This is a genomic window from uncultured Sphingomonas sp. (genome assembly GCF_964244265.1).
Lineage (GTDB): Bacteria > Pseudomonadota > Alphaproteobacteria > Sphingomonadales > Sphingomonadaceae > Sphingomonas.
Window position 1 is genome coordinate 1 of record NZ_CAXTHV010000009.1, and the last position, 103,894, is coordinate 103,894.

The 103,894-nt window shown below is 67.8% G+C and carries 105 protein-coding genes, 2 tRNA genes, 2 pseudogenes and 1 riboswitch; of the genes and pseudogenes, 58 read left to right on the forward strand and 51 right to left on the reverse strand.

The window, feature by feature from the left end:
• The 15 genes and pseudogenes from ACFE7K_RS05140 to ACFE7K_RS05210 all read left to right on the forward strand — a co-directional run.
• Positions 1 to 621: pseudogene (locus ACFE7K_RS05140) on the forward strand (cell division protein FtsH); the annotation flags it as partial.
• A 1-nt stretch (position 622) separates the two neighbouring features.
• Complete coding sequence (locus ACFE7K_RS05145) at positions 623 to 1,030, forward strand: hypothetical protein (RefSeq protein WP_375397101.1); 408 nt, start codon at positions 623 to 625, stop codon at positions 1,028 to 1,030.
• Positions 1,031 to 1,144: 114 nt separating this feature from the next.
• Positions 1,145 to 2,419, forward strand: a complete 1,275-nt coding sequence (locus ACFE7K_RS05150) for a glutamate-5-semialdehyde dehydrogenase (protein ID WP_375397102.1) — start codon at positions 1,145 to 1,147, stop codon at positions 2,417 to 2,419.
• Positions 2,420 to 2,449: 30 nt separating this feature from the next.
• Positions 2,450 to 2,704 (forward strand): CopG family ribbon-helix-helix protein, encoded by a 255-nt coding sequence (locus ACFE7K_RS05155; RefSeq protein ID WP_375397103.1) that lies wholly within the window; start codon positions 2,450 to 2,452, stop codon positions 2,702 to 2,704.
• On the forward strand, positions 2,701 to 2,988 hold the full coding sequence (locus ACFE7K_RS05160) for a type II toxin-antitoxin system RelE/ParE family toxin (protein WP_375397104.1): 288 nt from the start codon (positions 2,701 to 2,703) through the stop codon (positions 2,986 to 2,988). The genes ACFE7K_RS05155 and ACFE7K_RS05160 overlap by 4 nt, the downstream gene beginning before the upstream one ends.
• Positions 2,988 to 3,617, forward strand: a complete 630-nt coding sequence (locus ACFE7K_RS05165; RefSeq protein ID WP_375397105.1) for a nicotinate-nucleotide adenylyltransferase — start codon at positions 2,988 to 2,990, stop codon at positions 3,615 to 3,617. The genes ACFE7K_RS05160 and ACFE7K_RS05165 overlap by 1 nt, the downstream gene beginning before the upstream one ends.
• 8 nt (positions 3,618 to 3,625) lie before the next feature.
• Positions 3,626 to 4,018 (forward strand): ribosome silencing factor, encoded by a 393-nt coding sequence (rsfS, locus tag ACFE7K_RS05170; protein WP_375397106.1) that lies wholly within the window; start codon positions 3,626 to 3,628, stop codon positions 4,016 to 4,018.
• Positions 4,019 to 4,253: 235 nt separating this feature from the next.
• Positions 4,254 to 4,676: a 23S rRNA (pseudouridine(1915)-N(3))-methyltransferase RlmH gene (locus ACFE7K_RS05175; protein ID WP_375397107.1), complete on the forward strand. Its 423-nt coding sequence runs from the start codon at positions 4,254 to 4,256 to the stop codon at positions 4,674 to 4,676.
• A 4-nt stretch (positions 4,677 to 4,680) separates the two neighbouring features.
• Entirely contained in the window at positions 4,681 to 5,856 is a 1,176-nt protein-coding gene (locus ACFE7K_RS05180; protein WP_375397108.1) for a murein hydrolase activator EnvC family protein, read from the forward strand.
• 76 nt (positions 5,857 to 5,932) lie between these two features.
• The gene (locus tag ACFE7K_RS05185; protein WP_375397109.1) at positions 5,933 to 7,261 is read left to right on the forward strand and encodes a S41 family peptidase; all 1,329 of its coding nucleotides are present in this window, start codon (positions 5,933 to 5,935) and stop codon (positions 7,259 to 7,261) included.
• Between the two features lie 8 nt (positions 7,262 to 7,269).
• The gene (locus ACFE7K_RS05190; protein WP_375397110.1) at positions 7,270 to 7,740 is read left to right on the forward strand and encodes a disulfide bond formation protein B; all 471 of its coding nucleotides are present in this window, start codon (positions 7,270 to 7,272) and stop codon (positions 7,738 to 7,740) included.
• Between the two features lie 41 nt (positions 7,741 to 7,781).
• A complete protein-coding gene (locus ACFE7K_RS05195) occupies positions 7,782 to 8,273 on the forward strand; it encodes a demethoxyubiquinone hydroxylase family protein (RefSeq protein ID WP_375397201.1) in 492 nt (163 codons plus the stop codon).
• 11 nt (positions 8,274 to 8,284) lie between these two features.
• Positions 8,285 to 8,728 (forward strand): hypothetical protein, encoded by a 444-nt coding sequence (locus tag ACFE7K_RS05200; RefSeq protein WP_375397111.1) that lies wholly within the window; start codon positions 8,285 to 8,287, stop codon positions 8,726 to 8,728.
• A gap of 71 nt (positions 8,729 to 8,799) precedes the next feature.
• The gene (locus ACFE7K_RS05205; protein WP_375397112.1) at positions 8,800 to 9,312 is read left to right on the forward strand and encodes a DUF2306 domain-containing protein; all 513 of its coding nucleotides are present in this window, start codon (positions 8,800 to 8,802) and stop codon (positions 9,310 to 9,312) included.
• Complete coding sequence (locus tag ACFE7K_RS05210; RefSeq protein ID WP_375397113.1) at positions 9,305 to 10,729, forward strand: hypothetical protein; 1,425 nt, start codon at positions 9,305 to 9,307, stop codon at positions 10,727 to 10,729. Before ACFE7K_RS05205 ends, ACFE7K_RS05210 begins: the two co-directional genes overlap by 8 nt.
• Here ACFE7K_RS05210 and ACFE7K_RS05215 read toward each other — a convergent pair.
• On the reverse strand, positions 10,686 to 11,336 hold the full coding sequence (locus ACFE7K_RS05215) for a DedA family protein (RefSeq protein WP_375397114.1): 651 nt from the start codon (positions 11,334 to 11,336) through the stop codon (positions 10,686 to 10,688). The two genes, ACFE7K_RS05210 and ACFE7K_RS05215, sit on opposite strands and share 44 nt — an antisense overlap.
• A 116-nt stretch (positions 11,337 to 11,452) precedes the next feature.
• Here ACFE7K_RS05215 and ACFE7K_RS05220 point away from each other — a divergent pair, with 116 nt between their 5' ends.
• The gene (locus ACFE7K_RS05220) at positions 11,453 to 12,280 is read left to right on the forward strand and encodes a hypothetical protein (protein WP_375397115.1); all 828 of its coding nucleotides are present in this window, start codon (positions 11,453 to 11,455) and stop codon (positions 12,278 to 12,280) included.
• 7 nt (positions 12,281 to 12,287) lie between these two features.
• On the opposite strand, the gene ACFE7K_RS05225 is transcribed toward ACFE7K_RS05220, so the two are convergent.
• Genes ACFE7K_RS05225 through ACFE7K_RS05250 form a run of 6 tightly spaced genes read right to left on the reverse strand, consistent with a single transcriptional unit; the run spans position 12,288 to position 19,536 of the window.
• Positions 12,288 to 13,673 carry a UdgX family uracil-DNA binding protein gene (locus ACFE7K_RS05225; protein WP_375397116.1) on the reverse strand — a complete coding sequence of 462 codons (1,386 nt, stop codon included), beginning with the start codon at positions 13,671 to 13,673 and terminating at the stop codon, positions 12,288 to 12,290.
• Positions 13,674 to 13,713: 40 nt separating this feature from the next.
• On the reverse strand, positions 13,714 to 14,961 hold the full coding sequence (locus tag ACFE7K_RS05230; protein ID WP_375397117.1) for a putative DNA modification/repair radical SAM protein: 1,248 nt from the start codon (positions 14,959 to 14,961) through the stop codon (positions 13,714 to 13,716).
• Positions 14,962 to 15,015: 54 nt separating this feature from the next.
• Entirely contained in the window at positions 15,016 to 15,783 is a 768-nt protein-coding gene (locus ACFE7K_RS05235) for an ABC transporter ATP-binding protein (RefSeq protein ID WP_375397118.1), read from the reverse strand.
• A complete protein-coding gene (locus tag ACFE7K_RS05240; protein ID WP_375397119.1) occupies positions 15,780 to 16,763 on the reverse strand; it encodes a FecCD family ABC transporter permease in 984 nt (327 codons plus the stop codon). The genes ACFE7K_RS05235 and ACFE7K_RS05240 overlap by 4 nt, the downstream gene beginning before the upstream one ends.
• Positions 16,760 to 17,608 (reverse strand): ABC transporter substrate-binding protein, encoded by an 849-nt coding sequence (locus ACFE7K_RS05245; RefSeq protein WP_375397120.1) that lies wholly within the window; start codon positions 17,606 to 17,608, stop codon positions 16,760 to 16,762. Before ACFE7K_RS05245 ends, ACFE7K_RS05240 begins: the two co-directional genes overlap by 4 nt.
• Positions 17,608 to 19,536 (reverse strand): TonB-dependent receptor plug domain-containing protein, encoded by a 1,929-nt coding sequence (locus ACFE7K_RS05250; RefSeq protein ID WP_375397121.1) that lies wholly within the window; start codon positions 19,534 to 19,536, stop codon positions 17,608 to 17,610. The genes ACFE7K_RS05245 and ACFE7K_RS05250 overlap by 1 nt, the downstream gene beginning before the upstream one ends.
• Before the next feature lie 184 nt (positions 19,537 to 19,720).
• Positions 19,721 to 19,947, reverse strand: a riboswitch (cobalamin riboswitch).
• 205 nt (positions 19,948 to 20,152) lie between these two features.
• Here ACFE7K_RS05250 and ACFE7K_RS05255 point away from each other — a divergent pair.
• The 3 genes from ACFE7K_RS05255 to ACFE7K_RS05265 all read left to right on the forward strand — a co-directional run bounded on the left by ACFE7K_RS05255 (position 20,153) and on the right by ACFE7K_RS05265 (position 23,144).
• A complete protein-coding gene (locus tag ACFE7K_RS05255) occupies positions 20,153 to 21,385 on the forward strand; it encodes a dipeptidase (protein WP_375397122.1) in 1,233 nt (410 codons plus the stop codon).
• Between the two features lie 9 nt (positions 21,386 to 21,394).
• A complete protein-coding gene (locus ACFE7K_RS05260) occupies positions 21,395 to 22,174 on the forward strand; it encodes a sulfite exporter TauE/SafE family protein (protein ID WP_375397202.1) in 780 nt (259 codons plus the stop codon).
• Between the two features lie 334 nt (positions 22,175 to 22,508).
• On the forward strand, positions 22,509 to 23,144 hold the full coding sequence (locus ACFE7K_RS05265) for a PEPxxWA-CTERM sorting domain-containing protein (protein WP_375397123.1): 636 nt from the start codon (positions 22,509 to 22,511) through the stop codon (positions 23,142 to 23,144).
• Positions 23,145 to 23,226: 82 nt separating this feature from the next.
• Here the strand turns inward: ACFE7K_RS05265 and ACFE7K_RS05270 are convergent, their stop codons facing one another.
• Together ACFE7K_RS05270 and ACFE7K_RS05275 are read right to left on the reverse strand one after the other, a co-directional pair.
• The gene (locus tag ACFE7K_RS05270; RefSeq protein ID WP_375397124.1) at positions 23,227 to 24,171 is read right to left on the reverse strand and encodes a type II CAAX prenyl endopeptidase Rce1 family protein; all 945 of its coding nucleotides are present in this window, start codon (positions 24,169 to 24,171) and stop codon (positions 23,227 to 23,229) included.
• Between the two features lie 227 nt (positions 24,172 to 24,398).
• Positions 24,399 to 24,488, reverse strand: a tRNA-Ser gene (locus tag ACFE7K_RS05275).
• Positions 24,489 to 24,645: 157 nt separating this feature from the next.
• On the opposite strand from ACFE7K_RS05275, the gene ACFE7K_RS05280 reads away from it, so the two are divergent.
• A complete protein-coding gene (locus ACFE7K_RS05280; protein WP_375397125.1) occupies positions 24,646 to 25,356 on the forward strand; it encodes a DUF1134 domain-containing protein in 711 nt (236 codons plus the stop codon).
• A gap of 12 nt (positions 25,357 to 25,368) precedes the next feature.
• Here the strand turns inward: ACFE7K_RS05280 and pyrC are convergent, their stop codons facing one another.
• Positions 25,369 to 26,406, reverse strand: coding sequence for a dihydroorotase (pyrC, locus tag ACFE7K_RS05285; protein ID WP_375397126.1), 1,038 nt, complete (start codon positions 26,404 to 26,406; stop codon positions 25,369 to 25,371).
• 111 nt (positions 26,407 to 26,517) lie between these two features.
• Here pyrC and ACFE7K_RS05290 point away from each other — a divergent pair, with 111 nt between their 5' ends.
• On the forward strand, positions 26,518 to 27,255 hold the full coding sequence (locus ACFE7K_RS05290; RefSeq protein ID WP_375397127.1) for a YgfZ/GcvT domain-containing protein: 738 nt from the start codon (positions 26,518 to 26,520) through the stop codon (positions 27,253 to 27,255).
• Here ACFE7K_RS05290 and ACFE7K_RS05295 read toward each other — a convergent pair.
• The 20 genes and pseudogenes from ACFE7K_RS05295 to ACFE7K_RS05390 form a co-directional block, all read right to left on the reverse strand.
• Complete coding sequence (locus ACFE7K_RS05295) at positions 27,234 to 28,535, reverse strand: UDP-glucose dehydrogenase family protein (protein WP_375397128.1); 1,302 nt, start codon at positions 28,533 to 28,535, stop codon at positions 27,234 to 27,236. The genes ACFE7K_RS05290 and ACFE7K_RS05295 overlap by 22 nt on opposite strands.
• A 212-nt stretch (positions 28,536 to 28,747) precedes the next feature.
• The gene (locus ACFE7K_RS05300) at positions 28,748 to 29,869 is read right to left on the reverse strand and encodes an OmpA family protein (protein WP_375397129.1); all 1,122 of its coding nucleotides are present in this window, start codon (positions 29,867 to 29,869) and stop codon (positions 28,748 to 28,750) included.
• Between the two features lie 121 nt (positions 29,870 to 29,990).
• On the reverse strand, positions 29,991 to 30,494 hold the full coding sequence (locus ACFE7K_RS05305) for a DUF2793 domain-containing protein (protein WP_375397130.1): 504 nt from the start codon (positions 30,492 to 30,494) through the stop codon (positions 29,991 to 29,993).
• Between the two features lie 65 nt (positions 30,495 to 30,559).
• Positions 30,560 to 32,683 carry a phage tail protein gene (locus ACFE7K_RS05310; RefSeq protein ID WP_375397131.1) on the reverse strand — a complete coding sequence of 708 codons (2,124 nt, stop codon included), beginning with the start codon at positions 32,681 to 32,683 and terminating at the stop codon, positions 30,560 to 30,562.
• 1 nt (position 32,684) lies between these two features.
• On the reverse strand, positions 32,685 to 33,065 hold the full coding sequence (locus ACFE7K_RS05315; RefSeq protein WP_375397132.1) for a peptidoglycan endopeptidase: 381 nt from the start codon (positions 33,063 to 33,065) through the stop codon (positions 32,685 to 32,687).
• Positions 33,062 to 33,859: a DUF2163 domain-containing protein gene (locus ACFE7K_RS05320; RefSeq protein ID WP_375397133.1), complete on the reverse strand. Its 798-nt coding sequence runs from the start codon at positions 33,857 to 33,859 to the stop codon at positions 33,062 to 33,064. The genes ACFE7K_RS05315 and ACFE7K_RS05320 overlap by 4 nt, the downstream gene beginning before the upstream one ends.
• Positions 33,856 to 36,125, reverse strand: a pseudogene (locus ACFE7K_RS05325) (DUF2460 domain-containing protein). Before ACFE7K_RS05325 ends, ACFE7K_RS05320 begins: the two are co-directional and overlap by 4 nt.
• Positions 36,125 to 36,691 (reverse strand): tail tape measure protein, encoded by a 567-nt coding sequence (locus tag ACFE7K_RS05330; protein WP_375397134.1) that lies wholly within the window; start codon positions 36,689 to 36,691, stop codon positions 36,125 to 36,127. Before ACFE7K_RS05330 ends, ACFE7K_RS05325 begins: the two are co-directional and overlap by 1 nt.
• Complete coding sequence (locus ACFE7K_RS05335) at positions 36,684 to 36,830, reverse strand: phage tail assembly chaperone (protein WP_375397135.1); 147 nt, start codon at positions 36,828 to 36,830, stop codon at positions 36,684 to 36,686. The genes ACFE7K_RS05330 and ACFE7K_RS05335 overlap by 8 nt, the downstream gene beginning before the upstream one ends.
• Before the next feature lie 166 nt (positions 36,831 to 36,996).
• Positions 36,997 to 37,308 (reverse strand): gene transfer agent family protein, encoded by a 312-nt coding sequence (locus tag ACFE7K_RS05340; RefSeq protein ID WP_375397136.1) that lies wholly within the window; start codon positions 37,306 to 37,308, stop codon positions 36,997 to 36,999.
• Positions 37,305 to 37,712: a phage major tail protein, TP901-1 family gene (locus ACFE7K_RS05345; RefSeq protein ID WP_375397137.1), complete on the reverse strand. Its 408-nt coding sequence runs from the start codon at positions 37,710 to 37,712 to the stop codon at positions 37,305 to 37,307. Before ACFE7K_RS05345 ends, ACFE7K_RS05340 begins: the two co-directional genes overlap by 4 nt.
• A gap of 18 nt (positions 37,713 to 37,730) precedes the next feature.
• Positions 37,731 to 38,126, reverse strand: coding sequence for a DUF3168 domain-containing protein (locus ACFE7K_RS05350; RefSeq protein ID WP_375397138.1), 396 nt, complete (start codon positions 38,124 to 38,126; stop codon positions 37,731 to 37,733).
• Positions 38,123 to 38,317: a hypothetical protein gene (locus ACFE7K_RS05355; RefSeq protein WP_375397139.1), complete on the reverse strand. Its 195-nt coding sequence runs from the start codon at positions 38,315 to 38,317 to the stop codon at positions 38,123 to 38,125. The genes ACFE7K_RS05350 and ACFE7K_RS05355 overlap by 4 nt, the downstream gene beginning before the upstream one ends.
• The gene (locus ACFE7K_RS05360) at positions 38,314 to 38,874 is read right to left on the reverse strand and encodes a hypothetical protein (protein WP_375397140.1); all 561 of its coding nucleotides are present in this window, start codon (positions 38,872 to 38,874) and stop codon (positions 38,314 to 38,316) included. Before ACFE7K_RS05360 ends, ACFE7K_RS05355 begins: the two co-directional genes overlap by 4 nt.
• 56 nt (positions 38,875 to 38,930) lie before the next feature.
• Positions 38,931 to 39,998, reverse strand: coding sequence for a phage major capsid protein (locus ACFE7K_RS05365; protein ID WP_375397141.1), 1,068 nt, complete (start codon positions 39,996 to 39,998; stop codon positions 38,931 to 38,933).
• A gap of 51 nt (positions 39,999 to 40,049) precedes the next feature.
• Entirely contained in the window at positions 40,050 to 40,415 is a 366-nt protein-coding gene (locus tag ACFE7K_RS05370) for an HK97 family phage prohead protease (RefSeq protein WP_375397142.1), read from the reverse strand.
• Positions 40,412 to 40,690 (reverse strand): DUF6127 family protein, encoded by a 279-nt coding sequence (locus ACFE7K_RS05375; RefSeq protein WP_375397203.1) that lies wholly within the window; start codon positions 40,688 to 40,690, stop codon positions 40,412 to 40,414. The genes ACFE7K_RS05370 and ACFE7K_RS05375 overlap by 4 nt, the downstream gene beginning before the upstream one ends.
• A 20-nt stretch (positions 40,691 to 40,710) precedes the next feature.
• Entirely contained in the window at positions 40,711 to 41,844 is a 1,134-nt protein-coding gene (locus ACFE7K_RS05380; RefSeq protein WP_375397143.1) for a phage portal protein, read from the reverse strand.
• A gap of 162 nt (positions 41,845 to 42,006) precedes the next feature.
• Complete coding sequence (locus ACFE7K_RS05385) at positions 42,007 to 43,347, reverse strand: DNA-packaging protein (RefSeq protein WP_375397144.1); 1,341 nt, start codon at positions 43,345 to 43,347, stop codon at positions 42,007 to 42,009.
• On the reverse strand, positions 43,344 to 43,877 hold the full coding sequence (locus tag ACFE7K_RS05390) for a hypothetical protein (RefSeq protein ID WP_375397145.1): 534 nt from the start codon (positions 43,875 to 43,877) through the stop codon (positions 43,344 to 43,346). The genes ACFE7K_RS05385 and ACFE7K_RS05390 overlap by 4 nt, the downstream gene beginning before the upstream one ends.
• Positions 43,878 to 44,229: 352 nt before the next feature.
• Between ACFE7K_RS05390 and ACFE7K_RS05395 the strand changes: the two genes are divergently transcribed.
• Positions 44,230 to 44,376: a lmo0937 family membrane protein gene (locus ACFE7K_RS05395; protein WP_375397146.1), complete on the forward strand. Its 147-nt coding sequence runs from the start codon at positions 44,230 to 44,232 to the stop codon at positions 44,374 to 44,376.
• A gap of 68 nt (positions 44,377 to 44,444) precedes the next feature.
• Here the strand turns inward: ACFE7K_RS05395 and dapF are convergent, their stop codons facing one another.
• Positions 44,445 to 45,398: a diaminopimelate epimerase gene (gene dapF / locus ACFE7K_RS05400; protein ID WP_375397147.1), complete on the reverse strand. Its 954-nt coding sequence runs from the start codon at positions 45,396 to 45,398 to the stop codon at positions 44,445 to 44,447.
• A gap of 130 nt (positions 45,399 to 45,528) precedes the next feature.
• Between dapF and ACFE7K_RS05405 the strand changes: the two genes are divergently transcribed.
• Entirely contained in the window at positions 45,529 to 46,722 is a 1,194-nt protein-coding gene (locus tag ACFE7K_RS05405) for a kynureninase (RefSeq protein ID WP_375397148.1), read from the forward strand.
• A gap of 12 nt (positions 46,723 to 46,734) precedes the next feature.
• Here ACFE7K_RS05405 and ACFE7K_RS05410 read toward each other — a convergent pair whose 3' ends face one another.
• Positions 46,735 to 47,019, reverse strand: coding sequence for a chorismate mutase (locus ACFE7K_RS05410; RefSeq protein WP_375397149.1), 285 nt, complete (start codon positions 47,017 to 47,019; stop codon positions 46,735 to 46,737).
• A 100-nt stretch (positions 47,020 to 47,119) separates the two neighbouring features.
• Between ACFE7K_RS05410 and ACFE7K_RS05415 the strand changes: the two genes are divergently transcribed.
• Together ACFE7K_RS05415 and ACFE7K_RS05420 are read left to right on the forward strand one after the other, a co-directional pair.
• A complete protein-coding gene (locus ACFE7K_RS05415) occupies positions 47,120 to 48,133 on the forward strand; it encodes a polyprenyl synthetase family protein (protein WP_375397150.1) in 1,014 nt (337 codons plus the stop codon).
• A 118-nt stretch (positions 48,134 to 48,251) separates the two neighbouring features.
• Positions 48,252 to 49,430 carry an FAD-dependent oxidoreductase gene (locus tag ACFE7K_RS05420; protein ID WP_375397151.1) on the forward strand — a complete coding sequence of 393 codons (1,179 nt, stop codon included), beginning with the start codon at positions 48,252 to 48,254 and terminating at the stop codon, positions 49,428 to 49,430.
• Between the two features lie 58 nt (positions 49,431 to 49,488).
• Here ACFE7K_RS05420 and ACFE7K_RS05425 read toward each other — a convergent pair whose 3' ends face one another.
• Positions 49,489 to 50,388, reverse strand: a complete 900-nt coding sequence (locus ACFE7K_RS05425) for a cation diffusion facilitator family transporter (protein WP_375397152.1) — start codon at positions 50,386 to 50,388, stop codon at positions 49,489 to 49,491.
• A 212-nt stretch (positions 50,389 to 50,600) separates the two neighbouring features.
• Between ACFE7K_RS05425 and ACFE7K_RS05430 the strand changes: the two genes are divergently transcribed.
• Entirely contained in the window at positions 50,601 to 52,628 is a 2,028-nt protein-coding gene (locus ACFE7K_RS05430) for a TonB-dependent receptor (protein WP_375397153.1), read from the forward strand.
• A 52-nt stretch (positions 52,629 to 52,680) separates the two neighbouring features.
• On the opposite strand, the gene ACFE7K_RS05435 is transcribed toward ACFE7K_RS05430, so the two are convergent.
• Positions 52,681 to 54,636 carry a M1 family metallopeptidase gene (locus tag ACFE7K_RS05435; protein ID WP_375397154.1) on the reverse strand — a complete coding sequence of 652 codons (1,956 nt, stop codon included), beginning with the start codon at positions 54,634 to 54,636 and terminating at the stop codon, positions 52,681 to 52,683.
• A gap of 293 nt (positions 54,637 to 54,929) precedes the next feature.
• On the opposite strand from ACFE7K_RS05435, the gene ACFE7K_RS05440 reads away from it, so the two are divergent.
• The 5 genes from ACFE7K_RS05440 to ACFE7K_RS05460 are packed head-to-tail and all read left to right on the forward strand — an operon-like array spanning position 54,930 to position 58,081.
• Positions 54,930 to 55,259 carry a TlpA family protein disulfide reductase gene (locus ACFE7K_RS05440; RefSeq protein WP_375397155.1) on the forward strand — a complete coding sequence of 110 codons (330 nt, stop codon included), beginning with the start codon at positions 54,930 to 54,932 and terminating at the stop codon, positions 55,257 to 55,259.
• Positions 55,247 to 55,885 (forward strand): ABC transporter ATP-binding protein, encoded by a 639-nt coding sequence (locus ACFE7K_RS05445; RefSeq protein WP_375397156.1) that lies wholly within the window; start codon positions 55,247 to 55,249, stop codon positions 55,883 to 55,885. Before ACFE7K_RS05440 ends, ACFE7K_RS05445 begins: the two co-directional genes overlap by 13 nt.
• Positions 55,882 to 57,114 carry an ABC transporter permease gene (locus ACFE7K_RS05450; protein ID WP_375397157.1) on the forward strand — a complete coding sequence of 411 codons (1,233 nt, stop codon included), beginning with the start codon at positions 55,882 to 55,884 and terminating at the stop codon, positions 57,112 to 57,114. The genes ACFE7K_RS05445 and ACFE7K_RS05450 overlap by 4 nt, the downstream gene beginning before the upstream one ends.
• Positions 57,111 to 57,599: a hypothetical protein gene (locus ACFE7K_RS05455; RefSeq protein ID WP_375397158.1), complete on the forward strand. Its 489-nt coding sequence runs from the start codon at positions 57,111 to 57,113 to the stop codon at positions 57,597 to 57,599. Before ACFE7K_RS05450 ends, ACFE7K_RS05455 begins: the two co-directional genes overlap by 4 nt.
• A gap of 11 nt (positions 57,600 to 57,610) precedes the next feature.
• Positions 57,611 to 58,081, forward strand: coding sequence for a DUF3299 domain-containing protein (locus tag ACFE7K_RS05460; protein WP_375397159.1), 471 nt, complete (start codon positions 57,611 to 57,613; stop codon positions 58,079 to 58,081).
• A gap of 21 nt (positions 58,082 to 58,102) precedes the next feature.
• On the opposite strand, the gene ACFE7K_RS05465 is transcribed toward ACFE7K_RS05460, so the two are convergent.
• A complete protein-coding gene (locus ACFE7K_RS05465; protein WP_375397160.1) occupies positions 58,103 to 58,501 on the reverse strand; it encodes a Fur family transcriptional regulator in 399 nt (132 codons plus the stop codon).
• Positions 58,494 to 58,916, reverse strand: coding sequence for a MerC domain-containing protein (locus tag ACFE7K_RS05470; RefSeq protein WP_375397161.1), 423 nt, complete (start codon positions 58,914 to 58,916; stop codon positions 58,494 to 58,496). Before ACFE7K_RS05470 ends, ACFE7K_RS05465 begins: the two co-directional genes overlap by 8 nt.
• Before the next feature lie 117 nt (positions 58,917 to 59,033).
• On the opposite strand from ACFE7K_RS05470, the gene ACFE7K_RS05475 reads away from it, so the two are divergent.
• From ACFE7K_RS05475 to ACFE7K_RS05495, 5 genes are all read left to right on the forward strand, one after another.
• Positions 59,034 to 59,621, forward strand: coding sequence for a DUF1826 domain-containing protein (locus ACFE7K_RS05475; protein WP_375397162.1), 588 nt, complete (start codon positions 59,034 to 59,036; stop codon positions 59,619 to 59,621).
• Positions 59,622 to 59,760: 139 nt separating this feature from the next.
• Positions 59,761 to 60,084 (forward strand): hypothetical protein, encoded by a 324-nt coding sequence (locus tag ACFE7K_RS05480; RefSeq protein WP_375397163.1) that lies wholly within the window; start codon positions 59,761 to 59,763, stop codon positions 60,082 to 60,084.
• 92 nt (positions 60,085 to 60,176) lie between these two features.
• On the forward strand, positions 60,177 to 60,641 hold the full coding sequence (locus ACFE7K_RS05485) for a hypothetical protein (protein ID WP_375397164.1): 465 nt from the start codon (positions 60,177 to 60,179) through the stop codon (positions 60,639 to 60,641).
• Positions 60,642 to 60,828: 187 nt separating this feature from the next.
• Positions 60,829 to 63,159: a TonB-dependent receptor gene (locus ACFE7K_RS05490; protein ID WP_375397165.1), complete on the forward strand. Its 2,331-nt coding sequence runs from the start codon at positions 60,829 to 60,831 to the stop codon at positions 63,157 to 63,159.
• Between the two features lie 88 nt (positions 63,160 to 63,247).
• Positions 63,248 to 64,318: an alpha/beta hydrolase family esterase gene (locus tag ACFE7K_RS05495; RefSeq protein ID WP_375397166.1), complete on the forward strand. Its 1,071-nt coding sequence runs from the start codon at positions 63,248 to 63,250 to the stop codon at positions 64,316 to 64,318.
• Here ACFE7K_RS05495 and ACFE7K_RS05500 read toward each other — a convergent pair.
• The 4 genes from ACFE7K_RS05500 to ACFE7K_RS05515 all read right to left on the reverse strand — a co-directional run bounded on the left by ACFE7K_RS05500 (position 64,255) and on the right by ACFE7K_RS05515 (position 69,049).
• The gene (locus tag ACFE7K_RS05500) at positions 64,255 to 65,337 is read right to left on the reverse strand and encodes a glycosyltransferase family 4 protein (protein ID WP_375397204.1); all 1,083 of its coding nucleotides are present in this window, start codon (positions 65,335 to 65,337) and stop codon (positions 64,255 to 64,257) included. The genes ACFE7K_RS05495 and ACFE7K_RS05500 overlap by 64 nt on opposite strands.
• Before the next feature lie 2 nt (positions 65,338 to 65,339).
• A complete protein-coding gene (locus ACFE7K_RS05505) occupies positions 65,340 to 66,950 on the reverse strand; it encodes an alpha-amylase family glycosyl hydrolase (protein WP_375397167.1) in 1,611 nt (536 codons plus the stop codon).
• A gap of 53 nt (positions 66,951 to 67,003) precedes the next feature.
• On the reverse strand, positions 67,004 to 67,519 hold the full coding sequence (locus tag ACFE7K_RS05510) for a DUF2141 domain-containing protein (protein WP_375397168.1): 516 nt from the start codon (positions 67,517 to 67,519) through the stop codon (positions 67,004 to 67,006).
• Positions 67,520 to 67,594: 75 nt separating this feature from the next.
• Entirely contained in the window at positions 67,595 to 69,049 is a 1,455-nt protein-coding gene (locus ACFE7K_RS05515; protein WP_375397169.1) for an ArnT family glycosyltransferase, read from the reverse strand.
• A gap of 271 nt (positions 69,050 to 69,320) precedes the next feature.
• On the opposite strand from ACFE7K_RS05515, the gene ACFE7K_RS05520 reads away from it, so the two are divergent.
• Genes ACFE7K_RS05520 through ACFE7K_RS05540 form a run of 5 tightly spaced genes read left to right on the forward strand, consistent with a single transcriptional unit; the run spans position 69,321 to position 74,824 of the window.
• Positions 69,321 to 70,193 (forward strand): glycosyltransferase family 2 protein, encoded by an 873-nt coding sequence (locus tag ACFE7K_RS05520; protein ID WP_375397170.1) that lies wholly within the window; start codon positions 69,321 to 69,323, stop codon positions 70,191 to 70,193.
• A gap of 22 nt (positions 70,194 to 70,215) precedes the next feature.
• Positions 70,216 to 70,971 (forward strand): ChbG/HpnK family deacetylase, encoded by a 756-nt coding sequence (locus ACFE7K_RS05525; RefSeq protein WP_375397171.1) that lies wholly within the window; start codon positions 70,216 to 70,218, stop codon positions 70,969 to 70,971.
• Between the two features lie 17 nt (positions 70,972 to 70,988).
• A complete protein-coding gene (locus ACFE7K_RS05530) occupies positions 70,989 to 71,543 on the forward strand; it encodes an RNA polymerase sigma factor (RefSeq protein WP_375397172.1) in 555 nt (184 codons plus the stop codon).
• Positions 71,533 to 72,474, forward strand: a complete 942-nt coding sequence (locus ACFE7K_RS05535; protein WP_375397173.1) for a FecR domain-containing protein — start codon at positions 71,533 to 71,535, stop codon at positions 72,472 to 72,474. The genes ACFE7K_RS05530 and ACFE7K_RS05535 overlap by 11 nt, the downstream gene beginning before the upstream one ends.
• Positions 72,434 to 74,824, forward strand: coding sequence for a TonB-dependent receptor plug domain-containing protein (locus ACFE7K_RS05540; RefSeq protein WP_375397174.1), 2,391 nt, complete (start codon positions 72,434 to 72,436; stop codon positions 74,822 to 74,824). Before ACFE7K_RS05535 ends, ACFE7K_RS05540 begins: the two co-directional genes overlap by 41 nt.
• An 11-nt stretch (positions 74,825 to 74,835) precedes the next feature.
• On the opposite strand, the gene ACFE7K_RS05545 is transcribed toward ACFE7K_RS05540, so the two are convergent.
• A complete protein-coding gene (locus tag ACFE7K_RS05545) occupies positions 74,836 to 75,459 on the reverse strand; it encodes a hypothetical protein (protein ID WP_375397175.1) in 624 nt (207 codons plus the stop codon).
• Positions 75,460 to 75,548: 89 nt separating this feature from the next.
• Between ACFE7K_RS05545 and ACFE7K_RS05550 the strand changes: the two genes are divergently transcribed.
• From ACFE7K_RS05550 to ACFE7K_RS05570, 5 genes are all read left to right on the forward strand, one after another.
• Complete coding sequence (locus ACFE7K_RS05550; RefSeq protein ID WP_375397176.1) at positions 75,549 to 76,505, forward strand: polysaccharide deacetylase; 957 nt, start codon at positions 75,549 to 75,551, stop codon at positions 76,503 to 76,505.
• Positions 76,502 to 77,419, forward strand: a complete 918-nt coding sequence (locus tag ACFE7K_RS05555; RefSeq protein ID WP_375397177.1) for a GNAT family N-acetyltransferase — start codon at positions 76,502 to 76,504, stop codon at positions 77,417 to 77,419. Before ACFE7K_RS05550 ends, ACFE7K_RS05555 begins: the two co-directional genes overlap by 4 nt.
• A gap of 69 nt (positions 77,420 to 77,488) precedes the next feature.
• On the forward strand, positions 77,489 to 78,106 hold the full coding sequence (locus ACFE7K_RS05560) for a DNA repair protein RecO (RefSeq protein ID WP_375397178.1): 618 nt from the start codon (positions 77,489 to 77,491) through the stop codon (positions 78,104 to 78,106).
• Positions 78,107 to 78,179: 73 nt separating this feature from the next.
• Positions 78,180 to 79,223 carry a 3-isopropylmalate dehydrogenase gene (gene leuB, locus ACFE7K_RS05565; RefSeq protein ID WP_375397179.1) on the forward strand — a complete coding sequence of 348 codons (1,044 nt, stop codon included), beginning with the start codon at positions 78,180 to 78,182 and terminating at the stop codon, positions 79,221 to 79,223.
• Positions 79,223 to 80,323 (forward strand): glycosyltransferase, encoded by a 1,101-nt coding sequence (locus tag ACFE7K_RS05570; RefSeq protein ID WP_375397180.1) that lies wholly within the window; start codon positions 79,223 to 79,225, stop codon positions 80,321 to 80,323. The genes leuB and ACFE7K_RS05570 overlap by 1 nt, the downstream gene beginning before the upstream one ends.
• 43 nt (positions 80,324 to 80,366) lie before the next feature.
• Here the strand turns inward: ACFE7K_RS05570 and ACFE7K_RS05575 are convergent, their stop codons facing one another.
• The 7 genes from ACFE7K_RS05575 to ACFE7K_RS05605 form a co-directional block, all read right to left on the reverse strand.
• A complete protein-coding gene (locus ACFE7K_RS05575) occupies positions 80,367 to 81,656 on the reverse strand; it encodes a glycosyltransferase family 39 protein (protein WP_375397181.1) in 1,290 nt (429 codons plus the stop codon).
• Between the two features lie 79 nt (positions 81,657 to 81,735).
• The gene (locus ACFE7K_RS05580; protein WP_375397182.1) at positions 81,736 to 82,182 is read right to left on the reverse strand and encodes an SRPBCC family protein; all 447 of its coding nucleotides are present in this window, start codon (positions 82,180 to 82,182) and stop codon (positions 81,736 to 81,738) included.
• Positions 82,179 to 82,670, reverse strand: coding sequence for a VOC family protein (locus ACFE7K_RS05585; protein WP_375397183.1), 492 nt, complete (start codon positions 82,668 to 82,670; stop codon positions 82,179 to 82,181). The genes ACFE7K_RS05580 and ACFE7K_RS05585 overlap by 4 nt, the downstream gene beginning before the upstream one ends.
• 5 nt (positions 82,671 to 82,675) lie before the next feature.
• Positions 82,676 to 83,473 (reverse strand): VOC family protein, encoded by a 798-nt coding sequence (locus ACFE7K_RS05590; RefSeq protein WP_375397184.1) that lies wholly within the window; start codon positions 83,471 to 83,473, stop codon positions 82,676 to 82,678.
• A gap of 24 nt (positions 83,474 to 83,497) precedes the next feature.
• Positions 83,498 to 83,851: a DUF1428 domain-containing protein gene (locus tag ACFE7K_RS05595; RefSeq protein ID WP_375397185.1), complete on the reverse strand. Its 354-nt coding sequence runs from the start codon at positions 83,849 to 83,851 to the stop codon at positions 83,498 to 83,500.
• 12 nt (positions 83,852 to 83,863) lie between these two features.
• Positions 83,864 to 84,505, reverse strand: coding sequence for a glutathione S-transferase family protein (locus ACFE7K_RS05600; protein ID WP_375397186.1), 642 nt, complete (start codon positions 84,503 to 84,505; stop codon positions 83,864 to 83,866).
• Between the two features lie 20 nt (positions 84,506 to 84,525).
• Positions 84,526 to 84,963: a VOC family protein gene (locus tag ACFE7K_RS05605; RefSeq protein ID WP_375397187.1), complete on the reverse strand. Its 438-nt coding sequence runs from the start codon at positions 84,961 to 84,963 to the stop codon at positions 84,526 to 84,528.
• Positions 84,964 to 85,045: 82 nt separating this feature from the next.
• Here ACFE7K_RS05605 and ACFE7K_RS05610 point away from each other — a divergent pair, with 82 nt between their 5' ends.
• From ACFE7K_RS05610 to ACFE7K_RS05645, 8 genes are all read left to right on the forward strand, one after another.
• On the forward strand, positions 85,046 to 85,735 hold the full coding sequence (locus ACFE7K_RS05610; protein ID WP_375397188.1) for a winged helix-turn-helix transcriptional regulator: 690 nt from the start codon (positions 85,046 to 85,048) through the stop codon (positions 85,733 to 85,735).
• Positions 85,736 to 85,819: 84 nt separating this feature from the next.
• A complete protein-coding gene (gene cobS, locus ACFE7K_RS05615; RefSeq protein WP_375397189.1) occupies positions 85,820 to 86,824 on the forward strand; it encodes a cobaltochelatase subunit CobS in 1,005 nt (334 codons plus the stop codon).
• A 114-nt stretch (positions 86,825 to 86,938) separates the two neighbouring features.
• On the forward strand, positions 86,939 to 88,762 hold the full coding sequence (gene cobT, locus ACFE7K_RS05620) for a cobaltochelatase subunit CobT (protein ID WP_375397190.1): 1,824 nt from the start codon (positions 86,939 to 86,941) through the stop codon (positions 88,760 to 88,762).
• Positions 88,759 to 89,064 (forward strand): ribbon-helix-helix domain-containing protein, encoded by a 306-nt coding sequence (locus tag ACFE7K_RS05625; protein ID WP_375397191.1) that lies wholly within the window; start codon positions 88,759 to 88,761, stop codon positions 89,062 to 89,064. The genes cobT and ACFE7K_RS05625 overlap by 4 nt, the downstream gene beginning before the upstream one ends.
• A gap of 23 nt (positions 89,065 to 89,087) precedes the next feature.
• Complete coding sequence (locus ACFE7K_RS05630) at positions 89,088 to 91,580, forward strand: TonB-dependent receptor (RefSeq protein WP_375397192.1); 2,493 nt, start codon at positions 89,088 to 89,090, stop codon at positions 91,578 to 91,580.
• A 2-nt stretch (positions 91,581 to 91,582) separates the two neighbouring features.
• Positions 91,583 to 92,314, forward strand: coding sequence for a tetratricopeptide repeat protein (locus ACFE7K_RS05635; RefSeq protein ID WP_375397193.1), 732 nt, complete (start codon positions 91,583 to 91,585; stop codon positions 92,312 to 92,314).
• A complete protein-coding gene (locus ACFE7K_RS05640) occupies positions 92,308 to 92,991 on the forward strand; it encodes a Fe2+-dependent dioxygenase (RefSeq protein ID WP_375397194.1) in 684 nt (227 codons plus the stop codon). The genes ACFE7K_RS05635 and ACFE7K_RS05640 overlap by 7 nt, the downstream gene beginning before the upstream one ends.
• Positions 92,992 to 93,000: 9 nt before the next feature.
• Positions 93,001 to 94,071, forward strand: coding sequence for a PepSY-associated TM helix domain-containing protein (locus tag ACFE7K_RS05645; RefSeq protein ID WP_375397195.1), 1,071 nt, complete (start codon positions 93,001 to 93,003; stop codon positions 94,069 to 94,071).
• Positions 94,072 to 94,176: 105 nt separating this feature from the next.
• Here ACFE7K_RS05645 and ACFE7K_RS05650 read toward each other — a convergent pair whose 3' ends face one another.
• Together ACFE7K_RS05650 and ACFE7K_RS05655 are read right to left on the reverse strand one after the other, a co-directional pair.
• A complete protein-coding gene (locus ACFE7K_RS05650; protein WP_375397196.1) occupies positions 94,177 to 98,772 on the reverse strand; it encodes an NAD-glutamate dehydrogenase in 4,596 nt (1,531 codons plus the stop codon).
• A gap of 58 nt (positions 98,773 to 98,830) precedes the next feature.
• Entirely contained in the window at positions 98,831 to 100,057 is a 1,227-nt protein-coding gene (locus ACFE7K_RS05655; protein WP_375397197.1) for a hypothetical protein, read from the reverse strand.
• 165 nt (positions 100,058 to 100,222) lie between these two features.
• Between ACFE7K_RS05655 and ACFE7K_RS05660 the strand changes: the two genes are divergently transcribed.
• The 3 genes from ACFE7K_RS05660 to ACFE7K_RS05670 all read left to right on the forward strand — a co-directional run bounded on the left by ACFE7K_RS05660 (position 100,223) and on the right by ACFE7K_RS05670 (position 102,228).
• Positions 100,223 to 100,298 (forward strand) — tRNA-Thr (locus ACFE7K_RS05660).
• Positions 100,299 to 100,461: 163 nt separating this feature from the next.
• Entirely contained in the window at positions 100,462 to 101,709 is a 1,248-nt protein-coding gene (locus ACFE7K_RS05665) for a tyrosine-type recombinase/integrase (RefSeq protein ID WP_375397198.1), read from the forward strand.
• 339 nt (positions 101,710 to 102,048) lie between these two features.
• Positions 102,049 to 102,228: a helix-turn-helix domain-containing protein gene (locus ACFE7K_RS05670; protein ID WP_375397205.1), complete on the forward strand. Its 180-nt coding sequence runs from the start codon at positions 102,049 to 102,051 to the stop codon at positions 102,226 to 102,228.
• A 548-nt stretch (positions 102,229 to 102,776) separates the two neighbouring features.
• Here the strand turns inward: ACFE7K_RS05670 and ACFE7K_RS05675 are convergent.
• Positions 102,777 to 102,998: a helix-turn-helix domain-containing protein gene (locus tag ACFE7K_RS05675; protein ID WP_375397199.1), complete on the reverse strand. Its 222-nt coding sequence runs from the start codon at positions 102,996 to 102,998 to the stop codon at positions 102,777 to 102,779.
• A gap of 128 nt (positions 102,999 to 103,126) precedes the next feature.
• On the opposite strand from ACFE7K_RS05675, the gene ACFE7K_RS05680 reads away from it, so the two are divergent.
• On the forward strand, positions 103,127 to 103,501 hold the full coding sequence (locus ACFE7K_RS05680) for a hypothetical protein (RefSeq protein WP_375397200.1): 375 nt from the start codon (positions 103,127 to 103,129) through the stop codon (positions 103,499 to 103,501).
• The last annotated feature ends 393 nt before the right edge of the window (positions 103,502 to 103,894 follow it).

Below are 103,894 nucleotides of genomic sequence, written 5' to 3' on the forward strand. Positions count from 1 at the left end.
CCGATCCACAAGGCGACGATCATCCCGCGCGGCCGCGCGCTGGGCATGGTGATGCGCCTGCCAGAGCGCGATTCGTACAGCTATCACCGCGACAAGATGTATGCGAACCTGGCGGTCAGCATGGGGGGGCGTGTCGCCGAGGAAGTGATCTTCGGTTATGACAAGGTGTCGTCGGGCGCGTCGTCGGACATCCAATACGCGACCGGCCTTGCCCGCGACATGGTCACCAAATGGGGCATGTCGGACAAGGTCGGGCCGGTCGAATACGCCCAGCCGGAGGGCGAATCGTTCCTGGGCTATTCGTCGTCGCAGCCGGTGCGGATGTCGAATTCCACCGCGCAGCTGATCGACGACGAGATCAAGGGCATCGTCCAGGGCGGGCTCGATCGCGCCAAGCACATCCTGAGCGAGCATGTCGACCAGCTTCACCTTCTGGCCGGCGCGCTGCTCGATTTCGAAACGCTGTCGGGCGAGGAGATCAAGAAGCTGTTGAGCGACGGCGATATCGGCCGGCCCGATCCCGGCGCCAGCGCGACGATCGTGCCCGCGGGCGGCACGTCGATCCCGCGCACCCGGCGGCCGAAAGGCCCGTTCGGCAACCCGGCGCCCGCGGGCGCTTGAGGTGCGGCGGGCGAGCATCGCCGGGGGCATCGTCGCGGTCGTGCTGGCGGCCGGCGCGGCAGCCGCCGACCTGCCGCCGATCACGGTCGACCAGTTCCTCGCCGAATATGACGCGATGCAGGCCAAGGCGAAGACCGTCTTCGCTCCGGCGCAAGCCATGGCGCAGTGGCCCGAAGTGCTGGCTGTCACGCACCGGATCGGCGAAGATGCCGCCGCCTATCGCGCCGATGTCGATGCGGCGGTCGCCGCCGGCAAGCCGCCGCGCGCCTGCCTGCCGCCGAGGGGCCAGGCGCAATTGAAGTCTGGCGACCTCATTGTCGCCTATCGCGCGCTGCCGGCGCCGCAACGCGCCCAGCCCGAACGCCGCGCATTCTACGCCTATATGGACCAGCATTACCCCTGCCGCTGATCGGTGCGACCCGGCGATGTCCATGGCCGCGGCAGTGATGTCGCCGGCCGTTTCCATTCCCCGCCACTGGCACATCGATGGCATCGCCGCCGCAGTCATGATAGCGCACGCGCGATGAACGCGATCGGCGATATCGAGCTCGACGCGCCCGCATTGATCGCGGCGCTGGGCGCGCGCGCGCGCGCCGCGGCGCGGCGGCTCGCGGGCGTGTCGTCGGCCGACAAGGCGCGCGGTCTCGACGCCATGGCGCGGGCGATCCGCGACGCGGCACCCGCCATCCTCGCCGCCAACGCGATTGACATGGCGAACGGCCGCATCGCCGGGCTGACGCCGGCGCTGCTCGACCGGCTCGAACTGACGCCGGCGCGCGTCGCCGCCACCGCCGACGGCGTCGCCGCGATCGCGTCGCTCGACGATCCGGTCGGCGCGATGATCGACACGGTCAGACGCCCCAACGGCCTCGCATTGTCGCGCGTGCGCGTACCGATCGGGGTGATCGGCATCGTCTACGAAAGCCGCCCCAACGTCACCGCAGACGCCGCCGCTCTGTGCCTCGGCGCGGGCAATGCGGTGATCCTGCGCGGCGGGTCGGAAGCGATCGCGAGCAACCGCGCGATCCACGCCGCGCTGGCCGCGGGGCTGGAGCAGGCCGGCCTGCCCGCCGATGCGGTGCAGCTGGTCGGCACCACCGATCGCGCCGCGGTCGGCGCGATGCTGGCCGGCGAAGGACTGATCGACATGATCGTGCCGCGCGGCGGCAAGGGGTTGGTCGCGCGCGTCCAGGCCGAGGCGCGGGTGCCGGTACTCGCGCATCTTGACGGCATCAACCACGTTTATGTCGACGGCTCGGCCGATCCGGCGATGGCAGCGGCGATCGCGGTCAATGCCAAGATGCGCCGCACCGGTATCTGCGGCGCGATGGAAACGCTGCTGATCGACCGCGCCTTTGCCGATCCCGCGCCGATCCTGCGCGCCCTTGCCAGCGCAGGCTGCGCCTTGCGCGGCGATGCGGCGACGCAGGCGATCGATCCGGCGGTGGCACCGGCCAGCGACGCCGACTGGGATACCGAATATCTAGACGCAATCGCCTCGGTCGCAATTGTCGACGGCGTCGCCGGCGCGCTGGCGCATATTGCCCGTCATGGATCGCATCACACCGACGCGATCGTCGCGAGCGACGAGGCGGTCGCCGATTGCTTCCTGGCCCAGGTCGATTCGGCGATCGTGCTGTGGAACGCCTCGACCCAGTTCGCCGATGGCGGCGAGTTCGGGCTGGGCGCGGAGATCGGCATCGCCACCGGCCGTCTCCACGCGCGCGGACCGGTCGCGCTGGAAGGGCTGACGACCTACAAATGGATCGGGCGGGGGACGGGGCAGGTGCGACCTTGATAATTGTCGTCGGATGTATACAATGACGATATGAGCAAGAGCATTGTCATTACCACGCGCCTTGATGCCGAAACGTTGGGACTGGTCGACAAGGTCGCGTCGGCGCAAGGACGGAGCCGCGCCTGGTTCGCGGCCGAGGCGATCCGTCGAGTCGCCGAGAGCGAAGCCGATTTCCTGGCATTCGTGCAGGCTGGAATTAATTCGGCCGATCGCGGCGAGTTGACACCGCATGACGAGGTTTTTGCCAATCTGCGCGACCGGAGGCGTCGGCATAGCGCCGCATGACCGGCGTATCCTGGTCCGATGAAGCGATCGCCGACTTGGAGGCGATCGACGATTATTGGGCATGCCATAGCGAAGCGCGCGCCGAGCAGGTCATCGAGCGGATCGAGCGCGCTGCCGCATTCCTCGCCACGATGCCTCATGCCGGTCCGGCGCTCGACCGCTCTGTTGCGTGCAAGTGGCGCGTCATACAGACCATGTACATTCTGATCTACCGGATCATCGACAACCGGATCGATGTGCTGCGCGTGCATCACGCCCGCGAGGATTGGCGGGTTGAACCCTGATGCGCGTCGGCTTGCTCGGCGGATCGTTCAATCCGGCGCATTCGGGGCATCGCGCGATCAGCGTGGCGGCGATCGCGGCGCTCGGGCTGGACGAGGTGTGGTGGCTGGTATCGCCCGGCAACCCGCTGAAGGACGAGGCGGCGGACATGGCGCCGTTCGCCGCGCGCTTCGCCTCGGCGCGGGCGATGGCCAGGCATGCGCCGATCCGGGTCAGCGCGATCGAGACGCGGCTGGGCACGCGCTACACCGTCGACTCGCTGGCCAAGGTCCAGCGGCGTTACGCGCGGATCGACTTCGTGTGGCTGATGGGCGAGGACAATCTGGCGACGTTCGACCGGTGGAAGGGGTGGCGCCGGATCGCGCAATCAATCCCGATTGCGGTGATCGCGCGTCCGGGGTATGACCATGCTGCCCACGCGGCCCCCGCGGCGGGTTGGTTGCGGCGCTTCTTCCGGCCCGCATGCCAGGCGAAGAACTGGACGACGTGGAGATTGCCGGCCCTCGTGCTGCTGCGCTTTCGCCCCGACCCGACTTCCGCAACGCGGCTGCGCCAGTTGAATCCTGGCTGGGCCGATCCCGCGTGGCAGCGCCGTCTCCTGCCTCGTTCACCCGACCCGACGGCACCTTAGGAGCTATCTTGGCCACATCCCCCAATGCCTATCGATCGTCCGATGCCGATGGCGTCGAGGCGCTGCACCGGCTCGTCCTGTCGAGCCTCGACGACGACCAGGCGGTCGACACCATCTCGATCCCGCTTGCCGGCAAGTCCTCGATCGCCGACCATATGGTGATCGCCAGCGGACGGTCGACGCGCCAGGTCGCCTCGATGGCGCAGAAGCTGGCCGAGCGGATCAAGGCCGAGACCGGGCGCACGACGCGGATCGAGGGGCTGCCGACCGCCGACTGGGTGCTGATCGACGCCGGAGACGTGATCGTCCACCTGTTCCGCCCGGAGGTCCGTACCTTCTACAATCTGGAGCGCATGTGGGCGTTCGGCGATGCGCCGACGCCGGTCGCGACCCCGCACTGAGCGGCGCGACCGAATCGGCTCGCCGGTTTTGACATTATCCGCCTGTCCTACAGGCGGCGAGACTGCCAGATGCCCGGGATCCCAGATCGCCTAGATCACAGCGACCGCATATCCGGCGGCGACCATTGAGGGCGGACGACACCGTGAACTTATGTGAACTTTGCCCCTCCGCTGGCGATTGCCGGGTGCAGTCGCCCCGGATGGCTTCGATCAAGAGCGGGTAGCGGACGCCCCGATGCTCCTCCATATCGTGGCGCGCGGGCGGATCGGCCGCAGTCCGGAGGCCGAACTGGTCGATCGCTACCTGAAACGCGTCGCGTGGCCGACGCGCGTCACGGAGCTCCCCGATACCGGCGGCAAGCTGCCGGGGGTCGAACCGCAGACCCGGATCGTCCTGCTTGACGAGGCCGGCGACACGCCTGGATCGATCGTGTTCGCCGGACGGCTGAGCCGGTGGCGCGATGAGGGCGTGCGCGAGGTGCGGTTCATGATCGGCGCAGCGGACGGCTTCTCGGCGGAAGAGCGTGCCGCTGCCGATTACCTGCTGTCGTTCGGCCGGCTGACCTGGCCGCATTTGCTGGCGCGCGCGATGCTGGCCGAGCAATTGTGGCGCGCGACGTCGATCCTTGCCAACCACCCCTATCACCGCGAAGGATGATCGCGTGAAGCGGATCCTGCTCCTCGCCTTGGCGCCGTTTGCCGCCGCGCTCGCCGTTGGCCAGGGCAGCGCGCAATTGGCGGTCGCCGAGCAGCAGCGCCGCCTGGTCGAGGCACGCGCGCAGTCCGCCGCCGCCGCCGCACGCGCGGCGATGCTGGACGCCGCCGCCGCCGGTGAACGCGACGCGGCGGCCAAGGCGCGCGCGCAGGAGGCTGCGATCGCCGCGCGGGTCGGCCAGGCCGAAGCGGATATCGCCGCTGCCACTGCCCGGATCGCGCTGGTCGACCGCCTGCTCGCCGATCAGCGGACGCGGCTCGCCGCCGAACAGGGACCGATCGTCCGACTGATCGCGGCGCTGCAATCGTTCGCGCTGCGGCCGAGCGTGCTGGGCGTCCTTCAGCCCGGCAGTCTCGACGACCTGGTCCATGTCCGCGCGGTGCTGGCCAGCACGCTGCCCGTGGTCGCGGCGCGGACCGCCGGCCTGCGCGTCCGGCTGGACCGCACGCGGCGGCTGCGCGCGGGTCAGGCGGTGGCGGCGGCGGCGCTTGCCGAAAGCCGCACGCGGCTTGAAACGACGCGGCGCGCTTATTCGCGGATGGCCGCCGCGCACCGCCTGAAATCGCGCGATCTGGGCCGCGACGCGCTGGTCGAAAGCGATCGTGCGATCGGCCTGGGCGAACGCGCGCGCGACCTGGTCGACCAGATGCAGACGACGCAAAGCGCGGCCGGCCTCGGCGCCTCGTTGGGACGGTTGCCCGGCCCGTCGCCGCGCCCGGGCGACGAGGTCGCGACCGCGCTGCCGTGGACGATCCGCACGGCGCCCTATCGCTTGCCGGTCGCCGGGCGGCTGGTCACGGGTTTCGGCGAGCTGTCCGATTCGGGCGTGCGGTCACGCGGGCTGAGTTTCGCCGTCACCGCCGCCGCGCCGGTGATCGCGCCGGCCCGCGGTCGGATCGCCTTTGCGGGGGCGTTCCGCGGTTACGGCAATGTCGTCATCATCGATCACGGCGGCGGCTGGACCAGCCTGTTGTCGGGGCTGGGCGCGCTGGACGTTCAGGTCGGCCGGAACATCGCCCAGGGCGACCGCGTGGGTGCCGCGCCGCAGGTGGCACAGCCGGTGGTCACGGTCGAGCTGCGCCGCCGCGACCGCGCGGTCGATCTGGTGCCCTTGACCGGATAGCGGCGCGACTGGCGACATCGGCTAAACCCCGCTAGGGTGGCAACCGGCGTCTTTTCCCCAATATCGGATTGTCCCTATGGCTCGTGCACTTTCGTTCTTCCAGGCGACGGCGATTGCCGGCGCGCTGGCGCTCGCCCCGATGGCGACCGCGGCGATGGCGGCGGTCGACAACGAGACCTATAACGAGATCGACCGCTTCATGGAGGTCTTCAACCGGGTGAAGGCGACCTATGTCGAGAAGGTCGACGACAAGAAGCTGATCCGCGGCGCGATCGACGGCATGCTGGCCAGCCTCGATCCGCATTCCTCCTATGTCGATGCGGTCGATTTCCAGAACATGCGCATCCTGACCGAGGGCAATTACGGGGGACTGGGCCTGTCGGTGACGATGGAGGACGGTGCGGTCAAGGTGATCGCGCCGCAGGAGGACACGCCGGCCTTTCGCGCGGGGATCAAGGCCGGCGACTATATCACGCATATCGACGGCCAACTGATCTATGGCGAGACGCTGGACGAGGCGATCACCTCGATGCGCGGCAAGCCGGGCACCAGGATCGCGCTGACCATCGTCCGCCCCGGCCGCGACAAGCCGATCGACATCGAGCTGGTTCGCGAGGTGATCATCCAGAAGCCCGTAAAATGGGAAGTGAAGGGCGATATCGGCTATATCAACATCAACACCTTCTCCGAGAATACCGGCGCCGACGTCCGCGCCGCGATCGCCGGCATCGACAAGGCGCTGGGCAGAAAGCCGGTCGGCTATGTCGTCGATCTGCGCGACAATGGCGGCGGGCTGCTCAGCCAGGCGGTCGAGGTCTCGGACGCCTTCCTGTCGTCGGGCGAGATCGTCTCGCAGCGTGGGCGCGAGAAGAGCGACATCGAGCGCTATTACGCCAAGCCAGGCGACGATGCCGGCGGCCTGCCGGTGATCGTGCTGGTCAATGCCGGCACCGCATCCGCGTCGGAGATCGTCGCCGGCGCGTTGCAGGACCATCACCGCGCGCTGATCATGGGTGAGCGCAGCTTTGGCAAGGGGTCGGTCCAGACCCTGCTCCAGCTCGACGATTCGACCGCGCTCCGGCTGACCACCGCGCGCTATTACACGCCGTCGGGCCGATCGGTGCAGGAGGGCGGCATCCGCCCCGATATCGCCGTGCCGCAGATCAGCGACCCAGACTACAAATCGCGCCCGGTGTTCCGCGAGGCGGACCTGCGCAAGCATTTGGTCAACGAGGTCAAGGCCGACAACGCGATCCTGGAGGAGGATACCAATATCGATCCCAGGTTCTCCGCGACCGCCGACGCGCTCAAGAAGAAGGGGGTCGCCGACTTCCAGCTTTATTATGCGCTGCAGACGCTCGGGCGGCTGTCGCCCGCGCCCGCGCCCACCGTGGCGAAGCGCTGACCCGCGACATGGGTGGGCTGCGTCCTGCGCGCCTGGTGGTGCTGCTGGTGCCCGCCGCTCTGCTCGGCGGTGCCTGGGGCGCGCAATTGATCGGCCGTCTCTATCCGTGCGAGATGTGCCATTGGCAGCGGTGGCCGCATTACGCCGCCTTGGTGCTCGCGCTGCTGGCGTTTGCGCCCGGCCTGCCACGGCGCGCGCTGGTGGTGCTGGCGGCGCTGGCAATCGCCGCCAGCGGGGTCATCGGCGTGCTCCATGCCGGGGTCGAATATCACTGGTGGCCCGGCTTCACGCCGTGCACGCGGACGATGGGGAACAGCGGCAATGCGCTCAACGACATGATGCGCGCGCCGATCGTGCGCTGCGACGTCGCGCAATGGACGTTTCACGGCGTGTCGCTGGCCGGGTTCAACGCCCTCCTCTCGCTGACCGGCGCGCTGGCCGCGATCGCGTTGCTGACCCGGCGGGGGCGCGCCACGTGACGCGCTGGCGCCCCGGGGATCGCCGCGCGGCGAGCGATGCGATGATCCGCGTCGACCAGGCCGGGGAATTCGGCGCCACGCGCATCTATGCCGGGCAGCTGGCCGTGATGGGCGACCGCAGCCCGATGGCGCGCTCGATCGCCGGCATGGCCGGGCAGGAGCAACGCCACCGGGTGTTCTTCGATCGGGTGATCGTGGCGCGCGGCGTGCGGCCGACCCTGCTCCAGCCTTTGTGGAGCATCGGCGGCTATGCGCTCGGTGCGGTGACCGCGGCGCTGGGGCCGGAGGCGGCGATGGCCTGCACCGCCGCGGTCGAGACCGAGATCGACCTGCATTATTCGGAGCAGCTTAAGCAACTGGGCGATAGCGATCCGGAATTGTCGGCGGCGGTCGCCGACTTCCGCGCCGAGGAGGTCGACCATCGCGAGACGGCGATCGCCGGCGGCGCGGAACGAGCGATCGCCTATCCGCTGCTGTCGGCGATGATCCGGCTGGGGTGCCGGGTGGCGATCGCGACGGCGAGGCGCGTGTGAGGAGGATGAGGATGAGGATATTGACGACGGCGATCGCCATCGCCACGGCCCTGCCGGCGACGGCCCAGACCGCCGGCCCGCCGGTCGGCCCGGCCAAGCCTGCGCCGACTGCCCCCGTCGAAACCGCCAAGGGCGCACCGGTCAACGGCGTGCTGGTGCTTTACGGCAATCAGCGCTGCCCGACCGACAGCAGCGGCAACGAGATCGTGATATGCACGCGGCGCGACGCGTCCGAACAATTCCGCGTCCCCAAGGAGCTCCGGGAGTTCAAGATCACCCCCCAGAACGAAAGCTGGGCGGTGCGCGCGCAGGGTACCACCGATGTCGGCGGCTCCGGCATCGGCTCGTGTTCGGCGGTCGGACCCGGCGGCGGGATCGGCTGTTCGCGGATGCAGTTCAAGGAATCGAAGCAGACCGACCGCGAGCGAGATGCCGACGAAAAGCAGGGGCAATAGCTGGCGTGGTCAATTCCCGGCTGTGGCGCCCAGCATGATCGCCTATCGTCGTCTTCGGCAGGGAGCATGGCATGGTGAGTATCTTCATCAAGGGCGGTGCGTCGCGCCGGCCGATCACCCCCGATCTCTATGAGCGCTTCCTTGCGGCCGCAGCGACATTGCTGCTGGCCGCAATGGTCGTCGCCCTGGCAAAGGGGCGGGGGCAATGGGGCGAAGTGCCGGTACTGGTCTGGACGCACCTGGCGACGATCATCGTCGCCCTGGCGTTGACGCCGTGGATGCTGTTGCGTCCGCGCGGGACGCGACTGCACCGCCAATTGGGCAGATTGTGGGTAGCGGCAATGGTCGCGACCGCCTTTATCAGCCTGTTCGTCCAGGTGATCCGGCCCGGTCATTTCACCTGGATTCATATCCTGTCGATCTTCGTGCTGATCATGGCGCCGCGCGTCTGGCTGACCGCGCGGGCGCATAATGTCGCCGGGCATCGCGGAACGGTACGTGGACTGGTGACCGGGGCGCTGGTGATCGCCGGCTATTTCACCTTTCCCTTCGACCGTCTGCTCGGCCATTGGCTGTTTGGCTGAAACGGTAAGCCGCCCGGCGATCACCCGGCTGGCGCTGGCGGCGCTGATATGGCTGTCGTGCGTCTGGTTCGGATCGTGGCCGATGAACCCCAACCAGACGGTCCGGCTGTTCGCGGCGATGTCGCTGGTCGAACAGGGCGATGCGACGATCGACGAATACCAGGCGCTGACGATCGACAAGGCCCGGTTCGACGGCCATTTCTATTGCGACAAGGCGCCCGGCATGACCCTGCTGGCGTTGCCGGCGGTGGCGCTGGCTGACCCGATCGGCGGGCGCTGGCGCGGGCCATTGCCGCAGACGGTGTTCGATCCGACGTTCGAGCGTTTCCTGCGGTTGCGGCTGATCCTGGCCGTGGCATCGATTACCGCCGTGCTAACCGCGCTGGCGGCGGCGGCGCTGCACGATTTGGCGCTGCGCCTGGCCGGCGATCCGATTGCGGCGCTGGTCGCCAGCCTGGGCTTTGCCTTGGGAACACCGATCTGGGGCTGGTCGACGACCCTGTTCGGCCATGCTCCGGTCGCGGCCTTGCTCGTCATCGCGGTCTGGGCATTGTGGCGGGCCGGGGAAGCGCGGCGCCTCGGGCTGGCCGCGCTGGCGGGTGGCGCGCTGGGGCTGTCGGCGCTGATCGAGCTGCAGTCGGTGCTGGCGGGGTCGGTGATCGCCCTTTGGGGAATATGGCGGCTGCGTGCCGTCCGGCCGCTCGCCGCTGCCGCCATCGCCGGTGCGGTCGTGCTGCTGGTGCCGCTGGTCGCCTATAATCTGGTCGCGTTCGGCACGCCGTTCCGGCTGGGCTATCAGGGCGTGGTCGGATTTGACGGCATGAACCAGGGGCTGTTCGGGCTGGCTCTGCCCGACGCGCGCGTGCTGGTCGAAATCGTCGCCGGCAAGCGTCGCGGGCTGCTGTGGGTAGCTCCGGTGCTGGTCCTGGCGCCCGCCGGGCTGTGGCAGCTCGCGCGGCGGCAGCGCGCGACGGCGCTGATGCTGGCGGGGGCGATTGCCGCCATCCTGCTGGTCAACGCCGCCTATGTCTATTGGGACGGCGGCAACTCGACCGGCCCGCGCCATTCGGTGGCGGCACTGGGGCTGCTGGCGGTCGGGCTTGCGCCGTTCTGGGCGGGCCTGCGCCGGATGTGGGAGCGGGTGGTAGTCGGCGTGTTGCTGGCGCTGTCGATCGCGATCAACCTGGCGATCGCCGCCGCTGATACGCTGGCGCCGGCCGATGCGGCCTTTCCGCTATGGGACCCGATCCTGGCGGTTGACTGGCGCGGCGGGATCCTGCGCACGCTGCCGAGCGACTGGCTGGGCTGGTCGCCATTTGCGGGAGTCTCCTTGTATCTCGCGCTCGCGGCGCCGCTTGCCCTTGTGCTGGCGATCACGGCACGCGCGGCGGCTCGGTCCGCGCCTTCAGCCCCCTGACGCGATGCCAGATGTAGAACGCAACCCCCGCCACCATCACCGCCGCGATCAGCATTTCGATCGAATGGAACGCCGTTTTCAGCCAGGGATCGCTGTTCCACGCCTTGCCCAGCTTCATGCCGGCCCAGGCCAGCCCGAAACACCAGGGCCAGGAACCGAGAAAGGTATAGACGTGGAACGGCACCAGCTTCATTCGCGCAACCCCGGCGGGAAACGCGATGAACGACCGGATGCCGGGCAACAGCCGCCCGATCAGCACGGCAAGGCCGCCATGTTTCGCGAAGAAGCGATCGGCGATGTCAATCTCGCCGGGTCCGACCAGCACGTAGCGGCCCCATTTGAGCGCCAGCGGGCGCCCGCCATGCTTGCCGATCTCATAGGCCACGATCGACCCCAGATTGCACCCGATCGCCCCCGCCGTCGCCGCCAGGAACAGGTCGAACCGCCCGGTCGAGACCAGATAGCCGGCAAACGGCATGATGATCTCGCTGGGCAACGGCACGCACGCGCTCTCGATGGCCATCAGCAGCGCGATGCCGAGATAGCCCCCCGACGAGATGACCCAGATGGTGAAGCCGGCCAGCACGGCGAGGATGCGCTCGATCATGGCCGGCGGGATGGCGGATCGATGCCGCGATGGAAAGGCGAAATCCACCGGTGCGTCCTACGCGACCACGTCACGAGGTAGTGATCGATTAGGCTCGAGCCGTTAGGCATCGGCGCATGGGCTTGGTGTACATAGTGCTGATCCTCGCCGCGCTGCCCCCGTTCGCGGCGGTGTTGCCGGCGCGTGCGGCGGGGATCGCCTTCGGGTCGATTGCGCTGATCGCCGGTTTGCTGCTGCTCCAGGCGCATACGACGCCGTTTGGCGAGGACCATGACCGGCTGGGGCTGGGCAACCTCATCCTCGTCGGCTGGATCGCCCTGGCGGCGGCAGCGCTGGCGGTGCGGCTGGCCTGGCAAAGCTGGCGCGGCGATCTCGACGCGATGATCACGCCGCGCGACATGCGGGCATTGTCCTGGATGCTGCCGGTCGGCATCCTGGCGGGCGTGCTGGCGATGCACTGGCTGAGTAACCGGCTGGCCGGCGCCCGGCCGGCCTGGCTGGCGCATGTGGCGGCGTTCCTGATCGCAGCCCTGATCGCGGCCGGGATTGGCGTGCGGGCGCGATCGAAATCGAGGGGCCCCGGGGTGATGCTGGCGATAGTCGCCGCGTCGACGCTGGCGCTGCTGGTCGCCGCAGCGGCGGTCATGGCGCCGATCTGGGCGATGCGCGCGCGGTCGGCGGCGGCCGGCGCGCCTTATTGCCTGCTCGCCTTTGCCGGGCGCGACCATCCCCGTGCGGCGCGGTCGGTGTTCGACCTGTCGCCGCTGGTCTCGCGCAGCGGCGGGCGGAGCTTCGTCGACGATGCCGACTGGCTGATCGTGGCGACGCCCGAGGGATTGCGCGCGCGACGCTGGCAAGCGCCGTTTGGGCGAGCAAGCGGTTTCGACGATAGCCTCCCGCTTCGTTCCACCGCCTGTCGGCCGGTGGCGGGCGGCACGCCCTGATACCGGATCAGGCGACCAACGCCGCCGCCGCGCGCAGGTCATCGACGAAGCGCGCATATTCGGCCGCCTTCGCGGCCTCGTCGGGCAGGCGGAGCAGATAGCTCGGGTGAACGGTGATCCACGCCTGGCCGCTGCCATCGGGCAGGTCGATGGGCCGGCCGCGCTCGCGCCCGATCGTGACCGTGCGGCCGAGCAGCGACCGCGCCGCCGTCGCGCCCAGCGCCACCGTCACCTGAGGCCTAACCAGCATCACCTCCTGCTCGATCCACCAGCGGCAGGCGTCGATTTCGGGGCCGTTGGGCTTGGCGTGTATGCGGCGCTTGCCGCGTTGTTCGAACTTGAAGTGCTTGACCGCGTTGGAGACGTAGATGCGGGCGCGGTCGACGCCCGCCTCGGCCAGCGCGCGGTCGAACACCTGCCCCGCCGGTCCGACGAACGGCTGGCCGGCCAAATCCTCCTGGTCGCCCGGTTGCTCGCCCACGAACATCATCGCGGCATCGACCGGACCTTCGCCGAACACCGTCTGCGTCGCCTGGCGATGGAGAGGGCAGCGCGTGCACGCCGCCGCCTCGTCGCGCAGCGCTGCCCAGGCGCCTTCGACATTGCTCCCAGCCTTCACCCGTGCCGCCTGGACCATCCCTGCCTCCCGCGCTTGCGCGCTTGCGATCAGTTGCGGCACCAACGTCGTTTCCGGCATGTTTTTCCAGTATTTGCGCGGCATTTCCTTGAGCATCGCGGCGACTTTGACTCGCGCGGGGTTGAAGATCGACGCATAATAGGTCCGCCAAACGTCCTCGACCGGATCGCCGTCGGGGGCATCGCGCTTGGTCGCGCCCGGACCTTCGCCCAGCATTGCGCCGTCCCAGTGAATCGACAGTCCGGGCGTCAGGATCGACCAGCGCATCGCAGCGAAGCGCTCGACGAAGAAACCGGCATTGGCGCGGACGATATGATGCTCCGGTTCGAACCAGGCAACATAGCGCGCGCCCGCATCGTCCGCCATTTCGCGGAAGCGGACGAACGCGCGCATCTTGTGGATATCGCGCCGCACCGCCTTGGCGAGCGCCTCGGCCGTGCGCACTAGCGGGTCGGCCTGGTCGTCGAGCAGTCGCGGCCGATCGCCCAGCCGGGTCAGCAATCGGTGGAGGAGCGCGAAGCGTTCCGGGTCGTGGTGGAGGATCGCATTGCGGGCGAGATCGATGAAGGCGCGCGGCACCGAAAAGGCGCCTACCGGCGTACCCGCGGGGGGCGAGCCATCGCCGAACAGGTCGCTTGCCGTCTCGCCGACCTGCCATGTGACCTGGTCCGGCGCGACCCCGGCGATCACCAGCGCACGCACCGCGTCCCGCCAGCCGGTGAAATCGTCTTCCTCGGCGAGCGTCACCAGACGCATGGTCGGCCTGCAATGTCTGGCAACGACCCGCCCGGCACTTTCACCCGAACAGCTCCATCTGGCGAACCCTGGGCGCGACCAGCGGGCGCAGGTCGGCGGCGTCGCTGAGCGTGAGCGGTCGCCAGTCGCTGGCGATCACGAACGGCCGCACCTTTGCGAGCGATACCGTCAGGCGCGCGACATCGACCAGCTCCAGCCGCCGCCATCGCCGCGCCGCGACGATCCGGTCGACCGCGCGGGTGCCAAGGCCCGGCACGCGCAGCAGCATCTCGCGCGGCGCACGGTTGATGTCGACCGGAAAGCGGTCGCGAAACTTCAACGCCCATGCCAGCTTGGGATCAATGTCCAGCGGCATCATGCCCGTCGCCTCGTCGGCCGCCGCGGCGACCTCGTCGGGGGTGTAGTCGTAGAATCGCATCAGCCAGTCGGACTGGTACAGCCGATGCTCGCGCATCAGCGGCGGGCGCTTGAGCGGGAGGACAATGCTGGCGTCGGGGATCGGGCTGAACGCGGAGTAATAGACGCGGCGCAGGCCGAAGCGGTCGTAAAGGCCCGCGGCACGGCCGACGATATCGCGGTCGGTGGCGCCATCTGCACCGACGATCATCTGGGTCGACTGGCCGGCCGGGGCGAAGCGGGGTGCGGCCTTGTACCGTTTACGAGCGTCGCCGGCGTCGAGGATGGCGTGCTTCATCCCGGCCATCGCGCCATCGATCCGGCCAGCATCCTTGTCGGGCGCCAGCCGCGCCAGCCCGGCGGCGGTAGGCAGCTCGACATTGATCGAGAGGCGATCGGCATGCTGCCCGGCAAGGTGGATCAGCGCGGGATCGGCATCGGGAATGGTCTTCAGATGGATATAGCCGCGAAAGTCATGGTCCTCGCGCAACGACCGCGCGACCTCGACGATCTGCTCCATCGTATAATTGGAAGATCGGATGATGCCCGATGACAGGAACAGCCCCTCAATGTAATTGCGGCGATAGAAAGCGAGTGTTAGCTGGACCACTTCCTCGGCCGAGAAGCGCGCGCGGCGGACATTGCTGCTCTTGCGGTTGATGCAGTAATGACAGTCGAAGATGCAGCTGTTCGTCAGCAGGATCTTGAGCAGGCTGATGCATCGGCCATCGGGCGCATAAGCGTGGCAGATGCCCATCCCGCCATCGGTCGACCCGATTCCCTTGCCGTTCTGTGAGTTGCGCTTGACCGTGCCTGAGGAGGCGCAACTGGCATCATATTTGGCGGCATCGGCAAGAATGGCGAGTTTTGCGCGGGCATCGAGCTTGGACATGCGTTCGATATATGTTCTGATTATCGATAAGTCGACCGATACTCGTCAATGGACCTAGTCGAGAAATCGCACCGCCGCGCCGTCGGCGTCGCGTATGATGCAAACCCGTACGTCGTAGAGCCCGCCGAGCGCCGCTTCGGTGAAGATCGTGTCGGCCGGGCCGGCCGCGATGACCTTGCCCGCCTTTATCGCGACGGCATCGTCGGCGATGCGCATCGCCAAGTCGATGTCGTGCAGCGCGACTGCCACCGTATGCCCGGCATCGGCCAGCGCGCGCAGTCGATGCGCGGCATCGATGGCATGCCGGGGATCGAGGCCGGCGGTAGGTTCGTCGACGATCAGCAGCTCGGGATCGCCGACTGTGGCGCGGGCGAGCATCACGCGCGCCAGCTCGCCGCCCGACAGTCGTGTCGCCGCGCGATCGCGCAGGCCGTCAAGGTTATGCCGGGTAAGTGCCGCGTCGATCAGGGGACGCCACGCCGCCGGAAGATCGCCGAACGCGGGCAGGTGAGGCGTAAGACCCAAAGCGACCACGCGCTCGACGGTGATCGCCCAGTCGACGCGGGGGTTCTGCGGCAGGTAGGCCCGTCGACTCGCCAATCCGCGCCGACCGATTGTTGCGAGCTGCTCGCCGCCCAGCGTTACGGTCCCGCTGTCGGGCGCCAGCAGTCCGGCCGCGACGACGAGCAACGTGCTTTTGCCGGCGCCGTTGGGGCCGATGACGACGGTCAGCCGGCCCGCGGCGAATCGGGCGTTCGCCCCGTCGAGTACCAGCCGCCCGCGCCGGCGGACGCTGACGCCTGTCAGGACGAGATCGCTCACGGCGCCGTCCTTCGCAGATGGAGTACGAGCCACAGGAAGAACGGCGCGCCGATCAGGCTGATTAGCACGCCCAGCTTGAGCTCGGGGCCGAGCCGGATGATGCGGGTCGCGATATCGGCCACCACCACCAGCAAGGCTCCCGCCAGCGCGGCGGGGGCCAGCGTCCTGCCAGGCCGGTGCCCGACCAGCGGCCGGACGATGTGCGGCGCGACCAGCCCGACAAAACCTATCGCACCCGTCACGGCCGTCGCCGCGCCCACGCCGAATGCGGTGCCGAACAGGGCCAGCAACCGGATCCGGCCGACGTCGATGCCCAGGCTCTCGGCCTGTGCCTCGCCCAGCGCCAGTGCGTCGATCGCGCGCCCGGTCAGCAGCAGTAGCACGGCGCCGACCGCGATGAAGGGCGCCGCCAGCCGCACATGGTCCCAGCTGCGGTCGGCCAGTGAACCGAGCAGCCAGGTCATGATCTCATAGGCGGCATAAGGATTGGGTGCCAGGTTGAGCGCCAGGCTGACGCCCGCCCCCGCAATGCTCGACACCGCGGCGCCCGCCAGGATCAAGGCGAGCGTTCCCCCGCTCCGCGACAGGACCAGCGCCAGGCCCGCGGTGACGAGGCCGCCGACCAGCCCGAACAGCGGGGCGGCAAGCGTGAAGCTGGACGCGAACCCGTAATAGATCGCGACCACCGCGCCAAGCGACGCTCCGGTCGAGACACCAAGGAGGCCCGGCTCGGCTAGCGGATTGCGGAGCAGTCCCTGGAGGACCGCCCCCGACAGGCCGAGAATGCCGCCCACAAGGATGCCGAGGATCAGGCGCGGCAAGCGGATTTCGGTCATGATCAGGCCGGCAAGCGTCGGACGCGGCGCAACGATGGCCTCGATCAGCGCGGCGGGCGACAGCCAGATACTGCCCGCCAGCAGGGAAGCGGCGCCGGCCAGGATCAGCGCCGCCACCAGCAGCGGGATGAGCCAGCGAATCATCCCTTGCGCCTGATCGCGGCGCGCACCTGCGCGCGCAGCGCCATGGCGGCATCGCCGATCGCCGGGGTGCCGCAGATCGTATCTCGCGCCGGCACGCGCAGGATCCGCGAAGACGGCCAGCGACGCCGCACCAGCACATGGTCCCGACGCTCGTCGCCAAGCGACGCGCCGCCATTGTCGCCGCCGCCTTCGATCAGGAAGTCGGGCGCGGCGCGCAGCAGCGCCTCGATATCGGCGGGTCCGGTTGCGGGGGTCACGTCCACCAGCCCGGCTGCGGCAATCACCGTGGCCAGCAAGGGGCTCTCCCGCATGCCGTCGCGTCCCCATACTGCCACCCGAATTGGCGGTGCCGCGGCAAAGGCGGACATCTGCCGGTCCATTCGGGCGATCAGTGCCGCGCCGCGCCGCGGCACGCCCAGCGCCGCCGCCAGATCGCGGACGTTGCGTCGTATCGCGGCGATGTCCTCGGCGTCGGCGATCGACAACAGGGGCTGGCGCAGACGCTCAAGCAACGCGCGTCCGGCCGGATTGGAAAAGGCATCGCTGACGATCAAATCGGGGCGCGTCGCGATCACCTCCTCGACGGCCCCCCGGTTGATGGCGACGCGTCGCGCCGCCCCGACCATCGCCGAGTAACGCGGATCGCGCGACAGCCAGGTCACCGACGCGATGCGCGAGGGCGGCAGGAGAGCCAGGACCAGCTGGTCGGTGCACTGGTTCATCGACATCACCCGCATGGGCCATGCCGTCCGCGCCGGGATCTCAGGCCCCGCCGCGCCGCACCCGGTCAGGCATAGCGCGACGGCCAGCTGCCCGGCCAGGAGCCGAGGCGCGGAACGCTTCATCAGAAGCTGACCTTCACCCCGCCATAGGCCGCTCGGCCCGGCGTCGCAAAGCTGAACACTTCCTCGTATTTCTCGTCAAACAGGTTCTCGACGCGGCCGAACAACGAAACCCGGTCGGTGATCTTGTACTCGGCATTCAGATTGACGAGGACATATTCCTGCAGCGAAACCGTGACGGGCACGAAGCTGGGGTTGGTGAAGGCGACGTCGGTCTGGCGGCCGTTATACCGCACCGTCAAGGTGCCGGAGAATCGCTTGTCGGCACTGAACACGGTGGTGTTCAGGCTGGCGATGTTGTTCGGGCGACGCACTTCGACCACGCCATTTTCGCGCGCGCGGAGATACGTGTAGGCGAGATCGAAGCGGAGTTGCGGGATCGGCTGCGCCGACACGAAGAACTCGACGCCGTGCTGGCGCGATAACGTCGTGCGGTTGCCGGGGGTCGCGATTAACAGGGGCGCCGGAAAGGTCGTGAAGATCTCGTTTTCAAGCTTGCTGTCGAAATAGGTCGCGCCGATGGTCGCTTTGTTGTCCGCGAAATCCTGCTCGATGCCGGCCTCCCATCCCTTGGACTTTTCCGGTTTCAGGTTCGGATTGCCGATGTAGCGGCCATCGGAGAAGCCGTAGAGTTCGTAATAGCCGGGGTTCTTGACGCCCGTGCCATAGGCGCCGCGTACCCGGGTGCCGGTGGCCAACCGATAGCTGGCCTGCGCGCGCCACGTCGTCACGTCGTCGAACCGCGTGTTTAAATCACGCCGGACGGAGGCGCCGAGCGACAGCCGGTCGTCGATCAGCAGGTCGTATTCGCCGACCAGTCCGATATTGTCCGTGTGCCGTCTGCCCTGAAAGGTGAACGAGGACGGCGTGATGTTCTGGAACTCCTCGCGCTCGACATCGATCGCGCCGGTCACCCGGCTCTGGAACCTGTCGGGGCCGAACCGGAAGCTCGATTCGTACGATCCCTTGTAGCGGCGGCCCTTGTCGCCATTGTTCAGGCCCAGGCTGGTGTAGCCCTTGCGCGTCGTGTCGGCGACCTGGCCGGTCAGCGCGTTGGTCCACCGGCCATCCGCCAGCGCGAGCTCGGCACGCACCAGGCCATAGAACGCATTGTTGGTGAACCGCACGCCGGGGCTGTCGACGATATAGCCGAACAAGGGCCCGCTGAACGCCGTATTGTTGGCCAGCGAATCGGTGAAGCTGTAGCGCGCGACGCCGGTCAGCGTGAAGATCGTCGACGGCGACCAGGTCAGCTTCGCGCTGGCGCCGACGTTCGTATAGCCGATATCGCGCGTACCGTTGCGCGCGGTCGGCGTGCCGTCGGTACGATAGAGCGAGCTGGACAAGGCATAGTCGAGATTGCCGGCCACGCCGGCGACGCGCACGCCGCCCGACGCGGTGCGCGACGATCCGCCCTCGGCACGCACCCGGATGCCCGGCGCTTCCGCCCCGGTCAGCGTGATGTACTGGATCACGCCGCCGATCGCGTCGGAGCCGTAGAGCGACGATTGCTGGCCGCGCAGCACCTCGATCTTGGCCGCCTCGTCGGCGATCAGCGTACCGAAATCGAACTGGCCCTGGAACGGATCGGACGCCTTGATCCCGTCGATCAGGACGAGCACCTGGTTGGCCTCGGTGCCACGCACGCGGACGTCGGTCAGGCCGCCGGCGGTGCGGTTGACGGCCAGGCCGGGAACGTCGCGCAGGACGTCGGCCACGATCCGTGTCTGGCGCTGCTCCATGGCAGAGGCATCGATGATCGTGACCGACGCGCCGAGGTTCTTGACGGCCACGCCGTCGCCCGAGCGCGAGGCGGTGACGATGATTTCGTCGCCCTGGTCGTCGATGGTGGGCCGGGTCGGATTGCTCTGTGCGAGCACGGGCGTCGCGGCGATCAGCGCGACGACGGAAACGAACGTCCTGGTCAACATGGTCTTACCCCTGGCGTCGAGCGAAGACACGACAGGGGCTGGCCGTCCTTTACGAACGACGGATCGCGCGACGACGGGCGGACGCCGATCAGCGCCCGTTCACCCACGCAACCCCTGCGGCCCCGGCCGCATGGTTCGTCGCTCAGACGGAGATACCGTGCCTTGGCCTTTCCCTGGACCACGGCAAGAGCGACCACGCGCCGGCAGGTCTCCTGGCTCACGGGTCAGGGCTTGACACACGCCTTCCCAGGGATGCTTGGCGCATCGGCCCAGTGGCTGTCCGGAACGATCCGGACATGTGCATCGCGCTCGCCGCTTACAGTTGCAGGGACAGCTGTGGAGTCGGACCAAGGGTCCTCACCACATTCCCTTTTAAGCCCCTTTCGGGGCACCGACGCGATCCTGGACGGTTCGGCAGGCGCCGCTCCGTCCAGGGCGCCCCTATAGTGCACAATGCGGACCGGGCAATAACCTATCGTTTCCATCTCGATGGCGGGATGCGGCAAGGGTCCGGCCAAACGCACAACCTGTTCTTTGCCGCGCTAAAGCGCCAAGTGATTGCATCTCCCATCGTATTGATGGAAATTATATGCAGTAATGTAACAAGGCAGATCCCATGCGCAACTCCATGGTCAAGGCAATCCTGTCCGATCGGCGCCTTCGATTCCTGCTGCTCGCCGCGCTGGTCGGCGCAGCGCCGCTCGCCGCCCAGACGATCACGTTCGACCCGCATCTCGACTTGCCCAAGTCCGCGCTGACGCCGGGCTGGACCGGGCGAGACGATCCGACATCGCAATTCGATCTGGTTCGCGCCAGGAGCGGTGGGCTGACCAGCGCCGCCATTGCGCTGTTCGTGGCGCAGGGCGCGCGCGACGCCGCCTCGCTGGCCACCGCGTGGGCCGACCTTCAGTTACGCGACGCCGCGATCCACGCCATCGCTCAGCGCAACCCCAAGCTGGCCGCGATCGCCTTGTCGCCGGCCGATCTCCGCCGCATCGTGGCGAGCGGCCGGTTCGCTTTGGTCGAGAGCCTGCTCAATGCGTGGCCGCTGGGCGAGGATCTCGATGGGTTCGATCGGCTCTATGCCCGCGGGGTCAGGATCGCCGGGTTCGTCCATGCCGGCAACAATCAGTTCGCCGATTCCTCGCGTCCCGCGCTGCCCCTGGGCGATCGTCCCGGCGAAAATGGCGGCCTGTCTCCGCTCGGCCAACGCGCGGTCAAGCGGCTCAACGACCTCGGCATCCTGATCGACGTCTCGCAATTGTCCGACGCGGCGTTCGACCAGGTCCTCAAGCTCAGCCGCGCGCCTGTCATCGCCAGCCATTCCGACTTGCGCAGCCTGGTCGACAATTCCCGCAACCTGACCGATGCGCAACTCGATGCACTGAAGGTCAATGGCGGCGTCATCGCGATCAATGCGTTCAGCGCCTATTTGCGCGCGCGTTCGCCGGCGACGCTGAAGGCGGTCGCGGCGCTGAACACCGAGTTCGGCCTGGTCCCGGGCGCGCCCCCGATCTCGCCGGAACGCCGCGCCGATTATGACCGCCGGTATCACGATATCGTCGGCAAGGAACCCAAGGCCGGCGTGGCCGATCTGGTCACCGCGGTCGATTATGCGGTCAAGCGCATCGGCATCGACCATGTCGCGCTGTCCACCGACTTCAACCATGGCGGCGGCCTGGTCGGCTGGGCCGATGTCGGCGAGACGCGCAACGTCACCGCCGAACTGAAACGCCGTGGCTATGACGATGCCCGGATCGCCAAATTGTGGGGCGGCAACGTTTTGCGGGTATGGCAGACGGCGATCGACAGGCGCGACCCCGCCTATCGTCCCGCCGCCGCCAGATAGCCGGTGGCTGTGTTCGCGATCAATCCGCTCTACGCCATTGCCGGCGTCGCCGTCGGCCTGCTCGTCGGCCTGACCGGCGTCGGCGGCGGATCGCTGATGACGCCGTTGCTCGTCCTCGCCTTCGGTTTCCACCCGGTGACGGCAGTCGGCACGGACCTGCTCTACGCCTCGGTAACAAAATCGGTCGGCACGGCGGTCCACCGCGCTGGCGGTACTGTCGACTGGCAGATCGTGCGGCGGCTGGCGCTGGGCAGCGTGCCGGCCACCGTCCTGACCCTCGCCGTGCTGGCCAATGCCGGCCAATGGCTTGAGGCAACCGCGCACATCATCACGGTGACGTTGGGCCTCGCGCTGGTGGCGACGGCGGCGGCGATGCTGTTTCGCAACCGCATCCTGATCCATTTCGCGCCGGTGCTCGACACCGTGTCGCCAGAGCGTATTCGTCGCCTGACCGTGATCCTGGGGGCGGTGCTCGGCGTGCTGGTATCGCTGTCGTCGGTCGGCGCCGGGGCGATCGGGATGACCGTGCTGCTCCTCCTCTATCCGAAATCGCCGGTGAACCGGCTGGTCGGATCGGACATCGCGCACGCCGTCCCGCTCACGCTGATCGCCGGGCTGGGGCATTGGGCAATGGGCTCGGTCGACTTTGGTTTGCTGGCGTCATTACTGGTCGGGTCGATCCCGGGGGTTATCGTCGGCAGCCTCATATCGAGTCGCGTGTCCGACACGTTCCTGCGCCCGATCCTGGCGGGGACGCTTCTCGTCGTTGGCGGACGGTTGATCTTTTAGAGACTGTTTGAAACGCGCTGAAGGCGCGTTTTGCGGGCCGGCACCGCATCGAAACTCGCTTTTTCGCGAGTTTCCAGACGGACTCTTAGCAGCATCCCACCGATCCGCCCGGAAAAATCGGCACATTCCCGGCCGCTTTCCGCACGGATTCTGATCAGTCCGACAGTGGATTCGGCGCGCGTCCCCCCTTGGTCAGCATTGCCTTGGCACCCATGCCAAGTTGGTCGGACAGCATCGAACGGCGGGCGCACTAAGGGCCATACCTTGGTATATAATATCTTGTGGTATCGGCCTATGTCCGGTAGATTGCAGGCATCAATCTACGGAGGCAATAATGAGAGTCTGGATCGCTCTGTCGGCTGTATCGGTGCTGGCCGCCGCCCTGCCGGCTAATGCGCAGACTTACTCACTGGGACCGATCGACAGCGGGCCGGTTGATGTGACCCCTTCCTACAAACCGGGTTACACACTGATCGACTTCAACAACGGCACTTCTCCCTTTGTTGGAGGAGGTGTGAAGTCCGGCACCGTTACCGACCAGTATGTAGCGCCTGCGGGAGACACGACCCCCTATTTCTCTGTCGGGCCCAGCACTACCATTTCGGCTACGCTCGCGCTTTCAGGCATCAACCAACTGAGCTTCTACTGGGGATCTCTCGATACCTATAACGTGATCACTTTTGAGGGATTGGGCCGATCATTCAGCGGCTCTGTTTTTGGCGGCACGGACTCTACAGTATACCGGCCTTCTCGCGAGGTGACGTTCTACTTTTCGCCAAGCGAGTCGGCCGCATTGACGGGCATTACCCTGACCAGCAGAACAAACGCGTTCGAGCTCGACAATCTGATATTCGGGTCCGCAGCGCCGGAACCTGGCACTTGGGCCATGATGATCGCCGGCTTCAGCATGGTCGGCTTTGCGCTGCGCCGCCGTCAGAAGGTCGCTGCCCGGGTCTCGTACGCGGTATAAACCCCTGCCCGGGACGGGACAGAGGAGCCGTCGGTCGAGAGGCCGGCGGCCTTTTGATAGGGCGAAAGGGAAATAATTTCGCTTAGGCAGTGCGGCCCCGTTGCCAGACCGGGCGCACGATTCGGCCGCGGCGCACCGCGACCTCCAGTAGCACCACCATCGCCAGTGCGTTGATACAGAGCCCGGGGATTGATGCATCCGTACCCGCGCGACCCCCCGTCAGCCAGTCCGGCCCATCCAGGATCGACAGGACATAACCATGTGGCTCGCCGGCCGTTACCGCGTCGCCATAAAGACCGACTTGGGCGAATTTCCAGGCTGCATGCAGCCCGATCGCAGCCCACAGGCGCCGCGTCACCATATACAGGACGGCAAATAGCAGCCCGGCTTCTAGCGCTACGGCGAGCACGGCATATGGCGTCTGGCTGTCGCTGAAGAATCGTACCGTCCCGAAGAAAATCATGGCCAGCAGCAGGGTGAGCCAGCTTCCAAGCAATCGCTCGACCAGCCGGAAACCGAGGCCACATACGACTATCTCCAGGACGATGGCGGTGCAAATCTGGACCACGAACGGTAACAGCATGACGTATGGCGGGTTGGAACCCACGACGCGAAGGGCCCCGAGCAGGCTCAGGACGGCAAATGTCGCAAAGGACAGGGCGAGCCCCCCGCAAAATCCCAGGACGAGTTCCGTCAGCCAGCCGCGTGCACCGAGTTCCTCGATGTCGGAGCGACGCTCGACGATGCGGACGAACAGGCAATAGGCCGTGATAGTCGCCGTCGCGCCGATCAGCGGTATGAGGTAACGCACGCCCGGAATATGGGCGGTGAATCGGAATCCGAAACCGATCAGGCCAATCGCGAGTGCCGATACGAAGAGCAAGCCTATCGCAACGACGGCGAGCATCACGGGGAAATGGATGACGCGCCACACCTTGCTGCCGGGCGGGGTGACGGGTTCGACAGGCATGATGTGCCCCGGTCCATCCAGCCGTACCAAGGCGCGCGAGCGGGGCAGTTCCGTCAACCTATCTCTCCTCGCCGCAATATCCGGACCGATGTTGTGGGCATGCAGATAAGAGATTTAGCCGCGGTGGAGCAAGCGTCGCGCGAGCGCGTCGCGGGCGCCCTTTTTGTGCTCGTCCTACGATCGAGGCCGCTCTTGGGGGGGGACGTCCAGCCAACTGGTGAGCGACTGCCACGCGGCCAGTGCAGTGAAGCGGCGTCGCGCAGCCGCAGAATTCTGCGACTGTATGGCGGAGACGGAGGGATTCGAACCCTCGGTACGGTTTCCCGTACGACGCTTTAGCAAAGCGTTGGTTTCAGCCACTCACCCACGTCTCCGGACATGTTGCGGCAGGGCGGCGCTATAACCGGGGTTTGGGCGGCAATCAACGTCAGGCGCCCGGCATATGAATCGACATGGGCCATTGCCGCGTTCATTGCCGGTCAAGGAGCAATCGGGCTAGCATGGCGGCGGTGATATTGGGGGGAGAAGGTCATGCGCCGCTGGATGACGTTCGTGTTGATGGTGGCGACGGGCCTCGGCGCGCCGGCGACGGCACAGCGGATGACGACGGTCGATCCCAACGTGGCGATCGACGGCGACCTGAAGTCGCCGCCGGCGCCGTCACCGACCCCAACGTCCGCACCCTCGGCCTATCCCACCGATGCCTATGTCCCCGCGGCGCCCGCCGCCGACGGCCCGCCGGTGCCGCCGACCACCGGCCCGACCTACCAGAAAGACGATTTGATCGGCGCCGCCGAGGGGGTCTTCGGCAAGGGAGCCAAGGGCCTGGGCGGGATCATCGAGAAGATCCTGCGCGAACAGGGCAGGCCCAACGCCTATATCGCCGGGCGCGAGGCGTCGGGGGCGTTCGTGCTCGGCCTGCGCTACGGGTCGGGCGTGCTGAGCCACAAGGTCGAGGGCCAGCGGAAGATCTACTGGACGGGGCCCTCGGTCGGGTTCGACGTCGGCGGCGACGCGGCCAAGGTGTTCGTGCTGGTCTACAACCTCTACGACACCGAGGACGTCTATAAGCGTTTTCCCGGCGGCGAGGGACGGCTGTATTTCGTTGGCGGGTTCGCCGCGACGTATCTGCGGCGCGGCAACATCGTGCTGATCCCGGTGCGGCTGGGCGTCGGCTGGCGCGCGGGGGTCAATGTCGGCTACATGAAGTTCAGCCGCAAATCGCGATGGCTGCCATTCTGAGCACGGGTGCGATCATTCGACCAGCCGCCAGCCAAGCGTCCTGCCGGCGTGGAAGGGCACAACGTCAGAGCCGCCGATATCGATCGCCGGGGGCACGATCGTCTCGGCGCGTTCCAGAATGATCGTGCCGGTATTGAGCGGCAAGCGATAGAAGTTCGGCCCGTTTTCCGAAGCGAACGCTTCGAGACGGTCGAGCGCCCCTTCCTCGTCGAACACCGTCGCGTAACTTTCCAGCGCATGCGGGGCGTTGAAGATCCCGGCGCACCCGCAATCCGCCTCCTTGCGCGCGACGTCGTGCGGCGCGCTGTCGGTGCCCAGGAAGAAGCTGGCCGACCCCGATACCGCAGCGCGGCGGATGGCGAGACGATGCCGTTCGCGCTTCACCACCGGCAGGCAATAGGCATGGGGGCGCAATCCGCCATCGAACAGGGCATTGCGGTTGAGCATCAGGTGCTGCGGCGTGATCGTCGCGGCGACCCGCTCGCCCGCCTGCTCGACGAACTGCGCCGCCTCGGCGGTGGTGATGTGCTCCAGCACGATCCGCAAAGCGGGGAAATCGGCGACGAGCGGCGCCAGGATGCGGTCGACGAACACCGCCTCGCGATCGAACATGTCGACATCGCGATCGGTCACCTCGCCATGGATCAACAGCGGCATGTCGATCCGCTGCATCGTCTCCAGCACGTCGGTCAGCGCCCTTATGTCGCTGACGCCATGGGCCGAATTGGTCGTCGCATGCGCGGGGTACAGCTTGCAGGCGGTGAAATCGCCCGCGGCAAAGCCTCGCGCGATTTCGCCGGGGTCGGCATTGTCCGTCAGATAGCACGTCATCAACGGCGTGAAGCCGCTGTCCGCCGGCAGCGCGGCGAGGATCCGATCGCGATAGGCGCGCGCCGCCCCGGCGGTCGTCACCGGGGGCGCCAGATTGGGCATGACGATGGCGCGCGCGAATTGCCGCGCGGTGAAACCGGCAACCCCCGCCAGCATCGCGCCGTCGCGCAGATGGACATGCCAGTCGTCGGGGCGGCGGATCGTCAGGCGCTCGGGCATCGACTTGTCCTGGAGCGGGTTGCGATCACAACCCGCTCTACTCGGTCGTCCGGCAAACTGCCAGAGCGGGCGGCGGCTTGGAATTGGCGGTCCGCACCCTAGGTTGGCGCGATGGATGAGCGCGGCACGATGTTGGGCGACAGGGCCGTGCTGCGGGTCGCGGGCGATGATGCCCGCGCTTTCCTGAACGGGTTGACGACCCAGGACGTGCCGGCGCTGGCCGATGGCCAGGCGTGCTGGGCCGGCCTGTTGACGCCGCAGGGCAAGGCGCTGTTCGACTTCATCCTGTGGGCCGATGGCGAGGCGGTGCTGATCGATTGCGAGGCCGACCAGCGCGAGGCGCTGGCGCGGCGGCTGGCGACCTATCGGCTGCGGCGCGCGATCTCGATCGAGCCGGTTGCGGCCATGGTCCATTGGGCGATCGACGGCCCGCTCGGACTGCCCGATCCGCGCCTGCCCGCGCTCGGCAGGCGCTGGCTGGGCGGGCGGGGGGCGCCCGCCTCCGGCTGGCGGGCGCATCGCCTGGCGCTTGGCGTCACCGAGGGGGTGGGCGAACTGGGGCAGGACAAGACGCTCTGGCTGGAGGCGAATGCCCGCGAGCTTTGCGGGGTCAGCTTCACCAAGGGCTGCTATGTCGGCCAGGAAAATACCGCGCGCATGCATTACCGGTCAAAGGTCAACCGGCGGCTGGTGGTGGCGCCGATCGCGCCGGCCGGCGATCGGACCCGCGCCGTCTATGGCGAGCTGGGGATGATGGTGGAGCTGCGCCGGATCGAGGCGCTGGGCGATGCGCTGGTGCCCGGCTGGCTGGCGCCGGCGCTTGCCGATCAGCGCCCGATCGACGAATAGGCGAAGCCGGCGCGCTTGACGTCCTCCGGGCGATAGATGTTGCGCAGGTCGATCATCACCGGCGCGATCATGACCGCGGCCAGCCGCCGCAGGTCGAGCGCCCGGAAGATGTCCCATTCGGTCACGATCGCCACCGCATCGGCCCCCGCCGCCGCCTCATAGGCGTCGCGGCAATAGACGACATCCGGCATCAATGCCTTGGCGGGCGCCATGCCTTCGGGATCATAGGCGCGGACGCCGACCCCGGCATCCTCTAGGCTCTGGACGATCGCCAGGCTCGGCGCGTCGCGCATGTCATCGGTATTGGGCTTGAAGGTCAGGCCAAGCAGCGCAACCGTCTTGCCGTGAAGATCATCGCCCAGCGAATGGAGGATCCTGCGTCCCATCGCCCGCTTGCGATTGTCATTGACCCTCACCACCGCCTCGACGATGTGGACCGGGCTGTCATGGTCCTGCGCGGTCTTCAGCAGCGCCAGCGTGTCCTTGGGAAAGCACGATCCGCCATAGCCCGGGCCGGCATGGAGGAACTTGCCGCCGATACGATTGTCGAGCCCGATCCCGCGCGCGACATCCTGGACATCGGCGCCCACCGCTTCGCACAGGTCGGCGATTTCGTTGATGAAGGTGATCTTCGTCGCCAGGAACGCATTGGCGGCGTATTTGATCAGTTCCGACGTCCGGCGGCCGGTAAACAGGATCGGGCTCTCGTTCAGGTAAAGCGGCCGGTATACCTCGCGCATCACTTCGCGGGCATGCGCCTGTTCGGTGCCGATCACGATGCGATCGGGACGCTTGAAGTCGGCGATCGCGGCACCTTCCCGCAGGAATTCGGGATTGGAAACGACCGCGATGTCGATGTCGGGCCGCGCCTGGCGCAGGATAAGCTCGACCTCGTCGCCGGTGCCGACGGGGACGGTCGATTTGGTCACAACGACCGTCGGTCCGGTCACCGCCAGCGCAATTTCGTGGGCTGCGGCAAAGACATAAGTGAGATCGGCATGGCCGTCGCCGCGACGCGACGGCGTGCCCACGGCGATGAAGATCGCGTCGGCGTCGGCGACGGCGGCGGTGAGATTGGTGGTGAAGGTCAGTCGGCCGGCGGCGACGTTGGCGGCGACCAATTGTGCCAGGCCGGGTTCATAGATCGGCATGCGCCCGGCACGCAGTGCGTCGATCTTGTCGCTGTCCTTGTCGACGCACACCACGTCGTGGCCGAAATCGGAAAAGCAGGCGCCGGATACCAGGCCGACATAGCCCGACCCGATCATCGTTATTCGCATGGCGCTTAACTATCCCGATCACGATGCCGCGCGATACACAATGTCACGGCGATCCATGCCTCTATCGCAACGGCGATCACGCGCAACCGTCCGGTGCGGCGCGACGGCGCGATGCCCAGGTCCAAGGCGACGTTGATCCCACACAGAAAAGGGGAGGCCGGCATGAACCGACCTCCCCAATATTTCGCCCGGCCTTCTGCCGACGTGAGTACTTACTGACCCGAAGCCGGCCCGTAGGTGATCTCGACGCGGCGATTCTGCACTTCGCGAACGCCATCGGCGGTCTCGACGCGCGGGCGGCTTTCGCCGAACGCCTGGGTCGTGATCACGCCATCCGGAATCGCATGAGCAATCATATAGGCCTTCACCGCATCCGCACGACGCTGAGAGAGGCCAACATTGTACTTGGCCGAACCCGAACGATCGGCATGGCCGGCCAGCATGACCTGCGCGTTGCCGCAATTCTGATATTGCGTGACAGCGTTGTCGAGGATCGACGCGGCCTCCGGAGTGATGTCCGACTTGTCCCATTCGAAGAAGACGATGAACGGACCCGGGGCACATACCACGACCGGCGCGATGGGCTCCGGTGCCGGCGGGGTAGGGGGAGGAGGAGTCGGGGCAACCGGCTCCGGTGCCGGCTCGGGCGCGCCGAAGTTGAAGATCACGCCGCCCAGGATGCTGTGCGAACGGAAGCGGCCTTCGAACTGACGACCGGTGACGTCGATCAGCTTGACCTTGTCGGCGCTGAAGAAGCGATATTTCAGCGACACGTCGATCGTCTTCGTCAGCGGCGCACGCACGCCGGCGATCGCCTGATAAGCAAAGACGGTGTCGGTATCATCCAGGAACGCACGATTGGCCAGCGTGTAGTTGCTGGCCTTCACGCGGGCGGCACCGACGCCGCCACCGACAAAGCCCTGCACGCCATCGTCGTCACCGAAATCGAGCAACCCGTTGAGCATGAAGCTGAGCGCCGAGTTACGGCCGGGGATGTTGCCGAACGAGCCGGCCGGGCGGTTCACCAAGGCGCCTGCTGCGGTAAAGGCCGGGGTCGTGGTCGTCGAACGATAGCCGTCGACTTGCGCCGAACGATAACCGACCTCGGTTTCGATACGGAACACGCCGAAATCATACCCGATCACGCCGTCGACATCATATCCATAGTCGTTGTCGACGGTCGCCGCCTTCGGCAACGCCCCGATATCGTAACGGATGTCTTCGACGATCATCGAGCCACCCTCGACTCCGACGTACCACGCCTTGTCTTTCGCAAGCGCGGGCGTCGCAAGTGCGGTGGAAGCGAGCGCCACGGTCATGGCAAGCTTGCGCATTTAAATCCCCTTTCGATTGTCACTACGGACAGCGCAAACTCACTAATCAAAGGATCGTTGCCACGCAAGCAAAACAAGGCTCACCGCTGTTGCTTTCGGGCAACACTTGGTCGATCCCTGATCACGGGTCGATCAGGCCATGGCCCCGGAGGGTCGCCAGGATGCTGCCGACCGCGGCCCGCGCCTCGCTGTCGATCACGCCCCCCGCCACCGGGTTGGTGATCGCGGCGCGGCGGCTGCCGACCACCTGAACGCCGCCTACTTCCAGCCGTGTCGCGCGGACGATGCCGATTGTCCACGCGCCCGCATGAAAGCAGGCGAACGCGGCGGCGTCGGCGACCCACGCGGTCATGCCCTCGACCGGCGCCGCGAACCGCCACCCTCCTTGCGTCCACCCGGCCAGATGATCGGCCATGCCCGCCCAATCGCCGGTCGGCGCAGGGCCGACGATCCAGCACTGGCCCTGGCCGGGCGTCGCCGGCGGGGTGTTCGGCCCGGCGGCGACCACGCTGGCCTGCAGGACCAGGTCGATCGCGGCCAGCCCCTCATTATGCCACAATTCCTTTTGCGCCTGACCCGGGACAAGCAGTGCCAGGTCCAGCCGCGCGGTGCGGTCATCGGTCATCGGTCATCCAACCTCCTTGGGGTCTGTAGTTGAAACGCGCTCTTGCGCGAGGTTCGAGCGAACTCTTACAATCTCACGATGGCGGGCGGTGATTCGCCCAGCATGCCGATCTGCCTGATCTCGATACTGGTCCCCGGCACCGCTTCGGCGGGATCGAGCGCCACTTCGGCCCTGGCGACGACCACCGTCCGCGTCTCGCCGGGCGCCGTGACGATGGTCACCCGGTAGGTCTCGGCCTCCTCGGCCAGCGGTGCGTCGCCCCCGTCGATCCAGCGAAACCCCGCTCGACTGCGCCGCACCCAGGCGACGCCGCCGGCGGTCGGCCGCACGTGGCAGGGCGATGGCGGCCGGACCGACCGCCCGGCGATCGGCACGATCGCCTCGACCGGACCGGTGACGTCGCCGGGGCCGGTCGCCAGCACACGGAGACTGGCGCCGAGCGCTGCTACAGGCAGGCCGATCACCGCGCACATGCCGGCATCGAGCAGGGCGAACCGCTCGCCGACCAAGTGCGCGGCCGACGCCTCCGTGCCGCGCCTGCCGCGCAGCAGGCGGTCGAGCCGCCACGTCCCGCCGCCCGTCATTGTGGCGCGTCCGAACTGGATCAGTTCTTCGCCGACCAGGGCCAGGTTCGCCCCGCGATCGAGCGCGGCGTCGTCGGCATCGTGCAGCGTCATGCCCGGATGCGCCAGCGCGACCTCGATCACCGCCGCTTTGTCGAACAGCGTCGCCGGTCCCCGATCGGGAGGGCGGGCCGGCGCGGCGGTGACCCCGCCGTCATGCCAGCTGGCGCCGTCGTCGATGCTGTAGAGCAACGCCGCGCGCCGCCATCCGGGCGACGTACCCGCGGCCGCGACCATTACCCGCGGCGCCGACAGCACGTCATCGTCCAGCGCGGGCAGTTCGGCGGCCACCAGGATGGTCTCGCCGGTGACCAGATCGGGCGCCGGCAAGGCCCGGCCGGGGGTCGCCGGCAAGGCCTGGCCCGGCCCGGCGGCGAGGGTGAGTTCCAGCTTGGTGACCATCGCCTCCAGGCTGGCCTCGGTCACCCGCCAGATGCCCTGTTCCCCCGCCAGCGCGACCAGCATGCCCGGCGCGACGGCGGCGGCGTCGCCCGCCAGGCCGACCGTCCGGCGCTGGCGTGCCGCCTCCGCGCGCATCAGCATCGCCGCGGCGAGCGTCTTGGCCGCGGCGGCGCTCATCACCGCCGGCATGTCTACTTTTTCGTCGCGCGTGCCGGCGCCGGGGCGTACCGCCCGCTGCACCCCGATCTGATAGTCGCGCGCGGCATCGTAATGCGCCACCGCGACCGTCCTGGGCACCGTCTCGACCGCCGCGATCCGCCGCCGGCGCGCCGTGCCATGCTCGCCGGCCGCGACGATGCCGGCGTCGTCGATCATGGCGTCGGCGGCGGCATGGTCGGTCAGCGCCAGCACGCCCCCGCGCGGCACGATCCTGACGTCGCCGGCGGGCGCCAGCAGCGCGACGATGCCGCGCGCGGTATCGCCATAGGCCGAAAAGCCGTCCAGCGTGGCGGCGACACCGTCGTCGGCGACGATCCCCGCCGCCACCGCCGCGATGATCGCGCCGATCGAGACGGGACCCGGATCGGCGATCAGCTCGAAGGTCAGCGACGGGATGCGGTTGCCGTAATCGGCGAGCTGGAGGTTCTCGAAGACCGCATAGGCGCAGCCGCGCTGCGCGGGGGTCTGCGCCGCCCCCTCGACCGAGGCGATCAACGGGTCGGCCGGCTGGTCCGCGTCGCCCAGATGCAGGCGGAACCCGGTCGGCACCTTGAAGTCGCCGGCCGCGCCGCGCAGCAGCGTGCCGTCGGCCCAGATCCGGCCGACTCCGCCGATCGGCCGCCCCGACAGCAGCACGGCGAACGAGGCGGCATAGCTGTACTGGCTGGTCGACGGCTGGCCCTTGCCGCCGCGGCCGGTCGTCCGCGTCTCGATCAGATCGGTCGACCAGATCACGCAGCCCGCGACGCGCATCGTCCCGAACACCAGCGGGATCGCCGTGCCATAGGTCGAGGTCTGCACCGACAGGTCGGCCAGGCGCGGCCCCTCGCGCGTCCTGGGGCGCAACACCTGGCGATCGATCGACTGGCCGATCAGCCCGCCGATCGCGGCGCCGATCGGTCCGCCGATCGCCCCGCCGGCCACGGTCAGCACCAGGGTCGCCATGTCAATTCTCCCCGATCCATCGGCCGAGCACCGGCCAGGGCAGCGGCTCGCCGCGTTCCACCACCCGGCGCGCAGTGGCGTCGGCGTGGATGATGCCGCGCTCGGCAAGGATGCCGAGGTGCAGCTGCCCGGCGCCGGCGGCGACGATCGCGACCGCGCCCGGACCGGCATCGCGCCGCGGCGTGAAGCCCAATGTCGCCAGCCAGCGCTCGACCTGCGCCATCGAGCCGCAGCGCAGCGCATAGCCGGTCGGCGGCGCGACATCCCACGCGAACGCCGCCAGCCCGACGCAATCCAGCCCGCTCGCCGGGTCGCGGCCATGCAGCCGGAACGGCGCGCCGATTGCCGCCCGTGCACGCTCCAGCGCGGCCCCCGGGGTCATCCGCCCGGATACCGCGTCAGCAGGTCGATCCCCGGCAGATACGGCTCGCCGCGAAAATTGGCGGCGTTGGCAAAGCGGCCCGCGCAGGTCGCCAGGCTCTTGTCGCAGCCTTCGATCAGCTCGACCAGCGCCCCCTCCGGCGCCTCGGCCGGCGGCGACCGCAACGTCACCCGGTCCCCCGAAGACGCGGCGACGGCGCTGTCCAGCCCCCCGTTTCCGCCACCGAACCAGCGCAGGCGGCCGCCGCCATAGGCATTGGCGGTCGGCTCCGCCATGTCGAGCGTCAGGATCGCGCCATCGCCCGCGACGACCCGGGCGAACCGCCGCCGGGGCGCCAGCGCGACGCGGCAGCGAACGTCGCCCAGCTCGGCGCGGCATTCGGGCGCGGTCGCTTCGGCCACCGGCCGGTCGAGCAACGCGGCCAGCCCCGCAAGCTCGGCGGTAAAGCCGTTATCGGCCACCTCGACCGCGCCGATCCGTCCTTCGCCCAGCTCGGCGATCACCGTGCCGCTCGTCCAGTCGACCGCCGCCACCGCCACCCGCGCGCCGTCCCAGCGACCCGCCAGCAACGCGCGCTCGGTGATCGCCGCCCCGGTCAGCGCGCCGCCGACCTCCATCGTGTCGGCGCTCAAATCGTCGCTGCGCTTGACCGCCGATGGCGTCATCCCCGGCGCCGCGCGATAGTCGAAGCCGTCGATCCGCAAATCGCGGTCGTGGCTGGTCAGCCCCAAGGCGATGCCGTCGCGCCGCTCGACCCGCCAGGTCAGCGCGATGCCGGTCAGCCGGTCGCTCATGCCTCGCGCAGTTCGACCAGCGGCACCGATGCCGCCGCACCCGCCAGGAACGTCGCCCGCGTCACGCTCAGGCGATCCTCGGCAAACCGCACCGGCACGTCGAAGGCGAAGCCCGCGGTCACCGCGACGCCCGGCGCCGGCGCGGCATCGAGGTCGATCCAGCCGCCCGTGGCCAGCACGAAGGCGGTCGTCTCCGCCCCGCCCAGCGCGATGCGGACGCTGCCGGCGACGGGGCGCGTGATCCGGCGCTGCGCATCGCCGTAAAGCTTGACCAGGGCGAACCGGCTGGCGGCGCCGTCGCCCGTGCCGATCCGCTGGTCGAGCGGCCCGATCGGGTCGCCGGTCGCGGCATCGAACGGATCGCGCAGGCGAAAGCCGCGCGCCGGCCCCAGGCGCGCGCGATAGAAAGCGAGCAACGTCGCGATGTCGGCCTCCGCGCGCAGCCCGGGCCCGACATCATAGGTCGTCCGCGCCTCGGCCCAGCTGGCGTTGCGCACCTCATGTCCGTTGGCGCCGGCGGCGATGGCGGTCGAAAAGCCCGGCGCGACCTCGGCCTCGCGGCCCAGCGCGATCGGGAACAGCACGTCGTCAAATGCGTCCACCTCGTCCTCCTCATCCTCGAACAGGACCAATCCGTCGCGCATCACCTGGGGCAGCGCCCAGACGAACGCCCGCGCGGCCTTGCTGTCGCGCGCTGCCGCGACGATCGCGCGCCATTGGCCGCGATCCGCCGGCGCGAGCAGAAGCCCGAAAGATAATGCTGCTCCGCCAGGGGATAGCCCAGCCGCGCGCCGGCCGCCGCCCGCGCGCGTCGCGACAGCGCCGTCGCGCCGGCGGCGGCCCATTCATAATCCTCCAGTTGCAGCACGTCGAAGGCGGGCCGCGCCCAGCCGAGCGGCAGGTTCATCCGCCGTACCTCGGGCGCCGCCGGATCCAGCACCGACGGCAGATAGACCAGCACGTGGCTGACCGCCGCCGCCGCCGCCGCCGTGATGAGCGCAGCGGTCGATTGCGCCAGCGACGCACCGGCCGCATCCAGCGTCGCCAGCTGCGCCGCATCCAGCGGCGCGCGCACGGTCGCGATCGGCACCGGCGCGAAAGCGGCGACAGCGGCCGGGTCATACAGGCACGGCGCCCCGTCGCCGGATACCCACCACCACGGCTCGCCGACCTGGAACCGCGTCGTCAGCCCCGCCTCGGCGGCGATGGCGACAAACGCCGCCGCCACCGCCTGGAGGTATGCCATCGCCCCGCCATGCGCGGGGGACAGCAACGTCGATGGCGGCGTATAGCCGGTCAACGCTGCCGCGCCGTCCGCCCGCCGCTGTTTCCAGTCGCCCCAGCAATGCTGGTCCAGCACCTCGTAGGACAGCGACCAGATGACGTCATGACCGAACGCGCGTGCCCGCGCCGCGAAGTCGCGATGCCAGGCGGCAGCGGCGGCGTTCAGCACGCCCCCGGCCAGGCTGACATACCAGCCGCCGCCATTGGCCTCGAGCCGGAAGTAATGGCTCATGCCGACATAATGGTTGATCGCGCCGCGGTAACCGAGCTGGACGATCGTGCGCAGCACGCGCGCGGGCGTCAGGTTGTAGCAATCGTCATAAGCGGTCGCGATGCCCAATCCGTGCTCGGGGGCCACCACGTCGCCGATCGCCAGCACCGATCCCGATCCCGCCGATCGCATGCCCGACAATTCTACCCGGCCCTCCACCGGCGCCGCCAGCATGCCGGGCGTGCCCGAATAGCCCGGCGCGGTCAGCGAGATGAACATCCGGTCGACATCGCCGGCCCAGACCGGATCGGCCTCGCCGGGCAGCAGGAAGCCGCCGTCGACCGCGCCGAAATCGATCGCGACTTCGGCATCGTCCGGATCGCCCGCGGCATAATTCCATAGCCGCACGTACCAGGTGCGCGGCGCCCCGCCGGCGTCGCGCCCCTCGATCGTCAGCGTCGGGCCGTTGATCGCGTCGAGCGGCAGGATGCCTGCCGATCGCCACCGGAACGCCAGCTGGCACCGGCGGAAATCGCGCGCCGTCGCATAGCGCAGCAGGACATGGTCGATCACGTCCTCCGCCCACCAGATCAGCCCGGCGAGATCGTCGGTGCGATAGAACACCGCATCGACGCGCAGCGCGTCGGGCGCGGTCACGGTGGCCGCCGCCATCATCGGCCGCGGGAAATCGACCGTCCAGTAAACCGGATCGAACCGCGTGATGACGCCGTCGGCCTGCACCGTCCGCCGGTCGGCCAGCCACCAGCCCATCAGCCCGCTCCTTCCAGCGCGGCGCGTACCGCGCGCGCCACCTGCCGGCTCGACCGCGCCAGCGCCTGCGGCGCCTCGCCCGCCGCGGCATTGACGCTGATCGCCACCCGCACCTCGCGCGCGCCGCCGCCGGCCGGCTCGATCCGCCCGCTCGCGGTCGGCACGAATACTTCCGGCCCGCGCTCGCCCACCGCATAGGCGCGTCCCGGCGATACCGGCCCGCCGGTCGCCCGGCCCGGCAGGCCCGTCAACACCCCGGCCAACGTGCCCAGCAGCCCGCCGCCGCCCCGGCTTGCGCCACCGCCCAGGATTGCCTCGATCCCGCCCTTCAGCGCCGACGCGGCGATTTCAGCCAGCACCGACAGCGCGGTCTTGCGCAGGTCCTCGAACCCCAATTTGCCGGTCCTGACCGCGCGCAGCAGCGTGCCCTCGATCATCCGCCCGGCCTTGTCCGCGCCGCTCGCCAGCGGGCCGTCCAGCGCGCCGCGCATCTCGGCGACGTCGCGGGCGAACCCCCGCGTGTCGGCGCGGACGCTGACCACCAGCCGCTCGATCTCGTCATCCATCGGGAAACGCCTCCATCAATCGCGCGATCAGCCCGGCGTCGGGCGGGTCGCCCGGCACGTCGCCGGCCAGCACCGCGACCACCGCCGCCAGCTCGGCCGGCGTCGCGTTCCAGAAAGTTTCGGGCGGCCAGCCGAGCATCGCCCCCGCCAGCCCGGCCAGCCGCCCCGCGCCCCGGCCGAAATCCCCGCCCGGACGGGGCGGGGGACCGCTGACGGTGGAGGGGGCTGTCCCCGAGCGATTCGTCAGTGGAACACCCCCTCCACCATCGCGTTGCGATCGCCCCCCTTCGTGTCCCGGGGAGGAATCAGAATCCGCCAAGGATCTGCCCCAGCAGCACCCTGAGGGTCGGTGTCGCGGCGACCATGCCTCCGGCCGCGACCGCCTCGCCCAGCGCTTCTCGTGTCAGCCCCTCGGGGCGGTCGTGCAGGCAATGCCAGAACAGCGCGACCATCTCGGCCAGCGCCATCCCGCCCGCCGCGGCACGCTCGACCAGCGCGAACAGCGATCCCAGTTCCTGTTCGGCCGCGACCAGGGCGGCAAAGCTCGGCCGCAGCACCAGCTCGACGCCGCCGACGCGGATCGTCGCCTCGCCCCGCACGGGGTTGGCCGTGCTCATGCGCTCACCACGGCGCCGGAGCTTTCCAGGCTCAGCGTATAGCTGCGCTCGCCATTGTAATCGCCGGCATAATCGAGCCGGGTGACCAGGAACCGCCCGGTCATCGTCTCGCCGCTCTCGAAGCTCAGCCGGTAATCGTCGATCTGCCCGGCCAGCGCATTGGCCTTCAGCCGCGTCTCGGCGGTCGATCCGGTGAACACCCCGGCGCCCGACACGCTGACCGATCGCACGCCGGCCCCCGACAGCAACTCGCGCCACCCGCCCGATTCCTTCGAGGTGATCGCGACCAGCTCGCCGTTGATGCTCAGCTGCGTCGTGCGCAGCCCGGCGATGGTGGCATAGGCCACCGGGCTCCCGCCATTGCCCACCTTCAGCAGGAACGCACTGCCCTTTTCCGCTGCCATATCGTCTGCTCCTCTTGGCTATTGCTCGATCAGTCGCGCGCGGTATTCGATCGTCGCGGTCCACCGTGCCGGCGCCTCGCCCGCGACGCGCAGCCGCACGAAGGCCAGGCTGGCGAGGCGCCAGCCGTCCATGTCGCGCGGCATCGCCTCGATCGCCGCGCCGGTCGCGGCGACCAGATCGTGGATCCGCTGGCGCCGGTCGATCCGGTCATGGATGACGATCCCGACCTGTACCTCGCGCCCGCGCCGGTCCTTGCTCCCCCAATCGACCGCGACCACCGGCCCCAATTCGGCCCAGGGCGGTGTCGCGCCCGGCACCGGGCCATCGGCGACCATGTTGAGCGCCGCCGCCAGCGCCGGATCGTCCTGCATCGCCGCCAGGACGGCGGTGACGAAGCTTCGCTCCGCGCTCATCGCATCAGGCTCCCGATCCAGGTCAGCCGCGGGTCGCGCGACAGGCGCCGGCCGATCAGCGTCACGCCGTCATCGCGCTGTTCCACCCGCACGCCGGGCAGCGCCGCGCGCAACCGGTCGGCGAGCTTTGCGATCGCCGCGTCCCGCCGCGCCTCGGCGATCGCCTGGGCGCGTGCCTCCAGCGCGGTCATGCGTGGGTCTCCGCGGCCAGGCGGACCGCGCGATAGGGCCGCCACAGCGCGGTCACCGCCGCCGGCGGCGGGTCGCGCGCCTCGCGTTGCGAAAACAGGTGCGCCGCGAGCAGGACGATGCCCTGGCGCAGCGGCGTCGGCACGCCGCTCCAGCCGTCGGCCAGGCCGGCGACCAGGTCGACCGCGATCCGCCCCGGCGCCGCCACCCGCACCCAGCCCGCCGCGTCGGCGTCGATGTCGATGGCATAGGCGACCGGATCGAGCGCCCTCGCCACGCCGACCTCGTCGATCGCCGACACGCCCGTGATCGACCGCACCGGCGCCGCCGGCAGCGGTCGCCAGGTAGTGCGGCCGTCGATCACCGCGCGCATCGATCGCGCGATCAGCACGCGGCCGACAAACTGCTCGGCCAGCCCGGTCGCGGTCTCGACGAACGCCGCCAGCAGCGCGTCGTCGGCGGTTATCGTCACCGCCAGCACGGGCTTGACCTCGCCCAGCGCCAGCACGCGATCGTCCGCGCCGAGCGACACGTCGCCCGGCCCCCCATGTGCAATCATGTCATCGTCTCCGCAGGAGAAGGCCGGCGGGCGGCGCGCGCCCGCCGGTACGCGCCTCAGCTGGCGGCGAACTTCATCAGCTTGATCGCCTCGGCATTGCTGACGCAGCCGCCGACGCGCTTGACCGCATAGAAATTGACGAACGGCTTGTTCGAATACGGATCGCGCAGGATCGCGGTCTCTGTGCGTTCGGCGATCAGATAGCCCGCGCGGAAATTGCCGAACGCGATCGCCGGGCTGTTGGCGGCGATGTCGGGCATGTCCTCGCTCTCGACCACCGGATAGCCGAGCAGCGTCGCCGGCTGGCCCAGGCTCAGCCCCGGCATCCACAGGAACGCGCCCTCGGCGGTCTTGAACTTGCGGATGCGCGCCAGCGTCGCGGCGTTCATCACCCAGGCGGCACCCTGGCGGTACGGCCCGCGCAGGCTCTGGACCAGGTCGATCAGCCGGTCCTGCGGGTTGGCGGCAAAGTCGCCCGCCGCGCCCGACGCCAGATATTGCAGCGTCCCGAACGCCCGCGTCGCATCGCTGGCGGTCGCGGTCGGCGCCTGGAGGAAGCCGCGAGGCCGACTGGTGCCGTTGCCGTTGACGAACGCGGCGCCCTCGGCGCGGGCGAATTCGGTGGCGATCTCGTCGGCCAGCCATGATTCGACGTCGAACTGCGCATCGTCGAGCATCGCCTGGCTGGCCGAGGGGTTGGCATAGAGGTCGCCCATCGGCGGCGCGATCTCGTTGAAGGTCGGCGTCGCGGTCTCGGGGCGCAGGGCGGTCTCCGCGGCCCAGCCCGACGGCGTGCCGCCGCTCGTCACCAGCCGGCGATACCCGGCCGAGCCGACCTTCACGACATTGGCGATCGCCCGGATCGGGCTGATCGCGGTCAGCGCGCGGTCGATCGTCGCGTCGATCTCGCGCGGCAGGGCATAGCCCCCGGCATCGCCCGTCGTCGCGTTGAACGACTTCATCTCGACCGTCGCCCCGGCGCGCAGATACCCTTCGAACGCCGCGCCCCCGGCGCGTGCCGCACCGCTGAGCATCGGCCGCGCCCCACCCGTTGCTGGCGCCGCCGCTCCCAGCTCCACCGCGTCGAAGCTCGCCTCGAGCGCGTCTGCCTTTACTTCGATCATGTCATTCTCCTCGTCACAAAGAAAAAGGTGTCCCGCCGGGACCGCCGCCGGTCATGCGACCGCATGCACCCGCGCCAGCGGCTGCATCGGCCGCGCGACCAGGCTGATCTCGACCAGATCGAGGTCGGTCAGCTCGCGCACCCCGCGCCGGGTGGAGGCACGCACGCGATAGCCAAAGCTCAGCCCGCTCACCGCTCCTGCCGCGACCAGCGGCGCGAGCGTCGCGTCGTCGACCCGCCCGATCACGCGCAGCCCGGTCGCATCCTCCTCGACCCGCTCGATCGTCCCGACCGGCGCCCCGCGATGCTGCCACAGCAGCGGCACCGTGCCCGGCACGCGGATCGCCCCTGCGCGCACCACGTCGCCGCCGCGGTCGACGCGGTCGAACACCGCGGCATAGCCGGCAAAGCGGGTCACTTGATGTACCCCGCAAACCCCAGCCGCACGGCGAGCCCGACCAGCACCAGCATCAGCACCATCCGCGCCGCCCAGCCGATCAGCGCCTTCCACACCGATTTCTTGGCGTCGCGCCACGCGCCGAGCAGGTCGCGCAGCTCGGCCATGTCCTTTTCCGCCGCCGCGTCGCTCAGCCCCAGTCGCGCCAGCGCGCGCGTCGCGCCCAGTTCGCCCGCTTCCTCGGCGATCGCGCGCAGCGTCGCGATGTCGGCGCCGGCGTCGCGGCCCTGCGCCATCAGCTGCGCCAGCACCGCGCTCACTCTTGCCCCCCTTCGCCCGGCGCGGGGGCGTCCACGCCGACCATCGCGCGCTTTTCGCCGCGCGTCAGGAAGTCGGCGGCGCCGATCTGCGTCCACAACCGCTCGCGATCCTCGCTCAGCGCCGGCACCCGGTCGAGGTCGACCGCCAGCGCCGGCCCGGGCAACCACCCCGCCAGCCCCTCGGCGATGCCGCCCAGGATCGTCGCCGCCAGCGGCAGGATCGACTGCCGCCACAGCGACCGGTTCGCCTCGCGGTAATTGGCATAGGTCGCGTCGCCGGGCAGCCCGAGCAGCATCGGCGGCACCCCGAACGCCAGCGCGATCTCGCGCGCCGCCGCCGCCTTCAGCCCGACGAAATCCATGTCGGCGGGCGACAGCGACAGCGCCTGCCACTTCAGCCCGCCTTCCAGCAGCATCGGCCGCCCGGCATTGGCGCCCCCCGAAAAGCTCGCCTCCAGCTCGTGCTTCAGCCGGTCGAACTGCGCCGCCGACATCGCCGCGCCGTCGCCCGGGTCATAGACCAGCGCGCCCGACGGGCGCGCGGCATTGTCGAGCAGCGCCTTGTTCCAGACCGCCGATGCGTTGTGGATCGCGATCGCCCCCGCCGCCGCACCCAGGCAACCGAGCCCGAAATGGTCGTTGACCGGATTGAAGCTCTTGAGGTGGATCACCTCGGCGCGGGGCCGGTCGCCCGACAGCCGCGTCGTCCGCTCGCCGACGCGATAGCGATAGGCCGCCGGCCAGCCATTGGCGTCGGGCTCGATCGTCACCCGCTCCGGGCGCAGCGCGAACAGTTCGGCGGCCCCGCCGCGGCCATCGTCCAGCACCTGGATGAAGGCGTTGCCGTGGAGCAGCAATTGCGCCGCGATCGTCTCGATCAACGGCTGCCCCGCCGATCGCGCCGACACCAGCATCGCGAGGTCGGGCGTCGAGGCGATGACCGGCGCGCTCGCCACCCCTTCGGCGACCAGTCGCACCGCGCGCTGCGCCACCGCATTCTCGCAATAACCGGCGCGGACCTGCGCTTCGTACGATCGCGGCCAGTCGCCGACGATCCCGCTGCCGCCGCCATGGCGCGACAGCGGCGGCCGCGCCTCGGTGGGCGCGGCCTTCCATCCGAACAGCTTCATGAAGGTTCCCCCGTATCGCGGTGCCGGCACCGCCTTGTGCAACCGCCCTCTGCATCAGCCTCGCCAATGCCTCTCAGAGTCCGTTAGGAAACTCGCGAAAGAGCGAGTTCGGCGCCGCCAAACGCGCCCTCAGCGCGTTTTCGACAGACTGTCTCGTGACTCTCAAAACATCCGCACCGCCGCCGTCCCCGGCTGGCGCCGCAGCATCAGCGCGGTCATCGCCCAGACCAAGGCGTCGGCGCGGTCGGGCGACCGGCCCCGCCCGAAATACCCCTCGGGCGACAGCGCGCACATCTCGTCCTCTAGGTCGGGAAAGCCGCCGACGTGCCGCACCTTGCCCTGGTCGTAGAGCGCCGATACCGGTTCCGCCCGCGCGGCCTTGGCGCGGCTCGCATGGACGATCCTGACCGGCAGCGTCGCGTCGACCGCCGCCAGGGTATTGCGCACCATCTCGCCGCCGTTATTGCCCTCCGCCACGATCAGGTCGGCACGCCGCCGCCGGGCGCATCGCACCACCGCGCGCGCCCAGCCGCTCGGCGGCAACCCGCCGACGCTGGCGTCCTCCAGCACATATCCGCGCCCGTCCTCGCCCAGCATCGCCGCGACGATCCCGCACGCATCGCCGCCGATACCCGCCGGCGGATCGACCGCCACCACCACCCGGCGGGCCCGGGGCAGGCGCCTTTTGTCGATCCGGCACGCCTCCAGCCCGGCCCGCGTCCACAGGGCGCCCGCCACTTCCTCGATCATTTCGCCGTCCAGCTCCTGCCGCCCCAGCCGCGTGCCGGCATAATCGGCCTCCATCGCCGCGACGAAGGTGGCGGGCAGATGCGGGTTGTCGTGCGTCGCCCCGCGTGTCTCGACCAGCCCGCGCATCGCCAGCACGCGACGCATCAGCCGGTTGGGCCGCGGCGTCGTCGTCACCAGCGCCCGTGGCCGGTCGCCGATGCGCAGGCCCAGCAACAGATTGTCCCACGTCTTCTCGCCGTCCCGCCACTTGGCCAGCTCGTCGCCCCAGGCCGCATGATGCTGCGGTCCGCGCAACTTGTCGGCTGCTTCGGCCGAATAGGCATAAGCCTTCGCTCCCGAATCGAACGCCAGCTCGCCCAGCCCGGCTTGCCAGCGCGGCCGCTCATGCGCCCGCGCCACCGCCAGCAGGCCGCTGTCGCCCTCGACCATTACCTTGCGGACATCGTCAATCGTCCCGCCGACCAGCGCGATCCGCGCCCCCGGCAGGGTTCGGGCGATGTCGCTCACCCATTCGGCGCCCGCCCGCGTCTTGCCGAAACCCCGCCCGGCGCGGATCAGCCAGACCCGCCAGTCGCCCGGCGGCGCCAGCTGCCCCGAATGCGCCCACGCCGCCCACATTTCGTTGAACGCGCGCACCTGCGCCCCGGTCAGCGCGCGCAACGCAATCTCGCGCTCGCGCAGGGGCAAGGCGAGCAGCCGTTCGATGGCCAGGCGGTCGCCGTCCCCGCCATTTCCGCCGTCCCCGCTGCTCAATGCCCGATCCGCCGGCCGGCTTCGATCTGCGACAGCTTCTTCATGATCGCCGCCACCGTCTCCTCCTTGCTGGCATGATGGCGCGGCGGGCTGCCCAGCTTCGTCCTGCTTCTGGTCTGCGCGCGAACGACCGTCAGCAGCCGTATCGCCAGGTCGACGTCGATCGGCCCGGTGATCGCGACCGCGCCGTTGGTCATCGCGCTGTCGCCCTTGCCGGCCAGCGCATGACCGACCAGCTGCAGTTCGAGCAGCTGATATCCCGCCTCCAGCGCCTCGTGCCACGCCGCCGTGAATGCCGCATTGCGCCGGCGCAGCGTATAGACGTCGTCGGAATTGACCCCGACGTGCGCCGCCGATGCGCCGACGTGACACGTCGCCGCCAGGTGATCCAGGAAATCGGTCTTCATCTGCGTGGTCCAGCGGATCGCGCGCGCGCCCCGCGGACGACCGCCCGGTCCTTTCTGCCGGGGCACGATATCGGTGACCTCGGGTAATCCGCCATCGATCGCGATGCCGTCTGCGTCCTTCATTCCACCCCCCATCCGCCCCGCAGGACGAAAAAGGGCCGAAGGCGTCGCCGCCCCGGCCCTGCTACAATTCTTCAGCGTTCCCGTTATGTACTCGAACAGCGTCGCGCTGTCAAGCGCAAAGGTGCCCATTTGGTTGGAAGGCAGTTTGACCTACGTTTCATCGTCACGCCGTCTCAAGGCCGGGGTGACGATGAAACGGGGTTCGAGCCGATCTATTCACGTTCTGGATATCGATTGTTCCTTCGCGAGGTGAAGGCGACCTTCAGGAACACGCGGCGCACATGCTCGTTACACCGCCAGACCGAGCAGCCGGCCACCACCGGACCGGCGCCGGCGACAAAGGGAATCCGCCATGCTTTGGACCATCGTCGTCATCCTGCTGATCCTCTGGGCGCTCGGGTTTGCCGTCCATGTCGGCGGCGGCCTCATCCACCTGCTGCTGGTGGTTGCGCTGGTCGTCGTGGTGGTGAACCTGATTCGCGGCCGCCGCGTGGTGTGAGGGGGCTTGCTGCCGGCACCGCACGGCAACCCGCTCTTCCGCGCGTTTCCCGGACAGGTTCAAGAAGATCAGGCGGCGGTCGTCGCCGCCTGATCCGCGACTCGTGCCCAGGCACCGATCTCGTCGCAGAAATGCGTGTCGATCGCCAGGTCATGGGCCAGCCCGGTGGCAAGGTTGACCTCGATCGATCCGCGCCATTCCCATGTTGCATTGCCCGTCAGCCGGATGAACCGGTCGCGCGCCACCCGTGACCCGATCCTGCCGCCGGCATTGAGCACCGTCAGGTCGCGATCGAACCGGGTCCGGCCGGTATGGCATGCCGCCCAGCTCGATACCGCCATCGCGCTGCCGCAGCTGTCGGTCAGCCCGACGCCGCGTTCGAACGTGCGGACGAAGATCGTGTCGGCGCCGCGCATTTCGACGAAGCTGACATTGGCGCGTTCGGGGAGCAGCGGCGGCGCCGCTTCGGCGAACCGGCCGATCGCGCTCAATTCCTCCTCGTCCAGGCGATCGACGAACGCGACCAGATGGGGGTTGGGGATCTTGGCCGCGACAAAGGCGCGCGCCGAGGGCAATCCGGCGATCGGCGCCTCGGCGCCCGGCGCGCGCGCCGCCCGCACCCAGGCGGCGGTGTCGACATCGACCGGCCCGGCGGTTTCGGCGACGGTGAAGACGCCGGGCGCCAGATCGGCGACACGCTCGACCATGACGCTGCTGGCCTTCAGCCGCACTGTGGCGCGGTCGATCCCCAGCGCCGCGAACCCCGCCCGCGCGACGCAGCGCAGCCCGTTGAGGCACGTCTCCGCCTCCGATCCGTCGCTGTTGAACATCGTCATGGCAAAGTCGTGCGCCGCGTCGCCGTCGCCGAGCAGCAACAGGCCGTCGCCGCCGACCGGTCCCGCGCGATCCGCCAGGGCCCGCGCGACGATCGCCCAATCGTCATGGCCCATCGTCGTCCCGCGCGCGTCGATCAACGGAAAGTCGTTCCCCGATCCGTGGCATTTGACCAGATCAACCCGCATCCCCGCGCTGTAGCGCGCGCCGGGCGGCATGCAAATCGACCTGTGGCCCGGCGCTGTTGCGCGCTGCGGTCGCGCGTTCCATGGTCGGTCGGGCATTTTCTGCCAGGACGCCTCGCTTCGGACCATGGCCATGACCGACTTCACCGCGACCGCGGCGCGCTTTTGCCTGCCGCCGGGCATTATCTATCTCGACGGCAATTCGCTGGGCCCGCTGCCGGTCGGCGCGGCGGCGCGGGCGCAGGACGTGATCACGCGCGAATGGGGCGAACAGCTGATCCGCGCGTGGAACGGCGCCGACTGGATCGGCCTGCCGCGCCGGGTCGGCGACCGCATCGCCGCCTTGATCGGCGCGCCGGCCGGCTCCGTCACGACCGGCGACACGCTGTCGATCAAGGTGTTCCAGGCGCTGGCGGCGGCGCTGGCCTTGCGCCCGGATCGTCGGGTGGTGCTGTCCGACACCGGCAATTTCCCGTCCGATCTGTATATCGCGCAAGGGCTGGTCGGCGCGCTCGGTCGTGGCCTCGAATTGCGGCTGGTCGCGCCCGACCAGGTTGCCGGGGCGATCGACGACACGGTCGCGGTGACCTTGCTGACCCAGGTCGACTATCGCACCGGCCGGCTCCACGACATGGCCGCGCTGACCGCGCGGGCCCATGCCGCCGGTGCGGTCGCGATCTGGGACCTCGCTCATTCCGCCGGCGCGCTGCCGGTCGATGTCACCGCCGCCGGCGCCGATTTCGCGGTCGGCTGCACCTACAAATACCTGAACGGCGGCCCCGGCGCCCCCGCCTTCCTTTATCTCGCCGAACGCCATGTCGCGGTTGCCGAGCCGATCCTGGCGGGGTGGATGGGGCATACCGCCCCGTTCGCCTTCGACCTCGACTATCGCCCGCATGGCGGGATCGACCGGATGCGCGTCGGCACGCCGCCGGTATTGGCGTTGGCGGTGCTCGACGCGGCACTTGACGCCTGGGATGGGGTGGACATGACCGACCTCCGCACGGCCTCCATCGGGCTGTCAGAACGCTTCATCGCCGAGGTGGCGGCGCGTTGCCCCGATCTTATCCTCGCGTCGCCGCGCGATCCTGCCGCGCGGGGCAGCCAGGTGTCGTTCCGCCACCCCCAAGCCTATGCGATCATGCAGGCGATGATCGCGCGCGGGGTAATCGGCGATTTCCGCGCCCCCGACCTTATCCGTTTCGGCTTCGCTCCGCTCTATCTCAGCGAGGACCAAATTGTCGCGGCGGCGGCGATCCTGGACGCGGTGATGGCCGGCCGGCTGTATGACGATCCGGGCTATCGCCAGCGGGCGCGGGTGACGTGACCGACAAGGCCGTCACCCTCCGTCGCGTAGCCGCTCGTGGTGGCGGATCACCTCGTCAATGATGAAACGCAGGAACTTCTCGGTGAAATCGGCGTCGAGCCTGGCGTCGCCGGCCAGCGCGCGCAGCCTCGTGATCTGGCGTTCTTCCCGCCAGGGATCGGCCGGCGGTAGGCCAGCCGCGGCCTTGTGGCGGCCGACCGCCTGCGTCACCTTGAACCGTTCGGCGAGCAGATAGACCAGCGCCGCGTCGATATTGTCGATACTGCCGCGGTAGGCCTCCAGCATTTCGTCGCTCATCGCGGTCTCCCCAATCCGCGTCCTTGTGCGCAGCGGGGGCGCGCCACGCAACCCCGCGCCCCTTGCCTTCCGCAGCGCGCTTCGCCACATCGCCCCAAGCATGAGCGCCACCATCCATCGTCTCGACCAGCGCCCCGCGGCCAGCCTCGATCCGATGATGCAGCTGGTTGCCCCCGACATGAACCTGGTCAATGCGGTCATTCTCGACCGCATGCAGTCGGAAATCCCGCTGATCCCCGAACTGGCCGGGCATCTGATCGCCGGCGGGGGCAAACGGATGCGGCCGATGCTGACACTGGCGAGTGCACGGCTGCTTGGTTATTTCGGCAACCGTCACCATCGCCTGGCTGCCGCGGTTGAGTTCATCCACACCGCAACCCTACTCCACGACGACGTCGTCGATGGCAGCGACCTTAGGCGCGGCAAGCGCACCGCCAATTTGATCTGGGGCAATCCGGCTTCGATCCTGGTCGGAGACTTCCTGTTCAGCCGCTCGTTCGAGTTGATGGTCGAGGACGGCAGTCTGAAGGTGTTGAAGATCTTGTCCAACGCCAGCGCGGTGATCGCCGAAGGAGAGGTCAACCAGCTGACCGCGGCGCGGCGCGTCGATCTGGGTGAGGAACGCTATCTCGAAATTATCGGGGCTAAGACCGCCGCCTTGTTCGCCGCGGCTTGCCGCATCGCCGCGGTCGTCGCTGAGCGCCCTGATGCCGAGGAAGCCGCGCTGGATGCGTTCGGTCGCAACCTGGGCGTCGCGTTCCAACTGGTCGATGATGCAATCGATTATGTCTCGGACGCCGGCACGATGGGCAAGGATTCGGGCGACGATTTCCGAGAGGGCAAGGTCACGCTGCCGGTCATCCTCGCTTATGCGCGCGGCAATGAAGAAGATCGCGCCTTCTGGAAGGCGGCGATCGAAGGCCGGCGCAATAGCGACGAAGACTTTGCAAACGCCGTTGCCCTGGTCCGGGGAAGTCGCGCGATTGATGACACAATTGCCCGCGCTCGCCATTACGGCCAGCGCGCGATCGATGCGGTCGCGATGTTCCCCGGCGGCGCGGCCAAGGCGGCGATGACCGAAGCGGTCGAGTTCGCGGTGTCGCGCGCTTATTGACCGGCGCAGGCGCGACCATGCCCGCGCCCATACTCATCGCGCTGCGCGGGCAACGCCGGCAGAGCGGCAGCGCCGTTTCCGTACGAGGGCGGCTTTGCCGATGTCGCGTCCAAGATAGATGACTCGCCCCCTCGATATCGCGATCGCCGGCTGCGGCCCCTGCGGGCTGGCCGCGGCGCTGCTGCTGCATCTTGACGGCCATCGCGTAACCCTATTCGAGCGGTTTCACACACCGCGCCCAGTGGGATCGGGGCTGATGATCCAGCCGACCGGACAAGCGGTGCTGCGGCGGCTGGGCCTGGGGGAGGCGCTGGCGGCGCGCGGCGCGCGGATCGATTGCCTGTTCGGCGCCAATGCCGCTGGGCGCGCCGTGCTCGACGTCCGCTATGCGGCGCTAGGCGACGCGCGGGGCATCGGCATCCACCGCGCCAGCCTGTTCGATCTGCTCCACGCCGCCGTCGCCGGCGAGGGGATTGCCATCGAGGCAGGCCGTATCGTCGTCGCGCTGGTCGACCGGCGGCTGGTCTTCGCCGATGGGCCCAGCAAAGGCCCCTTCGACCTCGTGGTCGATGCCTTAGGCGCGCGTACCACGTTGGCACCGCCGACCGGTCGCGCGCTGGCGTACGGCGCGTTGTGGGCGAGCCTCGACTGGCCGGTGGAGGGGTTTGATGCTCATGCGCTTGAACAACGCTACCGCGCGGCAAGCGCGATGGTCGGGGTAATGCCGATCGGCACGCCGCCGGGTGCGACCCGCCCGCAGGCGGCATTTTTCTGGTCTCTGCGCGCCAAAGCGCTGGCTGGCTGGCACCGCGCCGGACTGCAGGCATGGAAACAACAGGTTGTAACGCTGTGGCCGGCGACCGCGTCGCTGATCGACCAGATCGCCGACCCCGGCCGGTTGACCTTCGCGCGCTACACCCACCGCACGTTGCGTCATCCTGCAGCGCCGGGCTTGATCCACCTGGGCGATGCCTGGCATTCCACCAGCCCCCAGCTTGGCCAGGGCGTCAACATGGCGCTGCTCGACGCCTGGGCGCTGGCCTTCGCGTTGCGCGAGCGTGCGGCGCTGGCCGACGCGCTGGCACTGGCGGCGTCGCTGCGCGGCGATCATGTGGCGCTGTACCAGTGGATGAGCGTGCTGTTCACGCCGGTGTATCAATCGGACAGCCTGGTGCTGCCGTGGCTGCGCGATGCGCTGGTCGCGCGCGTCACGCCGATCCCCCCGGCGCCTCGCATATTGGCGGCCATGGTCGCGGGCGTGATAGGGAGCCCGCTGCGGCGGTTGGGGCTGGCCTGAGCCTCGTCCGACATCAGATTGGATGGCTAAAAAGGGAGGAATAGTTGCTATCGCCCTCTCAGCAATCCTGCGCGCAATCCTCGTGCTCGATCTGCAGCGTCGAATGGCGAATGCCGAACCGTTTGCGCAGCATCTCCTGCGCCGCCGCAAGGAAGCCGGCGTCTGGCTCGGCCGCCATCACCAGATGCGCGGTCAGCACCGTCTCGGTAGTGGACATCGGCCAGATATGCAGATCATGCGTGGCCGTGACGTCGGGCAGCGCGGCCAACGCCGCCGCGACCCGGTCATAGTCGATGCCGCGCGGCACCGCGTCAAGCGACATCTCGACCGTTTCGCGGAGCAGCCCCCAGGTCTGCCAGAAGATCAGCACCACGATCACGATGCTGGTCACGGGGTCGAGCCACGACGCCCCGGTTGCCCAGATCACCAGCCCCGATACCACCACCCCGGCCGAAACCACCGCGTCACCCGCCATGTGCAGGAACGCGGCACGCACGTTCAGGTCGCCCCGGCGTCCATGGGCGAACAGCATTGCGGTGGCGGCGTTGACCGCGATTCCGCCGGCGGCCACCGCCGACACCGCCCATCCGTCGACCGGCGTCGGCACCGCGATCCGATTGCCCGCCTCCAGCAGGATGGCGCCCAGCGCCACCAGCAGCAGTAGCGCGTTGAGCAGCGCGGCCAGGATCGTCGAGCTCTTCAGGCCGTAGGTGAAGCGCTTCGACGGCTCCCGCCGCGCCAGCGCCGCGCCGCCCCACGCCACCAGCAGGCCCAGCACGTCGCCCAGATTGTGGCCGGCATCGGCGAGCAGTGCGACCGAATGGACGATCAGCCCGGCGATTGCCTCGCCGATTACATAGGCAAGGTTCAGCCCGACGCCGATGGCAAACGCCTGGTCGAACGTGACCGGCGCGTGGCTGTGACCTGCATGGTCTTGATGGTCGTGGGGCGCGTGCATCGGGACTCGCGCGGTAGCATTGCGCGCCCGTGAGATACTAGGACGGTCGAGACCGGAAGCAGGGCGCTGCGATGAGGCAGCGCCACGATAACATGCGACGTGCTACGGCGACAAAACTCTTGATATGATACATCATCAGGAATAGCGGCCACTCGAGGCTCGGGTGAGATGTTACATCATCCAAAGAGCCGAGCGGTCTCAGGGAGTTTTCGATGAACAAGATGTCGCTTGCCGCCGGTGTCGCGCTGGCCGTGCTAGCCTGGCCGGCCCTGGCGCAAACCGCGCCGTCCGATACGCCCAGCAAGGCCGATACGCCCGGGAGGTCCGGTCCGGATCGCGGTGACATCGTCGTCACGGCGGCTCCCTTCGCGACCGAAAGCGACAACACGCCGGCCATCGTCGCGACGGTCGATCGCAAGGAGATCCGCAACAATGGCGGGTCGAGCATCGCCGACTCGCTCGCCGACGTCCCGGGTATATCGGGAACCGGCTTTGCCCCAGGCGCCAGCCGCCCGGTCATTCGCGGCATGGATGCCAGCCGCGTTCGAATTGTCGAAAACGGCAGCAGCAGCTCCGACGTTTCCGACATCGGACCCGATCACGGCATCCCGATCGATCCTCTCGCGGCCCGCCGGATCGAGGTCGTGCGCGGCGCCGCGACCTTGCGCTATGGCGGCCAGGCGATCGGTGGCGTGGTCAACGTCATCAACGATCGCGTGCCGACGTCGCTGCCGGCCAACCCGTTTTCGGGCGAGCTCAACGGCAGCTATGGGACGGTCGCCAACACCGCCGAGGGATCGGCGCTGGCCGATCTCCGGTCGGGCGACTTCGCGTTCCATGTCGACGGCTTTTACCGTCACACCGACGATTACGACACCCCGCTCGGTACGCAGGCCAATTCGTTCTTCCGTGGCTATGGCGGGTCGCTGGGCGGCTCGTATTTTTTCGGCTCGGGCAACAGCCGGATCGGCGGCGCGATCCAGCAATATAATGCCAAATACGGCATCCCAAGCGACGACACTTATATTGACCTGAAGCAAACCAAAGTGTTGGGGCGCTCGTCTTTCGACCTTGGGTCGGGGGCGGTCAGGACGCTGAACATCGACGCCAGCTATGCCGACTACAAGCATAGCGAGGACGAGCCCGACGGGACTATTCTGTCGACCTTCCTCAACAAGGAATTTGACGGCCGCGCGGAGCTGTTATTTGCCCCGACCCGCTTCCTGAGCAACTCGGCGATCGGCATTGAGATCCAGCGCCGGCGTTTCTCGGCGCTCGGCGAGGACAGCTCCTACCTGTTCCCTACGTTGACGCAGACCGAGGCCGGCTATGCATTCGCCGAAGTCCGGGCAACGCCCGCCTTGCTGTTCCAGGCGAGCGGTCGCGTCGAACAGGTCCATGTCGAGGGAACACCCGTATCGGACGTGTTCACCAGGATCGGTTTCACTCCCGTCAGTGGCGCGCTGGGCGCGCTGCTTGACGTCGGCGGCGGGCTAAAGCTCGGGCTGAACTTCTCCAGCACGGGACGCGCGCCCGCAATCACCGAATTGTTCGCACGTGGGGGGCATGACGGCCCTCAAACCTATGAAACCGGCGATCCGGCCCTGCGCATGGAACGCGCCAATTCGATCGAGGGAACGGTGCGGTTCAACAGCGGCGCGTTTCGCTTCGAGGGCAGCGCGTACCACACTTGGTTCAGGAACTATATCTACGGCGATCTGACCGGTCGCACCTGCGATGACGACGGCAATTGCACGGTCGGGTTCGACAATGAGTTGAAGGAACTCAATTACCGGCAGCAGGGCGCGCGCTTCTGGGGCCTCGAAGGACAGGCGACATACAAATTCTACACCTCCGGCTCCGGATCCCTGGAGGTCAAGGTCCTGGCCGACTATACCCGCGCCAAGCTGGATGACGGGAACAACGTTCCGCGCATCCCGCCCTACCGGGTTGGCGGCGGGCTGAGCTGGGAAAGCACGATGTTCGATGCCGGGGTGCTGTTCATCCATTCGGGGCGCCAGGACAAGTTCGGTATCTTCGACACCCCCACGCCCGGATACGACCAGTTGAAGGCGCAGGCGTCGTTGCGTCCGTTCACCACCTATCCCGGTATCGAGTTCGCGATCGTCGGCCAGAACCTGACCGATGACGTGCAACGCGATGCCGCGGCGCTGAACAAGGATCAGGTGGTCAGGCCGGGCCGCGACATCCGGTTCATCGTACGGGTCGCGACGTTCTGATAAGGGGGCACCGTCGTGGACCCGTCTTGCGACGGCGACAGCGTTCACGCCGTCAGGATCGCGCCGGCATCGCCACGTTGTTGCGGCGGTCGCGGTCCGGCAGCTTGTGGTCGGGATCGAGTTCGGCGCGCACGATCCTTCCCCCCGGCGCCGCGATCACCGTCGAGGGCTGCCGAATCCAAGTTTCGGCGGGCAGCCGCATCTCGATGACACGCCCGTCGGCATAGGTCAGCCGCAGGGTTGCCGGCATGATCAGCTTGTCGCGCGCCTCAATTTGTATCCTCACGCCCTTGGCGGCACTCCCGTCGACATAGGACAGGCCGCCGATCGCCAGATCGAGCTGCCAATTGTTCACGTACCATCCGCGCCACCACCAGGACAGATCCTCGCCCGCGCCATCCTCCATGGCGCGGAAGAAATCGGCCGGCTTGGGATGTTTGAACGCCCAGGCGGCAATGAATCGGCGAAAGGCCGCATCGAAGCGTTCGGGCCCGAGAATTTCCTCGCGCAGCAGCTTCAACCCCAGCGCCGATTTGAAATACGTCACCGGATGCCGGTACTTCTCGATGACGGTATCTGCGCGGCTGAGGATCGGCGGTGCATCGGGGTCGGCCAGGATGGGCAGGATCTCGTCCACCGGATTGCCGCCCCCGGGCGCAAATTCGGAATCACGCTTTGGGGCATATTCGCCCTTGTTGAACTCGTCCGACTCATAGGTGTCGATGAAGGTATTGAAGCCTTCATCCATCCACGCGTCGCGGCGCTCGTCGAACCCAACGACCATCGGAAACCAGCTATGGCCGATCTCGTGCGCGCTGATCCAGAACAGCTGTTTGCCGGCATCGTCGATCCCGTCGAACACGATGCCGGGATATTCCATGCCAGTCGCGGGTCCGGCGATATTTATCGCGGCAGGCCACGGATAGGAATACCAACGCCGGGAAAAACGCTCGACCGCATCCTTCATATACTCGGTCGAGCGTCCCCATTTGCTCACCCCCTGGCTCTCCGCCGGATAGAAGGACATCGCCAGGGACGACCTGCCGTCGGGCAGATTGATGCGCGCCGCGTCCCACGCGAACATTGCCGACGCGCTCCAGGCGACGTCGCGCGTGTTCTTCATGCGGAAATGCCACGTCAGCATGCCGCCGCGCTTCGGACGGGTCGCGGGGTCGGCGATCTCGTCAGGCGCGCGGATCATCACCGTCGCGTCGCTCGTTCGCGCCTTGGCAAGACGCGCGATCTGGGTCGCGGTCAGGACCTCCTGCGGGTTCACCAGTTCGCCCGACCCGGCGACGATCAGCTCGGCAGGGAGGGTTATCGAATAATCGAAATCACCATATTCGAGGTAAAACTCCTGCCCCAAATAGGGGAGTGTGTCCCACCCCCTGATGTCGTCGTAGACCGCCATCCGCGGATACCATTGCGCGAGATCGTAGATCTCGCCATCGCGGGAGCGCCCCCAGGCGGTGCGACCGCCGAACTCGCCCGGTACGGTATAGCGATAGCGGATCGTCACGATCGCGGTGGCATGCGCCGGAAGCGCGGCGGGTAACGGTAGCCTGGCGCGCGTGTCGCTGATGATCGGCGTCACCGCCACTGGCTTGCCGGCGACCGCCACCGTCACCGTTTCGAGCGTCATGCCATCGGTGTTGCCGCGCGGCGTGCCGCCGCGCGACATCGCGCTTCTTGATCCCGGGCGATAGATGTTCTGGTCAAGCTGCAGCCACAACGTGTCGAGCGCGTCGGGGCTGTTGTTGCGATAGGTGATGACGGTCGTGCTGGCGATCGTCTTGGTCGCGGGATCGAGCGTCGCCCGGATCGTATAATCGGCGCGGTTCTGCCAGTAATCGGGACCAGGCAGCCCGTTTGACGACCGATAGCCGTTGACTGCCTGACCCATGTCGAACGGGGCGAAGGTCTCGCGCGGTTGGTAGAGGCTGTCGCTCGTGCCGACGATGAGCATCGCCCCGGCGCCGACCAACGCCGCCCGCATGATATTGTACATGGCACGATTATCCTGGATTGAACGGGCCGACGCAACCGGTCTCGTAGCAGCGAGAAATCGGCACCATTGATCGATGAGGCGGGCGGTCCGGTTCGTTGGATGGTCGATAAGTAGTTTGCATGTTTGCGGGATGATATAGTATTACGCAAGTCATGGATACGTCCGGACCTTCCCGGTTGCCGACAATGGCCGTCGCCCTGGCGCTGGTCGGTGCTGCGGCGCCGTCTGCGCCAGTCGCCCATGCCATCGCTCTGGATGGATCCGGCAAGGCGTTTCCACGTCCATCGATAACGATGCTGTGGGGAACGTGGTGTGCATCCTGTGCGGCCGAGATCAAGCGGGTGCCTGCCTTGGCGGGCATTGCGCGGCCGCTGCCCTTCGTCACCCTGGCGATCGACCCCGCCCACAAGGCGCGGACGGCGCTGGTGAAATCCGGCTCGCCGATCGGCGATGCCTATGCCGACGACCGACCGCCGGCCGAGGTGCTCGCCGACTGGGGCGGCAAGGGCGCGATCCTGCCGCTGGCGGTCGCGATTGATCGGCAGGGCCGCGTCTGCGGTCGCAAGCGCGGACTGCTCGGGACCGATCAGGTCAGGCAATGGGCGCGGCAATGCTCAAGGTAAGCAATCTCCTGGCGGGCTATGGCGCCAGGCCGCTGGCGCGGCTGTCGGACCTGACGGTCGGCGACGGCGAGGCGGCCGTGCTGACCGGCCCCTCGGGATCGGGCAAGACCACGCTGCTGCTGGCCATCGCCGGCATGGCCGATCGGCTCGATGGTACGATCGAGATCAACGACACTGAGGTCGGCCGCCTGGGACCGCGCGCCCGTGACCGGCATCGCGGCCGTCACATCGGCATGGTCTTCCAGGACCTCCACCTCGTGCCGGGGCTCAGCGCGCTGGATAACCTCCTGCTCGCCCCCTATGCCAGCGGGGCGGTACGCGATCGTGACCGGGCGATCGCGCTGCTCGATCGGCTCGGGCTGGCCACCCGCCGGCAGGCCCGCGCCGAAACGCTGAGCCGGGGCGAGGCGCAACGCACGGCGATCGCGCGCGCGGCGTTGCTGCGCCCCTCGCTGATCCTGGCCGACGAACCGACCGCCAGCCTGGACGACGATGCATGCATCGTCGTGCTCGACCTCCTGCTCGAAGCTACACGCGACAGCGGCGCGGCATTGCTGATCGCGACCCATGACGGCCGGGTCAAGCAACGCGTCGCCAATGTCGCCGTCGCGGAGGCCATGGGATGATGGCGGTCAAGCTGATCTGGGCATCGATTCGGCGAAAGCCGCTGGGCTGGGCATTTCATATCCTGTCGCTGGCGCTCGGGGTTGCGGTCGTGGTCGCGTTGCTGGCGATCGACAGCGGGCTCGACCGGCGGTTCGAGCGCGATCTCGGCGGCATCGACCTGGTGGTCAGCGGCAAGGGCAGCCCGCTGCAGATCATCCTCTCCTCGGTGTTTCAGATCGATCAGCCGACCGGCAACATTCCGATTGAGATATTGCAGCGGCTGAAACGCAACATGCTGATCAAGGACGCGGTGCCGATCTCGCTCGGCGACAACCTTGCCGGTTACCGGATCGTCGGCACCAGCCCGGACTATGCGCATCTGTATGACGCGCGCCTGGTCGGCGGCCGCTGGTGGACGCAACCGCTGGAGGCCGTTCTCGGCGCGGAAGTGGCGCGCGACCGGAAGCTCAAGATGGGCGATACGTTCGTCGGCGAACACGGCCTGATGCCGGGGGGCGAACGGCATGTCGCCACGCCCTATCGCGTGGTCGGCATCCTCGCCCCGACCGGCGCCGTCATCGATCGCCTGGCGCTGACCGACATCAGCAGCGTTTGGAAGGTGCACGAGCGGGAGAATGCCGAACATGACGCCGCGCTTGCTGCCGAAACGGTAACCAGCGAAGCGCCCGACACCTATCCGTCGGTGGGTCGGGAAGTCACCGCGATCCTGGTCCGCTACCGCTCGGCGATGGGTGCGCTGATGGTTCCGCGCCTGCTCAAGGCGACACCGAACGTCCAGACCGCCATCCCGGCGATGGAATTGATCCGGCTCAACAAGCTGCTCGGCACCGGCACCGACGTGTTGCGGGGATTCGGCATCGGCCTGCTCGCACTGTCGGCGCTCGGCTTCTTCGTCGCGCTGCTGACCGCGGTCCAGGAGCGCCAGCGGGAGCTGGCGCTGCTTCGCGTGCTGGGCGGGGGGCGCACGTTGTTGCTGCGGCTGGTGCTGCTCGAAGCATTGCTGCTGGGGCTGATCGGCGGCCTGCTGGGCCTGGCGCTCGGCCGTGTCGCGGCGGTCATCGCGGCGCATGCCGTCGCGGTCGGCGGCGGACCGGTGCTCGCGCTGCCGTCGCCGGGCATTGCCGACCTGGCTATCGTCGCGGCGGCCATGCTGCTCGCCCTTGTCGCCGCCGCCGTGCCGGCGCTGACGGCCTATCGTCTTCGTCCGGCCCAGGTATTGCGCTCATGAACAGCCGATCGATCATCGCCGCGCTCGCATTGTCCTGTCTGTTGCCGACTACCATCGCGCAAGGGCAATTCTATCCCGGCGGCGCGCCCAAATGGGGCCCGAACGGCAACGGCACGCTCGACCACGAAGACGATCTGCGCTGGGTAATCCTGCATGACGTTCAGGTCACGGCGGATGAAGCCAGGGGCGTCTATACCGCCAAGTTCAGCAGGAACATGGCGGACATGGAGGGGCGCCCGTTCACGATCATCGGCTATATGCTGACGATCGAGCCCAATACGCGCTCCGCGCATTTCGTGATCACGCGGCGCAGCAGCGGCTGTCCCTTCTGCCCGCCCAATGAACCCACCGAGGCGATCGAGGTCTTCGCGACCAGGCCGATCGACTATACCCAGGCACCGATCGCGCTGAAAGGGACGCTGCATCTCGTGCGCAGCAGCGCGCAGGGACTTTTCTATCGCATGGACCAGGCGGTCGTCATTTGAGGAGAAGGGTGATGAGGGGCAAGCGGGCAGCGATCGCGATGGCACTTGCATTGGCGAGCGGCGCGGAGGCGCTGGCACAACAGGCGCCCGGCGAACGCCAGGCGCAGGCGCGATTACCGCAGGGGCGCTCGCCCTTGTGGGGCGTGCTGCGGACGACCCGGATCAACGTCGACGAGGCGCGCGGGATCTTCACCGCCTCGCATCCGGCCGCCGTCAAGGCGCTGGTCGGCAAGCGGGTGACGCTGGCCGGCTTTGTGATGCCGCTCGATTCAGCGACGCGCGGGACCCATTTTCTCTTGTCGAAATATACGCCGGTCTGCGCCTTCTGCCCCCCCGGCGAACCCAATGAGGTGGTCGAGGTGCATACCGTCCGGCCGCTCGTCTTCAACGCGAAGCTGGTGAACGTGACGGGAACCTTCGGGCTGGAAAATAATGGGGAGAACGGCCTGTTCTTCCAGATGGCGTCGGCGACAGTGCAGTGACAGCCCGAGGGCTGGCCGATCCTATTGCCTGTCGGCAATCCCGCACTGGCCGCATAGGCCCGTCGATTCCACCACGAGCCGGCCGGGAATCAGGCCGGCGTGCCGCGCCAGCGTCGCTAGGTCCCTGAACAGATCCGGCGCGGCAACCCGCGCCACCTTGCCGCAGCCATCGCAGACCAGGTTGATCGTCTGCCCCGGCTGGCCCGCCACATATCCGTTGACCAGTTCCACGCGATGGATCAACCGGTCGTCGCACAGGCGGGCCAGCGCGCGAAACGCCTGGCTCGGGCAAATGCGCTCGCCCAATGCGGCAAGCTCCTGGACGATCGCATTTGCCGACAAGGGAAGGCCGGTGCGGCCGAGCAGGCCGAGGATCGACCGGTTGATGGCGCCGGCCTTTCGCCGCCGGGTTTCAGCCATGGCCGTGATGCGCATGGCGCAGGCGCCAATTGGTCAGGTGCGCGGTGGCGAGCAGCAGGCTGCCCACGACGGTCACCGGCGTATCCCACCAGGTCGCGGCGAACACAACCGCGCCCGCCGCCAGCATGGCGAGCCCCGCCGCGCCGAGCACCGCCGGATACGTGGTGCCGTGACGCAGGCGCCCGCTGTACAGCGCAATAGCGGAGGAGGGCAGCGCGAGGGCCAGGATCCAGAGGTGAAAGCTTTCCGGTATGGCAAGCACGCTGGCGATCGTGGGCAGCGCCGCAAGAATGAGCGGCAACGCAAGGCAATGGATCAGGCAAAGCGCCGAAGCGCCCAAGGCCGCACGCTCGACCCAGTCCTCGCCCTGGCCGTTCAATACGATGCCCGCAGATTCGTTGTTGTTGCTATTCATCAAGCGGGCAATGATACAACATATCATATTTCGCAAGGAGAATGCGATGAGTACATCAGAAACCTTCGGCGATGGCTCGCCCGATCCGTTCCATGTCGAGGGCATGGAGGTCGCGGCATGACCGCGACGGCGGTTGATGGGGAGTTGGTCGCGTCAAGCGGCAACAGCGCCGTCCTGGATGAAATTCGGTATCCTGGCGTCTTGCTTGCGATCTGGCTGCGCGCCGCGCCGGTATCGTTGTCCCTCGCGGACGCCGGTTCGTTCGAGGCAATCAGTTTCGAGTGCCCGCCCGCCGCGGTCGGTACATTCCTGCTCGCCGCTCTCGAGCCGACGGGTCATGCCGCGTGGCACGACGCCATTGCCGCCGATGCCGCGCAGCTGGCGATCCGCCTCGCGGCGACCATCTACGTGGATCAGGTGGAGGTCAGGCTCGAGCCGGTCTCGACCGACGGGTGCTGGAAGTTCCATAGCGACTATGTGACCGCCCGGCTGCTTACCACGTATTTCGGCCCGGGAACGCAATGGACGAGGGCTGACGAGGAGCATGCGATCTTGCGTCAATTGAACACCGGCGACGTGGCCGTTTTCAAGGGACGCGTGGTCGATCCGGATGCCGGAATTCTGCATCGCTCGCCGCCGATCAGCCAGACGGGCGACCGAAGGATATTGCTGGTCATCGGTCCGACGAGGACGATCATGCCCTGAACTGGCGCCGCGCTCGTCCCGCCCCTGCCGGGGAACCTTCCGCGACGGTGATGCGCTGATACTTCAATGCCACCCGGGTTCCGGCCGTCCATCGGGTATGTCGGCAGATGGCGGCGCGGCCATTCCGTAAAGGCAAATCATGGGTATCATGCTGACCGCGACCTTCGGCACGCGCCGTGAGGCAGAAATGACCGTCGAGCGCCTGGTGCAGGAGTTCGACGTGGATCGCACGGCGATTTCGATCGGCACCGAGGGCGATGCGAACAGCGTCGGCGAAGAATCCGCGGGGGCTGACGCCGAAACGAACCGGGGCGGATCGGATGACCGCGGCGACCCGGCATTGCACGGTGCGATCATCGTCACGGCTGAAGTTGCCGACGAGACGGCGGCCGAAAAGGTCCGCGACGCCTTTGGTGAATTTGACGCCGAGGGAGTCGTCGAAACGATCGACTTCGAGCGCTGAGGCCATCGATCTCAGCGTTGATGGCCAATCCCCGACAGGATCGTCACCCCATCCGATGCTGATAATGGTCATCGGATCGGCCAAGTGCGCGGATGACGTGGCGCAAGCCCGATCGGCGGGTGACAATGGACAAGGGGGCGGCTAACCGGGCGCGGATGGGATCATTCCGGCGCCTGGTTCGTGGCAACCTTCTGGTCGCTTGGCTCCTGGTCTTGCTGGGGCTGGCGATGAAGCTGGTCGTGCCGTTCGGCTATATGCCGGTCTTCTCGGCTTCGGGCATTACGATCACCGTGTGCAACGGCATGACGCCGACCACGATGACGATGCCGGGCATGGACCATGGCGCAAAGGGCAGCCACGACGCGCCGGCCAAATCCGACGCGCCTTGCGCCTTTGCCGGCCTGGGCGCGCCCGGCCTTGGCGGCGCCGATATCGTCCAGCTCGCCATCGCGCTGGCGGTGATCGTCGCCGCCGGGGTGATGGTGGCGGCCGTGCTGCGCGTGGTCCTGCGCGCCCGTTTGCGCCCGCCGCTGCGCGGACCGCCCGTCCGCGGCTGACGGGATGCCGTTCTGGGCAGAGCCGATGCCGACCCTGGCCGCTTCATCGGACAGCGCACGTATATAGCGCCGGCGCCGGCGCCGGCGACGCGCCCATCCACCATCCCGTTCCCGCCTCGCAGGAGCCGTTTCCGGCTCCTCCTCGATCCATGCGGCCCGCGCCGCTGCCTGCGAACAGGGACTTGCCATGCCCGCCCTCCCCCGCCTTGTCCTGTCGGCGTCCACGCTGATCCTGCCCGCCTGCCTGTGGTCCGCCGACGCGCAGGCGCAGGCGACTTCCACTGCCGCGGCCGACCGCGACGACATCCTCGTCACCGCGCAGAAACAGACCCGCACCATCGAGAACGCCCCCGCCACGCGTGCCACGATCACCGCCGCGCAGATCGCCGACACGGTCAATGCAGTAAACATCGAGGATACGCTCAAATACTTGCCCAGCCTCGTCGTGCGAAAACGTCATATCGGCGACACGCAGGCGCCGCTCGCGACGCGGACGTCGGGGCTTGGCGCCAGCGCGCGCAGCCTGATCTATGCCGACGGCGCGCTGCTGTCGTCGCTGATCGGCAACAACAACACCTCGGCCAGCCCGCGCTGGAGCCTGGTCGGGCCCGAGGAGATCGCCGGGATCGACGTGCTCTACGGCCCGTTCTCGGCAGCCTATGCCGGCAATTCGATCGGTGCGGTCGTCAACATCACCACGCGCCTGCCCGATGGGCTGGAGGGCAGCGTCACCGCCGGCACCAGCCTCCAGACGTTCGATCAATACGGCACCGATCGTGCCTTGCCGTCCTATCAGGTCGGCGTGACACTCGGCGACCGGTTGGGCCCGCTGGCGCTGTTCGGCAGCATCGTCCGGACCACCAGCAACGGCCAGCCGCTGGCGTATGTGACCGGCATCCGGCCCGCCGCGCCCTCGGCAACCGGGGTCGGCACCACGGGCGGCTATGACGATGTCAACCGCATTGCCCGGCCGATCCGCGTGTTCGGCGCCTCGGGCCTCGAGCATCAGGTGCAGGACACCGTCAAGCTGAAGGCCGCGCTCGATCTCTCGTCCACGATCCGCCTGACCTATGTCGGCGGGCTGTTCCGCAACGATACCGATGCAGGTGTCGAAACCTATCTGACCGGCAATGCCTCGGGACTGCCGGTCTATATATCGCCGGCCGCGCCCGCAACGCCGCTCAACATCGGCGGCTATGCCTATGCCATCGCACCCGCCGCCTTCTCGGCGGGCATCTATCGGTACGACGAGCGCCACTGGTCGCATGCTTTGTCGGCGACCGGCAGCGGGGGGCCGGTCGACTGGCAGGTGATCGGCACGCTCTACGATTTCGACCGCGACGTCCAGCGGACGCCGACCGGCGCGCTCCCCGGTGCCTTTGCGGGCGGTCCGGGCACGATCGTGCGGCTGGACGGCACCGGCTGGGCGACGTTCGATGCCCGTGCCGCGTGGCGGATCAAGGCTGGGGGCGATATTATCCTGAGCGCCGGTCTTCATTGGGACAAGTTCACGGTGAAGAGCAACCGTTACGCCACCACGGACTGGATTGCGGGCGGCGAAGGCGCGCTGAACCTCGTCTCGCGCGGCAGGACGCAGACGATGGCACTATGGGCTCAGGGCGAGATGCGCCTCGCCGCGCCGCTCACGCTGACGCTGGGCGGACGCTATGAAGGGTGGCGCGCCGATGACGGGTTCAATTATTCGCTGTCCCCCGCATTGTCGGTCGTCCAGCCGACCCGCACCGCCGCCGGCTTTTCGCCCAAGGCGTCGATCACCTATCAGCCGGCCGCGAATTGGTCGGTGCGGCTGTCGTTCGGCAAGGCCTATCGTTTTCCGACGGTCGGCGAACTGTATCAGGCGATCGCGACCGGGACGGTGCTTACCGTGCCCGATCCGACCCTGAAGCCCGAACGCGCTCTGTCGGAGGAACTGGCGCTCGAAAACCGTGACGACAGGGGGAGCCTCCGCCTGTCGCTGTTCAACGAATCGATCAGGGACGCGCTGATCTCGCAATCGGCGCCACTGGTGCCGGGATCGTCGACCTTGTTCACCTATGTGCAGAATGTCGACCGCACCCGTGCGCGCGGGGTGGAGATCGCCTTTGCGCGCACCGACCTGCCTGTCCGCCGCATCGACCTGTCGGGCAGCGTGACCTATGCTGACGCGACGACCCGCGCCGATACCGCCTTTCCCGCGGCGGTCGGCAAGCTGTTGCCGTCGGTGCCGCGCTGGAAGGCCACCGGGCTGGTGACATGGCGCCCCGTCGACGCGGTCGCGCTGACCGTGGCGGGGCGCTATGCCAGCCGCAATTACGCCACGCTGGATAATAGCGACGTGGTCGGGAACACCTATCAGGGGTTCTACCGATACTTTGTGGTCGACCTGCGCGCCAGCTTCAGGATCACCGATAGTTACTCGTTCGCGCTCGGCATCGACAACGTGAACAACGACAGATACTTCCTGTTCCATCCCTTTACGCAACGCACTTTCCACGCGGAGGTGCGGTTGAAGCTATAGGAACAGTCCGCATGCACCGTAACCTTGTATTCCGGCTGCAAACCCTCATGTTGCGGTGCAGCAAACGACGGGCGGAGCCGGTACAGACATGCGACGCCTCAATGATACGATCCTGCGGCTGAGCAGCACGCCGAAACTTGCTGGAATGATGCCGACGATATTGCCGTCGCGGCTCAAGCCACTGCCGTCGGCGGGATCGAACCCCGGCGCGCTGGTCGGATCGTATTACGTGCCCGATGGCGGTGGCCGCCTGCCGCTCGTGGTCGTCCTCCACGGCTGTACGCAGAATGCGGCCGTGTACGATCATGGCGCTGGCTGGTCGGCGCTGGCCGAACGGCATGGTTTCGCGCTGCTGTTCCCCGAGCAGCAGCGCGCGAACAATCCGAACCTCTGCTTCAACTGGTTCTCGCCCGACGACAATCACCGTGACGTCGGCGAAGCGTTGTCGATCCGCCAGATGGTGGCGGCGATGATCGATCGGCATCCGATCGATCCCGCGCGCATCTTCGTGACCGGCCTGTCGGCGGGCGGGGCGATGACGTCGGTGATGCTGGCCAGCTATCCAGAGGTCTTTGCCGGCGGCGCGATCATCGCCGGGCTGCCGTTCGCGGCGGCGTCTTCGGTGCCCGAGGCGTTCGATCGGATGCGCGGCCATGGTCATGTCGATGGCGACGCCTATGCGGCGGCGGTACGCGGCGCCTCGGTCCATGGCGGGCCATGGCCGACGGTTTCGGTCTGGCACGGCAGCGCCGATCGCACGGTGGCGGCGATGAACGCCGATGCCATTATCGGCCAGTGGCGGTCGCTGCACGGCGCCGGCATCGCGCCGGACCGCGATGAGATGGTCGACGGCGTGCGTCACCGCGCCTGGCGCGATCGTGCTGGGCGCGACGCGATCCAGGACTATCGCATCGACCGCATGGGACACGGGACCCCACTGGGAACTGCCGGTACGACCGCGTGCGGATCGCCGGGCGCCTATATGCTGGATGTCGGCATTTCCTCGACCTGGCACATTGCCGCGGACTGGGGACTGATCGATGATATCCAGGCGGCGGTCACCCGCACGCCGCCGGCGACCCCCGCAATGCCTGTTCAGGCCGGTGGCATCCAGGGCACGATCGAGGCCGCGCTGCGGTCGGCCGGGTTGATGCGCTGATCGCCCCCGGAGTTACCCGCCAGCGACCGGTACAGCTGTAGGTATCGCTCGGCCATGCGGTCGACGCTGAAGCGGGCGACAACTGCCCGGCGGCAGGCCGCGCGATCGATTGAGCCGACGTGGCCGATCGCGTCCACCGCCTCGTCGAGCGTGTCGACCAGGAAGCCCGTCACGCCATCGTCGATCAACTCGGCCATCGATCCGCGGCGATAGGCGATGACCGGCGTGCCGCATGCCATCGCCTCGACCACCGACAGCCCGAACGGTTCGTCAAAGCCGATCAGGTGGAGCAAGGCGCGGGCCTTGCCCAGCGCGGCCAGCCGCTCGGCGCCGCCGACCAGCCCCAGGAAGCGGACGCGGTCGCCATCGATGAACGGCGCGACCCGCTCGCGATGATATTCCTGGTCCTGGATCAGCCCGGCCATCACCAGCCGGCGCCGGGCTGCCGCGGCGGCGAGGATCGCCTCGCCCGCGCCCTTGTCGGGATGGATGCGGCCGAAGAACAGCAGGTCCTCGCTGCCGACCGGATCGAACGGAAAGGCGTCGATCGGGATGCCGTGATGGATGGTCGCCGCATAGGTCAGCGCGGGGTGCCGATCGGCGTCGCTGATCGCGATATAGGCGACGCGGTCGTCATACGCCTCATACACCGGCAGGATGCGGTCCGACGAGAAGCCGTGGATGGTCGTCACCATCGGCGTATCGACCAGCCGCGAAAAGGCGAGCGGCATGAAATCGGCCTGGTTGTGGATGATGTCGAACTCGGCCGCGCGCTCGACCACCTGCGCGATGTGCAGCGCCTCCCACACCTTGGCATCGAGCGACGGATCCTCGGAATAGCCGCGCGGCACCACGCCCGCCAGCTTGGCCGTCGTCAGCGAATTGAGCGTCGCGAACAATGTCACGTCGACACCCCGCGCGACGAGTGCTTCGGTCAAGAGGCTGGTGACCAGTTCCCACGGCCCATAGGCGACGGGCGGCGTCCGCCACGAGATGGAGCTCAGCATCGCGACGCGCATGGTCAATCGGCCCTTCGGCCGGTCAGCCGAATGATGACGGCTTCGTCGGGGCGCAGCGTGCCCGGTTCGGCCGGCGTGCTCAAGGTGGTCAGGAGCATTTCGGCCCGGACGGCGGGCGGCATCGACAAGGACCGTGGCCGCGTACCGAGGTTGAGCGCGACCAGCAGGCGGTCGTCGCCGTGCCGGCGCTCGTAAACCAGGGTCTCGTCCGCCGCCTCTGCCATTGTCATGCTGCCGATCGACAATGCGGCGGTGACCCGGCGCAGCGCGAGAAGAGAGCAGTAGAGCGTCAGCATCGACGACGGATCATCCGCCTGTGCCGCGACGTTGCGGGTCGGCCAGTCCTCCCCCAGCGGCAGCCAGGGATCGCCGGTGGTGAATCCGGCATTGGCCGAACCGTCCCAGGGCATCGGCGTGCGCGACCGGTCACGGCCCAGGCCCTTGCCCGGTTCGCGCAGCTCGCGTGGATCGCGGATGCGGCCTGGCGGGATCGCCACCGGGCCGATGCCGATTTCGTCGCCCTGGTACAGCGTCGGCGTGCCGCGCAGCGTCAGCAGCAGCACCGCCGCGACCCGCGCCTGCGCCTCGCCCAGCCGCGCGGCGATACGCGCCGCATCGTGGCTGCCGATCACCCAGTTCGGCCAGGCCCAGTCGGGGATCGACGCTTCGTAATCCGCGATTACCCTCCCCAGCACGGCCGCATCCCACGGGGTTTCGATCAGGTGGAAGTTGAACGGCAGATGCACTTCGGGGCGATCGGGTGTGCCGAACCACCGGGCGAGACGATCGTCGGGCAGAAAAATCTCGCCGATCAGCACCCGGTCGCCATAGCTGTCGGCCAGCGTGCGGAAATCGGCGGCGATGGCGTGCGCCTCGGGCTGGTCGGTCGAATATAGCTGCAACAAGGCGTCGCGCTCGCCAAGATGCGGGCCGTAATCGGGATTGGGCGGATTGTGCGGCAGGTCGGCCGCCTTGACGATGTGCCACAGCACGTCGATCCGAAAACCGTCGACGCCGCGATCAAGCCAGAAGCGCAATACGTCCATCATCGCGGCGCGCAGTTCCGGGTTGCGCCAGTTGAGGTCGGGCTGTTCCTTCAGGAACGCGTGCAGGTAATATTGTCCCGTTGCCGCGTCCAACTCCCAGGATGATCCGCCAAAGTCGCTGATCCAGTTATTGGGCGGACCGCCGTCGGCCGCCGGGTCGCGCCAGATATACCAGTCGCGTCGGGGGTCGTCGCGCGACGACCGGCTGGCGACGAACCAGGGATGCCGGTCGGAACTGTGGTTGGGGACGAAATCCAGCAGCAGCTTCAGGCCGCGATCATGGATGGCGGCCAGCAGGCTGTCGAACGTGGCAAGATCGCCGAACATCGGCTCGACGCCGCAATAATCGGCAACGTCATAGCCGAAATCGGCCATGGGCGAGGGGAAGATCGGCGACAGCCAGAGCGCATCGACCCCCAAGGACGCGATGTGATCGAGCCGTCGCTCGATCCCCGCCAGGTCGCCGACGCCGTCGCCATCGCTGTCCTGGAACGAGCGCGGATACACCTGATAGACGGCGCCGCGCTGCCACCACGGCATGGTGGCGAGGGGAGGTTCCGGAACCATGGCCGCCTCCTACGGCCGCGCGGACGCTTCGGCCAGCCGGCAGTGCGCGACACTCAGTTGAGCGGCGAAAATCCGAACCCGCGCAGATACTGGACCTTGATGTTCACCGTCGTCACGCCCGGGCCGGCCTCCACCGCCGCCTGTTCCAGCGTCGGCTTGCTGCGCCCGAGCGATCGGCCGCCGGGCACGCCCGCGCCATCGCTCCAGAACGAGAATTTGTCGCGTCCCACACGGTTGTGCCGCAGCATCAGCGCATAGCGGCCGGGGCGCGGCACGCGGACGCAGATCGCGACATTGCCCGATACCGGGACACGCGATCGCGCGCGGCGAAAGATCTTGCCCTGGGCGACCAGGTCCTGGTCGGGCGCGAGATAATCGCCGGGCGTCGCCGGATAGAGTTCGAGCCACAATTCGCCGGCGCGATCCTTCAGCCCCTGGACGTTGACCTCGATCGCGGGTCCGCGGCCGGTCTCGCATAGCGGGGCGTCCTCGCCGATGGTTTCCGCCGCCGTGGCGGTCGCGGTCGACAAAGCCGCGATGGTCAGCGCGGCGATCGTTAAGTGACGCATCAGTGGCAGGTCCGAACGTAAATGGCTTCGTAACCATGACGACGCCGAACCCCCGATCCTCACCCGCCGCGCGCATCATCGCGCCGGCCGGCGGTCGCGGCGCAGAAAGACCAGCCAGTGATCGCGGCCGCGGGGCGCGCTCAGCAGCAGGCGGTAATCGCGCGCCAGGGCCGCCGTCATCACCGCCTGGCTGTCGCGGTTCCACGGCGCGAGCGGGTGGTCCATCGTCACCACCACCGGGGGGCGGCGGGCCATCACGCGGCGCACCTCGGCTGCCTCGTCGATCCCGGTAGCACCCTGTTCGGGGGAGTAGGCGAGCGTGGAGGGGAACGCATAGGCGGTCGGCAGGCAGGCATCGGCAAGGTGATAGAGGATCGCGTCCCCGGCAAAGACATAGGGGCATTCGCGGCCGCTATTGGCCGCCATCGCGCGGGCGACCGCGCGTGCCGCGACACGGTCGTCGGGCTCGGTGGCGACATGGAAGGCCAGTAGCAGCACCCCCCATCCCAGCGTGGCCAGCATCGCGGCGCGATAACGCCCCAGAACGGGCGCCGCGACGATCGTCAGCGGCACCATCAGCGGCAGCGCATAATGGTCGAAGAACGCGCCAATCATCGCAAAGGCGATCAAGGCGGCGGCCAGCCAGCCGAACGCCAGCAGGATCTCCGGGCAGCGCGGCCGGGCGCGCCAGGCCATGACCGCCATGACGATGAACGGCAGCAATTGCGTCGTCGTGCCCGCCAGCCGCGCCGCGATCTTGGCCGCGGGATAGCCCTTGCGCAGCGCGACCGAGGCGAAATTGGCGAACCAGAACGCCTGGAAGAAGGCCGGCCCGCGCCGCCAGTAATCTGCCACGACGATCGCGGTCGGCGCGATGCCCAATATCGCCCACAGCAGGGCGGCCCCCACCATTACCGGCCATCCTCCGCCCGCGCGGCGCAGATACCATGAATGCGCCAGGCCGAAGAACGCGCCCTCCACCACCGGCGTGTATTTGGTCTGGATCGCCAGCCCCGCCAGCAGGCAGGCGACCGCGCCGTTGACGACGATCCCCCGCCGGTCGCGCCGCGCCGCCAGTCCGGGCAGGCGCAGCGTCAGCAGGCCCGCGCCCGCGACGAACAGATTGTAGAAGACCGGCGATTGTCCGCCGCGCCCGCTCAGCAGCGATAGCCACAGGAGATAGGCGACCGCCGCGACGACCGCGCCCGACGATCCGGCACCCAGCCGCCGGCCCGCCTGCGCGATCAGCCATGCGGTCGCGGCGGCGAACAAGGTGGCGACCAGTTGATAGGCCAGAATGCCTTCCCCCGGCAGCATCCGGATCGCCGCGAAGATCAGAAACAGGCCGACCGGCTTGCGGTCCCAGATGTCGACATAGGGCAGCGCGCCGTGGCGCATGCGGTCGCCGACCAGCAGGTAGAATTGCTCGTCGACATGGATCACCGGGTTGCCGAAGTCGCGCGCCCGCAGCGCCACCGCGACCGCAATCAGCAATGCAGAAAGCGCGATACCGCGCGCCCGTTCCGCCATCACCGATGTTACCGCAATCCCCACCGGCCGGTACGCTTAGCGACATTTGCCGGTGCGTTGAAGCTGCCGTCTGCGCGCGCCTATACGTTTAAAAGTCGTTTATTTTTGTCATGCACAGGTGTGGGTATGTCGCGGCGGCGTCGTCGTTGGATCGGGGCACTGGAAGTCGGTGCCGGCGCCGTGATCGCCGCGATCCGCCAAGGGGGGCGGTCGTTGGTGGATCCCGCCGGCACCGGCTTCCTTCATCATCTCGATGTGAGCGGCAGAACGCATGTATCTCGACCTGGATCCCCTCGTCTCTTCCGGACCACCGCGGATCGAGCAACAGGTCGCGACCCGCTGGACGGTGCTGATCCCGTTCTTCAACGAACGCGATTATCTGGCGGCGACGATTGCCAGCCTGGCCGCGCAGACCGTGACGCCGACGATGATCCTGGTCGACAACGGATCGACCGACGGCAGCGCCGATGTCGCGCGCGATGCCTGCCGCGAGCATGGCGCCGACTTCGTGCTGGTCACCGAACGCGTTCCGGGCAAGATCGCCGCATTGGCCACGGGGCTCGCATGGGTGCGCACCCTTTTTGTCGCCACTTGCGACGCCGACACGCTGTACCCGCCGGATTATCTCGCCCAGGCGCAACGCCTGCTTGAGCGGCCGGGCTGCGCGGTGGCGGGGGCCTATTTCGTCAGGCCGGGTGCGACCCGGCGTGACCGCATCGCCAAGGCGCGCGCCATCCTGCTCGGTGCCAGCTTGTTGCCGCGGCAATGCCATACCGGCGGCGCGGGCCAGGCGTTCCGTACCGCCACATTGCGGGCAGCGGGCGGGTTCGACGCCCTGCGCTGGGGCTTCGTGCTGGAGGATCACGAGGTGATCCACCGCGTGATGGCCAGCGGATCGATGCGCTATTCGGCTGATCTGTGGTGCATGCCGTCACCGCGCGAGCGCGATCGCGACTCGATCCGCTGGACGCTGGTCGAGCGCCTGCTCTATTCGGTTGCCGCGCCCTGGGCGGGCGACTGGTTCTTCTACACGTTCCTCGCCCGGCGCCTGAAGCAACGGCGGCTGCACAGCAATCGCATGCGAGAGCGGCGGTTCTACAGCCTTGAGGGACCGGTCCTTGCCTCGTCTCATCCTGTGCTCTGACGATTTCGCTTTTTCCCGTGACGTGAGCGAGACGATCGCCGACCTCGCGCGGAAGGGCAAGCTCAACGCAATCAGCTGCATGGCGGTAATGCCCGGCTGGCCGGCCGACAGCGCGTTGCTAAATGACCTGTCAGATACCGTCCAGGTCGGCCTCCACCTGACGCTCACGGGGGAGCGGCCGCTGACCGCGATGCCGATGCTCGCGCCCAACGCCGTGCTGCCCGGGATCAATGCGCTGGGACGGCGCGCGGGCCGGCGCCGGCTACCGCTGGACGAAATCGCGGCGGAGATCGCCGCGCAGTTCGACGCCTTCCGTGCTGCGACGGGGCGTCCGCCGGCCTTTGTCGACGGCCACCAGCATGCGCATGCGCTTGGCGGCATTCGCGAGATCGTGCTCGCCGAAACCGCGCGACGGGCGCCCGGCGCCTGGGTTCGCGACTGTACGGACCGCGCGCTGGCGATGCTGGCGCGGCCTTTCCCGGGCAAGGCGATCGCCAGCGCCTACCATTCGCGCGGCTTGCGCGCTGCTGCGGCGGCGCATGGACTGTCCTGCAACGACAGCTTTGCCGGGCATTACGATTTCACCGGCGACTATCGCGCCTTGTTCCCCCGTTTCCTGCACCGCCCCGGGACGATGCATCTGGTGATGTGCCATCCCGGGGCGGGCATGCGGCCCGGCGACACCATTGCCGCGGCCCGGCCGAAGGAAGCTGCCGCCTTGCGCGATTGGTCGATCGCGGACATGGCTGCGATGGAAGGGTTGGCGTTTCCCGCCTGACCGTAGGGATTCCAAGGGTGGACGGCGGGCTCACGGCCATTTTCCTCGCCCAACGGCCGATGCTGCTCCGGTTGGTCGCCGCGCGTCTCGGCAATCGCGACGATGCCGAGGATGTGTTGCAGGACATGTGGCTGCGGATCGACCAGCTGGCCGACCGCCCCGTGGCCCAGCCGGTGGCCTTCCTCTATCGGGTCGCCGCCAATCTCGCCACCGACCGCCGGATCGCCGCGACCCGTCGTGGCGCGCGCGATTCCATCTGGCTCGACGGCCAGCCGGAGGCCGATGACGTGCCCGACGCCGAACGCCTGCTGATCGCGCGTGCCGAGTGGCGCCAGGTCGAGAGCGCGATTGCGGACATGCCCGACCGGATGGCGACGGCGCTCCGCCTGTTCCGTATCGAGGGGCGGCCGCAAAGCGCGATCGCCGCGCAATTGGGCATCAGCGTCAGCGGGGTCGAGAAGCTGTTGCAGCGCGCCTATCGCAAAATCCACGACCGGCTCGCACAATCTGCTGAGGATTCGGGCGGCGCGCATCGTCTGGGCAGTGAAGGGGGTCCCGACCGTGCCGGCTGACCGCGAAACGATCATTGACGAGGCGATTGGCTGGCATGTGCGGCTGGCTGAGTCGCGCGACGACGAGTGGACCGATTTCATTGCCTGGCTGGAGGCAAGCCCGGCGCATGCCGCGGCCTATGACACGGTCGCCATGGAGGATCGCCTGATCGGCGACGTGCGCCTGCCGCTCGCGGGGGCCGCGGCGCCGGCGGCGAACGACAATCCGCGGCGGTACTGGCGACGGGCGCTTGGCGGCGGCGCGATCGCCGCGACGATTGCCGCGTTGCTGGTGCCCGCCATGCTCGTCAGGCGATCGCAGCCCTATGCGATCGCGACCCGGCCAGGACAGCCCCGCACGGTCATGCTGGCCGACGGCACCAGCATAGAGATCAGCGGCGGCACATTGTTGCGGCTCGACCGCGCCGATCCGCGTGTCGCCACGCTGGATCGCGGAGAGGCGGTGTTTCATGTCCGTCACGACACCGCGCATCCGTTCGCGATCACGTCCGCGGGCGTGACGATCCGCGATCTCGGCACCGTCTTCAACCTGGCCCGCGACGGCACCCGTTTGTCGGTCGCGGTGTCCGAAGGGTCGGTGCTGTTCCAGCCCGATGGCGCCGGGCTGACGCTGCGCGTCGGGGACGCGCTGACCATCGACGAGCGCAGCGGGCAGACCGTCCGGTCGCGGATGTCCCCCGATCAGGTCGGCGGCTGGCGCAGCGGCGTGCTCAGCTTCGACGGCCAGCCGCTCGGCCAGGTCGCGGCGACGCTGAACCGTCTCTATGCGACTAACCTCGGCCTGGAGGGCGGCTTGTCCGATCGCCCCTTTACCGGCATGGTCCGTTTTACGGGGAAGGCCGATCGTGACGTACCGCATCTGGCCACATTGATCGGAACCAAGTGGCGGCGTGAAGGGGAAGGGTGGATCTTGTCGAGCGCGGCACCCTAGTCTCGCTACCCTGCTCCTGGCGGCGATCGCCGGCCTGCCCCAGACCGCGACGGCGCGCGAGGCCGTCCTCTCGATCCCCGCGACGACGCTCGATATCGCGCTGACCACGCTCGCGCGCGCGGCGAACGTCGAGATCATCAGCACCGAACCGGCCTTGCGTACGGTGCGAACGCGGCCGCTTGACGGGTCGATGCCGGTGCGGGTGGCGCTCGACCGGCTGCTGGACGGGACCGGTTTCCGCGCCGTCCGAACCGCGGCGGGCGGATACCGCGTCGTCCGGGCGGCCTTGCCCCCATTCCCGTCCCCGCGCCGGGCGGCGGCAGTCCCCCCCACGCCCGCGGCCGCGCCGTTGCCCGACATCGTCGTCACCGCCAGCAAGCAGCGTATCCCGCTGCTGCGTTACCCCGGCAGCCTGACCATCGTCGGCGGCACCCCGACATTGCCCGCGCGCGCCGCCGGTGACATGACCGACGTCGCGCGGACGCTGCCGATCCTGCAAAGCACGCAGCTGGGCGCGGGCCGCAACAAGATCTTCATTCGCGGCGTCGCCGACAGCAGCTTCAACGGCAGTACCCAGTCAACCGCCAGCATCTATCTCGACGACGTCCAGCTCACCTATTCGGGGCCCGATCCCGCCGTGCGGCTCTACGACTTGCGCAGCGTCGAGGTGCTGGAGGGCCCGCAGGGAACGCTCTATGGCGCGGGAGCGATCGGCGGGGTGATCCGGCTGACGTCCAATCCGATCGACCTCGCCGCCACCGCCGGCGCCATCGCCGGGGGCGCCACCGCCACCAGCAAGGGTGCGCCGGGGTTCGATCTGGCGGGGATGATCAACCTGCCTCTCCTGACCGACACGCTCGGCGTGCGCGCGGTGGCCTATCGCGTGCGCGACGGCGGTTTCATCGATGATCCCCAGCGCGATTTGCGGGACGTCAACCGCGTCGACACGCTGGGCGGCCGCATGGCGCTGCGCTTCGATCCGGGGGACGGCTGGCGGGTCGAGGCGAGCGGGGCGGGGCAGCGGATCGACACACGCGACGGCCAATATGCCGATCGCGTGGACGCCCCGCTTACCCGGCGGTCGCCGATCGCCCAGCCGTTCGACAACCAGTTGCTGTTCGGCCGTGTCGTGGTCGCCAGGGACTGGGCCAGCGGGTTGCGCTTGTTCTCGGCGACCGGCATCGTCGGCTATCGATCGACCGACCGGTTCGACGCGACGCAGTCGCCCGCCCCCGGCATGCCGCCGGTGCCCGCGACCTATACCTCCGATCGCCGCAAGCTGCTGTTCAGCCAGGAGGTCCGCCTGTCGCGCTCCCTGCCCGGCGGCACCTCGTGGGTCGGCGGACTGACCTATGTCAGCGACCGCGACATCCTGTCGCGCGCGACAGGTTTCCCGGACAGCGAGACCAGCATCATCGGCGTGACCAACGTGACCAGGGCGATGTCGGCGTTCGGCGAGGTGACGTTCGTGGTCCTGCCGGGCGTGTCCGCCACGGCGGGCGTGCGGCTGACGTCGGCGCGGACCGATGGCGAACCGTCGAGCACGCCGCGTTCGGCCAATTTCGTCAGGGGCCGGCTGACCTCGCGTGCCGACCCGACGCTGGCATTGTCCTGGACCGTCGCAAGGCGCCTGGCGATCTTCGCGCGCTACCAGACCGGCTATCGCACCGGGGGCCTGGCGGTCGCGCGCGGCGTCGGCCGTGTCGCCGATTACCAGCCCGATGCGATCGTCGTTGGCGAGGTCGGCCTGCGCCGGCTGCGCACCGGCGTGACCGGCATCGCCTTTGCCGGCAGCTTCTCGGTCGCGCGCTGGACCGGCATCCAGGCCGACCTGATCAATCGCCGGGGCCAGCCCTATACCGCCAATATCGGCGACGCGCGGATCCGGACGCTCGAAGGCAATGTCGACTGGGTGCCGCTGGCCGGGCTGGACATTGCCGGATCGTTCCTGCTGACCGACAACAGCCTCTCCGGGCCGCTCGCCGATCTGTCGCGGCGCGACAACCGCAGGCTGCCGGAAACGCCGCCGTTCGCCGCGCATGGCGGCGTTTCCTATCAATGGCAGAGCGGCCGCGTCGCCCCCCGCATCGGCATTACCGCCGATTATGTAGGCCGATCGGTGCTGGGTACCGGCGACCTGCTCGATGTCAGCCAGGGCGATTATCTGACGATCGGGCTCTCGGCCGGCGCGCGCGTCGGCCACGTCGACCTGTCGCTGGAGGTACAAAACCTGACCGATCGCCAAGCCAACCGCTTCGCCTTCGGCAACCCGTTCGCGTTGGCATCGCGCGACCTGATCACGCCGTTGCGGCCGATCAACGTTCGCGTGGGAGTGTCGGTCGCCTGGTAGAAGAACGTCGATCAGCTTGCCGGCGGCGGGAAGGCGAGGATATCGCTCGAATAGGTTTCGACGACCAGGCTGATCGGGGTGCCGTCGGGCATTGACAGCAGTGCGCGGGTTTCCAGCAGGGCGGCCGGGATGATGAGCGGCGTGGTGCGGGCCGGCGCATCGAGCGACGGCGACCACAGGATGAGCGATGCGATCGTGCGCCGGCCGAAGCGCAAGGGAGCGACGACGCGGCCGAACGGCGTGTCGGTATTGTCGAGCACCGCGTTCATCGCCGCCGTCAGCCGGCCGGGGACATACCAATTGTCCGCCTGCGACAGGACCAGCGTGCCGCAGCGCAGGCGCACGCGGCGGTAACGGACGGCGGCGTCGCGATCGACCCTCAGCAGCGCGCGCACCTCCGCCGTCGCCGGCTTGTCAAATCCCGTCAGGCGATCGGCGACGATATGCGTGCCCGCCGGGGCGAGGCCATGGAGCACGCACCATGTTTCCAGTACCAGCGTCGCACTGGGTTCGGCCCGCAAGCGCAATTCGAGCGACCGGATCGCGTCGCGCGCCGCTCGCCGCGCGGATGGCGTGTCCGGCCAGGATGACGGTTCGGCGGGATCGGCAACCGCGGCGATTTCGACTATCGGCATCCCTTCATCGCCTATCGGGCGCCGGCCGCCCGGGCAAGCGGGAGGACCGTTTCCCAAATCTTCACCCCGCGATTTTAGGGTCCGGCACCGTGACTATTCCCGTTTTTCTGACCGTCGATACCGAGCTGATGTGGCGCCACCACGCCGCCGGCTGCGATCTGGCGACGCAGATGGAACGCTCGATCGACCCGGCCGGCGTCGGCGTGCGCTTCCAGCTCGACCTGCTCGCGCGCCATGGCCTGAAGGCCAGCTTCTTCATCGATCCGATGCCGGCCTTGGTATTCGGCCTCGCCGCCGTCCGGCCGGTGGTCGAGATGGTGATCGCGGCGGGGCAGGGGGTCCAGCTTCATCTCCATCCCAATTGGGCGGGCGCGCGGGCGGACGATGCGGGGGCGTCGCACGGCAGGTTCGACCTGATCCAATACAGCCTGGACGAACAGCGCGCGCTGATCTCCGGCGCGCGCGACCTGCTCAAGGCGTGCGGTGCACCCGATCCGGTGGCGTTCCGCGCGGGCAGCTATGCCGCCAATGACGACACGCTGACCGCGCTGGCCGATCTCGGCTTTCGCTATGACAGCAGCTTCAACGGCGCTCATGCACCCTCTCCCAGCGCGATCGGCCTGCCGCCGCGCCAGATCGCGCCGGTCCGGCGCAACGGCGTGATGGAAGTGCCGGTGACGCTGATCGAAGACGTTCCGGGCAATCTGCGCCAGTTCCAGCTCTGCGCCTTGTCGCAAGGCGAAATGCGCGCCGCCCTCGATCATGCCGTCGCCGCGCGGCACGCCGCGGTGGTGATCGTCAGCCATGGGTTCGAGCTGGCCAATCGTGCCGGTACCCGGGCCAATGCCGTCCACGTCAACCGCATCGAGGCGTTGTGCGCGATGCTCGCGGACATGCGCGAGGTCCTGCCGACGACCTTGTTCAGCGACCTGCCGGCCTTTCCCCAACGGGGTGCCGCCGAACCGCTCGGCCCCAACCGGCTGCGCACCAGCTGGCGGCAGGCCGAGCAATTATGGTCCAACCTGGTCGAGGAACGCGCGGCGTGACCGTCGCGCGGCAAGTGCCGCTGCGATTCCAGGTCGGCGCGCGGACGATCGCCGTGCTGCGCCGCGACCTGGTCCAGGTCCCGCTGTCGCTCGACGCGGCGCTTTCGGGGCGGCTGCCGATGCTTCCGCCGCTGGACCTGGGCGCGCAGGGCTATCTCGTCACCTCGCTGCCCACGGATCGTCGCGACGCGCTGGCCTGGGCGGCCGGCGGCCTGATCGCCGCCACGCGCCAACGATATACCCGCCGATATGTCGATCTGACGATCGGCGTCGACGGCTATCTCGATCGCCTGTCGACCAATATGCGGTCGGCGATCAGGCGCAAGACAAGGAAGCTGGTCGCTTCGGGCGGACCACTCGACATTCGCCGTTTCGCCACCCCACAGGAAATGGCGGTATTTCACCCCGCCGCGCGCGCCATCGCGACGCGGACGTACCAGGAAAGGCTGCTCGGCGCCGGCCTGCCCGGTACGCCCGATTTCCTGGACGGCATGTACCGAGCGGCGGCGGCGGGAAACGTGCGCGGCTGGCTGCTGGCGATCGGCGGAAAGCCCGTGGCCTATCTCTATTGCCCGATCGAGGACGGCGTGGCCGGCTATCGATATGTCGGCCACGACCCGGTCTTCAACGACCTGTCTCCGGGTGCGGTGCTGCAGGCCGAGGCGTTGCGCGACCTGCTCGCCACGCCCGGGCTGAAGCGGTTCGACTTCACCGAGGGCGACGGACAGCACAAGCGTCAGTTCGCGACCGGCGGAGTCGATTGCGTCGACCTGCTGCTGCTGCGCCCCAGCCCTGCCAACCGCGCGGCGACCTGGGCGCTGTCGGGCTTCGATGGCGGCGTCGCGCTGGCCCGGCGGCACGCCGCGCGGCTCGGTCTGGCCGCGTTCGTCCGGAAGGCCATCCGCGCGGGCTGAGACGTCCGTCCGGTAAACGCGCCAAGAGCGCGTTTCCGGGCGACCCATCGCCTGCTACGCCGCTCCGCGATGCACCTGCGCGCCGCCGCCATCGTCCTTGCCGTCCGCCAGCATGGCGAGCACGGCGCGATCGTCCGTTGTCTCACGCGCGAGGCGGGGCTGCTGGCCGGCTATGTCCGCGGCGGCCGGTCGCGCCTGCTGCGCCCCGTGTTGCAGCCGGCCAATGCCGTGCTCGGCAATTGGCGCGCGCGCACGAACGAGCAATTGCCGGCCCTGACCGTCGAACTGGTGCACAGCCGTGCCGGTTTGCATGGCGAGCCGCTCGCCGCGGCCGCGCTCGAATGGATCACCGCGCTGACCGCGATGACCTTGCCCGAGGGCCAGCCCTATCCCCGGCTGCACGATGCGCTGGACGGCGTCATCGCCGCGATCGAGGCGGCGCCGCTTGCGCGTGGCTGGGTCGTGGCGGTCATGCGTTACGAGATGCTGATCCTGGGCGAACTGGGATATGGCCTCGACCGCCCGGCGATCATGGCGATCGGCGACGATGACGGCTGGCCGCCAGTGCTGGCCGCGTTGCGCGTCACCGGTGACGCCCTGGCGCGCCACCTGCTGACCGACCGCCGCGCCGACGCGCTGGCGGCGCGCGAGCGGCTGGTCGATCGACTCCTGCGCGCGGTTGCGTGATGCGACCATGGACCCTAACGCCCGATCGACCATGGCGGTCGGTGTGATCGCATGACGACTGACGGATGAAGGCATGCCCCTGATTGCATTGTTGCCCGGCGACGGGATCGGCCCCGAAGTGCTCGGCGCGGCGCGGCGCGTGCTCGACGCGCTCGCCCTCGATCTCCATTTCGAGGAGGCGCCGATCGGTGGCGCCGCCTACCTTACCCAGGGCCAGCCGCTGCCGCCCGACACGCTGGCTCTGGCGCGGCGGGCGGACGCCATCCTGTTCGGCGCGGTCGGCGATCCGCGGTTCGACGCGCTGGAACGGCGGCTGCGGCCCGAAGCCGCGATCCTGGGCCTGCGCCGCGAGTTGCAGTTGTTCGCCAACCTGCGCCCGGCCCGGCTGTTTCCGGGACTGGAGGATGCGTCTCCGCTGAAATCCGAAATTGCGCGCGGCATCGACCTGGTGATCGTCCGGGAGCTGACCGGCGACATCTATTTCGGTCCCAAGAGCCGGCGCACCACCGAGGAGGGGATGCGCGAGGGCAACGACCTGATGCGGTATGACGAGATCGAGATCGCCCGGATCGCGCGGGTCGGGTTCGAGACCGCGCGCCGGCGCCGTGGCAAGCTCACCTCGGTCGACAAGGCCAACGTGCTGGAGACCTCGCAATTGTGGCGCGACGTCGTCGATGAAGTGGCCGAGGAGTATGAGGATGTCGCGCTGGCCCACCTCTATGTCGACAATGCCGCGATGCAGCTGGTCCGCGCGCCGGGCCAGTTCGACGTGATCGTGACCGGCAATTTGTTCGGCGACATCCTGTCCGACGAGGCGAGCATGTGCGTGGGATCGATCGGCATGCTGCCATCGGCGTCGATGGGATCGAACAAGCAGGGGCTGTATGAACCGATCCACGGGTCGGCGCCCGACATTGCCGGGCAGGACCAGGCCAATCCGTGCGCCGCGATCCTGTCGGCGGCGATGATGCTGCGCTATTCGCTGGCGTTTGCCGAGCCGGCCGAGCGGATCGAGGCGGCGGTGGCGGCGGCGATCGCGAGGGGCGCGCGGACTGCCGATCTGGGCGGCACGCTGTCGACCGGCGCCATGACCGACGCGGTGCTGGCCGCGCTTTGATGGACGGTCCGCTCGACCTCGCCGTGGTCGTGCCGACATTCAACGAGCGCGCCAACGTGGCGGCATTGGTCGCGCGGCTCGACCGGGCGCTGGGGGGAATCGCCTGGGAAGCGATCTTCGTCGATGACGACAGCCCCGACGGCACCGCCGACGCGGCGCGCGCGCTGGCGCTCGTCGATCCGCGCATCCGCGTGATCCAGCGGATCGGCCGGCGCGGCCTGTCCTCGGCGTGCATCGAGGGGATGTGCGCGACCGCGGCGCCCTTGGTCGCGGTGATCGACGGCGACCTCCAGCATGACGAGACGATCCTGCCGGCGATGGCGCGCGCGCTGGCCGCCGATGCGGCGCTCGACCTGGTGATCGGTTCGCGCTTCGTCGACGGCGGCGGCACCGGCGACTGGGACAAGGACCGTGTCGCCAAATCGGCCCTTGCCACGCGCCTGTCGCGCCGCGTGCTGAAGGCCGACTTGAGCGATCCGATGAGCGGCTTCTTCATGATCCGCACCGCGATCGTCCGCGGGCTGACGCCGCATCTGTCGGCGATCGGCTTCAAGATCCTGCTCGACCTGATGACGACCAGCCCGCGGCCGCTCAACTTCAAGGAACTGCCCTACACCTTCCGCGTGCGGACCGCGGGCGAATCGAAGCTCGACCATGTCGTCGCGATGGAGTTCCTGATCGCGCTTTACGATCGGATGTTCGGGCGCTTCATCCCCGTGCGGTTCGCGATGTTCGCGGCGGTCGGCGCGCTCGGCGCGCTGGTCCACCTCGCGGTGGTCGGGCCGCTGCACAAGGATCTGGCGGTCGGCTTCATCAAGTCGTCGATCGCGGCGACCGCGGTGGCGATGACCTTCAACTTCTTTCTCAACAACGCGCTGACCTATCGCGATGGCCGGCTGAAGGGCGCGCGTGCGCTGTTCGACGGGTGGGTCTCGTTCTGCGCGGTGTGCGCTGTCGGCGCGATCGCCAATGTCGGCGTCGCCGCGTTCCTGTACAATGCGCAATCGGATACGTGGATCCTCTCGGCGCTGGCCGGGATCGCAGTCAGCGCGGTGTGGAATTATGCGCTGTCGTCCAGATTCGTCTGGGGTAGATATTAGGGAGCGGGCCGGTACCGCCCTGATTCAGCTTTGCTGAATCACGTTAGGGCCAGGTCTTCAGCCACATCCAGTGGAGGAACGCCTGGTCATTGGCGAGCGCCGCCGCCGAGATGATCGGGAAGAAATAGACCGTCAGCCCGAAGGCGAGCCCGACGAACGCCTCGTCCCAACGCTGCAGCCGTCCACGCGCGAAATGGTCGCAGGCCGCGGCCAGCGCGACGCACAGGAAGATCGACGGCAGGTAATAATAATAGAAGAAGCCGATTGACTTGGGAATGATGATCCACACCGCATAGCTGCCGATCCACAGCAAGGCGGCGAACAGCAGCGTCCCCGAACGGTCGCGCGCCGCGCCGTACAGGCACGCCGCCACCGCGACCAGCCCGCCCCACAGCACCGCCGGGTTGCCGATCATCAATATGCCGCGCTCGGCGCCGTCGACATTCTCGTACAGATACCAGATCGGCCGGATCATCAGCGGCCAGGTCCACCAGCTCGCCTGATAGGTGTGCGCCGGCAGCATTTGGGTCTGCGCGGCGTACATCTGCGCCTGGAACGGCAGGATGCCGGCCAGCGTCATCGCGTCCGACCGATAGAAGAACGCCGGCGCAAAGGTCAGGAAATAGGTAGCGATGCTGACCAGCCCGAGCACCAGCAGCCCGGGCAGGGGCGCGATCCCCGGCCAATGCGGCTGGTCCGCCGACAACAGCGCGTCCCCGACCGGCCGCCCGGCGCGGCGCGTATCGACCAGTCGGACGATGACGAAGCCCAGCCCGGCAAAGGCGACATAGGGCATTGCCGCCCATTTCGCCGCCACCGCCAGCCCGAACAGGATCGCGGCGAGCACCCAGCGCGGCCAGGCGCGTCCGCGCGACGCGGTCATCGACCACAGCATCGCGGCGACCGCCAGCAGGCTGAACGCCGCCAGGAAGCCGTCCAGCATCGCGATCCGCGCCTGGATGAAGACGGTGAAGTTCATCAGCGCGAACCCGGCACCCATCAGCGCGGGGCGCACGCGCCCGAACAGCAGCCACAGGATCGCGAACACGCCGAGCACCGTCGCCGTGCCCGCCAGTGTCGAAAAGAACCGCCATCCCAGGCTGTTGTCCCCGAACAGCGCGATGCCGGCCGCGATGAACTCCTTGGCAAGCAGCGGATGCTCGATGTTGGTCGGCCGGCCGAGCGCCAGCAGGATGCGCGCGGCGGGGACGTAATGGACCTCGTCGAACACCGGCTTGTGCGGGACGGTGACGCCCCACAGGAACAGCGCCTCGGAAAACAGCGCGACGATCAGCGCGGTCAGCAGCGGGCGGGGCGCGTCGTCGGCGGTCACGGCGACGCGCTTAGCGGCTGTCGCGGTCCGCGGGAACCGGTAAGCCAAGTCAAATCTTCCGTCCGGGGGCGCTTTTCCGTCAGGCCTCCGCCAACGCCGCAAGCTGCCCGGCGACCGCGCTCCAGCCGTCGGTAAAGCCCATCGCCTCGTGCCGCGCCCTGGCCTCCTCGGTCCAGTGCCGCGCGCTGGCGGTGTAGCGGGTCTTGCCGTCCTCTTCGGCGAACTCGAAGATGCCGGTCATGAACGGCGTCTGCGGCACCCAGCCGGCACGATAGGCATCGGCGAAGACGAACCGCACGCCCGGCACCACCTCCAGGAACACGCCCTCCTGCGGATGCTCCTCGCCCTCGGGGCCGTGCATGATCATCGCCGAGCGGCCGCCGGGGCGCCAGTCCAGTTCGACGATCTCGGTGGTCCATGGCCGGGGGCACCACCATTCGGACATCCGCTGGGTGGCGATGCGCCATACCGTGTCGACCGGCGCATCGATCAGCCGCGTGACCTTGAGCTCCAGCAGGTCTCTCATGCCGCGGGCGCCCCGGCCCGCGCGGCCTTGATCGTCGCGATGTCGATCTTCCTCATCGTCATCATCGCGTCCATCGCACGCTTCGCGGCGGCGGGGTCCGGATCGGTCGTCGCCTGGAGCAGGACGCGCGGCGTGATCTGCCATGAAAAACCCCAGCGATCCTTGCACCAGCCGCACATGCTCTCCTGGCCGCCATTGCCGACGATCGCGTTCCAATAGCGGTCCGTTTCCGCCTGGTCGTCGGTCAGGACCATGAAGCTGACCGCTTCGTTGGGCGTGAAATTGGAACCGCCGTTCAACCCGACGAACGACTGGCCGAGCATTGTGAACTCTACCGTCAGCTCGTCGCCCTGCTTGCCGTCGGGATAGTCGGTCGCTGCCGCATGCGCCGGCCCGACATGGGTGTCGGGGAAGATGCCGGCATAGAATTCGGCCGCCTTGCGCGCTTCGCCATGGTCGAACCACAGGCAGGTCGTGAGTTTGGACATCTGCGTCACTCCACGGCGTTTTCGCGGGGGCCGACCAGGCCGAAGGCGGCGCCCTGCGGATCGGTTGCCATGATCACCCAGTCGCCGCCGGGCACCTCTACCGGGCCGTGCCCCACCATGCCGCCCCGTTCGACCAGCCGGTCATTGGCGGCGCCGATCTCGTCGACCCGCCAGTAGAAGCGCCAGGCCGGCGGCGGGCCGTCCGCGCCGCGCGTCATTGCCGCGCCCAGCGGCACGTCGCCCTGGTTCAGGAAGGTGTAATCGCCCATGTCGCCCATCGGCATCGACCCGCCGACCTGCCAGCCGAACTGGTTCGTGTAGAAATCGAGCGCGCCCGGCTGATCGCCGGTCGCCAGCTCGTTCCAGCTGACGCGCTGTTGCAGCGTCGGTGAGAAACAGGTGTTCTCGGCGTCGCCCATCGCCGGATCGGGGGTCATGACATAGAACAGGGCGCCCTGCGGATCGGCGACGAAGGCGATCCGGCCGACGCCCGGCAGGTCCATGCCCGGCCGGTGGACAACGCCCCCTGCCGCGGCAATGGCGGCGCAGGCGGCGTCGACGTCGGCGACGTGAAGATAGCAATACCAGGCCGGCGGCGCATCCATGCCGTCAGGCGCCTTCATCATCCCGCCGACCCCGCTCTGCCCCGCATCCGCGCTCCAGATCGTATAGTCGCCGATCTCGGGCGACCCGCCGAACGCGGTCGTCGTCCAGCCGATGACGTGGCTGTAGAATGCCTTTGCCGCCGCCGTGTCGGACGTCATCAATTCGTACCAGATCGGCCGTCCAAACGGTGTCGCCATGATCGCTCTCCCTCTTCCTTCTGGTCAGTTTGCGGTATCGAAGATCGGCTCGAAACCGCCATAGATCATGCGCTTGCCGTCGAACGGCATCGGCACCGCCATCATGCGCGGATCGGTGCGCATCTTCTCGGCCGCGGCATCGCGTGTCGCCTTGTCGGGCCATTCGATCCACGAGAACACCACGGCTTCCTCAGGGGTTGCAGCGACCGCGCGGGCGAAATCGGTATTGGAGCCGGCGGGAACGTCGTCGCCCCAGCATTCGACCACGCGCAGCGCGCCGAACTCGAGGAAGAGCCGGTCGACCGTGCGCGCGTGGTGGAGGAACTCCTCTTTCTTGTTGCCGGGCACGGGAATCACGAAACCGTCGATATACGCCATCGTCTCTCTCCTTCAGGGATCGGTAAAATTGGCGAGATGTGCGGCAAGCGCACGCTGGTATGCCGGCCGTGCCTCGCCCCGCGCGACATAGGCGGCGAGGTTGGGAAACGCCTCGATCGGGCCGCCAAGCGCGCCGCGCAGCACATGCACCATCACCAGGTCGCCGACGGTGAAGGTGTCGCCGTCCAGCCAAGTCCTGTCGCCCAGCGCCGCCGAGAGATCGGCCAGCCGCGCGCGCAAATCCTCGATCACCTTGGGGTGGCGATCCTTCGACCAGGGACGGTCGGCCTCGAAGATGTCGTTCACCGCGACCGCCATGACGAACGGCTCGACCGAATTGAGCGCGGCGATCACCCATTGCTCGGCGCGCCCGGCGCCGCCGGGGTCGTCCGGCAACAGTCCCGGCGCGGCGCGCGCGATGTGCAGGCAGATCGCGCCCGATTCAAAGATGTCCACGACACCGTCCGAATAGCTCGGCACCTGGCCGAAGGGCTGGTGGCGGCGCTCGGCGGCGGACTTGACCGCGTCGCCGGCGAGCACGCGCACGGCATAGTCCTGGCCGGTTTCCTCAAACGCCCAGCGCGGGCGCATGTCGCGGACATAGGTGCGCGCGAACGCCGGAACCCAGGCGAAGGCGGTGATGGTCGGTTTCATGGTCCTGCTCCCATCCAGCCTCAAGCGGCGGCCATTTCGGGCGGGCCGGCCGAGGCGGCGGCGGGGTCCATCCACATCGGGCCGAAGCCGTGGCCGTCGAGATCGGCGAACGCACGCGAATACATGAAGCCCATATCCTCGGGATCGTGCAGCTCCTTGCCGCCGGCCTTGAGCGCCGCTTCGGTAAAGGCATCGACCGCAGCGCGACTGTCCAGCGACAGCGCGATCAGCATGCCGCTGCTGGTGTGCGCGTCGATGATCTGCTTGTCCGTGAAGGTGGCGTAGAACGCATGGTCGAGCAGCATGAAATGGATCGTGTCCGACCAGACCATCGCCGATCCCTGCGGGTTCGAGAAGGCGTCGTTCTTCACCATGCCGATCGTCTCGTAGAATGCGGTCGCCTTGGCGACATCGGCGACGGGCAGGCTGACGAAGATCGTCTTCGGGGCGGCGGTCATGGCATCTGCTCCTTTTCGAAACGGTGGATTTTTGCGAATCGGTGTTTGCATGGTCTGAACTATTAGCTTATTAAAAACAACCATGAAGTTAGAAAAAGTGACTAAACCGGTCGGAACGACGGAAAAGCGCTGGTACGACGATGCTTGCGGCACCGCGTTGGCGCTCGAGTTCGTCGGTGAGCGCTGGTCGCTGCTGATCATGCGCGAGCTGATGTTCGGGCCGCGCCGGTTCGGCGAGCTGAAGGCGACGTTGCCCGGGATCAGCGCCAACGTGCTGGCCCAGCGGCTCGACGGCCTGGCGGAAGCCGGGATCGCAAGGCGCCGCACATTGCCGTCGCCCGCCAGCGTCCAGGTGTACGACCTTACCGACTGGGGCCGCGAGAGCGAGCCGATCTTCCAGGAGATGGGGCGATGGGCGACGCGGTCGATGCGCCACGATCCGACGCTCTATCTGTCGCCCGCCTCGGCGATGATGTCGCTGCGCACGATGATTGCCAGGATACGCGGTGACGAGGCGATGACCGTGGCATTCCGCTTTCCGCGCGACGCCTTTGTCGCGACGCTGAGCAGCGACGACCTGGCGATCGTGCGCGGCGAGGACGACGATGCCGACATGACGTTCATCTGCGATCCGGCCACGCTGGCGCGAATCGTCTACGGCAAATGGCCGATCGCGGCGGCGGAGGCGGAGGGGGCGCTGCGCTTTGCGGGCGACCGCGCGCTGGCGGATCGCTTCGTTGCGCTGTTTTCGCTGCCGGACAAGATCGCCTGATCGGCAGGATCGCGGGGCGGCTTGCCAAAGGGTTGAGTCCGGACCTTGCTGTGGCCTAGGGCGTTGGGCACAATCGAGGCGAGCATGACCGACATTCCCAATATCCAGCCCGACAGCCGATCGACCACCATCCTCGATGCGCCCGACCGCAGCGTGAAGGTGCGCGAGATGTTCGGCATCGACACCGACATGGAGGTGCCCGCCTTCAGCGAAGCCGACGAGCGCGTGCCCGATCTCGACCCCGCTTATGTGTTCGATGGCGACACCACGCTGGCGGTGCTGGCGGGCTTTGCGCATAATCGCCGGGTAATGGTCCAGGGCTATCACGGCACGGGCAAGTCGACGCATATCGAACAGGTTGCGGCGCGTCTCAACTGGCCGTGCATCCGCATAAATCTAGACGCCCATATAAGCCGCATCGACCTCATCGGGCGCGACGCCATCGTGCTGCGCGAGGGCCAGCAGGTCACCGAGTTTCGCGAAGGGCTCCTCCCCTGGGCGCTGCAGACGCCGACCGCCTTGGTGTTCGACGAATATGACGCGGGCCGCCCGGACGTGATGTTCGTGATCCAGCGCGTGCTGGAAACGGAAGGGAAGCTGACGCTGCTCGACCAGAATCGCGTGATCCGCCCCAATCCCTGGTTCCGCCTGTTCGCCACCGCCAACACGGTCGGGCTGGGCGATACCAGCGGTCTCTATCACGGCACGCAGCAGATCAACCAGGGCCAGATGGACCGGTGGAACGTCGTCGTCACGCTCAACTATCTGCCGGCGGCGGTCGAGGCGCGGATCGTGCTCGCCAAGTCGGGCGAATATGACAAGCCCGGCGGCAAGGAGGCGGTCGACAACATGGTCCGCGTCGCCGACCTGACACGCAAGGGCTTCATCAACGGCGACATCTCGACGGTGATGAGCCCGCGCACGGTCATTACCTGGGCGCAGAACGCGCTGATCTTCGGCGATGTCGGCTTCGCCTTCCGGCTGTCGTTCCTCAACAAATGCGACGAGGCCGAACGCGCGCTGGTCGCGGAATATTACCAGCGCGTGTTCGGCAAGGACCTGCCTGAAAGCGTGGTGGGACGGGGTTGAAGGCCGGGTTGGACCAAGCTAGCTGGTTCACTTCAATGGAGGCGTGCATGGCCGAAGCCGATCCGCAGGCGACGTTCAACAAATCGCCGCGTTCGGCTGCGAGGTGCTCTGGTAATGGCCGCCGAAACCCCGCTTGATCGTTTCAAGGCCGTGCTCGGCGGCGCGTCGCGCGCCTTGGCCGACGAACCCGAGGTCGAGCTTGCCTTCACTGCCGACGCGCCGGCGCAATCGGGCAAGCACATCAAGGTGCCGATGCCGGCGCGTACCCTGCCCGCCGACCAGGTCGCCGAGGCGCGGGGTTTTGCCGATTCGTTCGCGCTGCGCCTGAGGCATCATGATGCCGCGCTGCACCTCAGGATTGCGCCGCACGATGCCGCCGCGCGCGCGGTATTCGACGCCGCCGAGGCGGCCCGGGTGGAGGCGCTGGGCTCGCGCGGCTATGCCGGCATTGCCGCCAACCTGAACCAGGCGCTCGACCTGAAGCTCAAGGCCGATCCGATCCTGCGGGCGCGGACTCGGGAGGAGGTGCCGCTGTCGACCGCGATCGGCTTGCTGGTGCGCGAGCGGCTCACCGGCCAGGCGGCACCCGCCGCCGCCGCCGCGGGCCTGGCGCTGGCCCGGGCCTGGATCGAGGACAAGGCCGGCGCCGATCTCGACGCCCTGCCGCTGGCGATCGACGACCAGCGTACCTTCGCCGACCTCTCGGCACGGTTGCTCGAGGACCTGGAACTCGTCGAGGGCGAGATGCTGCCCGACGAGGCGGACGAGGGCGGCGGCGAGGACGAAGGCGCCGAGGACGAGGAGCAGGACGAGCAGGGTGACGATCCGGGCGAACCGGCGCAGGGCGAGATGGACGCGCGCGGCGAGCAGGGCGAGGCCGAAAGCGACGAGAGCGACGGCACCGAGCCGGGCGACGAGGAGGTCGACGACGCGCCCGGCGAGCCCGGCGACGAAGGTCAGGACGGCATCATGCCGGTCCGCCCCAACCGCCCGCAGTCCGATTTGCCGCCGCATTTTGACTATCGCGCCTGGAACACGAAATTCGACGAGACGGTCGCCGCGACCGATTTGTGCGACGACGAGGAACTCCACCGGCTGCGCTCGTATCTCGACCAGCAGCTCGTCCATTTGCAGGGCGCGGTGACCAAGCTCGCCAACCGGTTGCAGCGGCGGCTGATGGCGCAGCAGAACCGCAGCTGGGATTTCGACCAGGAGGAAGGCCTGCTCGATGCCGCGCGGCTGGCGCGGGTCGTCGCCAGCCCCGGCCAGTCGCTGAGCTACAAGGTCGAGCGCGAAACCGAATTCAAGGACACGATCGTCACCCTGCTGCTCGACAATTCGGGATCGATGCGCGGCCGCCCGATATCGATCGCGGCGATCAGCGCGGACATTCTCGCGCGCACGCTCGAGCGCTGCGGCGTCAAGACCGAGATATTGGGGTTTACGACGCGGGCGTGGAAGGGTGGGCAGAGCCGCGAGTCGTGGCTTGCCGCCGGCCGCCCGCCGCAGCCGGGGCGGCTGAACGACGTCCGCCACATCATCTACAAGCGCGCCGACGAGCCTTGGCGGCGCGCCAGGCCCGCGCTCGGGCTGATGATGCGCGAGGGGTTGTTGAAGGAGAATATCGACGGCGAGGCGTTGTTATGGGCGCATGCCCGGGTCATCGCCCGGCCGGAGGAACGCAAAATCCTGATGGTCATCTCGGATGGCGCGCCGGTCGACGATTCGACGCTCAGCGTCAATTCGGGATCGTATCTGGAACGCCATCTGCGCCAGGTGATCGGCTGGATCGAGAGCCGATCGCCGGTCGAACTGGTCGCGATCGGCATCGGCCATGACGTCACGCGCTATTATGAGCGTGCGGTCACGATCATGGATGCCGACCAGCTGGGCGGGACGATCATCGAGCAACTGGCGGCATTGTTCGACAAGCCGTGACCGCGGAATCGCGCGCGTCGATCTATGCGGGTCCGGTAAAAAGATCGGTGACGATCGCCGCGCATGAGACGTCGATCACGCTGGAGCCGCTGTTCTGGCAGGCGATCGAAGCGGCGGCGCGCCGCCGCAACCTGCCGCTCAGCGCGCTGATTGCGGCGATCGATGCCCAGCGTATCGCCGCTGACGAGCCGCCGAACCTGGCCAGCGCGATTCGATGCTGGATACTGGCAGAGGCGTCAAGCGGGGGACCAATCACGATTGAGCCTTTGGTCGGTGTTGACAATGCGAACTACTCTCAATAGGCGGCGCCCAAGGGAGAATGAGAGTGACTTGCAACAACCCCCTTCATGCCGTCGCCCGGCCTGCTTTCCTGGCGCTATCCTGCGTCGGCGCGTTCGGCGCCATGCCGGCCGTTGCCGCCGGCGGACCGGACCCCGACCCCGCCAATGATCGCGATTCCGCCGACCAGGATCGTACCGACATCACGATCACCGACCGCAAGCTGCGCGAACAGCCCAACCCGAAGGACGTCGCGCCCGTCGTCAACACCCCGAAGTCGGTGGTGATCCTCGACAAGAGCGTAATCGAGCAGACCGGCTCCAACACGTTGCAGGACGCGCTCCGTACCGTGCCCGGCATCACCTTTGGCGCGGCCGAGGGCGGCAATCCGATCGGCGACCGGCCGTTCATCCGCGGTTTCGACGGCCAGGGGTCCATCTATGTCGACGGCGTGCGCGACCTGTCCTCGCAGACCCGCGAGACCTTCGCGGTCGAATCGGTCCAGATCGTGCGCGGCTCGGATTCGACGCTTGGTGGGCGCGGCTCGGCCGGCGGCACGATCAACATCATCTCGCGGCTGCCCGAAGCCGGCAATTTCGGCAGCGTGACGGCAAGCTATGGCGAGGCCGAGTACAAGCGCGTCACCGGCGACGTGAACGTCCAGCTGTTGCCCGGCGTCGCCTTCCGCATTCAGGGCCTGTGGCACGACCAGAACGTGGCCGGGCGCGACGCGATCTATTCGCGGCGCTGGGGTTTCGCGCCCTCACTGACGGTCGGGCTGGGCAGCGCGACGCGGCTGACCGCGAGCTTCTATTACCTGGAAAGCCACGAACTGCCCGACAGCGGCCTGCCGTATCTTTATACGATCGCCAATGCGCCGGGCACCGGCAACATCTTCACCTCGCCGGCGCTGGGCAACGTCACCACCGCCGGGGGTCAGACCGGCTATGTCGCGCGGAGCAATTTCTACGGGCTGGTCGACCGCGACTTTCGTGACGCCAAGACCAGCCAGGCGACGATCCGGATCGAGCACGACCTGACGTCCAGCATCACGATCCGCAACACCGCGCGCTACAGCCACAGCACGCAAGCCTATATCTTCCTACTGCCCGACGACAGTACCGGCAATGTCTATGGCACTACCGCGACCAACGCCGGCGCCAACCTGACCAACGGCGGATATGTGTGGCGGCGCGCCAACACGCGCTATAGCTATTCGGAAGCGCTGACCGATCAAATCGATCTGTACGGCAGCTTCAGCACCGGGTCGATCAAGCATAATTTTGCGGTAGGTGCCGAATTTTCCTGGGAGAAGGCGCGGCGGGGCGCTTATGTGCTGGCGACCGGATCGACCATTTCACCGCGCTGCAGCACGGCGACGGTGGCGCGTTACTATTGCACCAGCCTGTTCAATCCCAATCCGTATGATCCGTGGGTGAACTATGCCAGCGACACGTCGACTGTTCCGACCCCGATCGTCAAGGGCGCGAGCAATACGGAGACGCAGAACGACGCCAACACCGTCAGCGTCTATGGCTTCGATTCGATAACGTTGCTGCCGCAGCTGATCCTGAACCTCGGCGCTCGCTTCGATCGCTTCAAGTCGACCACCATGCCGGCGTTCACCGCCGGCACCACCAGCTTCCGGCTGTCGCGCACCGACGAGTTGTTCAACTGGCAGGCGGGCCTGGTGTTCAAGCCGACCGAAGAGACCAGCATCTATGCCAGCTATGCGACCGCGGCGACCCCGCCCAACACGCTGCTGGGCGAAGGGCGTGAAGACAATGCGCTTCCGACCACGGTCACCGCCGCCAATCTGGCGCTGCTCGACAATCTGCGGGTGCAGAAGACCAAGACCTACGAGATCGGCGCCAAGGCTGGCCTGTTCAAGGAAAAGCTCGCACTGGGCCTGGCGGTGTTCGACACCAAGATCGAGAATGCCCGCGTCACCGACGCCGACAACAACGTCGCGTTCCTGGGCAGGACGGAGATAAAAGGCGTCGAGTTCACCGTCAACGGCACGATCCTGCCGGGCTGGACGGTGTTCGGCGGCTATAGCTTCCTCGACGCCAGGATCGTCGACGGCGGGTTCACGTCGCTGGCGGTGGCAGCCAATGGCGCGGCGGCGGCTACGTCGGTACGCGTGGTGTCGGTCAATACCGGCAAGCAGGTGCCGCAGGTCGCGCGCAACAGTATCACCGCCTGGACCTCGCTCGACGTCACCAGGCGGTTCACGATCGGCGGCGGCGCGTTCTACATGGACCGGCAATATGGCGGCTATGCCGACAACCGCACCGCCACGCAGACGGCCGCCGGGGTCATAACGATCAACCCGGCGACCAAGGTGCTGTCGCGCGGCGCCCCGTCTTACTGGCGGTTCGACGCGCGGGCCAGTTACCGGGTGACGAGGAACATCATGCTCAGCGTCAATGCCCAGAACCTGACCGACAAGGCTTATTTCTCCAACGTCTATACCAGTCATTATGCGACGATCGCCCCCGGTCGGACGATCTTCGGATCGGTAGAGTTCAAGTTTTGAAGATGTCGGCCATCCCCTCGCCGGCCGACCCTGCCGCGCGTATCCCCGAGCAACCGGGCGCGCGCGCGGCCTTTCTTCGCGCGCTGGCGGAAGGGGGCGAGGCGGCGGCGCAGGCGCTGTTCGGGCAATTGCTGCTCGACGGCAACGGTGTCGGGCAGGATGCGGCGCGCGGCTTTGTCTGGTTCAACCGCGCGGCGGCGCAGGGCCATCTGATGGGGCTCAACATGGTCGGTCGCTGCTACGATCTCGGCTGGGGGGTGGCGATCGACAAGGAGCGCGCGGCGACCTGCTACCGGATCGCCGCGGAACAGGGCCTGGACTGGGCGATGTACAATTACGCCACCCTGCTCGCGCTCGGACAGGGCGTCGAAGAGGACAAAGCGGCCGCGCTTAGCTGGTTTTTGAAGGCGGCGGGGCTGGGCAACGCCAAGGCATTGAACTTCGTCGGCAGCTTTCATGAGGACGGTTGGGTAGTCGCACGCGATGTGGCCAAGGCGGCGCGTTATTATGCGCGGGCGGCGGAGGGCGGCGATTTCCGCGGCATGTTCAACCATGCCCGGATGCTGGCCGACCATGGCCGTGCCGAGGAAGCGCTGGGCTGGATCGAACGCGCCGGGGAAAGCGCCACGCCGGCCTTCGTGGCCAAGGCGGCGGCGTTCCTCGACGCCTCGCCGGTGCCCGCGTTCCGCTCGCGCGGCCGGACCGCGATCGAGCGCGGCGCGGATCGATGCTGATCGCCGTGCCCGGCATGCTGGATGCCGGCGGCGTGACCAGGGTCCGTTCGATTATCGATGACGCCGCGTGGATCGACGGCAACGCGACTTCCGGCCATCAATCGGCCCTCGCCAAGCAGAATGTCCAGCTGCCCGAAGCGTCGGCGGAAGCGCGTGAGGCCGGCGCCCTCGTGCTCGACGCCCTCACGATATCGGCCGAATTCGTCGCCGCCGCGCTGCCCGCCAAGGTCTATCCGCCGCTGTTCAGCCGCTACGCCCCCGGCGACGCGTTCGCCAACCATGTCGATGCGGCGGTCCGCCTGCGCCGCGGCAGCGATTTTCGCGTGCGCAGCGACCTGTCGGCAACGCTCTTTCTCGAACCGCCCGATGCCTATGACGGTGGCGAATTGGTGATCGAGGACCTGTTCGGCGAACAGCGCATCAAGCTGGCCGCCGGCGATCTCGTCCTCTACCCGGCGTCAAGCGTGCATCGCGTCGCGCCGATCACGCGCGGTCGTCGCGTCGCCGCGTTCTTCTGGATACAGTCGATGGTCCGCGACGACGGTGCGCGCCGCATCCTGTTCGACCTCGATCGGTCGGTGCAGGATGTGGCCGGCCGGCTGGGCGCCGACGCGGACGTGACGATTCGACTGACCGGAACCTATCACAACCTGCTACGCCGCTGGGTCGACGCCTGAAAGATCGATATGACCAAGATAATCCTTAGAAATACCTGGTTTCAGGTGCACAAATGGATCGGCCTGATCCTCGCTATCCTCATCATCCCGCTGTCGGTCACGGGGGCGGCGCTGGTGTGGGACGAGGCGCTGGACCATGTGCTCAATCCGCAGCGTTACGCGACGAGCGGGGCGGCAACGATCGACCCGACGAGATACGTCGCCGCCGCCAAGATCGTGCTGGCGCCCGGCGAGCGGATCACGTCGATGACCTTCCCCGAGGCGGCAGGGGCCCCGGTGACGGTTACCGCGGGCAAGCCGGGCGCGGCCGGACGAGGCGGACCGCCGCCCCGCACGACCGTGTGGCTCGATCCGCCGACCGCGCGGGTGCTTGATCACGGCAATAGCGGCACCGGGCTGATCCGCACGATGCACATGATCCACGGCAGCCTGATGGTGCCGGGCGTCGGACGACAGGTCGTCGGGTGGATCGGCGTCGCCATGCTGATATCCAGCCTGTCGGGACTGTGGCTGTGGTGGCCGACGGTGGGGCGCTGGGTGCGTGGCCTGCGCTGGCGGCGGCATCGCAACACCGACACCAACCTGCACCATCTGTTCGGTTTCTGGATTGCCGTGCCGTTGTTCGTACTGTCGCTGACCGGCATGTGGATCTCGTTCCCCCAGGTGTTCGGCGGCGGCGGAAACGGCGCGCCGCGCGGGCCACGGCCAGTGCCGCTGGCAACCCCGGCCATTACGGTTGACGCGGCGATCATCAGCGCGCGGGCGGCGCTGCCGGGCACGATCGTCAGGATCGACTGGCCGACCGATCAGAAGCGCGAATGGACGATCGCGTATGCCGGCACGCAGACCAATGTGCGGGTCGATGACGAAATCGCCAAGGCGAGCGTCGCGCCGTCCGAGCGCGAGACGCTCGCGCGCATCATGCGGCGGATCCACGACGGCACGCGGATGGGGATCGTGTGGCAGGCGATCATCTTCCTGGGCGGCATCCTGCCGGCGATCCTGGCGATCACCGGGATCATCATGTGGTGGCGTGCACGCGGCTGGCGCGCCCAGCTCAAGGCGCGGCTGGCGGCGTAAGAGTCCGTTGACAACGCGCGACAAGGCGCGTTCGGCCGGCACCGCAAACGCGCCCTCGGCGCGTTTTCAAACAGGCCCTCAGGCCGGGCAGCGGGCCGCCGCCGGCTACCGCCCCAGCAATACCCGCGCCTGCCCGGCGATCTGTGCCAGCATGGCGGCGGTGGGTATGGCGGCCGCGCGGGCACGGTCGATCACGCGCTTGAACTGCGCGACGCGCGGGGCGTTCGCCGCCAGCCATTGATCGACCGCCGCCTCGGGGTCGTTGCCCGAGACGCGCTCAAGGAACTGCAGCCGCAATTGCTGAAAGTCGCGCGCCAGGCCGACGATCAGCAGCCGTTCCCAGGGGTCGCTCGAATTGATCCGCGCCGCGCGTGCCTGCGCCCAGTCGAGCCCCAGCGCCTGGCCGAGATGGGTGAAGGCGCGCGTCACCACCGTCTCGTTGATCGCCAGCGTCGCGCCGAGATCGGCAAGGCCGACCGCCCCGTCCAGCTCGAACAGGCGCACTACCTTGCCCGCCAGCGCGGCGGGGGCACCCACTGCCTGGAGATTGGCGGTAATCCGTGCGGATTGCGCGCTGGCTTCTTCCAGCAGGAGTTCGCGGGTCATGCGGTCGAGCATGGCGATGCCCTTGCCCAGCCGCGCGATGACCTCGCCGGGCGCGGTGCCCGGCGTGCTTACCCGCAACAGGTCCGCAATCTGCCCGCGGGCCGCCACCGCAACCTCGTCGAACAGCGCGATACGCGCGCCTTCGGGCATCGGCGTGCAATCGATTTCCTGCCACAGCGACGGCAGGTCGAAAACGCGTTCGGCAACCACGAACATCGCGGCGATGTCGGTCATCGCCGCGCCTTCCTCGTCGGCCAGCTCGAACGGGTAGAGGACGCCGAGCCGATTGACGATCCGATTGGCCAGCTTGGTCGCGACGATTTCGTTGCGCAGCCGATGTCGGTCGATTGCCGCCGTATATTTCCCGCGCATGGCGCTGGGGAAGGCGGCGTGGAGGTCGCCTAGCAGGCTTTCGTCCCGGCCGAGGCCGCCATGCTCGATCGCCTCCTGCAGCGCCAGCTTGGCGGTCGCCAGCAGCACCGCGAGTTCGGGCCGGGTCAGCCCGCGCCCGTCGGCGCCGCGCCGCAGCAGTTCCTCGTCGCCCGCCAATCCCTCGACCGCGCGATCGAGTCGCCCGGCATCCTCGAAGATCTCGATCAGCCGGACATAGCTGGGCAAGGCCCGCGGGCCGTCATTCTCCATGATCGACAGCGCCAGCGTCTGCAGCCGGTTATCCTCCAGCACGAGGTGGGCAACCTCGTCGGTCATCCGCACGAGCAGGTCGTTGCGGGCGGCGTAACCCAGCCGGCCCTCGATCATCTCGCGATTGAGCGCGATCTTGATATTGACCTCATTGTCCGAACAATCGACCCCCGCCGAATTGTCGATGAAGTCGGTATTGATCCGTCCGCCCTTCGCCGCGAACGCGATGCGGCCCGCCTGGGTGACGCCCAGGTTCGCGCCCTCGCCGACGACGGTGGCGCGGATGCTTTCGGCATTGACGCGCAAGCGGTCGTTGGCGGGGTCGCCGACGTCGACGTGGCTTTCCGCCGCCGCCTTGACGTAGGTGCCGATGCCGCCGAACCAGATCAGGTCGACCGGTGCGCGCAGGATCGCCGAGATCAGCGCGCCGGGCTCCAGTTCCTCTTCCTCGACGGCGAGCATGGCGCGAACCTCGGCCGATAGCTTCACGGTCTTGTCGGCGCGCGGGAATACGCCGCCCCCGGTCGAGATCAGCCGTGGATCGTAATCGGCCCAGCTCGACCGCGGCAACGCAAACATCCGCGACCGTTCCGCCCAACTGGCCGCCGGATCGGGATCGGGATCGAGGAAGATGTGGCGATGGTCGAACGCCGCGACCAGCCGCAGCGACGTCGACAGCAGCATGCCGTTGCCGAACACGTCGCCCGACATGTCGCCGCATCCGACGACGCTGACGGGATCGGTCTGGACGTCGACGCCGCGTTCGGCGAAATGGCGCTGGACCGATACCCAGGCGCCCTTGGCGGTGATGCCCATCGCCTTGTGGTCATAGCCCTGGCTGCCGCCGCTGGCGAAGGCGTCGCCCAGCCAGAAGCCGCGATCGATGGCGATGGCGTTGGCGACATCGCTGAACGTCGCGGTGCCTTTGTCGGCGGCAACGACGAAATAGGGGTCCTCGCCGTCGAGCACGGTCACGCCGTCGGGGTGCACGACCTGTCCGTCAACGATATTGTCGGTGATCGACAACAGCGTGCGGATGAAGATGCGGTAGCTTTCCGTACCCTCGGCCAGCCACGCCTCGCGATTGGCCGGCAGCGGCAGGTGCTTGGGATAGAATCCGCCCTTGGCGCCGGTCGGCACGATCACCGCGTTCTTGACGCGCTGGGCCTTCATCAGCCCCAGGATCTCGGTACGGAAGTCGTCGCGCCGGTCGGACCAGCGCAGGCCGCCGCGCGCGATCGGCCCGGCGCGCAGGTGGATGCCCTCGACGCGAGGCGAATAGACCCAGATTTCACGCCAGGGCAGCGGCGCGGGCAGGCCGGGAACGCGATGGCTGTCGAGCTTGAACGCCAATGCCTCGTCGGACGCGGGGATGAAGGCATTGGTTCTGAGCGTCGCGGCGACCACGCCGCCGATCGCGCGCAGGATGCGGTCGTCGTCGATCGCGGAAACGCTGATGAGGCCCAGGCGGATCGCCTCGTCGGCGGGCTCGATGGGTTCGCGCCGCGCCGGGTCGTGCGCGGCTGCGAATCGTTCGATCAGCGCCGTTGCGACGTCCGGCGCGCGGCGCAGCGCGTCGACCACCGTCGACAGGCCATAAGGCAGGCCGGCCTGGCGCAGATACCGGAACCAGGCGCGGAACAGCAGCACCGATCGTGGCGCCATGCCGACGTCCAGGATCAACCGGTTGAACGCGTCATTCTCCGCGCGGCTTTCCAGCACGCCCGCAATCGCCTGCTCCAGCACGGCCGGATCGTCGGGCACCTGTCCGCCGGCGGCAATCGGTTCCAGCACGAAATCGTGGACGAATGCGCGGTTCTCGTCGTGCAGCGCCGTCGGCCGTTCCTCGATCACGCGGAAACCGAAATTCTCGAACACCGGCACCGCGTCGGATAGCGCCACCGCGCCGCCCAGACGGTACAGCTTCAGGTGCAGTTCCTCGCCCCACCGGAACAGTCGCACCGACCGATCGGCCGGGCTGTCGAGATCGGCCAGGCGGGCAATGTCGCGCGCGGCTTCCTCGGGCGCGTTGGCGGTGCGATAGCCTTGCGGAAAGGCGGCGGCGTAGCGCAGCGTCAGCCGCGTCGCGCGCGCCGGCTCGATCTCCGCCAGCGCCGCTTCGACCGCGGGCGCCCAGCCGCGCATCATGCGTTCCAGCCGATGGTCCAGCGCGGCCTCGTCGGGCATGCGGCCGTCATCGCCCAGGTCGATCGTAAAGCGGATCAGCGCGACGACGTCGTCCATCGCGATCGACCAATTGAGCAGCGCGCCGTTCGCCGCGTCGCCCAGCATCTCGCCCACCGCCACGCGACGCGCGGTCGTCAAATCGTCGCGCGGCAGCCAGACGAACGCGAACAGATGCCGGCCCAGCGTCGAACGCACCAGCACCAGCCGTGGTCGCGGCCGGTCGGCAAGGCTCATCGCGGTCAACGCCACGCGCTCGAGCTGGTCCGACCCGAATGCCACCAGCAGGTCGTGGGGCAGCGCGGTCAGCGCGTGTTCCAGCGCCTTGCCCGCATGGCCCATTGGGTCGAACCCGAACTTGGCCTGCACCGCCGCGAGCCGGGCGCGCAGCACCGGTACGTCCCGGGGTGACGCGGCGAGCGCGCTCGACGTCCAGAGACCGGCGTGGAGCGACAGTCCGGTGATCCGGTCCTGCTCCCGCATCGGCACGATGACCAAGTCGAGCGGGATGTGGCGATGAACCGACGAGGGGAGATTGGACTTGAGCAACAGCGGCGCTTCGCCGTCCTGGTTGAACCAGTCGAACGCCAGCACGCGCGACGCCTCGGCGAGCAGCGGCACGGAATGCCTGTTGCGCGCCAGTCCAAGCGCCGCGCGGTGGCCGCCGTTCAAGGGGTAGGTCTCATGTGCCAGCAGCGTGAAATGGCCATCCAGCAGCCAGCGCAACAATGCGGCGCCGTCGCCCTCCAGCCGGTCGGCATCGATCGCCATCGTCGCCTTCATCGCGCTCCAATCGCCGACCGCGGCGCGGACATCGGCAAGATTGGCCGCCAGCGCCGACAGCAGCGACCGGCGGACGCGTGCGTCGGCACGCTCCATTTCCAGATAGATCATCGATTCGGGCGAACCGCCTTTGCCGACATCGGTCAGCTCGCCCTGCGCGTCGCGGATAACCGGGATGACGGGATGGATGATGCGATCGACGGCGATGTCGCGCGCGGCGATCGTCGCGGCGATCGAATCGACCAGAAACGGCATGTCGTCGTTGACGATCGCGGCGCGCATCCTCCGGCGGGGGCCGCCGGTGCTGATCGGCTCGAGCACGATGGCCGGGGTCGCGGGCGCACGGTGCCGGGCGGCGGCGGCGACGAAGGCGGCCGCATCGCGCTGCTCGGCTGGCCCGAAATCCTGGAGTTCGGCGGGCAGGGCGCCCTGGACAAGCCGGTTCGCAAGCGCGTCCGACAGCGATTGGGTCGAGTTTCTGGACATCGCGCGCGCTATGCTCCCGCGGCCGGCCGTGCTCAAGGCCTGCTGCAGGGGCGAAGCGTCAGCGCGCGGCCTTCAACGTGCGCAAGGCCAATGACCGGTCGCCGGCGACCGAGGCCAGGATGTCGAGCCGGTCGCCATCGACCGCGCGAGCCAGCAGGACGACCAGCTCGCCGAGCGGCAGATCGGTGGCGAATTCGATGCTGGCCAGCGCCAGACGGCCGGCAGCTTCGGCCAGCGGGTCGATGCGGACCGATGCGTCGGCCGGGCGGCGCGCGGATCGTTCCGCGGCAACCACGGCCTTGATGCCGCCGGCGACCTGGTCGAGCATGTCGGCCAGGCCGCCGCCCGGCACGGCATGGCGCTGGGCATGCGCCAGCACCGCGGCAAATTCGGTCAGGCGCGCCTTGTCGTAAGTGGCGCCGAAAACCAGCTTGGCGACGGCCGTCATCGGCGCGCGGTCCTGGACGACGATGCCGGTCCCGGTGAGCAGGTCGGCATAGGCCAGGGGATCGGCATCCGCCGCCAGCGCGAAGTCGTGCGCGCGGCCCAGCGCGCGGTACAAGGCGGCGCGGCTGCGGGTATCGGCGGCGTTCGCGGCGGCGGCGCTCTCCCGCGCCAGATGCAGGTGATCGGCGAGTGCCGGCGGCGGCGCGACGCTGGCGGCCGGGCCATCGGCCCATATGGCGGCGCTTGTCTGGACCTTGGGCGCGGCGCGCATCGCGGCATCGACCTCGGCATCCAGGCTGGCCTGGGTCGCGGCGTCGACCAGTTCCTTCCAGTTGATCACGCCGTAGATGAAGTTGATCGTATCCTCGCTGGAGGAAAACGGCATCAGGATGCCGCGGTAAAGCGTGTTATGGCCGCGGGTGCTGACGAACTCGGCCTCGAACCCGATCGGGGCACGATTGGCGATGATCTGAAGGTAGTGATCGGTCAATCGCGACAGCAGCGATCGGCTCGGCACTTGCGAGATATGGGTGATGCCGTGGTCCAGCGCCGTCTCCTCGCGGAGCGCGGCGCCGAGGAACGCGATCGCCGGATCCTCCAGCCCGCCGGTAAAGTCGAGGAGTACGCTGTGCGGCCCGAAATCGGCGATCGTCTCCGGATTGAGATCCTCGATCGACGGATAGGCGCGGCCATGGAGCAGCGACACCCAGTGATTATAGGCGCGTACATGCATCCGCCGCTCGTCATTGCCGATCGCTTCGCTGACCTCGGCAACGCCGTGATCGGCCGTATTGGCCCCGACCGACCGCTCCTCGTCAGATCCTCGCAGCGTGTCCATGCGCTTACTTCCCCCGGGCAACAATGCCCTGATTACCCGCCACATTGTGCTCCATGCGTGGTAAACGAAGCGTAAACTACACTGCCGGCCGATTGGTCACGACCTTGTCAGCCCAGAGCGGACCTGTTAAGCGCGCGCCCTCGCGACGTTCAGCGCCGCACCCGCGCCGCCTTAGCTCAGCTGGTAGAGCATCGCATTCGTAATGCGGGGGTCACAGGTTCGAATCCTGTAGGCGGCACCACCCTTCCATTCGCTAACGTTCGCGAATGATTGAAAAAACCACGGAAATCTGCTAAAAATGGCATCGGCCTGATCGCTGGTGTTCGCATTTGTTCGCCTGCAATCAGCCGATTTTGGGGCCACTGCGGGGGCCTTGCAAAATGACAGGAAAGGCGTGGCCCCCAATGACCCTGACTGCAACGACCCTGCGAAATGCCAAACCAAAGGTAGCGCCCTACAAACTGGCCGACGAGAGGGGCCTGTTTATGCTTGTCCAACCATCCGGCGGAATGCTCTGGCGCATGAAATATCGCGTAAATGGGCGCGACGACGCTGGAAATGCTAAGCGGATCGAGAAGAAGCTATCACTCGGGACTTATCCCGATGTGGGTTTGGCAGAGGCTCCGGAACGGCGAGATGCGGCCCGCCGCTTACTCGCGCTAGGGAAAGACCCGTCAGATGAAAGGCGACGCGAGAAGCATGCCAAGAGGCTTGCAGCGGTCAATACGTTCGGGGCCGTCGCCAAAGCGTGCATCGAAAAGAACCGTCGCGACGGTCTTGCAGAGGCCACGATCAGGAAGCGCGAGTGGTTTGCGAGCCTGATCGAAAAATCGCTTGGTGCTCGCCCTATCGCCGAAATCGCGCCTTTCGAAATACTCGATGCCGTGCGGCCCTTTGAAGCGGCCAAGAATGACGAGAAGGCGCACCGAACGTTGCAATTCGTCGGGCAGGTGTTTCGCCATGCCGTCGTCAACCAACTAGCCCCTTCGGACCCGACACGCGATCTGCGCGGCGCGCTGGCTGCGAGGAAGCCCAAACATCACGCGGCTATCCTTGATCCCAAGAAAGCCGGCGAATTGCTGCGTGCGATGGACGGTTATGAGGGCCACCCGCTGACACGCTACGCTCTACAGCTATCAGCGATCCTTTTTGTCCGGCCGGGCGAACTGCGGCAGGCCGAATGGACCGAGATCGACGTTGATGCGGCGATATGGCGAATACCGGCTGCAAAAATGAAAGGTCGGGTGGAACACGTGGTGCCCCTGCCCCAACAGGCCATCGGGCTTTTTGAAAGTGCGCGGGAGCTTAGCGGGCATGGGCGCTACGTTTTCCCGTCGTTGCGCTCTGGCCTCCGTCCAATGTCGGAAAACACAGTCAACGGCGCTTTGCGGCGATTAGGTTTTACCGGCGACGAAATGACCGCACATGGCTTTCGAGCTATGGCAAGCACGCTGCTTAACGAGTGCGGCAAATGGTCGTCGGACGCCATCGAACGCGCCCTCGCGCATAAAGACCGCGATTCGATCCGCGCGGCCTATCACCGAGGCGCGCATTGGTCAGAGCGGGTGGACATGGCGCATTGGTGGGCTGACTATTTGGAGCGTCTGCGGATTGGCGCCGAGATAGTTCTTATACGAGCGGGCCAGCGGTAGCTCCCTTTCGTGCCGACGTGTCTTAGTGCGCGTGCGCCAACGGGGCAGGACAAGCACAATATTTTGCGATTGACACCGACCAAAGACGAGCACACCTTAACTCAACCTCCGGGGAGGTTAACCCCCGCCGTTCCCGAGAAAACGAAACTCGGGCGCATGTCGAGATAGGCTCGGGCTGCTGCTCGAAACTCGTCTTACCGATCGGAAGCAGCCACCGCTCGGGACATGAATTGCTGCGGGCTTCGGCCCCGACGCAATGCAGCCTCGTCCGTTGCACGAACCAGCAATCACAGCCCGTTTGCGAAGACTTATCTGCGGCGGCGCTGTTCGGAGGTGAAAATGGATCAGCCGCTTACGCTGCGAATTAATGATGCGGCCCGTGCATTGGGCATCGGACGCACCCACCTATACCGGCTCATAGGTGATGGAAAAATCGAAACCGTCCAGCTTGGCCGGCGTCGCCTGGTCAAGCTGGCGTCATTAAAAAAGCTCGTCGAGGAAGGGGAATGTGGCACGTAAGGGCTACGGGCTACTGCTCGACGCCTCATAGTGGCATTCACGCGGTACTACGGCGCAGGGGAAGCGCGGTTCACGCGCCTCCCCTGCCGCACGCTGTGAAGAGCAACCGGGCGCAATGGATTTTGATTTCTTCGGCAAGATAACGACGCGGCGGCGCGGGTGACGTCGCAAAATGCCAAGCGCGCCAATCGATCCAACGTGCGATGCAATTTGAAATCTGGAAATTGAAAATCACTGATGTTTTTTCGGGCCATCTATCGAGCGAACTGCGGGGCTTGATGTCGTAGCGCGGCAGCGCGGAGCGAAGCGCAAGCTATCCATCGCGCGCGCGCATAAAGCGGGGAATGAAACAACATGCACCTTCATTCCCTCCTATTATAACGCACACTTTTTCTGCGATTATCAGCTCATATTCGTCCAAAAAGCATGACGATAGGGAATGAAACGCTATTTGTTCTCGCTCCCTCTCATACATACAGCGGCTTCGTAGAGTTTTAGGCGTTTCGCGATCAAATTACGGCGTGACGATAGCGCTCCAACGAGGCGCTTCAGCCTCGCGGAATTCCGTGCGCCAATGCCGCTACATCGCATTTCATTGCTCGGCATAGTTTGACGAGAACGGTGAATGTCGGGTTGTGCTCCCCCCGCTCAATTCGGCCCACGTAGCTCCGATCCAATCCGGCCTCGTGGGCCAACCCCTCCTGCGACATACCCAACGCTCGCCGTTTTGCGCGAATTCGCTTTCCAAGAATGTCGAGATACGGGTCCACACGCCCATGTCGCGAGCATGGTGACTATCGATCCACGGCGTATTAATCCCCTTGTTAACAATTTGACCTATTTTTCTGTGCTGCGGAGATCGGTGGGATTTCCACGTTGACGTGACTGGAAGCCAACAATGCTGGAAATCGCCGGTGGAATTTTGCTTGCCGTAGCTGTGCTGGCGGTGCTCGTGGTTGCGTTTCGGTACATTGTCCTGGCGCTGTCTGCCGGGTTTTGCATCGCGCTCATTGTCGGGGCTTGGCTGCTGCTTTCTTCAGAAATGGGCGGATGGTGGGCCGCGATATTGCTTCTTACCGGGTTTGGGATTTGGTTTTGGATGGTCAATCACGACAAACAAAGCGAGGGTTTAGAGGACGCCAGCCCCGAACAATTTGCGCGAGCATCCCGGCAACGCCGGTTATCTAATGGCGAACCGCCTGCTACCTATGTGTTAGACCCTTGGCGCCAGCGCCGCCGCATCGCCCGGCATACGGTGAAGAATTCCGACTAATCGGAAAAAACTGCATCTCTCGCGCGCGTTCGATAGCGCAGGTGTTTATGCAATTTTATCGAAGGCTAGCCCCCCGCCACGGACAATTCACCAGCGGGTCCGCGCCATGTCCAGCCTACAAGCGATGCTTGGGGCGCATTTGCGAATCGCAACACGAGAAACACTGCTCGCACCGCAATTTCATAAAGAAATTTTCAAGTGCGGGGGCCATATTGGGGGCCATCGAAAGCGCACCAGTAATAAAATAGTTGTATAGCAGATAGAGAGAGGCGCGACGTGAGTCCTGTAGGCGCGCACCATTCCCTAAAACTGAAACAGAACCACTTATCGAAGCGCGGGTGAACCGCCCCGGGTTTGTCGGAGGCCCTAACTCCTGAGAGGAAGGGGCTATGA

Excerpts from the sequence above, each read along its gene's own strand:
- ACFE7K_RS05150 (WP_375397102.1), top strand. The coding sequence starts at position 1,145 with ATGAACGCGATCGGCGATATCGAGCTCGACGCGCCCGCATTGATCGCG.
- ACFE7K_RS05155 (WP_375397103.1), top strand. The coding sequence starts at position 2,450 with ATGAGCAAGAGCATTGTCATTACCACGCGCCTTGATGCCGAAACGTTG.
- ACFE7K_RS05160 (WP_375397104.1), top strand. The coding sequence starts at position 2,701 with ATGACCGGCGTATCCTGGTCCGATGAAGCGATCGCCGACTTGGAGGCG.
- ACFE7K_RS05165 (WP_375397105.1), top strand. The coding sequence starts at position 2,988 with ATGCGCGTCGGCTTGCTCGGCGGATCGTTCAATCCGGCGCATTCGGGG.
- ACFE7K_RS05175 (WP_375397107.1), top strand. The coding sequence starts at position 4,254 with ATGCTCCTCCATATCGTGGCGCGCGGGCGGATCGGCCGCAGTCCGGAG.
- ACFE7K_RS05185 (WP_375397109.1), top strand. The coding sequence starts at position 5,933 with ATGGCTCGTGCACTTTCGTTCTTCCAGGCGACGGCGATTGCCGGCGCG.
- ACFE7K_RS05190 (WP_375397110.1), top strand. The coding sequence starts at position 7,270 with ATGGGTGGGCTGCGTCCTGCGCGCCTGGTGGTGCTGCTGGTGCCCGCC.
- ACFE7K_RS05195 (WP_375397201.1), top strand. The coding sequence starts at position 7,782 with ATGATCCGCGTCGACCAGGCCGGGGAATTCGGCGCCACGCGCATCTAT.
- ACFE7K_RS05200 (WP_375397111.1), top strand. The coding sequence starts at position 8,285 with ATGAGGATATTGACGACGGCGATCGCCATCGCCACGGCCCTGCCGGCG.
- ACFE7K_RS05205 (WP_375397112.1), top strand. The coding sequence starts at position 8,800 with ATGGTGAGTATCTTCATCAAGGGCGGTGCGTCGCGCCGGCCGATCACC.
- ACFE7K_RS05215 (WP_375397114.1), bottom strand. The coding sequence starts at position 11,336 with ATGATCGAGCGCATCCTCGCCGTGCTGGCCGGCTTCACCATCTGGGTC.
- ACFE7K_RS05220 (WP_375397115.1), top strand. The coding sequence starts at position 11,453 with ATGGGCTTGGTGTACATAGTGCTGATCCTCGCCGCGCTGCCCCCGTTC.
- ACFE7K_RS05225 (WP_375397116.1), bottom strand. The coding sequence starts at position 13,673 with ATGCGTCTGGTGACGCTCGCCGAGGAAGACGATTTCACCGGCTGGCGG.
- ACFE7K_RS05230 (WP_375397117.1), bottom strand. The coding sequence starts at position 14,961 with ATGTCCAAGCTCGATGCCCGCGCAAAACTCGCCATTCTTGCCGATGCC.
- ACFE7K_RS05240 (WP_375397119.1), bottom strand. The coding sequence starts at position 16,763 with ATGATTCGCTGGCTCATCCCGCTGCTGGTGGCGGCGCTGATCCTGGCC.
- ACFE7K_RS05245 (WP_375397120.1), bottom strand. The coding sequence starts at position 17,608 with ATGAAGCGTTCCGCGCCTCGGCTCCTGGCCGGGCAGCTGGCCGTCGCG.
- ACFE7K_RS05250 (WP_375397121.1), bottom strand. The coding sequence starts at position 19,536 with ATGTTGACCAGGACGTTCGTTTCCGTCGTCGCGCTGATCGCCGCGACG.
- ACFE7K_RS05255 (WP_375397122.1), top strand. The coding sequence starts at position 20,153 with ATGCGCAACTCCATGGTCAAGGCAATCCTGTCCGATCGGCGCCTTCGA.
- ACFE7K_RS05265 (WP_375397123.1), top strand. The coding sequence starts at position 22,509 with ATGAGAGTCTGGATCGCTCTGTCGGCTGTATCGGTGCTGGCCGCCGCC.
- ACFE7K_RS05280 (WP_375397125.1), top strand. The coding sequence starts at position 24,646 with ATGCGCCGCTGGATGACGTTCGTGTTGATGGTGGCGACGGGCCTCGGC.
- pyrC (WP_375397126.1), bottom strand. The coding sequence starts at position 26,406 with ATGCCCGAGCGCCTGACGATCCGCCGCCCCGACGACTGGCATGTCCAT.
- ACFE7K_RS05290 (WP_375397127.1), top strand. The coding sequence starts at position 26,518 with ATGGATGAGCGCGGCACGATGTTGGGCGACAGGGCCGTGCTGCGGGTC.
- ACFE7K_RS05295 (WP_375397128.1), bottom strand. The coding sequence starts at position 28,535 with ATGCGAATAACGATGATCGGGTCGGGCTATGTCGGCCTGGTATCCGGC.
- ACFE7K_RS05300 (WP_375397129.1), bottom strand. The coding sequence starts at position 29,869 with ATGCGCAAGCTTGCCATGACCGTGGCGCTCGCTTCCACCGCACTTGCG.
- ACFE7K_RS05305 (WP_375397130.1), bottom strand. The coding sequence starts at position 30,494 with ATGACCGATGACCGCACCGCGCGGCTGGACCTGGCACTGCTTGTCCCG.
- ACFE7K_RS05310 (WP_375397131.1), bottom strand. The coding sequence starts at position 32,683 with ATGGCGACCCTGGTGCTGACCGTGGCCGGCGGGGCGATCGGCGGACCG.
- ACFE7K_RS05315 (WP_375397132.1), bottom strand. The coding sequence starts at position 33,065 with ATGACCCCGGGGGCCGCGCTGGAGCGTGCACGGGCGGCAATCGGCGCG.
- ACFE7K_RS05320 (WP_375397133.1), bottom strand. The coding sequence starts at position 33,859 with ATGAGCGACCGGCTGACCGGCATCGCGCTGACCTGGCGGGTCGAGCGG.
- ACFE7K_RS05330 (WP_375397134.1), bottom strand. The coding sequence starts at position 36,691 with ATGGATGACGAGATCGAGCGGCTGGTGGTCAGCGTCCGCGCCGACACG.
- ACFE7K_RS05335 (WP_375397135.1), bottom strand. The coding sequence starts at position 36,830 with ATGCTCGGCTGGCCGCCCGAAACTTTCTGGAACGCGACGCCGGCCGAG.
- ACFE7K_RS05340 (WP_375397136.1), bottom strand. The coding sequence starts at position 37,308 with ATGAGCACGGCCAACCCCGTGCGGGGCGAGGCGACGATCCGCGTCGGC.
- ACFE7K_RS05345 (WP_375397137.1), bottom strand. The coding sequence starts at position 37,712 with ATGGCAGCGGAAAAGGGCAGTGCGTTCCTGCTGAAGGTGGGCAATGGC.
- ACFE7K_RS05350 (WP_375397138.1), bottom strand. The coding sequence starts at position 38,126 with ATGAGCGCGGAGCGAAGCTTCGTCACCGCCGTCCTGGCGGCGATGCAG.
- ACFE7K_RS05355 (WP_375397139.1), bottom strand. The coding sequence starts at position 38,317 with ATGACCGCGCTGGAGGCACGCGCCCAGGCGATCGCCGAGGCGCGGCGG.
- ACFE7K_RS05360 (WP_375397140.1), bottom strand. The coding sequence starts at position 38,874 with ATGATTGCACATGGGGGGCCGGGCGACGTGTCGCTCGGCGCGGACGAT.
- ACFE7K_RS05365 (WP_375397141.1), bottom strand. The coding sequence starts at position 39,998 with ATGATCGAAGTAAAGGCAGACGCGCTCGAGGCGAGCTTCGACGCGGTG.
- ACFE7K_RS05375 (WP_375397203.1), bottom strand. The coding sequence starts at position 40,690 with ATGGCGCAGGGCCGCGACGCCGGCGCCGACATCGCGACGCTGCGCGCG.
- ACFE7K_RS05380 (WP_375397143.1), bottom strand. The coding sequence starts at position 41,844 with ATGAAGCTGTTCGGATGGAAGGCCGCGCCCACCGAGGCGCGGCCGCCG.
- ACFE7K_RS05390 (WP_375397145.1), bottom strand. The coding sequence starts at position 43,877 with ATGAAGGACGCAGACGGCATCGCGATCGATGGCGGATTACCCGAGGTC.
- ACFE7K_RS05395 (WP_375397146.1), top strand. The coding sequence starts at position 44,230 with ATGCTTTGGACCATCGTCGTCATCCTGCTGATCCTCTGGGCGCTCGGG.
- dapF (WP_375397147.1), bottom strand. The coding sequence starts at position 45,398 with ATGCGGGTTGATCTGGTCAAATGCCACGGATCGGGGAACGACTTTCCG.
- ACFE7K_RS05405 (WP_375397148.1), top strand. The coding sequence starts at position 45,529 with ATGACCGACTTCACCGCGACCGCGGCGCGCTTTTGCCTGCCGCCGGGC.
- ACFE7K_RS05410 (WP_375397149.1), bottom strand. The coding sequence starts at position 47,019 with ATGAGCGACGAAATGCTGGAGGCCTACCGCGGCAGTATCGACAATATC.
- ACFE7K_RS05415 (WP_375397150.1), top strand. The coding sequence starts at position 47,120 with ATGAGCGCCACCATCCATCGTCTCGACCAGCGCCCCGCGGCCAGCCTC.
- ACFE7K_RS05420 (WP_375397151.1), top strand. The coding sequence starts at position 48,252 with ATGACTCGCCCCCTCGATATCGCGATCGCCGGCTGCGGCCCCTGCGGG.
- ACFE7K_RS05425 (WP_375397152.1), bottom strand. The coding sequence starts at position 50,388 with ATGCACGCGCCCCACGACCATCAAGACCATGCAGGTCACAGCCACGCG.
- ACFE7K_RS05430 (WP_375397153.1), top strand. The coding sequence starts at position 50,601 with ATGAACAAGATGTCGCTTGCCGCCGGTGTCGCGCTGGCCGTGCTAGCC.
- ACFE7K_RS05435 (WP_375397154.1), bottom strand. The coding sequence starts at position 54,636 with ATGTACAATATCATGCGGGCGGCGTTGGTCGGCGCCGGGGCGATGCTC.
- ACFE7K_RS05440 (WP_375397155.1), top strand. The coding sequence starts at position 54,930 with ATGCTGTGGGGAACGTGGTGTGCATCCTGTGCGGCCGAGATCAAGCGG.
- ACFE7K_RS05445 (WP_375397156.1), top strand. The coding sequence starts at position 55,247 with ATGCTCAAGGTAAGCAATCTCCTGGCGGGCTATGGCGCCAGGCCGCTG.
- ACFE7K_RS05450 (WP_375397157.1), top strand. The coding sequence starts at position 55,882 with ATGATGGCGGTCAAGCTGATCTGGGCATCGATTCGGCGAAAGCCGCTG.
- ACFE7K_RS05455 (WP_375397158.1), top strand. The coding sequence starts at position 57,111 with ATGAACAGCCGATCGATCATCGCCGCGCTCGCATTGTCCTGTCTGTTG.
- ACFE7K_RS05460 (WP_375397159.1), top strand. The coding sequence starts at position 57,611 with ATGAGGGGCAAGCGGGCAGCGATCGCGATGGCACTTGCATTGGCGAGC.
- ACFE7K_RS05465 (WP_375397160.1), bottom strand. The coding sequence starts at position 58,501 with ATGGCTGAAACCCGGCGGCGAAAGGCCGGCGCCATCAACCGGTCGATC.
- ACFE7K_RS05470 (WP_375397161.1), bottom strand. The coding sequence starts at position 58,916 with ATGAATAGCAACAACAACGAATCTGCGGGCATCGTATTGAACGGCCAG.
- ACFE7K_RS05475 (WP_375397162.1), top strand. The coding sequence starts at position 59,034 with ATGACCGCGACGGCGGTTGATGGGGAGTTGGTCGCGTCAAGCGGCAAC.
- ACFE7K_RS05480 (WP_375397163.1), top strand. The coding sequence starts at position 59,761 with ATGGGTATCATGCTGACCGCGACCTTCGGCACGCGCCGTGAGGCAGAA.
- ACFE7K_RS05485 (WP_375397164.1), top strand. The coding sequence starts at position 60,177 with ATGACGTGGCGCAAGCCCGATCGGCGGGTGACAATGGACAAGGGGGCG.
- ACFE7K_RS05490 (WP_375397165.1), top strand. The coding sequence starts at position 60,829 with ATGCCCGCCCTCCCCCGCCTTGTCCTGTCGGCGTCCACGCTGATCCTG.
- ACFE7K_RS05495 (WP_375397166.1), top strand. The coding sequence starts at position 63,248 with ATGCGACGCCTCAATGATACGATCCTGCGGCTGAGCAGCACGCCGAAA.
- ACFE7K_RS05500 (WP_375397204.1), bottom strand. The coding sequence starts at position 65,337 with ATGCGCGTCGCGATGCTGAGCTCCATCTCGTGGCGGACGCCGCCCGTC.
- ACFE7K_RS05505 (WP_375397167.1), bottom strand. The coding sequence starts at position 66,950 with ATGGTTCCGGAACCTCCCCTCGCCACCATGCCGTGGTGGCAGCGCGGC.
- ACFE7K_RS05510 (WP_375397168.1), bottom strand. The coding sequence starts at position 67,519 with ATGCGTCACTTAACGATCGCCGCGCTGACCATCGCGGCTTTGTCGACC.
- ACFE7K_RS05515 (WP_375397169.1), bottom strand. The coding sequence starts at position 69,049 with ATGGCGGAACGGGCGCGCGGTATCGCGCTTTCTGCATTGCTGATTGCG.
- ACFE7K_RS05520 (WP_375397170.1), top strand. The coding sequence starts at position 69,321 with ATGTATCTCGACCTGGATCCCCTCGTCTCTTCCGGACCACCGCGGATC.
- ACFE7K_RS05545 (WP_375397175.1), bottom strand. The coding sequence starts at position 75,459 with ATGCCGATAGTCGAAATCGCCGCGGTTGCCGATCCCGCCGAACCGTCA.
- ACFE7K_RS05560 (WP_375397178.1), top strand. The coding sequence starts at position 77,489 with ATGCACCTGCGCGCCGCCGCCATCGTCCTTGCCGTCCGCCAGCATGGC.
- leuB (WP_375397179.1), top strand. The coding sequence starts at position 78,180 with ATGCCCCTGATTGCATTGTTGCCCGGCGACGGGATCGGCCCCGAAGTG.
- ACFE7K_RS05570 (WP_375397180.1), top strand. The coding sequence starts at position 79,223 with ATGGACGGTCCGCTCGACCTCGCCGTGGTCGTGCCGACATTCAACGAG.
- ACFE7K_RS05580 (WP_375397182.1), bottom strand. The coding sequence starts at position 82,182 with ATGAGAGACCTGCTGGAGCTCAAGGTCACGCGGCTGATCGATGCGCCG.
- ACFE7K_RS05585 (WP_375397183.1), bottom strand. The coding sequence starts at position 82,670 with ATGTCCAAACTCACGACCTGCCTGTGGTTCGACCATGGCGAAGCGCGC.
- ACFE7K_RS05590 (WP_375397184.1), bottom strand. The coding sequence starts at position 83,473 with ATGGCGACACCGTTTGGACGGCCGATCTGGTACGAATTGATGACGTCC.
- ACFE7K_RS05595 (WP_375397185.1), bottom strand. The coding sequence starts at position 83,851 with ATGGCGTATATCGACGGTTTCGTGATTCCCGTGCCCGGCAACAAGAAA.
- ACFE7K_RS05600 (WP_375397186.1), bottom strand. The coding sequence starts at position 84,505 with ATGAAACCGACCATCACCGCCTTCGCCTGGGTTCCGGCGTTCGCGCGC.
- ACFE7K_RS05605 (WP_375397187.1), bottom strand. The coding sequence starts at position 84,963 with ATGACCGCCGCCCCGAAGACGATCTTCGTCAGCCTGCCCGTCGCCGAT.
- ACFE7K_RS05610 (WP_375397188.1), top strand. The coding sequence starts at position 85,046 with ATGAAGTTAGAAAAAGTGACTAAACCGGTCGGAACGACGGAAAAGCGC.
- cobS (WP_375397189.1), top strand. The coding sequence starts at position 85,820 with ATGACCGACATTCCCAATATCCAGCCCGACAGCCGATCGACCACCATC.
- cobT (WP_375397190.1), top strand. The coding sequence starts at position 86,939 with ATGGCCGCCGAAACCCCGCTTGATCGTTTCAAGGCCGTGCTCGGCGGC.
- ACFE7K_RS05635 (WP_375397193.1), top strand. The coding sequence starts at position 91,583 with ATGTCGGCCATCCCCTCGCCGGCCGACCCTGCCGCGCGTATCCCCGAG.
- ACFE7K_RS05640 (WP_375397194.1), top strand. The coding sequence starts at position 92,308 with ATGCTGATCGCCGTGCCCGGCATGCTGGATGCCGGCGGCGTGACCAGG.
- ACFE7K_RS05645 (WP_375397195.1), top strand. The coding sequence starts at position 93,001 with ATGACCAAGATAATCCTTAGAAATACCTGGTTTCAGGTGCACAAATGG.
- ACFE7K_RS05650 (WP_375397196.1), bottom strand. The coding sequence starts at position 98,772 with ATGTCCAGAAACTCGACCCAATCGCTGTCGGACGCGCTTGCGAACCGG.
- ACFE7K_RS05655 (WP_375397197.1), bottom strand. The coding sequence starts at position 100,057 with ATGGACACGCTGCGAGGATCTGACGAGGAGCGGTCGGTCGGGGCCAAT.
- ACFE7K_RS05665 (WP_375397198.1), top strand. The coding sequence starts at position 100,462 with ATGACCCTGACTGCAACGACCCTGCGAAATGCCAAACCAAAGGTAGCG.
- ACFE7K_RS05670 (WP_375397205.1), top strand. The coding sequence starts at position 102,049 with ATGGATCAGCCGCTTACGCTGCGAATTAATGATGCGGCCCGTGCATTG.
- ACFE7K_RS05680 (WP_375397200.1), top strand. The coding sequence starts at position 103,127 with ATGCTGGAAATCGCCGGTGGAATTTTGCTTGCCGTAGCTGTGCTGGCG.